Source organism: Rhodohalobacter mucosus, assembly GCF_003150675.1.
Lineage (GTDB): Bacteria > Bacteroidota > Rhodothermia > Balneolales > Balneolaceae > Rhodohalobacter > Rhodohalobacter mucosus.
In genome coordinates this window covers 403,701-518,124 of sequence record NZ_QGGB01000002.1, presented here as the reverse complement: position 1 = coordinate 518,124, position 114,424 = coordinate 403,701, and the positions used below count along the sequence as shown (strand labels likewise).

The window sequence follows — 114,424 nt, the reverse complement described above, 5'->3', positions numbered from 1 at the left end:
TTGTTAAAAAAATTGCGCAGCAGAAGGAGTATTTTTGATTCATCTAAGGGCGTAGGTCATCTGTTTATGTAAGAATGTTGAGTTCTTGATTTATAACGGTTTGGCAAATAAGCGGCACGGCTAAGTACTTGAATGTAAGCTACTAAACGCAAACGTGTCCGCTTAATTTGCATTGTTATGCCACGGATTTTCGGATTGAAATGCAATCTGTTTCAAAACTCTTTCATGTATTTTTCCGACCAACCATTCTGAAATAGGGCGCCAATAAAAGTGTGGATAAATTTCCATCTTATACCATGTTGTGCCTTCGAGTAATGTTTTATTATTGTCAACTGAGGTCAATCTGAACTCTCCATTTGTAGATCGAAAAAAATCATGAATGTGCGGCGCGTTCACATTATCATAGAAACTCAGTTCTTGTAGGGAAGCAGGTTGCTCAATGACATCAAATGCAAGGTGGACTGGTTCATTCCAAACAGTAATAGGTTCTACAAACGGGCCAGTTGAGAATTCACAATAACGAATTGCCCCGACACCTTGTCCTTCAATGGTTGCTCGAACGGGATAAGCGATGCCAAGTTTGAAAAACCACTCTGGATCTTGTTCAATTTCATTGAATTCAATCACGTTATCCCAAACTTTATTAATATCAGCAGAAATCTCAACAGAGGTTGTGACCGAAAATGTTGATGATTGGGGAGAAATTGAATCAAACGCTAAAAAGGCAGGGAATAAAATCAGAATTGGTAAACCACCTTGTAAATATGAGACACGATTTGTCGCAATTTTTCTCCCCAGAACAGCGCCTAAAAAAACTATAGGAATCGCTAGAGGAAGAGCCATAGCTACACAAATAAGGCCTTCAAGAGAAAATAGTATTACTGATCCACTGAGAATTCCCAATGCAATAAACGCAACCCAATTGGATTCTTTAAGACTTCGAATTCCTTTTGCATTAAACAAATAGGTTGCAATCAAGCCTATCAAAAACGGTACAAGAACGAATACAGATAAACCGTAACTGTCAAATATGAAAACAGCTATCAGAATAACAGCAATACCGGCAATAATACTTGCTATTACACCTATAAGTGCATGTTTAAACCGATCCTCTGAAGATGTATTTTTTTGATCTGTTTTTCCTGTTTGAATTGGCTTGGAAGGTTGAATGCATAACCACAGCATGACTAAGTAGTTCAGTACCGGCAGAAAAAATCCCAAAACATACCATGGTGATTTACCTGCGTCAATAGCCCTTCGATAAGTCATGCTAACACCTACCCAAATAAAAGGTAGAGTCCAAATAATAAAAGTGAAATAAAACCAAAGCGGGAACTCCGAAATTTTATCAGCTCGAACTTCAAGAAGAGGAATTAAGTAATCAATCGGTGTCCAGAAAATGCCTGCAACCATATATATGACAAACATATCTACAAGGTATTTGCCAAGCATGAGTGACAAGCCAACAGTAAAATAAAATTTTTGATCTACAGGCTCTTGAAACCCAAAAATCTGATTTAAAAGTTTGTTCATGATTTTAATTTAGGGTAAGCGGCATAACGGTTTAGCGGCTAACCGGCGGATCAAACAGCTTTCCAATGACTGAAATACAAATACCGTCCGGTTGAGCCGCTGGTTATTTGACGATTGGCTTACGATAAAGAATCTAAAATTGCTTTGGGTCTCTTTTCAGCAATTTTCAATAGCACTTTTGCCGGTCCTTGTGGCTTTCGCCTTCCTTGTTCCCAATTTCTGAGTGTACCCACGCTAATTCCAAGAAGAGAAGAAAACTCTTGCTGGGTCATATCGTACTTTTCACGGATCGCCACAACATCAGGCTCTTCAATCACGGTATACCTGGACGGTTTACGTTTGCCTTTCCGCATGTTTCCGGCCTGCTTCACACTTTCAAGTAATTCATTAAACATTTCATCATTCATGACAGTTGGTCCTCAACCAGTTGTTTCAGTTGCTTCAATTGATCTGCGGTGAGATCGTCTTTTTTGCTCTTCGGATATGCATAAAGCATATAAATTTGATTATCCTCGGTGAAGTAATAATATATCACACGGATGCCGCCTCGTTTTCCACGTCCAGATCCGGCCCATCTCAGCTTTCGGATGCCGCCGCTTCCTTTGATAATATCTCCGGACTCCGGCCGGACAGACAACTGCAATTGAAGCAGGTGATATTCCTTATCTGAAATCAGTTTTTGAATCAGCTTCGTAAAAATGGGCGTTTCAAAGAACTCCATTTAGTAACGGTTAGTTTTCAGGAAAAGTACGTCATTGACGTATAATCTGCAATTGATGAACGAATTCTGAATTAGCTTCTAAATTCTAGAGGAGGGTAGGCAAATAACGGCCCAGCATTTAAGCGGCGGGGTGTTCCGCCGCTGGTTTAATGTAGTAAAACCGAACCAAATCAGAAACTTGGGGCAAGCACTCAGCGTTCTGCCCCGTCCGCTTAAAATGCATTGTTAAGGCACGGAAGGACCCACGAGCTGTAAACCCTGCCAAAACCGGAGCCCTTTAACAGCCACGAAACGTTGATTCGAACCGGCAGGCGTTGGAAAGCTGTCGATTCGAGGATTCACAAACAACGCTTACCAAGCAGTTAACAGATCCGAACCCAACAGATGGTATTAGCCAACCGTGGCGAAGGGCGCCAGGGAAAACCCCGGAAAAGGCACAGCAGGCCCCGCGTTCATAGCTGCCAGCCAACAAGTAGCATCTTTCTGAAAAGGACAGGGGACACCGGACAACTGCAACACAAACCAATGCCCAAGGTGGCCACAGCTAAATGAGAAAAATTTTTAAAACAATGAGCCGCCACCACGCTCTGGGGAAAACCCTGAAGATGACCGCCTTTTCCGGAAAATCTCGGCGCTTCGCGCTACCTGACGATCTTTACCAACGCGAGGCCTGCCCACATTACAGGCAGAAATTTTGAACGAGTACATTGGCGCCCCGTTTTGCTTGGGAAAAACTGTTAAGAAGCACACCAAAAAACGAGCTGAAAGCGGCGGACTTTTTGGGATTTTTAGAGAAGCAACCAACCCGCACCCATTTGACAGAACCCAACGCGCCTGCCGGGCCTTAACGGTTTGGCAAATAAGCGGCTTGTACTTACCGCTTAGGAGTTAGTTAATGAATATGATTTTTACAACGAACAAGCAATTAACCAATAAGCAATCAGTGTACAAGTCCGCTTAATTTGCTTTGTTAGCCTCTTTTTAATTCATCAGGTAAAAAAGCATCAATTTCTGAATCACTAAAAGTCATATCCTCTAGCTTTTTTAATGCTTCTTGAGCCTTTAAGTAAGCTTTAGGTAAAGTGCTTGGTGCACCTTCATAAACAGTGCCTAACTTATCCAATAATTGATCTCTTTCTTTTTGAATCAATGATATATCTTTTGCATCGATCTTTAAATCAGTAAGTAGTGATAAATACTGTTCTCTTATTAACCATAATTCGTTAGCTGCTTGTTTATGTTTTTGGGCAATTTCACCTAAGTCATAGTCCTTTGTATAACTATTGATAATTAGTAAAGCTGTTGATAGCAACCCAGAAAGAACTACTCCTACATTACCACTACCAAATAGAATTGAGATAATTCCTCCTGTCGCAAGTGCAGAAAGTATTATCTGCCAAATTTTAATATTTGAATGCTTACTTAATAATATGTCACTACACTTTTCATGTGTTTTATGAGAATAAACTACTCGACCGTAACATTCTCGAATTTGACCTTCTAGGATTTTGATTTTGCTATGTTGGGAATTTTGTTCCAAAGATTTCTCTCCATTTTTGATTTGAGGACCAGTTTTTACCACTATTTTGGAGTTCAATTGCTTCGAGTGATTTATTGTAAGCTAATTTAGCTTTGTATTCAAAATTACCTTTTCTAAAGATCAACTGATTACTTCCAAGTGCAAACCAATAATTTTGATTTGGATTTTGGTCTTTAAGAAACTTGAAAAAATCTCGAACTATAAAATCATAATAAAAATAGGATTTGTCTTTATAAAAACACTGATTAAGATACTTCAAAGCTAAAGTATCTATTAGTAATCCACCCATTGGTACATTACAATTGTCTTTCCAAGAACGAGTCATTTTACATAACCGCTTAAGGTTATAGTTTAATTTAGGATCGTTAATTCGTATTTCATTGATCTCAGGATGCGGGTCAGTTTTTTTCCATCTACCACCGTTATTAGAATCTGGAAAAGTATATGATTTGTCATCATGTTGAAAAGCAGGAACAACTTCAAATATGATACCGTCATAGAAACTTACCTGAATCACTTGGCCATCAGCTCCAAGGTTCGTAGTTGAATAAGTTTTGGAGATAGAACTTTTTACAGATTGTAAAAGTGAAGATTGACCATTTCCAGTATAAGAATCGTACTTAGATTTAATGTGATCAGGAAGTACAAAAATCATGTCAATATCACTAACCCCGCTTATCGCTGTATTTCTACCGTAAGACCCGACATATCTACTAAACAATGAATCATCAGGACTACTCCAAAAATCTGAATTCAATCTAGTTGTAATGGCTTTATATCTAGATGAAATTGTTGACCTGGTACTTGAGTCAATAATTAAATTATCACAAAATTCCTTAAAATTTTCGGCTACTCCCATATTGTATCATTGGAGGCTAACGGGCCAGCGTTTAAGCTGCGAGCCGAGCTTTTAAATTGAAGTCCCGAATCCTAAACGAGTCAGCTTAAAACGCATTGTTATACGTTTAACACATTAGATCTTTGTCTGGATCAAAGTCATCAAGCATAATCTCATTTTCATCAATATTAAAAGAAACAGCCTGATTTTTCATTATTTCTATAACATGATGAAAAGCAGCCAAATAACCTGCTGTAAAAGCTTCTTCTTCATCAGATGCTTTTTTTAAATCTTCATTTGCTTTAAGTGCACGCTCTTTTATGAGAAAAGACAGATCTTGCAGGTAATTTTTATAAGTATCACTCATCGAATTATTTTTTAACCGTATAACGATTTGGAGGTTTATCGGTTATGCCATTCTAAATGTTGAATTATTTTAAAAGCGAGAAATGCTAATAACAAAGCCCCGATTTTTAAAAGCTCAAATCTAAGCAGACCACTTAATGCCATGATTAAAGGTTTTAATCTGCAAATTTGATGAAAGCAAATAAGAGAAAAAACCCTATTGCTCCAATCCAAAATCCAATATCAAATAGCTTTTTCCATAATTCTTGCTCTTTAAAATTTTTCAATTCTCTGGCTCGGTAAATAATAATTGGCAGGAGTATTAATCCAACCAATAAAAGCGGATCAACTCCAATTGAGTGGGCAACACGAACTAAATAGTCAGCAATTTGTTCTCTCCAAGTCTTCATGAATTACATTTAAATAATACAACGTATAACGGTTCGGTGGCTAAGCGGCGAGGCGATAAGTTCTGCTAAAGTTTTAAACGCTAACTCGTCCGCTTGAGCCACTTTGTTATACCGCATGGTTTTTTGAGTTATAGATTTCTATCAAATTCGTTTCCATGGGAGGATCAGCAACTTTAGGAAACCATTCTTCGAATGAAGTACACTCTTCTAGGTAGTGGGTTATACTTTTAACTAGATCATCCCAGCCAGTCATCTCTTCGCTGACTTCTAACAATTTCCCCTCCTTTGTGCCTATTTCCATACAAATTTCATCAACGGTAAGAAGATCTCTTTTGAAAACTTTGACCGAAGAAATTTCTTTCCAACTTATTTTGTGTGCTCCATTGATATGAATTTGCTCATCATTAAAAGTGATTCTTATATCTGACTTTTTCATAGCAAGTCTTTAGATCAGCTGTAAAACACGCATGTTATACCGCCCCGAAGTTAGATTTCGTTTTAATGGTATTCCAATTTAAAACCCTCAATGTTTCATCAGCTTTTTCTCTAACCTGCTTCCAAGCCGGTGATTCGCGTAATTCCGCATAGCTTGTTGGTAATTTAGATTCGTGAGTCTGGAAAAATTCATGAAAATCGTCAACATATTTTCTCTCTTTTGAGCTAAGTAATGGCCGGATATGCTCACGAGCTTCATTGCTGTAAAAATCGTCAAACCACATACAGATAAATTCATCATAAATATCTACATCAACTTCAGCTTGATAACGATCTTGCTTCTCTAAAGATGCCAGAAGCTGTATCAAATGAATGAAATTTTCTTTTAGTGGCTTCATCATAGTTTGATTATGCGGTATAACGGCCTTGCGCATAAGGGGTGCACGCATGAATGTTAAATTAGCAAATAAAGAAAGATGAGTTGTAAATCCAAGAGAGGCAAAGAATAGGCGAATTACGTCCCCTTAATGCGCTGGTTAGCCGGACCGGAACCCTGGTTTGTAAGGTCGAGGCCAAGCCGAAACAGCTTGCTATATCATTCTACGATATACACTTCGACTAACCGAGCAATTTTTTAGATCTCGGAAGTTTCCCTTGATAAGCAATTCTAACGGTGTTAAGTTTATTGAACAATGTTCAAATAAATCTATAACCGTAATAAAATATTTATGACACGCTCCAGGCGAGAAAAAATTCGTGATATCACACGCGATGAAATTAAAAGTACTGCTCGGCAATTGATGGCTGAAGAAGGTACCTCTGGCCTTTCAATACGTGCCATCGCTCGAGAGATGAAAATGACGGCCTCGGCCCTTTACTATTACTTTTCCAGCTTAAACGATCTTATCACAGCCCTGATTGAGGATGCGTTCACACAATTGGCAGACACTATTGAAGCCGATATTAATAATCCGGAGCTGACCACGTCTGCAGAACGAATAACCGCTGTAGCTAACGCTTACCGCGGGTGGGCGCTCAGTAATCCCACTGATTTCCAATTACTCTATGGAAATCCAATACCCGGCTATTCGCAACCAACAGGTATTACCTATCCACCGGCACGCCGCAGTTTTCTTGTTACTGCCCAAATTTTTTCCGAGGCGATTGAAAGCGGGGAGATCGACCTGCGGACTCATTATCACAATTTTCCACCCTCTTTAGAACAATCGCTGCACGATTTGACAGAAGTGGATGGTCATAACTTGCCTTTGCCTGCATTGTATTTAGCAGCGACAGCTTGGGTGAAGATGCATGGTCATATCATGCTTGAACTGTTCGATCTGATACAGCCCGTCATCGCGGATGTAGACGAGTTTTTTCAATACGAGGTAAAGAATTTTATTCAAAACGTAGGACTTAAATAAACATAAATGGAGGATCTAAAATGAAAATTCATGCGATAGAAACCGGCAAAGTAAAAATCACAAAAAATTGGCGTATTGGTCGCGGTAACGGTCTCATGCGATTTAAAAACACCCTGTTAGACAGCGAATTTACCGAGTGGCTGCCCATCTATGTATGGGTGATAGAACATCAGGAGGGTCTCATTGTTATTGATACCGGCATTCCGGAGGACGCCAATAAACATGTTTGGTTCCCACCATTCATGCCTCTTGTGCAACGTGCTGCCAAATTCAAAATGACAGCGGAACAGGAAGTGGGACCACAGCTAAAGAAAATCGGCTTGTCGCCAGATGATGTGCGCTGGGTTGTGCTGACCCATCTGCACCAGGATCATGATGGTGGACTGCATCATTTCCCAAATGCCGAGTTTGTTGTCTCATCTAAAGAGTGGGAAATGTCCACCGGGATCAAGGGAAGGATGAACGGTTATCTCAATCAACGATGGCCTGATTGGTTTAAGCCACGAATTATTGATTTTAGCAGCCAGGAACTATTTGGGCCGTTTGCTGGTCATCATACACTCACTCAAGCACGGGATATCCATCTTGTACCAACTCCCGGACACAGCCCGGGGCATCTGTCGGTGATTCTGGATGAAGATGATCTGTCTATCATGTTCGCAGGAGATACCTCTTACACTGAGGAATTACTCATTGAGCAAAAAGTTGATGGTATCGGAGCCGATCCGGACGTTCAACAAGAGACTCATCAAAAGATCCTGGAATACGCTGAGCAGCATCGCATTGTTTATCTGCCAAGTCATGATCCCGGTGCAAAGGAGCGGCTGGAAAATCGTATTCCCCTCAGCATAAACGCAAACCTTGAATTGGAGGCGCAAGCAGTATGAAATTTCAAAATGAAATTGAGATTCAGGCGTCAATCAATGACGTGTTTGAGTTTGTGGCCGATATGAGGAATATGCCAAAATGGAACTATTTTGTGATAAAAGTAATCCAGGAAAATGGGGTCGGTCCTGAACGTGGTGCACGTTACTATCAAACACGTAAAACGGACAGCCAGCGTTATGAAATGATCCATTACGAACCGGGGCAAAGCTTGTCTATCAAATCTATGCCTGGCAGTTCACCTACGTTCGAGCGTCATTTGCGTTTTGAGTCCGTCGCTAACGGTACACGTCTGATTGACGAGATAACACTCCGCACAGGTTACCCCAGGATTCTTGAACGTTTGGCTGTTGGGCGCATTCGCCGGGCCGTTGCGGAGAATTTACGCAAACTCAAGGAGTTGCTTGAACAAGGGCAGACTCAACTTCAAGACAGGCGGAGCATCTACTTGGCCTCCTTTGATGGGGCCGAAGCCAAACACTAAATGTACCAAACCGAATCACGTCCAGAACTACAATGGCTGAGTACTTTCCGACTAACATATGTATTAGCAACATTGCATATGGATGATAATGTCAAAATTTTCATTCTCATACAACTATATGAGGCTTAAACAGCGAAAGAGGCCCAAAAAAATACGATAAGCATCTTCGATAACTACTTTCATTTTTGGCCTATTATCGAAGATTTTTTGTAAGGGATTGACAATTTAGGGTTCATACATTTAAAAGCACGATGAGCCGACTTCTCAATTCTGTAAAACAGGAAATCAGACGCAGAAATTACAGCTACAAAACGGAGCAGTCGTATATTTTGTGGATAAAACGCTTTGTGATCTTCTGCGATATGAAACATCCTCTCGATGTGGAACAGAAGCAGGTCGTGAACTATTTGAATCATCTGGCCAATGTGAGGAATGTGGCCGCATCAACACAAAATCAGGCGTTATGTGCACTGGTGTTTTTATACAGGGAAGTGTTGAAAAAACCCGTTGGCATTCTTGATAATATTACATCTGCAAAACGCTATCAGCATATCCCGGTAGTGCTGTCAGAAAATGAGGCCAAACAAATATTGACTGAACTGACAGGAGTAAAAGGGCTGATTGTTCGGCTGCTCTACGGCTCCGGCCTTCGTATTTCAGAATGCCTGCGTCTTCGGATTCAGGATCTCGATTTTGATTACAGGCAAATCGAGGTTCGGAATACAAAGGGAGCTAAAGACAGGGTAACCATGATGCCGGAAAGCCTGGTCACGCAGCTCAGGAGTCAGATAGACAAAGTGCACAGTTTGCACAGGAAAGATCTTGCCATGGGAATGGGGGAGGCACTGCTGCCCCATGCCCTATCCAGAAAATACCCGGATGCATCCGGGGATCTGAAATGGCAGTATCTTTTTCCGTCAAAAAAAATTGGAAAGGATCCTCGTTCGGGATTCCGCCACAGATATCATCAATCCCCGCAATCCATTAACAGCGAAATCAAAAAAGCCGTACGTAAAGCTGGAATCAGAAAAAAAGTATCTGCGCATACGTTTCGCCACTCCTTTGCCACACACCTTTTAAAAAACGGTTACGATATCCGAACGGTGCAGGAATTGCTGGGTCACAAAAGCCTGAAAACAACCATGATCTACACCCATGTATTAAACAAAGGCGGAAAGGGCGTTAAAAGCCCGCTGGATCAGTAAACTGACTGGCGCACCGGTTATCCATTTTACCACCCCTGCGTATTCATCGGAATCCGGTAAATAGCCGAAGGTGAGGTCACATAAAGCTCCCGCAGCTCATCTCCGCCCCAGGCCAGGTTGGTAATCTGGTGATCAAAGGGAATTCGCTTGATTACGTTCCGGTCACGGTCGTAAATGATGAGTCCGTTCGGGCCGGTGGTGTAGAGCCGCCCGTCGGTGTCGGTTACCATTCCGTCAGAACCGCCCATCTCCGCCAGGGCTCCTACATTCGCAAAGGGTTCCGGATTTTCAATATTGCCGTTATCGAGCACCTCAAACCGCAGAATCTGTCCCGTATCGGAATCATTGATGTAGAGATAGGACTCATCGGGTGAAAAAGCGATCCCGTTTGGCAGACGAAAACGGTCGTACAATAGCTCCACGCTGCCGTCTGAATTAATGCGGTATACGCCTGCAAAATCCAGCTCCTGCTCCTCATCGGAAACGCCGAAGGTTGGATCAGTGAAGTAGATCAATCCGTCCGACCTGACCGTCAGATCGTTGGGGCTATTCAGGCGCATGCCGTTATACTCCGAAGCAATGGGCGTTGTGGTCAGGCTGTCGGTCACTTCCGATACCATTCCCGCATGCTGAGCCAGAAGCAGCGTGCCGTCTGGACGCGCATCAATGCCGTTCGAATTCCCGCTCGGCTCCAGAAACACCTCCGATTCCGGATTTCCTGGCGTCCACTTATAAATACGGTTTGCGGGAATGTCGCTGAACAGCAGGTATCCATCGGAATGCCAGTAGGGGCCTTCGGTAAACTGAAAGCCCTCGGTTACCACTTCGGGTTCGCCGGCTGTTGGGTCAAATTCCTGCGTGCAGGACAACAGGGTCAGCAAAATAAGAGCAGAACAGAACAGTAAAAGAGATGGTGAGAATGGTTTCATAACGTGAAAGTTGAATTAAATAATTTTATGGCAAGACGTTACAGCACATCCTTTAAGGTGGTAATTTTTTAGGAAACGCGAAAATTCTTGTACGCAAAGTGAAGCAATGGGGTCGATGCGGTACAGCGCTAGATGCATAATTTTGTACCCGTCCGTGTAAGACGGACTCATTTTTGTACCTTTCAGATTAATCTGTATATCAGGAAAGCAATGAAAAAGAAAAGCCTTAGAAGACTTCAAAAGAAAGCGGACGAGCTGCACATCCCTACGGTAAAGCGGCATATTTTTCTCTGCGCAGATCAGACCAAACCCAAATGCTGCAAGCTGGAGACGGGGCTGAAGTCATGGAAGTTTCTGAAGAAACGGCTTAAGGAACTGAACCTGGACGGCGAATCCGGCATCTTCCGCACAAAAGCCAACTGCCTGAGGGTATGCAAGCGCGGACCCGTTGCGGTGGTCTACCCCGAAGGCACATGGTACCATTCGTGCACCCCGGAAGTGCTGGAGGAGATCATTCAGAAACACCTGATTGGGGGCGAGCCGGTAGGGGAGTACACTTTTGCGCAGAATGAGCTCCCGGGCGGGGTTGTGAGTCCGGGGAGTGAACATTAGATTAAGCGGACCAAAAATTCTGTTACTATTGATGTTAAACCCATTTCAGTTATGACGTTACCACGCTGCTTTTTTGCAACCTTTTTGCTGCCTGCCATTCTGCTTTCAATAGGCTGCGGCGGACAGGGGGAGCCGCAAAACCGCGACGCGGTTACCGTCACTGATGTTGATTCGAACAGCCTCACTACCGTGATCGATACGGAGTCGGGCGTGCTGGCCGGTCCTACTGAAATCATGCGCATTGATGATGGCCGATTCGCAGTGATGGACCGCGGACGAAACAGCGTGCTGCTGATGAATGAGGAGTGGGAAGAGACAGGAAGCTTTGGAAGCACCGGAAGCGGACCCGGGGAGTGGGATGAGATGAGAGGAGCCGGCAACCTCATCTATGGAAACGGACGGTTTGTGGTCTCCAACCGGGCCATGTTCCGTTTTGATTTCTATGATTTGCAGGGAAACTTCATGGCCTCTGTTCCCTATGCGCAATACATGAATTACCAGTCGAAAGCGATGCTGCCTGATGGGCGTCTGCTGGTTGCCACGGAGGGACAGGAGGATGCGCTGGCAGTGATTCTGGGTCGGGATGAGGAAGCAAATATTGTGAGTGTTTTTGGGGAGCCGGAACCCCTCATTATGGAAAGAGTCAATATTGAAGCTGAGAGAACGGCATTGGCTTCAGAAGAATTAACCCCGCGCCTGAAAAACCAAGCTATTGTGCAGGCTTTCGGCGAGGGATATTTACTGATGATGAACGGACTGGGTGAACTACGGTACTACAGTCAAGATGGGGATCTGGTCTGGACCCGCCCGCTGCCTGAAACGGTGACGTCTCCCATTTTTGATCTGGTAGTACGTATCAATGAGGAGTCTAGGCCGCATACGATGTACCCGCTTGAGTATGCATTCGACATGAAGACGGCCAACGGGCTGGTGTATGTGCTCACAGCCACCCATACCGAGGCGGAAGAGATCCGGCAGCGCCTGTTGGTGTATGACGAATCCGGTTCTATGGTGCATCATTACCGGTTCAATCATTCAGCGCAGGAGATGATCCTCCATCAGATGGCCCCGATTCCGGATGGGACAGTGTACTTTACAGATCCTCTGAATGCCGAGATCGTTCAGTTTAGTCCGGATGACATAGCCGGAGAAAACAAATGATGGTAAACCACAGTAGAGGAGTGATGATCAATGAGTAATTATTTCGCGGCCATCTTCGGAGCCGGAATTGCCGGCACAGCCATCGCCCTTGAGCTTCAGAAACACGGGAAAAAAGTTCTGCTGATAGACCCGCATGTTTCGGAGGAGTCACCCGGCGCACCTGCGGCATTGGTGAACCCGGCAACCGGACGCCATGCGCGGATGAGCTGGGAGGCGGAAGCGTGCATGAAGGCACTCCGTGAAACAGTTGAAGTCGTTCAAAAAGATCACAACGGCGAACTGCTCATCTCCGATACGGGAGTGATTCGGCCCGCCATCAGCGAAAAGCTTGCGGTGAACTTCCGGGAGTCGCTTGAAAAATATGAGTGGCCGGACGGCTGGATTCGCTGGATGGACGAAAAAGAAGTATCGGATCTGAACCCGAATATTGCCCCGAATTACGGCGCCCTCTTCCTGGACTGCGGATTCACGGTCTTTGTGGACCGCTACCTGAACGCCTTAAGGAAACATCTACGGCTGAACGGAGCGGCCTGCAGGTATGAAGCGGCACGCTATGAATCCGTTCCTGATGGGAATGCCTATCGTATTACATTGGAATCGGGTGAGACTGCTACTGCCGACCATGTAATCGCCGCCGCCGGAGAACAGACGCCTTTCTTTAATCATTGGCAGTATCTGCCGCTGCACCGTGTGAAAGGGCAGATCGTCCGATACGAGGCAGACCGTGACCTGAACTGGGACCATGCCGTTTCGGCAATGGGGTATACGCTCAGGCGCGGAAAGCGGGACCTGGTTGTGGGATCCACCTATGAACACAAGTTTGAGGATCTGTCTGTGACCGAAAGGGCGGCGGAACAGATTCACGGCAAGCTCGCCAAAATGCTGCCCGGCATAGCAGAGAAGGTTACTATAAAAGGCCAGCTGGCCGGAGTCCGCGTCACCACACCGAACAAGCTGCCCGTGATCGGCCGCCATGAGGAACATCCCAATCTCTGTATCTACACGGCCATGGGCTCCAAAGGCCTGCTCTTCTCTTCTCATGTGGCACGCTTCCTGGCGGAGCACCTGGTTAACGGTAGCCCCATTCCTGATGAGCTGGATACAAAGAGGTTTGACGGGTGAAGCGGTCAGCTATTAGCTATCAGTTACAGCTTATAGCATTCAGAATGATTATTTACATTGTAGGGAATAGTGCAATATATTCGTAAATCTGCGAAACTCTGCGATTCATCTGCGAGACTCTGCGAGAAATCAATAGAGCCGGATCTTATTCCAAAGATTGTAAGCTGAACGACTACTGTGTTAACCGCAGCGTACGCTGAGTAGGCGCAGAGAGCACAGTGTTTTTGTATGGAGATCTGCGAAACACCGCGATTCATCTGCCCCTAGGGATCGCTATGCGACGAGACTCTGCCCCGCAGGGATCCCAATGGGACGAGAAATCAATAGAGCCGGACCTTATTCCAAAGATTGTAAGCTGAACGACTACTGTTTTAACCGCAGCGTACGCAGAGGAGCCGCGGGGAACGCTGTGTATATAAATCTGCGCAACTCAGCGTTTCATCCGCGAAACTCAGCGAGAAATACATAAGGACAAGTTTTTAAATCAAAAATCACTCATTGAATGGAAGTTTCCCTCTGGATGATGTTGACAGCAAACAGTTAAAATGTGCTATCTGCATGCAAAACATATTTCAGTAGGGGATACCCTGATCTTTGATGCGGCAGTCGATAATTAAGATATTTTACTCTTATATTGAGAAATGATGAGGATTTTGTTCACCATATTGCTCATTCCGCTTCTGCTGATGTCTCTTACGGAGATCCACCAGGTAATTGAGGCGGGTCTGGATGAATTTACAGATTATGAACGCCCCGAACGCACCTGCAACTGCATTGGCTGCTCGATGGGCATGCATGGTGAGGAACACAAAGGAGAAGCGCAGATGTGCGACATCACCATGGGTGCCGAAAACGGAGAGAAGCCATGCCACTGCGCCATGAACAAGAATCATGGAGACAGAGAAGCCCCGTCCGTCTGCAGCTGTACCACCAATAGCAGTAAACAGCAGCACATTCTCTATAATACACCCGATAAAAACGCTCTGATAGCTTTTATACAATTGAAGCTGCACAATCAGAAAACGGTCCATTTCAGGGCGTTTATGGATCCGGAAACGCTTGCCGTTTCAAACGATATTTTTCACCCGCCCCGTACATAGTTCATTCCACCCTCCATTACGAAAAAAGTACGCCGGTCTCATGATGAATGAATTCCGGCCTGTTTAATTCAGAAATTTAAAAGGAAGAATTATGTCTACGCTTAAATTTTTTATAGTGCTGGCAGCACTCTGTATGCTGCTGCCGGATATCACTCTGTCTGATACATGTGCTGAAAGCCCGGATCTCATTAACCTGTATGCAGAAAATGAAGTCTCCGGAACCGTACGCGCTTCCGATACCCGCGAACCTATTGCGGGAGCTCACGTAACTCTGATGCCAGAGCAAAGGATAACGGTCACCGGGTCAGATGGATCCTTCACCATCACCCTGCCCGCTGCCCGCGAGGAGATCCATCTTCGTGTATCCCATATCGGGTTCAGAACCGGGACCCTTCATCTGTCAGCCGATGCACTAGATGCTTCAGTCGATATTCTGCTCGACCCTGTTGCTTCCACGATGAGTCCGTTAACGGTGCTTGCTCACCGCGAAATGGGCACTCCGGGCAACGAACTGGATCCGGAAGGGTCGGCGCTGCTGCCCATCGATTCCGGTGCTTTTTTAAGAGAAGCCGGGAACGCATCGGGGATTCGCAGGGGCGGTTTCGGTATCGACCCTGTGTTGCGGGGACTCAGCGGCAGCAGGCTGAACGTCCGCCTCGATGGACTCACCACTACGGCTGCAGCCTGCCCGAACCGTATGGATCCTCCGACCTCTCACATTCGCCTTAGCGATATTGAACGGGTTGAAATTCACCGCGGCCCGCACGCCCTGGAATTCGGTCCCGCCTTCGGGGGAACGGTTAATTTCGTTCCCCACGAAACCCCGGTCATGACGGAATTCACCATGAGCGGAGACCTGAGGGCAGGATATGAGTCAAATACAGGTCACCGAAAAACCGATCTGCGGCTTCGAACAGGCGATGAAAAATGGAGCCTTCTATTAAGCGGCGGTTTGTCGGGGACAGATGATTATACGGCGGGTAACAGTACGGTCGTGCCGGCAGGTTTCAGGTCAGCTGATTATGGACTGGAAGGATCTGTTCATGTTGCCGAAAACAGCCGGCTGAGCGCAGGATGGTCGCAATCGTTTATCAGAGACGCAGATTTTCCGGCACTTGGAATGGATATGGCCCAGGATGATACCTACAAGCTGAAATCCGGCTTTGAATGGACACCCGCACGCTCCGATGTGTTTCGGGAGATAAAATTGAACGGTTACTGGAGCCTGGTGGACCATGAAATGAATAATTTCGACCGAAGCTCATTTGCCGACCGCAGTGCAGTGGCGCTTGCTGAAACGGAGTCGGCAGGTTTTCACGCGAAGGCCAGGGGTCTGTTTACAAACGGTACATTCACCATTGCAGCCGGGCTGGATAACCAACTTGTTGACGGCACACGCTTCGTGGAGTTTAAAACCGGGATGAGAGCCGGCCAGAATATGGAATACAATCTCTGGCAGGGAGCACACGTCTCCAATCTGGGACTCTATTCGGGTATGGAGTACTTTGCAGGCGAGTGGACGCTGTCTGCCGGGCTTCGGGCCGATTATAATATGGCGGATATAGATGAGCCCGCTCCCAGGTTTCAGGACCGTGATAACAGTTCCGGGTATCTCAATCTGAGCATCAGCGGTGGAATTACCAGGCCGCTGTCGTCAACCACAACAGCCGGTTTTTATATCGGACGCGGAGTGAGAAGCCCCGATGTTACAGAACGGTTTATCAACTTCCTCACCATCGGGCGCGATGGATATGAGTATGCGGGTAATCCGGATCTGAAGCCGGAAGCCAACAATCAGGCTGATTTCGTTCTAACCTCCGACTTCGGCCGGTTCCGGCTCGAAACCAATCTGTTTGCTTCCTACATGACCGACTACATCTCGGCCGTGTTTCTGCCGGATGTGGCACCGGTAGGAATGATGGCTCCGGGTGTGCGTGAATTCAGAAACCGCGGCAACGCCTGGTTTACAGGGTTCGAGCTGTCTGCTGACATAGACCTGGCAAACGCCTGGTATGCAGGTTTCAGCAGTTCATACACCTACGCAGCCTATGCGGACGACGGCTCTGCAGTTGCGGAAATACCCCCGTTCGAGGCGTCGATTAAGACGGGTGGAGCGTTCCTGGCAGGTAAAGTGATGCCGGAAGTGAGCGTGCGAAGAGTGCTGCCTCAAACCCGGTTTGACAGCGAATTTGCAGAAACGCGAACACCGGGATTCTGGCTTGCAGATATTCAGACGCGTGTACTGGTGCAGAGTGGAATCTCCCTTACCGGCGGCGTGCGAAACCTGTTTGATAAAACCTATTACGAACACCTGAACCGCAGGTTCAATCCGGGCGTTAACCCGTCAGGCAACGCCCTGTATGAGCCGGGAAGGCGCTTCTTCGTTGAACTGTCTGTACTATTTTAAAAGGACAGGAATAAACCGATTGAATCCCTGGCCGGTTCAGGGATTCAATTTTATTTCCCGGATTTGAGACATAGAACCTTTTGGATGATGTGCCTTTCAAAAAATTGTCTCTTTGGGCTCAGGCCTCTCTCTGCCTAAGATCGCTTTCCAGGGTTGAATGCTTCAGAGTTTCCTCACACCTCAGCCATAGCGCTTTTTAGCTCTCAGAGGACTTCATGAATAGGCCTCGGTTGGCGGAAAGTACCTGAAGATGATAACAGCAGCAGATCATTCAATAAAATTATTGAATGTTTCAGTTCTCCTTCTTACCTTCATTCAACAAAATTATTGAATGAATACGTTTTGCCGATGGACACCCGAAAACTGAAAACCAACCTGTACAAGCAGCTGGCAAGTGTCACCAAAGCACTTAGTAATCCGCATCGTCTGGAAATCATCGATTTGCTGGCTCAGGGGGCTTTTCCGGTAGAGTACATTGCTGAACAAACGAACATGCCTGTTGCGAATGCATCCCAGCATTTGCAGGTGCTTAAGAATTCAGGATTGGTGACTACCAACAGGGAAGGAAAGTACATCTACTATGAGCTTGCAGGGCAGCACGTTTACAATACATGGTGCTCACTAAGAGAACTTGGTTTTATGCAGAATAGTGAAATACGGAAACTTCTGAGCGATTACAGAGAGCGTCGAAATCAGCTGCATACCATCAGCGATCAAGAATTGATCAGCCGGGTTGAAAAAGGAGACATATACATCATTGATGTACGCCCGGAGAAGGAGTACACAAAAGGTCATATAAAAAGTGCAGTATCCATACCGAATCGCACTCTGAGGGAAAGAGTCAGTGAGATGCCGAAAGACCGTGAAATAGTGGCGTATTGTCGGGGCCCGCTTTGTTTAATGGCTGATGAAGCAGTCTCTTACTTAAGAAAAAAAGGCTACAGAGCCTGGAAACTTGATGACGGCTATTCAGGGTGGGTTGCAGGAAAACGACCGGTTGCATATGAATCCTGATTCTCCTGCAGATTACTATCTAATTCCGGATCCGAAGAACACTATAAAACTTTTTAAATAATAAATAATCAATCCAACATGAATGTTAAGCACATATGCTTTGTCTGCCTGGGCCTGATGGTGATGCTGTTACTGACACCTGATACGCTCTTATCCCAGGAAACGGCAAAAAGCAGGGAACCACTTTCCTTAACACTGCAAGAGGCGATGTCTGCCGCCATGGAGAATAATTTCAGCATTGATCAGTCAGAATATGATGTGATGAAGGCGCGGGCACAGTACCGTCAAACCAACGCCGTATTTCTACCCACGCTTTCGTTCGAATACAATGCGATATCCACAAACGACCCGCTGAATGTATTCGGGTTTAAGCTGAAGCAGGAATTGGTATCCCAGCAGGATTTCAATCCGGCACTCCTTAACAATCCGGACCCATATGAAAATTTCAGTGCCAGACTGGAAGTTCAACAGCCAATCTTCAACCCCGATATGATCATGCAGCGGGGTGCTGTGAAAAACCGGCTTAACTCGGCAAATGAACAGCAAGATGGAACAATGAGGCACATCCGTTTCGAGGTTCAGAATCAATATTACAGCCTGATCCTTCATAGACGTCAGCTCGATGTTTTGGAAACCGCTCTGGAAACGGCAGGGGAACACAGGAGACAGGCTCAGAACTATTTTGAAGAGGGAATATTAAGCAGGGAGGACTTTCTTGCCGCACGAGTGTATGAGCTGGAAATGGAGAGCAGAAAAATAAATGCGGAGAATGAGTTAAAGCATGCCGGTGAGGAGATGGCGCTGCTACTTGGAATGGATGGTTCCAGGCCTGTAGAGCCTGCAGATGATATGATATCATCAGGAGAAGCTATTGATGTACCGGACCTGAGCCTGATAGAAGTTGATAACGCCCAGCTGAGAGCCATTGAAGAAAGGGTAAAGGCAGCTGAAAAGATGACAAGAGCTGCTAAGTATAGCTTTTTGCCCAAAATAAATCTGTTTGGCAGCTATGAATACAACGATCCTGATTTTGCAGGCCTTAATGCGAACTCATACATGATCGGCGCCAATTTAAAGTGGAACATATTTTCAGGTTTTCGCAATGCGGGGAAAGTGATGGAAGCGACCGCAGATTACAACAAAGCGGTGAGCATGCGGGCGAGCCATAGAATTGAAACAGAAAATCGCGTGCGTCAGGCTTATCGCAATCTGGAACATGCGGAAAAAGAATTGTTGCTGACGGAGGAAGCTATCTCGCAATCAACCGAGGATGTAAAAATAAGGTCGAACAGATACGATGAAGGCATGGAAAGAATCACGGACCTCCTTGAGGCAGAAACAAAGTTGGCCGAAGCCAGGCTGAAAAACATAATGGCTCTTTATAAATACAATATGAGCATTGCAGCACTTGAGATGCTGTTAGAAAAGGATTTAAACAACGTAGAATACCAATGATCAGCAAAATAAACAGGGATATGAAATTCAAAGCAGGAATAGTACATACAACACTTCTGATGGTTTTCCTCATTTCAGGCTGCTCAACAGATGACGCCGCCTTGCCTGAACAGGAGCCGGTTGCGGTTGATGTTGAAACTGCCGGCATGTCGCTCGCCTACTCAGACCGCACCTTCCCGGCCAGTGTTGAAAGTGACAATCAGGCCAGCCTTAGTACAATCGTCATGGGAACCGTAACGGCTGTCCCCGTAACCGTGGGTGACGAGGTTAAAAAAGGAGACATACTGATTCGCATAAAGGATGATCAGATCAGGGCTCAAAAATCACAGATCGAAGCCAATTTGGTGCAGGCGAGGGCCAATATGGAAAACACCGAAACCAATTATAACAGGATAAAAAACCTATATGCTGAAGATAGCGCAACATCAAAGGAGCTGGATGACATTTCAACGATGTATGAAATTGCCAAAGCCAATCTGGAAGCGCTGGAAGCCAGACTCAACGAGGTAAACGAAATGCTGGCTTACACAGTGATACGTGCACCATTCGATGGAATTGTGAGCCGGAAATTTGTTTCAGAAGGTGATATGGCTGCTCCCGGACATCCGCTTGTTGCCGTTTCGGATCCCTCAAATGTGAAAATTACCGCGTCGGTCGCTGAAAGTGAAATTGGTCAGATTGAAGAGGGTTCAGAGGTAAGCGTTACAATATCATCTGCAGGCTTAGCCGGTGTTCCTGCGAGGCTGACAGCTGTGAGCAGTGCGGGCGATCCCATGAGCCGGCAATACGCCATTGAAGCTGCCCTGGAAGATGAAGAAGAGATCAGCAGGCTGAAAGTGGGAATGTTTGCAGAAATTCATGTAAGCATTAACCCGTCGGAAGCCCTCTACATACCCATACAAGCTGTAGTGGAGAGAGGACAGCTAACGGGTATCTACTCAATTACCGACAATAACCGCGCCGTATTACGATGGGTTCGTCTCGGAAAAAGGAGCGGAGAACAGGTCGAGGTGCTTACAGGCTTAAAACCGGGTGAAAAGTATGTATTGGGTCCCACGGATTTAATTCGCCAGGGGCAGGCGCTGAGAGTAAGATGAAAAGGATCAGAATAGATAAATCAGCAAAGAAATCTAACATTGAATAACGCATAGAAATGAAAACCGGATTAGCGGGTAAAATTGCCCAGTCATTTATTGACTCAAAACTGACGCTGCTATTGATGATCGCCTTTATAGCGATTGGTGTGTATGGGGTTTGGCTGACACCAAGTGAAGAGGAACCGCAGATCGATGTGCCCATGGCCGATATCTTTGTTGGATATCCTGGTGCATCACCCCTTGAAGTTGAAAACCGGATTGCGATTCCGCTGGAGAAAATACTATCAAATATTTCGGGTGTAGAATATGTTTATTCCACGTCGATGCCTGAACAGGCGATGGTTTCAGCACGGTTTTATGTCGGCCAGAATGTAGAACAAAGCCTGGTGAGGCTTTATAATGAAATAATGAAGTTCATGGATACCAAACCGGACATGGTAACCATGCCGCTTATCAAGACGAGGTCTATAAATGATGTCCCTATTGTAACGCTGACACTTTGGAGCGATGTGCACGACGACTATCAGCTTCGGCGGGTAGCACAGGAGCTGGATAACGAAATAAAGTCGATTGTAGATGTTGCAGAGACAAAAATTCACGGCGGACGCTCAAGAACGGTGGAAATTATTCTGGATAAAACCAAAATGGCCTCGTTCAGGATCGATCCGCTTCGGGTTGCACAAATTATCCGGGCGTCGAACAGTGAATTCAGTTCAGGTTCGTTTGCAGCAAACGACCGGCAGTTCAGGGTTCAGACCGGCAACTTTCTTGAAACGGCCGGGGATGTAGGGTCTCTGGTGATTGATGTTCGACAGGGAGACCCGATTATGCTAAGCGATATTGCCGAGATCAAAGACGGGCCGGGTGAGCCTGCCAGGTACGTCTCGTATGTGCCAGGCCCGGTATCTGCCCTGGAGCAGAGTCTAGAAGCGGGCCGTTCCTATCCTGCAGTATCCATATCGGTAGCCAAAAGACAGGGCGCGGATGCCATGGCTATAGCCAGCCAGATCGATGCGATGGTTGAACAGCTGAGCGGCCCGGTGATTACATCAGATATTAAGGTAGAAACGACGCGAAACTATGGCGAGACGGCAACAGAGAAAGTGAATACACTGTTGATTCACCTTGTGGTTGCCGTACTTGCCGTTTCGTTCGTCGTATTCCTGGCTATGGGGTGGCGCGGTGCTCTGGTTGTATTTATTTCCGTGCCGATAACATTTGCGCTGACGCTTTTCTTCTACTATATGTACGATTATACGCTGAACCGGATTACCCTTTTTGCCCTTGTTTTTGTGACGGGTATCGTGGTGGATAATTCCATCATTGTGGCAGAGAATATGCACCGGCATTTCAAGATGAGAAATCTGCCGTTTAAGCAGGCTGCGATCTATGCAATCAATGAGGTTGGAAATCCAACCATCCTGGCAACCTTTACGGTGATTGCCGCAGTCATCCCGATGGCATTTGTTTCAGGTTTGATGGGGCCATATATGAGTCCGATCGCAATAGGTGCAACCGTAGCGATGATCCTTTCACTCATCATTTCATTGATTGCAACTCCGTGGCTCGGTTACCGGCTGCTTCGTGCGGTACGTGTGCAGTCAAGAAAGGGGTCAGGAAAACAATACAGGCTTGAGGATACCCTGATCTACAAAATGTATGACAAAACAATGCGCCCGCTTATGGAGAGCAGCTGGAAAAGGTGGGTGTTTTTACTGGGTACAACGGCCGTATTATTTGCTACCATGATGCTCTTCTATGTTCGTTGGGTGGAAGTGAAAATGCTTCCGTTCGACAATAAGAATGAGATTCAGCTCATTATTGACATGCCCGAAGGCACAACCCTCGAACGCACCGAGGCCATTGCGCAGGAAACGGGTCTTGTTTTACTGGATATACCCGAGGTGTACGACTATCAGATCTACTCAGGCACAAATGCACCGATCAATTTCAACGGACTGGTACGCAGCTATGATTTAAGGCAGTCAGCAAACGTGGCTGATATTCAGGTAAACCTGGTGGATAAAAGCCTGCGGTCCGATCAAAGCCATGACATTGCCAAGCGCATGAGGCCGCTGGTACAGGAAGTTGGCCGGAAATACAATGCGAACATTAAAGTGGTTGAGGTTCCACCGGGCCCGCCCGTACTCTCCACGCTTGTTGCGGAAGTGTATGGTCCGGATATCAGCATGCAGCGCGCGATTGGTCAGGAGATCAAAGAGATTTTTTATGCAACGCCCGGAATCGTGGATACGGACTGGATGGTAGAGGATGAACAAACGGAGTACCGGTTCGCGGTACAGCGCGAAAAAGCAGGTGTGACGGGCGTGATGCCGAATCAGGTAACCGAATCTCTCGGTATGATTCTGGGGCAGCGACCGGTGAGTTCGCTCTACAGTGAAAATGAAGCCTCACAGGTGCCTATTAAAATGAAGCTGGATGAGGCCGATCGTGCCGGAGTGCAAGAGCTGGGCGGGCTTCACGTGCAATCGCAAACCGGTGCCATGATCCCTGTAACGGATCTGGTTGAGCTCGAAGAGAAGGTTCTTGAAAAAAGCATCCACAGAAAAAATCAGCGGCGCGTGGTGTATGTAACGGCAGAAGTAGCCGGGGAGATAGAAAGTCCGGTCTATGCCATTCTGGATGCACGTGATCAGCTGGACAACATCATGCTGCCTGCAGGATACAGCCTGGAGCAGCAGTATGCAGGGCAGCCGTTCAGCAGCGAAGATGTAACCGTAAAGTGGGACGGAGAGTGGCAGATTACCCTCGAGGTATTCAGGGACCTCGGCATTGCATTTGCGGTGGTGCTGGTGATTATCTACATCCTTATTGTGGGATGGTTCCAGGATTTTGGTGTTCCCATTATCATGATGATTGCCATTCCGCTTTCGCTGATCGGGATTCTGATCGGCCATTGGTTTGCGGGAGCATTTTTTACCGCTACCTCCATGATCGGCTTGATCGCCCTTGCGGGAATTATGGTTCGGAATTCCGTACTGCTGATCGACTTTATTCAAATCAGCCTGCGGCAGGGAAATACGCTGCAGGATGCCGTAGTGGAAGCCGGGGCTGTACGCACCATGCCGATACTGCTTACCGCAGGAACGGTTGTGATCGGTGCCATTGTGATTCTGTTCGATCCCATTTTCCAGGGATTGGCGATCTCACTGATGGGCGGAGCAATAGCTTCCACCGCCCTTACCCTGATTACGGTACCGTTAATTTACTTCATGGTGAAAAACCGTCTGAAGCCGGAAGAGATCCTTCGAGATTGATAGCAAAGACAGAAAGATCCACAGGGTCTCATGTCAAAAACACAAAACCACAATTCCAATGAAACTTCTGATCATATTAAGCATTGCGGAGTTTTCGGATGAAGTACGCAAAATGATGACCCGCAATAACGTGCCCGTTTACAGCGAAACCGAGATGTATGGTTTCCGTACGGAAAAGCATAAACCGGATATCCGGACATGGTTTTCCCAGCCCGATAAAGGGATTTACTCCACACTGTTTTTTTCATTTCAGAGTGAGGAGACGGTAAAGAAAATACTGGAAGAGGTCTCTCACTACAATGAAGAGTACGAAGGCGACCGCGATAATCCCATTCACGCATACCAGGTGGCGGTAGAGGATTTTGCTTAAAGTTGTTCACCGCGGTTGATGCTAAAGATGCTAAGTGTTTTTTTCTTCATATACCCATCGTCACGTTTTTTTTAGTGCGGAAACACATGGCCGGCAATGGTATCCCTGAAACGAATAGATTTCACCTATCGGTTCTAGCGATTTGGTTATCTTTTTGCGGAATGAATATCTAAGACAATCGTGAATTTATAATTAAATGATGCGAACCCTGATTCTTTTTGTCCTGCTGGGTCTCTGTTTACAGTCTCAGTCCTCGCTGGCGCAATCTGCCTATTCCGTGGAGTATTTCGGCGCACTTCGCGCTACTATTCAGCAGGGAGATATCTCCGCAAATGCGAATCTTGCAGACTATAAGAAGCGGGATCATCTCTATGCCCTGGGTGCGTTTGAAAATCTCAAGGGAGAAATCCTGATTTTAGATGGAACATCTTACTCAACCCGGAATGGCGGTGATGATAAGGCACAGTTTATTGATGCATTTGAAGAAAAGGCCAATCTGCTGATTCTTGCCTCTGTTGAAAGATGGGACCCAATCGACCTGCCCGGTGATATTGAAACGCTGGAAGAGCTTCAGAAGATCATTGAAACCAAAGCAGGGGAGCATGGTCTGGATATGGGTCGGCCATTTCCGTTTTTACTTGAAGGAAAGTTCGGCGAATTAAGCTGGCACGTTATCGACTGGCCGGAAGACGACCCTGTTCACACTCATCAAAAGCACCGAACATCAGGTCCTCACGGGGTATTGGAAAACCGATCAGCCAAACTGCTCGGGTTTTGGTCTGACTCTCACCACGGAGTTTTTACTCATCATACAACAAACCTGCATATGCATTTTGTTACGGATGATGAATCCCTCGCGGGCCATGTGGATGGACTGGCCAAAGCCGAAAATCTGATTCTTTACCTGCCACACCAAGCTGAATTCGATAAAAGGGATTGAACCGAAAAAGTCACCCTTTTCCGGAGGGAATCACAACATGGGAAGGGGGAAGAGTCCCGGCGGCGGTCGGGGATAAGGGCGATGCCCCGCCCCATCGGAAACCCTTCGGAGCGGAGTGCTGATTTAGCTGAGACAATTGAATGATCGCATGAATGTATCTGCTGTTCGTCCCGAAAACCAGATCACGGTAGAGGATTTTGCCTGAACCCTGGGTGCTTGCAAAAGTCCCGGTTTATTCCGGATGCCCATGCTTCAGGCTACATCTGCCTTAAAAAGCATATCAAGCCGTTTTCTCTGTTCAAGAACCGTTGATCGGAGAGAACCCAGGTTTTCATCCGGGTATGCGGCAGAGTCAGCGATTTCGAGGCAAAGATCCATGCCCTCATGAAGGTTTTTGCGCATTTTTTTCAGGCGGTTCAAACCACTCTTGTCTTCCGGATCCGTTTGCTCAGTCAATTCCGTGAGATAATCCACATACATGCACAGCTCTTTTGCAAACATATGGGGCCGTTCGGCAGAAACCAGTGATTCAGTTCGCCCATATATGTGATCCACCATTTCATCCAGCAGATATTCCCTGTTAAACCAGGCCACATTTGGGCCGGGACAGATTTCCTGCCTGCCGTACGACGGTTTCATGATACCCAGCCGGATCAGCGAGCCCGTACCGAGGTTTGTACAGAGGCAGGTCTTTTCCATCACCCGTGATGCCTGCCTGTCTTTCTCATTTTCGCTGAGGTCTGCCCGCTCCTTGATCTGATTGATTTTGAGCAGCTGATACTGGGCAGAGGCCGTACAGATCGGATTTTCGGTAAATTCTGTATTGGAAACGAGAAACCCCTTGGGACATTTGGAACCCGGTTTGCCGGCGTCGACCAGCTTTTTGGTATATATTTCGGATCCGGAACCCCGGATGTTATTAAAAGGGACACCCAGCGGAGAAACATTGCTCAGGTAGAGGTCCTTCTCGCCGGCATTTGCCAGTAATTTTGTGGTGACGTCATCAACGCAGGTGGCTTCGGGCACCAGCAGAAACGGGCTGCCCCAGCCTGTACCGTCCATGCCAAAATCATTCATCAGCCGCTGCATCTCGCCATAAGTGCCAATGCCGCCCTGTACAGTAATTTTGGGAGTGATGTCGTCGATTTCAAGATCCGGATAATCCCAGCCCATCGATTCATAAAAACTTTGCACCATGGGCTGAAAGGTTTCCACGAGTTCATTCTTTTTCTCGCGGAATTCCCTCAGAAGCACCGGCATCAGGTGCCCGTCTGAGGCGAAGGCGTGCCCACCGCAGTTCAAACCCGATTCAATTCGAAACTCAGCCACCTCCAGGCCTTTTTTGGCAAGAAATTTTCCCTGAATCAGTGCCGAACGGAAATCACTGACCTTGAGCACAATTTTCTTCCTGATCTCTCCCGCCTTATCCCGGTAAAAGTCTCCGAACTCAGACAGATAGCTGTAGAGCCGTGGATTAAAACCCGCAGAGAGGACGAGAGAGGAGGATAAACTGCTGTTCGCGTATCCCCTGAGAGCTGCGCTTGCGTCAGAATACTCGGAGCTCAACGGTTTGCCATCCCCGGCCGTGCCGAGGGCGTCAACTTTGGCCATGATGTTCACATCGATAAAGCCCGGGGTCATTCTTTCAGTAAGGTCGTCAGTCAATCGTCTACGCTCATCCGGATCGGAGAGCGTTGCTATATAATCGTATGTTTTGCGCAATGAATTTGAAGAGGGGAGAAGCCTGAAATAACGGTCTTTTTCAGAATCGGCAAAAAGCGGCAGATTCTTCAGCTCTTCAAATTTTGTGTGAACAATTTGCTGAACGGTTTCCAGATAGGCCGCAATTCTATCCGCCCGCCCGTCTTTGCTTGAGCGCGGAATATTCTGATAGGGGATGTTGAATTCACCGCAGTAGTACTTGCGGATTTTTTCACACAGCAAATCGTCAACTACGGAAATAACCGAGTTGATACCCAGGTGTGCTACCCGAACAGGGCTGTCGATAGAATGACCGGTACCCATTACCGGAATGTGGAAGGTGTGTTGGTTTTGGATCATGGTTATGCAAAATTAAAATAAAAAGACAAATTACTCTTTATTATTGTAAGGCGAAAGGTTTTTCTGTTATGCCTTTGCCAGGAAACCTGAGCAAGGAAAAATACCATTAAAAGCAATAAAATACATGATTTTGGAAATAGAACCTGAAAAATCCGACAGGAAAAGCAGAAGGTATCAGCTGCCGGCAAAGGTGGAAAGAAGCAAACTTTCTATTTAAGACAAAATACTCTTGTATCTTTTAAATAAAACTTCTATCATGGTTCCAGAGAGAAACAAACCAAACAGAAATCCAGGTGAAAACTCTTTATTCACATATCCTCTTAATCGCTTTCATGGTCGGAGCCCTGCAGCCGGTTACCCCGATGGTGCAGCACCTCATGTATGAAGGCAGCCTGACAGAGCTTCTCACGGAGCCTGCGGGAGAGATGTGCACAGAGGGAAAATGTGATATGGATATAGCTGCCTGCTCCTGCGATCATCATCAGGGAGAGAGTGATCAGCTCCTGGATATCGATTATTACCCGGTTCCCCTGCATATGGGTGAACAGCCGTCGCCTCTCGGAATTAATCAAAAAACCGGTCTTTGCTGCTCCGGAGATGAGCAGACGCTTGCACTTCACTACCAGACCGACCTTCCGCCTCCCCGGTAAACCCTGCTGTTTAACCCGACACGGGCAAGATGCAGGATACATTTGCTGCCTGAACACACTTACACACTCAAAATACTTTTTACCAAACAAGGGGTTGCTGCAACCCTGAACACAAAGCGGAGAACATTATGAAACGTTTTATGAATTACCTCGCCGTGATGCTGTTTATTGCGACGGGCCTTACAACGGTACAAGCTCAAACACAGGAATACACCATCGACGGCATGATTTTTGGCATGCCTGAAGCCACCGTCTTTACAGACGATTATGACGGCCCGCCGGTAGTGGGCGATTACGTAACCATGCTTCCCAAACTGGCTAAGCTCGATTATGAAGGAAACAGGCATCACCAGGTTCGGCTGGATACATTTGTCCAGGAGATAGAGGTAGCCGAGGGTGTGCGATATCGCGCATGGACGTTCGGCGGTATGGTGCCGGGCCCGGTCATTCACGTGCGTGAAGGCGACCGCATTACCTTTACCATGAAGAACCGGTCGGATGAAATGGTTCAGATCAATGAGCCGGTAAGCGAACTGCTTATGAACGGTGAAAACACGGGCGGACCGTCCGGCCTCGACATCTCCTATGAGGTGAATGAGGAAGAGTTTGCTTCTCCCTATCTGAAGCAGATCCGCGAGAATAACTACATGAATACGCAGCCATCGATTATGCCGATGCCGCACTCGATGGACTTTCACTCCGGCACCGTTGCCAAGGATGACAAATGGAGAACCATTGCTCCCGGTGAAACCATTCAGTTCGACTGGGTGGCCAATTATCCGGGCACCTACATCTATCACTGCGGAACACCAAGTGTTCTGATGCACACTGCAATGGGTCAGCACGGCGTGGTGGTGGTTTCACCCAAAGAGGGCTACGAAACCGATGACCGCATAGACCATGAATATGTGGTGGTTCAATCTGAATATTACCTGAAAAAAGGTGCCGGTGATATCTATCAGTATGATTTTGAAGCCGCTCAGAATATTAATCCCTCGCACGTAGTGTTTAACGGCCATCAAACCATACTGCACGATCAGCCGCTGAAGGCCAATGCGGGAGAACGCGTACGGATTCACTTTTCAAACAACGGCCCCAGCCAGACATCCAGCTTTCACGTGATCGGTGCCATTTTTGATCGCGTATGGATGGAGGGTCACCCCGACAATGAAATGAAAGGTATGCAAACCGTGCTGCTGGGCGCATCCAACTCGGCCACGGTGGAGTTCATCGTGCCTGAAGAAGGCAAATACATCCTGATTGACCACGAGTTTGCCGATGCCGAAAAAGGCGCAACCGGTACGCTGAGCGCAGGACCCAGACAGTAGGCGAATTACAGAGACGAATCATGTTGCGAAATATCATCCATATCATCCTGATCTGTGCCGCTTCCCTGTCTGCTGCGGCAGCGGGAACGGCGCAGAACCGGGGTATCATAGAGATCCCCGCCGGAAGCTACCACTCGGTGCTTCCGGAGGTTGTCGGTGAGCCGGTTCAGGTAGCTGCGTTTCGTCTCGATGAGACGGCCGTTACCAACGCGGAGTTTCTGGAGTTCCTGAAAGTAAATCCCGAATGGACACGGTCTGAAATACCGCCCGTATTTGCGGGCAGCTCCTATCTGGAGCAGTGGCAGGACGACCTGCAGCTGCAGGATGACAGGAACGGAAACGAGCCCGTAACGAGAGTCTCCTGGTTTGCGGCGAATGCCTATTGCGGCTGGAAAGGCGGACGCCTGCCCACCCTGCATGAATGGGAATATGCCGCACAGGCCATGGATTTTACCTCCGCTAAGGAAGCCGACCGGTTCAGCTATGAGCTGATCGGTTGGTATTCCGCAGTGGATGCCGAAAAAACGGGCCTCACGGGTTCAACCGGTATCGAAAACCGGTATGGTGTGAAGGATCTGTTCGGCCTGGTAATGGAGTGGGTGGAGGATTTCAAGCCCCCGGTGGGGGAGGACATCTCACTCGACTGCGGAACCGTGGGACGCATGAAGGGCGACAGCAGCATCTACAGCTACGCCATGTCGATCCGGTTTATCACAAGAATGAGTTTCGACCCGGCAAGCACTACCGGCATGCTGGGATTCAGATGTGCCTACGATCCGCTGCCGCCCGTCAACTGAAAAGGAGGAATCATGAAAACAATGATCAAAATATTCACTGCGCTGCTGTTACTGGCGATGCTTCCATCACTGGCTTATACCCAGCATCATCACGGCAATCATTCAAACAGCAATGCGCTGGACGCGATGGACATTCAGACAGATTACTCCGTTTATCACAGTACCGCTGTGTGGACCAGCCATAGAAACGAGGAGATCCGTCTGTCGGAATTTGCCGGAAAGCCGGTGATCGTGGTAATGGTGTACGGAAACTGCACACAGGTGTGTCCGATTCTTGTACGGGACGCAAAACGCGTATTCGAAGGCGTGGATGAAGAGCTTCAAAGTGAGGTTCGCGTCGCGGTGGTCACATTTGATCCCGAAAACGATACCCCTGAAAGATGGATGGAGTACGCGGAACAATATGAACTGAATATTCCCCAATGGCACTTTTTAACCGGCAGTCAGGCTCACATTCGTGAACTGGCCATGCTGCTGGGCGTGGAATACATCCGGAAATCGGACGGACACTTTGCACACTCCAACCTGGTATCCATACTGGATGAGAAGGGCGCAATCGCAGAACGAATGATCGGCCTGAATCAGCCTGTGGATGCTGCGGTGACATCTATCGAGAGCAGGCTCCGAAAAGAGATGACCACATCAAACGAATTTACAAATCAACACAATCACAGATAAACATTTTAATAAAGGATAAAACCATGAAAACACTCATTAAACTCACATTATCGATACTGTTGACAGGCCTGATGGCAGCACAGATTTTTGCAGCCGCAGGTGAAACCGAAAACGTACGTGAAATTACCGTGAAAGGCACCGACAACATGAAGTTTGACGTGACTCTGATCGAGGCCGAACCCGGTGAAAAGCTCAGAGTTACACTGGTTGTGGAAAGCAACCTGCCTAAGGCGGCCATGGGTCACAACATTGCAATTGTGGATCAGGGCGTAAATATGGACGATTTCGTCTTTGCATCCATGACGGCAAAGGATAACGAATACATTGCTCCGGCCTTTCAGGATCAGGTGATCGCTTTTACCAAAATGATCGGCGGCGGTGAAACGGATACGATTGAATTTACCGTGCCGGATACTCCCGGTGAGTACGAATACGTCTGCACATTTCCGGGCCACTACTTTGGCGGCATGAAGGGAATTCTCAGGGTTACAAACCCGGCATAGGTAATCACCTTCGCAAGACCCATCGGCAGGTACGGCCGGAGGTATCTAACCCGGCCGTACCTTTTTAAAAAAACAAAACCCGAACAGTTATTAAACGATTGAAGAAAATGAATTTTACAAACAGATCCGTAGGAGACATTGTAGCGGAAAACTATCACGCAGCCGGCGTATTCCGGCAGTACGGAATTGATTTCTGCTGTGGCGGCGGTCAGCTGTTGTCGGCCATTTGCGAAAAGAAGGGAGTAAGCCTTGAGACGGTTCAGGAAGAACTGGAAAGCGTGTACGGCAAGGAGGATTGTGGAAGTGAAAATTACAGCGACTGGTCTCCATCTTTTTTGATCGACTACATCATAAACAGGCATCACACCTTTGTACGGAATAAAACTCCGGAAATAGCCGTCTACGCAGCCAAGGTGTCCAGGGTGCATGGGGAGAAACATCCTGAAAACAGGGAGATCTTTGAGATCTTTACAAGGCTTGCAAATAAATTGATGGAGCATCTTGGGAGCGAGGAATCGACCGTTTTTCCGCTGATCAGATCTGTATCGGAAGCAATGGAAAACGGAAATGCTGTACCTGCAGGTATGTTAAAGGACCTGAAGCTGGAACTGAATAAGATGGAAGAGGAGCACGAAGCGGCTGGTGAGGCTATGAGGCAAATTCGTAATCTTAGCAATGGGTTCACACCTCCGCAGGATGCCTGTACTACGTACCGCATTCTCTATAAAAACCTGGAGGGTTTTGAGAACGATCTTCACAAGCACGTACACCTGGAGAACAACATACTATTCAGAAAAGCAGAGGGGCTGCTTGGGCAACATTTTTGTCAATAAATACATCCACAGTGATCAAAAATAACGACAACCACAAAACCTTAAATCTCAAATGCCGAAAGTAACGAGATGCATGATAAGGACCGGAGGTATCTATCTGGCCACCGGTGTGACCCTTGCAGGGATGAAGGATGTTCTTTCAGGGGTGTTGGGCTGTCGGGAGGAGTGCTCTTTCCGTGTCGATACTTATCATAATCACTTAAAATGGGAGGCATAGTATGATTTTATCCAAGTCGAGCATCTACGGACTCCGGGCTTCGGTTTTACTGGCTGGGAGGGGAGAGAGCGGCTACACAAACATCAGGGAACTCAGTGATGATCTGGGCCTCTCATTCTACTTCCTTACCAAGGTGCTTCAGCGGCTTACGGCTGCGGGAATCGTAGAATCCTGCAAAGGGCCAAAGGGAGGAGTCAGGTTAAAGGGAAATCCGGGTGACATTTCATTCATGGATATTATTGTTGCCATCGAGGGGGATCTGGACCTGAATGAATGCCTGCTGGGGCTGAGCAATTGCGGAGATCTTAGCCCCTGCAGGTTTCACGGAAAGTGGAGCGGTTTAAAGAAAGAGATTCTTGAACTGCTCAGAGAAACCAGACTTATAAATACCTACAAGACGGGTAGGGAAATTCCTGATGCTAAAACAGTAGCAGACCTTATAAGAAAATGAACAGAAAAATTTTACCATATAACAGACAAAGCACTCTTAATTCTTTTTTTACTATGAAAACTTACGTGATGACAGCACTATCAATCATCGCCATCCTCGCATTTACTGCCTGCGGAGGGGCTGATGAAAGCAGCGATAGAGGTGATAGTACAGCAAACCAAAGCACAAGCGGACTAACTGATTTTGAAATGGAGCACGGCATAGGCCCAGTCAACGAAGTGGTGGAACTTGGTGAGCTGGACACCAGCCTGGCAGAGGAAGGCAAAGCCATATTTAATGCCAAATGTACGGCATGCCACAAGCCTACAGAAAGATATATCGGTCCTGCGGTTGGTGAAGTGCTTGAAAGAAGATCAGCCACATACACAATGAACATGATCATGAATCCTGACGAAATGACCAAAAAGCATCCTGAAGGCAGGAAAATGATGCAGGAATACATGTCGCCAATGCCCTATCAGAATGTAACCATAGAAGAAGCGAGGGCAATAGTTGAGTACTTCAGAACAATCGAAATGCCCGAAAAGGAAAATTAAAAAACCTCTACTAATCAATAAATCAATACAATTATGAAACCAATAGATAACAAAAAAAGGCGTACATGGTGGGCAGTGCCTTTTATTGCGATAATCGGATTAACACTTTATGGCTGTCCATCACAGCAAAATTTGGCGGGTTCATCTGACGCGGCCCAAAAGGTTTATGTAGCCCCCGGAGAACACGATGAATTCTATGGCATGTTTTCGGGCGGTTATAGTGGTCAGATGACCGTTTACGGTTTGCCATCAGGCCGTCATCTCTATACTATACCGGTCTTTTCGCAGGCCCCGGTGAGCGGTTACGGCTATTCTGAAGAGACCAAGCCGATGCTTCAGACCACTCATGGATTTATTCCCTGGGATGATGCCCATCACCCTGAGATGTCGCAAACTGACGGTGTGCCTGACGGTCGATGGATATTTATAAATGCAAACAATACACCGAGGGTAGCCCGGATTGACTTTGCCAACTTCCAGACCGCGGAGATCATTGAGATTCCCAATGCAGCCGGCAATCACGCCTCTCCATTTGTTACGACCAATACCGAGTATATCTCAGCTGCTACCCGGTTTAGCATTCCAATGGATGAGGAGACTCTGGAAAATCAGGATGTCAGCATCTCTTCGTATGCAGAAAACTTCAAGGGAACACTCTCATTTATTAAAGTGGGCGAAGAGGGTGAGATGAATATTGATTTCCAGATTCTGGTACCCGGTTTTAACTATGACCTTTCTCATGCAGGTAAGGGTCCATCGGCCGACTGGTCGTTCTTTACGAGCTACAATACGGAAGAGGCTCACACCCTGCTTGAAAGAAATGCGTCCAGAAATGACAAGGACTTTATTGCAGCTGTTAACTGGCGAAAAGCTGCCGAACTGGTGGCAAATGGTGAAGGCAGGGAAATTCCGGCCCCCCACTATCGCAATTATATGGATCACAATGAACAGCGTGCAAAATCTGAACTGGTTGAAACGGTGACGGTGATCGATCCGATCGAAAACCCGGGTATTATCTACTACCTGCCAACACCCAAATCTCCGCACGGCGTGGATGTGGATCCCAGCGGTCGTTACATAATTGGCGGTGGAAAACTCTCATCCGTTCTGCCAGTGCACTCTTTTGAAAAAATGATTGAGGCTATAGAAAATGAAGATTTCGAAGGCGAAGTCGATGGCATTCCGGTATTGAATTATGATTCCGTAATTCACGCGGAAGTGGAAAATGCAGGTATTGGTACTCTTCATACGGAATTCGATGGTAAAGGCTACGCCTACACCACGGCATTTATCTCATCCGAGGTTGTGAAATGGAGCCTGGAAACTTTCGAGGTCGTTGACCGGATCGATACCTACTATTCTCCCGGTCACCTGATGATACCCGGCGGAGACAGCATGCAACCGGAAGGAAAATACTTGGTGGCACTGAATAAAATCACCAAAGACCGCTATCTGCCAACCGGTCCCGAACTGTTTCACTCAGCGCAGCTTATCGACATCAGCGGCGATAAAATGGAGCTGCTTCTTGATTTTCCGACAGACGGTGAACCTCATTATGCTCAGGGTATCGCAGCGGATATCGTAAAAGAGAGACAAATCAGGTTTTATCAGCTCGAAGAGAACAATCACCCTGCAGCAACCAAAACAGAAGCCGATACCAGGGTGGAGCGTGATGGCAACAATGTTCATGTATATATGACCACAATTCGCAGCCACTTTGCACCAGACAATATTGAAGGTATTAAAGTGGGTGATAAGGTCTATTTCCATGTAACCAACCTTGAGCAGGACTGGGATGTGCCTCACGGATTTGCCATGCTTGGTGCCCGAACAGCTGAGTTGCTGATTATGCCGGGCGAGACCAGGACACTTGTCTGGGAACCGCAAAAACCGGGTGTTTATCCTTTCTACTGCACCGACTTCTGCTCAGCTCTTCACCAGGAGATGCAGGGATATGCACGGGTGTCTCCGGCAGGATCAAATGTTCCGATTAGCTATGGTACAGGAAATTAAAAAAATGGAGATGATCTAATATTCAGACCTTGAAGAGGGCTTTGACCGGCCCTTTTCTCTTCTTAACAAACTCAAAAGGAAAATGAGGTATAAATGGGCACCAAAGAAAAATCATTGACTGCAGTCGCCGCACTGCTTCTGGGACTCGTATTTTTTGTTCCAATCTGGACTATTGACATGGATGCACCTCAGTACCCGGAAGGGATAGGAATGGAGATTTCAATCAATAAAATTGAAGGACAGAAAAAGAATGACCTTCTGAATATTAACGGTCTGAACCATTATATCGGCATGAAAGAGATTACGCCGGAATCAATACCTGAACTCAAAATTATGCCCTGGATCTTTGCCTTCCTGATTACGTCAGGACTGGTCATTGCCTTGTGGGGAAACCGTAATGCACTGCTGATCTGGATCCTTCTTTTTGTACTCCTTGCAATTGCAGGCCTGGTCGATTTCTACCTTTGGGGTTACGATTACGGACACAATCTGAGCGATGATGCCGCTATAAAAGTGCCTGGCATGACGTATCAGCCGCCGCTGATTGGCACAAAACAGTTGCTCAATATTACCGCTTCATCCTGGCCGGGACCCGGATTCTACATTTCATTGATCAGCATGGGTCTTGCTTCGTATGCATTTTGGTCAGGCAAGTCATCCTCAAAAGAAAATTAAATGCGGAGAACCATCATGAAAAAAAGTATCGTTCTGTCCACTCTGCTTATTCTGCTGCTTACTGCCTGCATATCCCAGGATCCCAAAGAGGTGCACCTGCACACGGATGAATGTGTGTATTGTAAAATGGTGGTATCTGATATGCAATTTGCATCCCAGATGGTTAGCGATAAAGGAAAATCATACACCTTCGACAGTATCGAGTGCATGGCAGCTTATCACTATCAGAACCCGGATCACGCTGGCAAATCAAAAATGTATGTTTCGGATTACACGCGACAAAAACAGTGGATACTGATCGATAATGCGAATATTTATCATGCAGAAACAATTCAAAGCCCCATGGGCCTCTCGCTCTTTGCAATGCCGGGTCATGTACCTCTGCCTTCAGATATTGGGGATGCAGAATTAATGAACTGGAATGTAACCGTAAATTATGTAGTCGATAAATGGGACTTACAACGATGACAGCCACCCCCTTTTTATCAATATTTAGGACCACGCATCTTAAATATCTTCTGTCCGGTTTCTGCCTGAGCATGATACCCCTGATGTCTGCCGCACAAACGGCAGAACTTCCTGAGTCAGAGAACAGGCTTGAAGCGTTGATTCAGCAAGCAGACTCCGGCTCAACCATACGGATAGGGCCTGGAACCTACAATGTTCGGGAACTGCTTATTGAGAAAGCAGTAACGATTGACGGACAAAACAGCGCCGTTCTGGATATCGGAGGAGAAGGTTACGGCCTCATTCTGAAAGGAGAGAACATCACTCTTAAAAATTTTGAAATCAAAAATTCAGGTTCCGGTTTCATGGATGACTTTGCGGCCATTCTTATAGAGGAGAGCAATAACATCCTGATACAAAACCTGACGCTTACGAATAATTTTTTCGGGGTTTTTATAGCCAAAAGTGAAAATGTAGAGGTAACCGGTAATACAATTATTTCGAACGCAGACCGGCAAACCACATCCGGTAATGGTATCCACATGTGGTACAGCAAAGATGTGGAGGTGCATCAGAACGAAATTACCGGCCACCGTGACGGCATCTACCTTGAATTTGTTGAGGGCGGCACAATGACGGGAAACAGAGTGTACAGCAATATCAGATATGGCCTTCATTTTATGTACTCTGACCATTGCAGCTACATCGATAATGAGTTCAGAGACAACGTCTCCGGAGTAGCCGTAATGTACACCAGGAACGTTGTTATGCAGCGTAACCTATTTGTACAAAACTGGGGAGCAAACCGTTACGGGCTTCTGCTAAAGGAGATCAACGACAGCGTGGTTGAAAACAACCGTTTTGAATCCAATTCGGTAGGTATCTACAGTGAAGCTTCCAATCGTGTTCAGATCGAACAAAACAACTTCACGGAAAACGGTACCGCCATCCGAATGATGGCTAATGGAGTGGATAACCGAATCGTCAGGAATAATTTTTTTGGCAATGTGTTTGAAGTATCAACGAACAGTCGTTCAAATCCTAATCACTATGAAGGCAATTACTGGAGCCAGTACGAAGGATACGACCTTGACCGGGACGGTATCGGAGACGTGGAGTACCGGCCGGTTCGCCTGTTTTCACTTTTTGCTGAGCGTCAGCCTCTATCGCTGATTATGCTCAGGAGTTTGATGGCCGGCCTGCTTGATACGGCCGAAAGAATCTTTCCTGTATTAACGCCAAAAAACCTGACTGACCCTAAACCGTCTATGGAGCCTGTTCAATGATTTACGTAAATAACTTAAAAAAAGCTTTCGGCTCTCAACAGGTTTTGAAAGGGCTGAATCTGACCATACCTGAAGGCCAGTCTACAGGCATTGTTGGCCCAAACGGAGCCGGAAAAACAACGCTGATTAAAACAATGCTGGGACTGGTAAAGGCCGATTCCGGGGATATTACCATAAACAATATCCGGTTGAACGGAAATTATGAATACCGAAGGAATATCGGGTACATGCCCCAGCAAGCACGATATCCGGAACAAATGGCAGTAAACGATCTTTTCGGTCTCATGCAGCACCTGAGGGGCGAAGACCCGGTATATTTGGATGAACTGATTGAAGAGTTCGACCTGAATAAAGAACTTCAGAAATCCTTGAGGGCGCTCTCAGGAGGCAACAGGCAAAAAGTGGGTGCCGCGATTGCCATGATGTTTAATCCTTCCATTCTGTTTTTTGATGAGCCCACGGCAGGCTTGGATCCTCGATCCAGCTACATTTTTAAAGAACGGATTCAGAAAGAGAAAGAGTCGGGTAAAACCGTGCTGATTACATCTCATATCATGAGTGAGCTGGAGCAGCTTGTAGATCATGTGGTGTTCATTCTGGAGGGTGAAATTAAATATTACGGCCGAATTGATGATCTGCTGAAAGAAAATCGTCAGGAGCGGCTGGAAGGAGCTATTGCAAAACTGATGGAGGAACCCGGTTCATGATGAGTATCTATTTAAAAATATTACGCAATGAATTTAAAACCCTGCTGAGGGCAAAGTGGGTGATTGGCTACGGGCTGATTTTTCTACTTCTTACCGATTCACTTTTTCGTTTCGCCGGCGACGGTACTGAGGTATGGGTAAGCGTCAGTAATATCATGCTGCTGCTCATTCCGATGATCAGTTTGATCTATGGTATTCTCTATATATATCAATCCCGTGATTATCTTGAACTTCTTCTTACGCAGCCGGTTAGCAGGTCAGCACTTTTCTGGGGTTTATACACGGGCATTTCCGCACCTCTTACGGTCGCTTTCCTGGTTGGTTCCATATTACCTCTTGCCTGGCATGGTGGGTTAACTGAAGGCACCGGGTCGCCGCTGTTTCTTGTTTTGGGCCTTGGATCGCTGCTTACCTTTATTTTTGTGGGCTTGGGTTTTGTGATGGGACTCTGGTTTTATGATGATAAAATTAAGGGGTTTGGTTTCTCTATCATTATCTGGCTTTTTATGGCCGTTATTTATGATGGTTTAATTATGGTAATCATTTTTCTTTTGGGAGATTACCCCCTCGAGACAGGAATTATTGCCATCACGATGTTAAACCCGATGGACCTTGCCAGAATTATGATATTAATCGAATTTGATATTTCTGCATTGATGGGATATACGGGAGCCGTATTCAACCGGTTTTTTGGAACGGCGATGGCATCGGTTCTTTCAGTAACGATGCTTTCACTGTGGCTGATTGTGCCCTCATGGACCGGTTTGAGATTGTTTAGCAGGAAAGATTTTTAGACATTGATCCTGATAAATTTCAGGATTACCAAACAGATGGAAGTGCAAACAAAAAATTCAGCGGACAGAAAAAGCATACAAGCCTGGTACTGGAGCGGCGCCACTCTGGTTTTTATCATCCTTATTATTGGCGGTATAACCCGCCTTACCGGCTCCGGGCTGTCCATGACAGACTGGGAACCCATCATGGGGGCGATACCACCGCTCAGCGAGGCCGACTGGAACGAAGCGTTCGACCAGTATAAACTCTATCCGGAGTACTACCAGGTGAACAGTGACATGACCCTGGGCGAGTTCAAGGTCATTTTTTTCTGGGAATACCTGCACCGGATGCTGGGAAGGCTGCTGGGCCTCGTTTTCCTGATTCCTTTCGGTTGGTTTCTCATCCGAAAAAAGCTCGACCGCAAACAGACCTCCAGAGCGCTGGTGCTTTTGGGCATTGGAACCCTGCAGGGCCTGATGGGCTGGTACATGGTTCAAAGCGGTCTTGTGGACGTTCCCGCAGTGAGCCACTACAGGCTGGCCGCTCACCTGTTCATCGCTTTTGTCATTTTCGGTCTATGCGTGTGGTTTGCACTCGACCTGAGTGAATCGCGCAATGCCGCTTTAAAAGATACGGGACGACTTTTTGGCTGGGGCGTTTTACTTCTAGTACTGATATCCCTGCAGGTTGTGTACGGAGCATTTACGGCCGGACTGCACGCAGGCCATGTTTACAATACCTTTCCGACTATGTTTGGATACTGGATGCCGCCGGAACTCTGGATATCCGAGCCACTCTGGATGAACTTTCTCCAAAATATGGTTACCGTACAATGGATGCACAGGGTGATTGGTACGCTGATTGGCCTGGTCAGTATCTGGATGCTTGTTCGCGCGTTCATTGTAAAGGCGGGGACGCGAGTGATGTTTCATACGCTGGCCGTGACAGCAGCTGTACTGTTTCAATACCTCATTGGCGTATATACGCTGATTTACCACGTACCTGTCTGGCTTGGTGTTTTCCACCAGGGAGCCGCACTTCTGCTTGTTGGAGTGGTGGTATCCTATATCCACCTGCTTGGGAGAGGAAAAGCGCAGATACTTACCGATTAGCGGAGCTGAGATGGAGTTGAGCAGGCAGAACGATTCTTCAACATTCCTGATGGTGTGGAGGCTGGCCTTGTTAAGCTTTATTCTCGCCGGCCTTACCGGATTTATTTACCGATTGGGCCTGATCACAAATTTGCCGGAGGGAATTGAATTTGCCAATCTCAGGCACGCCCATTCACACCTGATGTTCTTCAACTGGATCTGCCCTCCGCTGATGATTTTGATGGCAGGATCCGTTTTCCGTGATCCTGAGGCGAGCGGGCTGAAGCCATTCAGGCCGTGCATGATCACGATGATTGTTCTTGGATTTTTAACCTACCCGCTGTTTCTCATGTACGGCTATCAACCGGTGGCAGTTGGACGTGCGGAGATACCCCTGGCAGCGGCCGTATCCGGCCTGATTATGGTTACATGGTACTGGTTTGCATGGCTCTATTACAGATACAGAAAAGAGAGGGATGACCGGTTAAGCCTTCTGTTGTTTGACACCGCATTGCTTGCATTGATTTTAAGTTCACTGGGCGCGTGGGGGGTGACGGTGGCTCAGTTTACAGCTGCACCGGGATCCCTGATACCAACCGCATTGACCGGGTTTTTTTTGAGCGTGTTTACGGAGGGCTGGGTCGTTCTGGCGGCTATGGGTATTCTGGTTATGCTCTCCGAGGATAAATTGCCTGAAATTAAGCTACGCAGCGGCTGGTATTATGTACCTGTCCTGTTCGGGTCAATGCTGCTTTTTCCTTTATCACTGAGCCGGCCGATGCTTACCGGAGGAATGGTGTTTGCATCCTATCTCGGACTGACGCTTGCCGCAGCGGGTTTACTGATATTTATGCTGTTCATTTGGAAAACTGCTGTCCGTTCCGGGTTTACCGGAAAAGCCATTGTGGCCTTTTTTTCTCTCAAAGTAATGTTTTTGCTCGCAGCGCTGATGCCGCACGGTATCTGGCCGGGAGAGCATGGGGTTCGTGTTCTGTATCTTCACACGCTGCTTCTTGGCCTGGCGTCCGCTGTCATAATTGAATCCTTCAGCAGGAAACGGCAGGCTGCGGCCAAAACTCTTTTTATTCTCAGTGTATGTTTAATCCTTGTAACCCTTTCAATGATCAGCGGGCACTGGCCTGCAGGGCTAACCCCAAATGGACTCATCTATTGGGTGGTCGCAGCTGCGGCGCTGCCTGTGATTCCTGCGGGTGTGCTGCTAGCAGGCACATTCAATTTGTCCGAACAGGTAGAAAAGAAAGATTAGATGAGCACGCGGTTGAGGTCTTGCGGTAAATAGACTATTTTAAGATAATAAACTCTTCATTAACCCTTCCAAACCATGTTGTTGTCAAAATCCTGTGTATACGGTTTGCGAGCATCTCTCTATCTGGCTTCAAAAGATGAGGATGAATTTACCCCGATCAAGATAATGAGTGAAAAGCTGGAGATCTCGTTTCACTTTCTCACGAAGATTCTGCAGCAGCTTACGGCCGACGGCCTTTTGGAATCATTTAAAGGACCCAAAGGGGGAGTGAAACTGACCAAGCCGGGGAGTAAAATCGCCCTTATTGATGTAGTATTGGCAATCGACGGGCCCCGCTTGCTCACAGAGTGCGTATTGGGCCTGCCGGGCTGCGGGCTTAAAAATCCCTGTCCGCTTCATGATAAATGGGCGGTAACCCGCGATTCGATCCGGGTAATGCTGCAGAATACAACATTGAAGGATTTGGCTGAGAAAGGAAAGCTGGAAAACCTCCGTCTTACCGAAGACGGAGATTTCGAGGAACTTCTGAGAGACCAATAAATTTTAAGAGTAAATAGTATGAATACCAGAGAGAATTCTCTTGCGGCGCTGATTGCAAGGTACAATGTGCCGGGGCCCCGCTACACATCCTATCCCACGGCGCTTCAGTTTACGGATCGTTTCAGCCGTACTTCATTTGAGGGCTTGCTGCTGGAAAGGGTATCCCGAAAAAGGAAGCTGTCGCTCTATTTTCATATTCCGTTCTGCTTTTCCCTTTGCTGGTATTGCGGTTGCACTAAGGTCATTACCCGTGACCAGGACCGCGGCGACGTGTATCTGGATTATCTTGAAAAGGAAGCCCTGCTCGTTTCAGCGACCCTTCACCCCGATTCGGTGGTTGAACAGATACACTTCGGCGGTGGTACGCCCACATTCCTGAACCCGGATCAGCTTAAAAAACTGGGGGGAATAATCAGGCGCTATTTCCAGCTTTCTGATACGGCGGAATTCAGCGTCGAGATTGATCCGCGAAGATGTACGCGGGATCATATTGATGCACTGGCCCTGATTGGCATGAACAGGGCATCACTGGGTGTGCAGGACACGAATGAGGATGTGCAAAAAGCAATTCACCGGATACAGCCCCTGGAGCAGACTGCGGAGGTTACCGGCTGGCTGAGGGATGCAGGGGTTACAGGTATAAACTATGATCTGATTTATGGTTTGCCGCGGCAGACGGCGGATACATTCAGCCAGACCATTGATGATGTGGTTGCATTGAGTCCCGATCGTTTTGCGGTGTACAGTTATGCGCATATTCCATCCGTTATGCCTGCGCAGAAACTGCTGAATGAGAATGAGTTTCCATCGGCAGACGAAAAACTCAATATGCTGGTTCATGCCATTCAATCGCTCCCTGAAATGGGGTACAGATTTATAGGAATGGATCACTTTGCGCTGGAAACGGATGAACTGAGCCGTGCACTGGACGAGGGTTCCCTGCACAGAAATTTTCAGGGCTACAGCACCAAGGCCGAGCTGGAGATGATTGCGCTGGGAATGTCGGGGATTTCACAGGGGGAGGCTCTCTATTATCAGAATGAAAAAGATCTCGGGCGCTACTACAAGGCACTTGATGAAGGCCTGCTGCCTGTTGCAAAAGTACTCAGGCTCAGCGAGGAAGATAAAGTCCGTAAAGAGATGATCATGGACATCATGTGCAGGGGAGAACTGATATATGATGATTATCTGAACCGTTCCGACAAAGTTTTGATGTCGATTATGGACGGGAACAGGGATGCGTTTGAAGAGCTTTCACGTGACGGACTCATTCTGCAAACCGGGGAGAGAATACTTGTAACGGATCGGGGCCGGTTGTTTTTACGAAACGTTGCCATGCTTTTCGATGGTTATATACACAGCGACATGTCCCAGTCAGGCATCCGTTATTCAAAAACCGTGTGAAACCGGATACGGTCACATTTCATGACTGATGCCTGAACCCTAAAACGTTTTGAGGTTTAAATGATTACCCGGTATTTATTTCGAATAACACTTCTCGCCGTTCTTATTAGTGCTATATCGATCGGCCGGGCCTGCTCACAGCAATCGGGACCGCTGAACACCTCTCTTGAAAAAGCGGGTGAACTATTCAGGACAGGCAATGAGGAGGAGGGTCTGCAACTCTATCAGAACATACTGGAAGAGCACCCTCAAAATCTTGAAGCACTCTGGAATACTGCGGTGATCTATGCAAGGATGGGATACCGTCAGGCCGGTGAAGCGGACCAAAAAGAGTATTATGACAAATCCCTGGAAGCTGCACAAAAAGCCCTGAGGTATCATCCTGAATCCGGATATGCACACTATGCCATGGCGGTTGCAAAAGGCCGGATGACCGAGGTTCTCGATACGGGTGAAAGAATTGAGACATCGAATGAAATTAAAGATCATTTGCAGCAGGCAACGGACAAGCTGCCCCGGTTTGCTCCCGTCTGGCACCTCTATGGGGTATGGCACTCTGATGTTGCCAATGTAAGCGGCCTTGGAAGAGCGGCTGCCGGCCTTTTTGGCGAAGGGTTGCCCGATGCCAGCAATGAGAAGGCGGAGGCGTTCCTGAAACGGGCTATATCACTTAACAGTGATAATATTCTCTTCCGTATGGACCTCGCCAAACACTACCTGAAAACAGACCGCGGTAACGATGCAAAAGAGGTGCTTAACGAACTTCTCAGCCTTGAACCGCAAATGAAGGGTGACGAAAAGCTGCTCGAAGAGGCGGAGGAGATGCTTCGAAACCTTTCATAGAAGTTACAGCAGCGGGTCTATTCTGTTGCTGTAAATAGTAAAACTGATCCTGATCACCCAATGATTTCTGCATCCTCTATATCATCGTCTCTGCCCTGTGATCGACTTCGTTGTCCCACCCGGCCGGATCCTCCGCCATCGTTTTTTTCACGAAAAAGCCGAATCAGGCCGGACAGTCCGTATAGAAGCAGAAATGCCGCCACAAAATAGGCTACCGAATCCGGATTCATGGCAATCAGAACGGCAATGATCAGCGTCAGAAAGCCCATGATCGAAAACTGAAAAGCGAGGAGGAGAATCAATCCAAAAAATCCCAGGAAGATTGCAATAGTAATGGGTATCAGTTCCGGAAACAGAAAGATGATGACGCCGGTTATAATGGGCAGGGCGGCGATGGGTGCAGGTGTCTTCAGCCATATAAATAAAAGTCCCAGTGCCACCAGGTAACCTCCCGCGATCAGATAGAGAAAGCTGGGGTAAGAAAGCGTAAGTACTCCCGTAGCTAAAGCTAGTAGTGCATTCAGAATGCGGCGCTCTTTCGGGGTTTGCTGGATGGATATCTGGAAAAATTGCATAAGCCGGCAGTGGTTTTTAGGATTTCATCATGGCTTCGATTTCCTTAATCTCTTTGGGTACGTCCGTCAGGTTTTCGTTTCCATCTTCGGTAATCACAAGGTTATCTTCAATGCGTACGCCTCCGAAACCGAATAGTTTCTGAATTCGCTCTGCATTCAGAAACTTTGACTGTTCGCTGTTTTCAAGTGCGGGTTTAAGCAGAGCGGGAATAAAATAGATGCCGGGTTCGATGGTGATCACCATGCCGGGCATGAGTTCACGGCGCACACGCAGGAATCGGATACCGGGCCTGTCGATGCGCTCAACGCCCTTCGGATATCCGCCTACGTCGTGCGTGTCGAGGCCCAGAAAGTGACCCAGTCCGTGGGGAAAGAAGAGTGCGAAAATATTCTTTTCCATCATCTCATCCAGATCGCCTTTAACCACTCCTGCATCTTTCAGCCCCTGTAAAATGATGCGGCAGGCGCCCATATGCAGGTCTTCCATTTTCACGCCGGGGCGGGTCCGTTCGATACTTTTGTTGAGTGCATCAAGCACAACCTGGTAAATAGCGGCTTGATCGCCCGTAAAAGTGCCGTTTACCGGATAGGTGCGGGTTACATCCGAAGCGTAGCCCTCTTTTTCATATCCTGCATCAATCAGGTAGAGCTCACCATCGTGTATCTGATGATTGTTCTCCACATAGTGCAGAATGGCGCTGTTGGTTCCACCTGCGTGAATGCCATTGTAGGCCGGCTGAAGCAATCCGTTTTTTAACTGGTGATAGTCGAAAATGGCTTTGGCCTCATATTCGTACATTCCCGGCTTGATGGCTTTCATTACCTCCAGATGAGCAATATTGTTGATGCGGGCTGCTTCCCTCATCAGCTCCAGTTCTTCGTCCGTTTTAATGCACCGGCAATAGGTGATGGCATCCTGGAGTGTTTCGGTTTCCACGGTAAAACCGTGGTCCACATCCTCAATAAATTCGGCTTGTTCTTCATTCAGGCAGTAAATCAGCGAAGGCTTCAGGGCCTTCAATACTTTCAGAAGATCATTCAGTTCGTGAAGATGATCCGGTGAGTAGAGATCGCGAATCTGATCTTCAGTCTTCACGCGGCCATGCCATACTGCAAACTGAGCATCACGCTTCGGGTGGAAGAGATGAAATTCACCGGTTTTAAGATCAAGCACCATTTGATATTCTGGCTCATTCACTCCGGCGAGGTACCAAAAATTACTCTCCTGCCGGAATGGAAATTCGTAGTCGGTTCCGTACCTGTACATTACATCGGCACCTTTCAAAAAAATGACGCCGTCCTGGTTGTCGTCAAAAAGTGAGAGTAATTTTTCACGGTGAGTGGCTGCAGACATAGATTCAGATTCTGACTTAAGGTTCTTTGGGTATCGTTAAAACATTCAATATCAGCATCAATAATAGTAAAATCCGCAGCGAATGTAAGCCGGTAAAATAGAAAAAGAGCTTACCTGTGGAGGGATTGATTTTTTAAGGCGGCGAAATATAGTTAATGTGTGGGATCCCCTCGGGAAACTGACGCTGGTTATCAAAAAAACCGCATCAGAAAAGCCGGAAGGTTATCAACAATGCTGGGATTGAAGCGATGTGTAAATATCGGAAGCTTGTTGTGGGCCGGAAAAACACTCTCATCACCTGCCACAAGCAGATGGCCTGAGTCAGCCTCTTGCATCGAACATTTTGTAAGGTTGATGATCAGCAGTCCCTCATTTTTCCCCGCGCGGTTCAGTATCGCTGCAAGAATGGGGTCTTCTCCCTCTTTCCCCATGATTGTAATGGCCAGCTTGTATTCGGCGTCCATTCTTAAAAGGGCAAAGTAGTGATTCAAACCGTAGGGCAGGGGTGAATCTTTAAAATTGAGATATCGAATATCTAGCTCTTCATCCAGGGACATGGCATAATTCATAATCTCAACCAAACGCTTGTTAAGCGGTGTGGCGGATTCATCGGACAGAAAACCACGGGATGCCCACCATGCACTGTCGCGCAGAATGTTCAATTCGTCTGGTGATGCGATTTCGTTCAGAGGCGATTCGGATGAATGCTGCTTTTCACTGTCTGTTTTGAACCAAAAGTCGGTAATGCCGTTGGTCAGGCAGATATAGGGCGCTCCGACGGCCGTATTGTAACGGGCTGCCTGTTCAGCCACCGACTGCGACAGGCGTACAGAGGGAGCCTTGCACTCAATCAGGGCCAGAGGTTTCATGTCACGAGTATACAGAATAAGATCGGCGCGAAGCTGATTCTCTTTTTGCGGGAGCGCAACAGGAAGTTCAAAGCCTATACGCGATTTAAGATGATCAGTCTGGTTGAGAATATATTCAACCCAGCGCAGGCGCACGCGCTCCTCGGGACGGTTGACAAATCGTTTCTTGAGGACAGGGTTGTAGAGAAGTTTTTCATTCTTCTCGAAGACGATGCGGGGAAAATGGGGAGTTACGACACTTTTCATCTTCAAAAAATACAAAAAATGGCGGCTCAAAAAGCGCTAAAAAAAGATTTGGATCTTTTTTTTCAAAGGTGCAATTTACAAGCCATGAAATTAAATACACACACACCGACTCTTTCTCTTCGCCGTCGCCGCCCCTGGGGCGTGTGATACAGTGTGTGTAGTGTAAACTACCGGGATTTATCACAAGCCCACTCAATTTAAAACTGAGTGGGCTTTTTTTGTGCTGTCTTTTTTAACAAATCTGACGGTCCGGCTCTCCTGAATCCCGTTATCCGATCCCTTTTCCCAACTTTTATACTTAGAACAGAACAGATATAAAACAATGAACCATTTGTTAACCATAGGCGACCTTGAACCGGGTCAGATACAAAACATACTCGACCTGAGTGATAAATTGCACCAAAGCCCTGAGCCCGTAATGCAAGGAAAAAATATTGCATTCGTCTTCGAAAAGCCGTCCCTCAGAACAAGAGTCGGTACCGAAGCAGCCATAAATCATCTGGGTGGGCGGGTGATTGAAATCAACCCGGATCTCATTTTTTCAAGCAGCATGGCCGTGCCGTTTACAAGCCGGGAATCACTGAAAGATGCCATGATGAATGTCTCTCAGTGGTGCGATGCTATTTTTGCACGGGTCTATAACCATGCCACACTGAAAAAACTTGCAGGATACGGGACGATACCCGTCGTAAATGCACTTTGCGACCAGCATCATCCTATGCAGGCGCTGGCTGACCTTTACACCCTTCAACAGAAATACGGTAAAGAGCAAAGTCTGGTCATAAGCTATGTGGGTGATGCCAACAATGTGGCGTTCTCGCTTATCGAAATCGGATTGAAGTTCGGTCATACGCTCAAATTTGCAGGCCCGCCCGAATATTCATGGAATGAAGGCCAGCTGGAATACTTCTCGTTTCTTGCTGCAGAACACGGGGGTACGTTTTTGCAGACGGCTGATCCCGTTGAAGCAGTCTTTGAATCGGATGTGATCTACACAGACACGTTTATTTCGATGGGTGAAGAGCACTTGTTCGACGAAAAGATAAAGCACTTCCAGCCTTATCAGGTGAACGGGGCGCTTTTTTCTAAAGCAAAAAGCAGTACGGGATTCATGCACTGCCTTCCCGCACACCGGGGGGTGGAAGTGACGGACGAGGTGATCGACCATCCCAATTCGTGGGTGTACAGCCAGGCCCAGAACCGGATGATAGTCTCGAAAGGAGTTTTCGCAACGATTCTGGCGGGGGAGACCAAGGAAATTGAAACAAAAGGAGCATTTGAAATCCCCCTCTTGAGAGGGGAAAGCTAAAACGAAAGCGCAAAGCGCGATTCGGTTAGCGAGGGGTGTGTCAAGCGCCGGGCTTTGAGCCAACCGCGAACACACCCCTGATTGCTCCGCTGAACGCTCCGCAATCTATCCCCTCTCCAGAGGGGATTTTCTACAACCAAATTCCAAAATAATCCAAAACCATAAACCAACCTCCGGCTTTGCAATGAAGTCCTCCCTCTCTATCCGCCAGCTGGCGGAAGGGGAACAGACCTGCCTGCAGGCAGGGGGTGAGTCCAAAACCATGAAAAATCTAACCACATACAAAAAAGTAGCCTCACACGAAGCGGAAAAAGGAACATTCAGCACCTGTCTGCTGCTCTACTCGGGCGGACTGGACACAAGCATGATGCTGAAATGGATCCGGGAAGAGTACGAATGCGATGTGATTGCACTGACCGTCAACATCGGCCAGACAGCTGATGATCTTGAAGCCATCAAACAGAAAGCGATCAATCTCGGCGCTAAGGATGCCATTGTATATGACGCAAAGCAGGAGTTTGCAGAACTCTGCACCGAAGCCGTCAAAGCAAATGCAGACTACCAGGGCGGATATGCACTGGGCTGTCCATTGGGACGGGTGATGATCTCGCAGCTGGCCGTCCGGTTTGCAGGGGAATATGATTGTGAGGTGATAGCCCATGGCTGCACCGGAAAAGGTAATGACCAGGTGCGGTTTGAGGGCTATATTACCACGCTCAATCCGAATCTGAAGATCATTGCTCCTGTCAGAGAGTGGAGCATGGGACGGGACGAGCAAATCGAATACGCAATTAAGAACGGAATCCCCGTTTCCCAAACCCAGAAAAGCCCCTACTCATACGATGAGAACATGTGGGCCAATACCGGTGAAGGTGGAGAAATTGAAAATCCGGAGCTAATTCCGCCCCTTGAGAATATTCTGAAATGGGCCAATACTCCCGAACAGGCACCCGATGAGTCCGAACTGGTAAAAATCGGATTCGATCAGGGCGTACCGGTCTCCCTCAACGGCGCTGAATACAGCAGAAAAGACCTGATTCTGCTGCTGAATGAAATCGGAGGGAAACATGCCGTTGGCGTTTTTCACCTCATCGAAGACCGTGTGGTTGGACTGAAGGTGCGGGGCGTCTACGAAAACCCTGCCGCCACAATACTGATTCAGGCCCATAAAAACCTGGAGCAGCTGGTTTCAACCCGCGAAGAGAACGAGCTGAAAGGATTCATGGACCAGAAATGGGCTTACCTTACATATGGCGCAAAATACTTTGAGCCGGTGATGGACAACATACGCGCATTCATCAACGAACAGAATAAAAAGGTGACAGGTGAAGTGACGCTGAAACTCTATAAAGGCAACTGTGGTGTGGTGGCTCTTACATCACCCTACTCTCTGTTTGATGAGAACCTTGCTACCTTTAATAAATCAGCAGCGTTCAATCAGAATGCGTCTGCAGGATTTATTGAACTTTGGAATCTACCCCAGAAAACAGCCTATCAGCTGAAGAAGGATGTTCAGAAGCAGGATTCTATGAAAACAGCAGAAGTTTAGACACAGGGCAGGTAAAAATCACCTTTGAGCAACCAGGGTAGATCTTGAAAGTATGCCATGCAGTGTATGAATTACCGTATCATTGCAGCGCATTTTACAATATTTCTTTGGCTTCTCGATTCCATTGCGTAATGTTTGATTTTGCCCTGTAACCTAAAACTCAAGCACCATGAATATGCCGCTGAAAGCCCGTGCAGCAGTCCTGTTTTTCGTTAGCTTTTTTCTCTTTTTACCGCAGGTATCTGCTCAAAGTGGCTCGCAAAAACTTCTTTCGATCGATAACTATTTTCAATTGAAAGATGTTGGAAATCCTGTAATTAGTCCGGATGGAGAGTGGATTGCCTATACAATGAGAACCACCGACTTTGAGAAGGATGAAACGGAAACGAGAATCTGGATGGTATCGGTAGATGGCGGAGAGCCGCTGCCAATGACAGCAAAAGGGTATTCGGCCGGCGATCCCCAATGGAGTCCCGGCGGATCATATCTTTCATTTACCGCTTCGCGGGGTGAGGAAGAAAAAACCCAGGTCTGGGTGCTGGACCGGCGCGGAGGAGAGGCACAGCAGCTGACGGATATTGAACAGGGAGTGTCAGGGTACCAATGGAGCCCTGACGGAAGCCGGCTGCTTCTCTTAATAAAGGATAAGGATGAAAACGAGTCGGGCGACCCGGAACCATATGTAATTGACCGCCGGCAATTCAAGAGAGATTACACCGGATATCTCGACCGTCGCAGAACTCATATATATGCGTTTACTCCCGGCGATACTTCGGCGGTTCAGCTTACCTACGGCGATTATGACCACTCATCTCCAAAATGGAGTCCCGACGGTACACGGATTTTATTTTCAAGCAACAGAACCGAAAATCCGGATGGAAATTTCAATACGGATATCTGGGTGGTTGATGCCGGAACGGGTGAAAAAGATGGCGGGCTGGTTCAGGTTTCAAAAAATCCGGGCAGTGATCACTCACCGTCCTGGAGCCCCTCAGGAGACCGGATTGCGTATGTAAGCAGTATCGAACCCGACAAGATCTGGTATGCCACCAACCATCTTGCGATTGCATCTGCTGACGGATCAGGCGGGGAGCGTGTACTTACTGAATATATCGACAGAAATATCAGCAGCCCGGAGTTTATGGAAGATGGCTCAAGAATCCGGTTTGTTCTTGAGGACGCAGGGGAGAGCCAGCTCGCTTCGGTTAGCGTAAACGGAAGTGATCTTCGCCGCGAGGTGCAGGGGGACCTGAGTGTGGGAGCTTTTGACCAGCAAGGACCTGTAACTGCCCTCACGATTGCGCACTTCAGCAGCCCGGAAGATATTTATACATACGAAAACGGAGAACTGAACCGGCTTACGTCAGCCAACGAAGAGCTTTTTTCCGGACTTAAAATGCCCGACGTGGAAGAGATCACGTTCAATAGCGCAGACGGCACGGAAATTCATGGATTCCTGGTCAAACCGGTTGAATACCGCGAGGGCAGCCGTGTGCCGACACTGCTTTGGATTCATGGCGGTCCCGTAGCACAGTTCGAGCATAGTTTCAGATTTGAACCCCATCTCTTTGCATCCAACGGCTATGCGGTACTGATGGTAAATCCGCGCGGATCATCCGGATATGGACAGGCATTCTCTGAAGTGCTTTTTGCGGATTGGGGAAACAAGGATTATGAAGACGTGATGGCAGCCGTTGATTATGCTGTTGAACGCGGAATTGCGGATCCTGAACGTCTGGGCGTTGGGGGATGGTCGTACGGAGGTATCCTTACCAACTATGTGATAACCAAAACAGATCGTTTTGAGGGAGCCATTTCCGGTGCCAGCGAAACGCTGTACCGGTCCAATTACGGCCATGATCACTATCAGCTTCACTGGGAGATGGAGCTTGGGCTTCCATGGGAAACACCCGAAAAGTGGGAACGCATTTCACCATTCAATGATGTCGCAAATATCACAACGCCTACGCTATGGATTGGAGGAGCCGAAGACTGGAATGTACCGATTCTGGGTTCGGAACAGATGTATCAGGCCATGAAACGGCTGGGCAGGGAAACGCTTCTTGTAGTTTATCCCGGTGAGCATCACGGCATAAGGCGGCCGGCGTTTCAGAAAGACCGGTATGAACGATATCTGCAGTGGTTTGGCAAATACGTGAAGGGTCAGGATGGATTGGATCCGTCGATGGCGAATTAGTTTCTGTATGATTTTGAATTTTCGGTGATAAGTTCTGTGGGCTGCACAATATGATAAGAGGAGGATGTTCATCACTACCGGGAACCGGAACGGCATGCAGGCCAGAGACCTGTTTCTTTGATTGTCTTGAACTTTTAACCTCTAACCTTGAACCTAAAACCATATAACCGGACAATCCATGTCAAAGCTTTGGCAAAAAAAAACCACGGACACTGATTCGGATGCAGCAAAAAAAGTGGAGGCTTTTACTGTTGGCAATGATTATGAATTGGATCAAAGACTGGTTCCCTGCGATGTTAAGGGATCTGTTGCCCACGCAAAAGCACTGCTGAAAGCAAAAGTCATCACCGCAGATGAAAATAAGCGACTGGAAAAAGCACTAAACAGGATACTTAACATCTGGGAAAAGGGTGAATTTGTCATCCGGATTGAGGATGAGGATATGCATACCGCCATCGAAAATCATCTGTCCGAACAGCTGGGGGAGCTGGGGCGTAAGATCCATGCAGGGCGATCCAGAAACGACCAGGTGCTCACCGCCATGAGGCTCTATGAAAAAGAGACGTTGGGAGACATACTGGAAATGGTTAAAGGCTGTGCAGATGAATTGCTTGGCCTTGCTGAAGAAAACAGGGAGGTTCTTTTGCCCGGATATACCCACACCCGAAAGGCAATGTTAAGCACAATCGGGCTTTGGGCCGGAGGTTTTGCTGAAATGCTTATAATGCAGGCCGAATCGGCAGCCGGCATACAGAAACTGATTAACAGGTCTCCCCTGGGCACCGCAGCGGGATTTGGAACAACATTTGATATTGACCGGGTTTACGAATCGGAACTTCTGGGTTTTGAAGGGCCGCTGATTTGCGCCACCACGGCACAGCTTTCGAGGGGGTGGGTGGAGCTTCAGCTTGTTCAGTTTCTGGCAGGAATCACATCCGTGCTTAACAGGCTCGCATCCGATATAATCCAGTATTCGAGCGAGGCCTACGGCTTTTTTGATCTGGACGTTAGTGTTTGCACCGGCTCGTCAATCATGCCTCAGAAGAAAAATCCGGACGTTGCAGAGCTGATCAGGGGCGGGCATTCTGTTGTGGTTGGCTGCGCATCAACGCTGCAAACGGTTTCCGCCAATCTTATCAGCGGTTATCACCGCGATTTGCAACTCACAAAAGAACCGGTGCTGAAAGCAATAGATAAAACCTCAGAGTTGCTTGAAGCTGCAAAACTGTTGATTCGTTCTGTAAGGCCCGACAGGGAAGCATGTAGAAAGGCCTGCTCATACGAAATATTTGCAGCTGAGAAAGCCAATGCCATGGTGCGCGACGAGGGACTGTCTTTCAGGGAAGCCTACCGCAGGGTTGCCGCTGAGCTCAAACATGAGGATGCAGTACCCCGGGATATTCGCTTAGAACAGTACAGCCACCTGGGAGCTCCGGGCAATCCGGGACTTGCGCTGCTAAGAAAAAGGCTTCTCAGAATGTGATCAATACGAGGGCCGAAACTCGTACTCATCCCGGGAATGAGATAATTCCTGATCAAGGAAAGCGCTTTTAGATCCGTGAAGACTGAAATGTAAAACCTTTCCTCGTTGTAAGTAATTGTAATTTATGATTATTAAAAAGCGCTTTTTAGGAATCCCCTCGCAATTAAAACCCGGTTCAGCTTATCTCAATAATTGACTTTGAGTGATTGTCGGCGTAGTATTCAATAGACTTCATAACAATATCGTAACATTATGATGTCTTTTCTATGTCCATTTCATTAACCAATAAGAGGTGATTATGTTAAAAAAGTTACTTTCTGCATTGGGTGCTCTGGCTGTTGTTCTTGCGTTCAGTCAGGTTGCCCAGGCCCAGTACACCGTTGAAGGTACCGTGTATGACCAAAGTACGAATACTCCGCTTCCCGGAGCGACAGTACTGCTGGTCGATACCAATTTCGGAACCGCTACGGATGTTGACGGGTATTTTGAGTTTGAAGATGTTCCCTCAGGAACATATACGCTAAGAGTCAGCTACGTAGGATATGTTCAGCTGAACAGAACATTAAACGTTGACGGGGACCTGAATCTGAACCTGACACTTTCTATGGATCAGCAAAGTCTGTCGGAAGTGGTAGTTACAGGGTATGGTTCCATCGTCAGGGAGCAAATGACCGGTAACATCAGCAGCATCTCTGCACGAGAGATTGAGGAAGTTCCGGTAAACAGCTTTGAGTCTGCCATTCAGGGACAGGCGCCCGGTGTGTTTATTCAGAAAGGCAACGGTAAGCTGGGACAGGCAATCAATATACGTGTCAGGGGTACATCATCCGTGTCGGCAAGCAGCCAGCCGCTGTATGTTATTGATGGTATTCCGGTAACCTCGGAAAGCCAGTCCACAACAGCCGATACCAACCCGCTCAGTGACCTGAACGTGGATGATATTGCCTCCATTGAGATTCTTAAAGATGCAGCTGCTGCCGCAATTTACGGCTCACGGGCCGCAAACGGAGTGGTTCTGGTGACTACAAAACGTGGCCAGGCCGGCAGAACGCAGGTTAATGTCTCTTTTGAACGTGGCGTCAGTTCTCCCACAAACAGGGTGGAATTCCTGAATGCGGATGAGTATATCGAACTCTTTACTGAAGCTGCAGAAAGATCTCCTTTTGGTGACCTGTCGGGTCCGGGCTATCTGGAACCGGTTTGGTTCGACTTTTTTGCACAGGGAACCGACTGGCAAAACCGTGAAGTCGACATAGACTGGCAGGATGAATCGTTTCAGGATGCCAGCAATACAGACCTGAGTGTTCAGGTGAGCGGCGGTACGGAAGATACCCGCTTCTTTATTTCAGGTGGTATTAGTGACCAGATAGGAATTGTGCGCGGCGACGAGTTTAACAGACTCAATGCACGTATCAACCTGGATCATACTGCTTCCGAAAAACTGAATGTGGGAATGAACCTGGGTGTAACAAGAACTGAAAATATTCGGGTTTCTAACGACAATGCCTTTTCTACTCCCCTGCAGGCGATTGCTCAGCCACCGATATCTCCGGTGTATACTCCTGAGTTCGGCAGCGGCGGCGCCCTGATTGGCTTCACGGATGTTCCCAATGAGAATACGCTCTACTATAACTTCGTTCGCCATGTGGTGGGAGTTGACAACAACCAGACCGTATTTCGAAATGTGGGTAACCTCTATGCCGAATATAACATTCTGCCTAACCTCCAGTTCAGAAGTGATCTGGGGCTGGACCTTCTTTTCCAGAATGAGGACTATTTCGCAGACAGCAATACAAACGTGGGTGAAAATACGAGCGGTTACGGTGATTCACGAATTGTTAACATCGTGAACTACACAACCAATAACTATCTCACATGGAATGCACAGTTTGGTGAAAATCACGACCTGACGGCTGTTGCGGGTATGAGCTACCAGAACTCCGACCGGTATCTGACGTTCGTATCCGGAACCAACTTCCCTACCGACAGTTTCCGAAAACTGGCAAGTGCCGCTGAAATTACGGGCGGTTCATCTTCACTGACAACCTTCCGTTTCCTGTCGTACTTCTCAAGAGGTAACTATACCTTTAAAGACAGATATCTCTTCTCGGCAAGTGCAAGGGTTGACGGTTCGTCGCGGTTTGGTGAAAATTCCCGTTATGGTTTCTTCCCGGCTTTTTCAGCCGGCTGGATTCTGACCAGGGAGGATTTTCTGAATGACATCGGTTTTCTGACATTCCTGAAATTGCGTGCAAGCTACGGTATTACAGGAAACGCCAACATCGGTAACTTCCCGTCACTTGGCCTTTACGCCGGGTCAGGATATGCCGGTACATCTGGTCTGGTACCAAGCCAGACGCCAAATCCGGACCTTCAATGGGAGCGTACCACCCAGTATAACTTCGGCCTGGATTACGAGATGCTTGGCGACCGGGTAAGCGGTGAGATCGATTACTACATTAAGAAAACCGACGACCTTCTCCTGAACGTGAATGTGCCGGCAACGACCGGTTTCACAAGCCAGCTGCGAAACGTGGGTGAGCTTGAAAATAACGGTTTTGAGTTCGTTCTGAACACGCACAACCTGGTGGGTGAATTCCAGTGGACAACCAGCTTCAACATTGCGTTCAACGAGAATAAGATTACAGATCTTGATGGACAAATTATTGAAGGAGGTTTCCTGAACCGCGCCGTTGAAGGACAGCCGATTGCCGTCATGTTCGGCAAAGAGTATGCAGGTGTGGATCCTGATAACGGTGATGCTCTCTACTATCTGCACTCACCCGACGGAAAAGACTACAGCGCCGGCACCACGAACTCCTATGGGGATGCAAATGATGTGGTAATCGGTGATCCGAATCCTGACTTTATCGGTGGACTTGGCAACCGGTTCAACTTCAGAAACTTTGACCTCAATGTGCTGTTACAGTTCGTTTACGGGAATGATATCTACAACGGTGGCGGACGCTATCAGTCGGCCAACGGTGATTTCTTTGATAATCAGACCGTCGATCAGCTGAACAGATGGCAAAATCCGGGTGATATCACGGATGTGCCCGAAGCAAGGCTCTTTGGATCAAACGGTTCAAATCCGTCATCACGATACATTTCCGACGGTTCTTACCTGAGGCTCAAAAATGTAGTTCTGGGTTATACCCTGCCTCAGAGCGTACTGAATCGGATGAATCTGAGACGGGTGCGTTTCTACGTAACCGGACTGAATCTGCTGACCTTCACCGATTATGAAGGATGGGATCCGGAGGTTAACACTGACCTGTACGATCAGTCGGATAACCTGAACATCGGAAATGATTTCTACTCTGCACCGCAGGCCAGAACCATTTCTTTCGGTGTCAACATCGGATTTTAACGGATATCCTTTAAAACATTTTTAAGGTCTATGACTATGAAGAACATCAAATCAATATTATTTGTACTTGCAACAGCCCTGCTCTTTTTTCAGGGTTGTGACAGCCTGCTGGATGTGGACCCTAACCAGTCCATTGCTTCCGAACAGGCGCTGACAAACGCAACCAACGTAAAATCCGTATTGGTGGGAGCCTATGACGCTATAGGTGATGATGACCTCTACGGAGGCTGGTACATGATGACGGCCGATTTTCTTGCAGCTGCAGGTGAGTTCGACTTTACGGGAACTTTCTTTGCTCCTCGTGAGATATGGTCCAAAAATCAGCTCTATGATAACGGACAGCTGACGGCAACATGGAATGCTTCCTACGATGCCATCAATATCACAAACAACGTGCTTTCCGCACTTGATCTGCTGGAAGGCGCAGAGCGTGATCGCGTTGAGGGTGAAGCCAAGCTGATCCGTGCAATGGTTTACTTCGAACTGGTTCGGCTCTATGCAGACCCCTACGAGGCGGGTCAGGCGAACGGCCAGGCCGGTGTGCCGCTGGTCCTGGAACCAACGACCGAGATCGGTGAAGAGGCCAACGTATCCAGGTCGACCGTTGATGAGGTTTACAATCAGATCATTGCGGACCTGACGGATGCGAAAAACCTTCTGGATGACGTAAACCCTGAGCGAAGCTTCTACGTAAACTCCATGGTTGCAAGTGCGGTGCTTTCACGGGTTCATCTGCAGAGGGGTGAATACGGTCCTGCACGCGATGAAGCCGACCGGGTGATTGGTTCCGGCCTGTACTCACTGCGGCCGACTTTTGCGGACGTGTTCAACCAGCCGGAAAATACATCCGAAGATATCTTTGCCATGCAGAACAGTGCACAGGATGGCGTGAACAGTCTCTTTACCTTTTACAGCTCAGCCAGCCGCGGAGACATTGCGGTGAACCAGCAGCATCTGGATGAGTATGAGGCGGCAGACGACAGGCTTAACCTTTTCTACATCGATCCTGACGATGGCGTTACCATTCGATCAGGCAAGTGGAACAGGGCCGTGGATGATAATGTAAATATCATCAGGCTTGCTGAGATGTATCTGACCCGTGCGGAGGGTAACTTCCGTCTTGGTGAAGCCGTAGGCGATGAGCCGCTGGACGACATCAACCTGATCCGCGATCGCGTAAATCTGGCACCTCTGGCTCCGGCAGATCTGGATCTGGATGCGATTCTTCTTGAGCGCAAACTCGAACTGATGTTTGAAGGCAACCTGCTCCACGACATCAAGCGCACACAGAGAAACGTCGGTGCAAGGCCATATGATGATCCCAAGCTGGTGCTGCCGATACCGCGTCGCGAAATTGACGTAAACCCAAATATGTGCCAGAATCCTACCTATACGGGGCCACAGTGCTGAGAAGCTGATTTTGGTACAACAGTATAGTGCAAAAAGAGCACCGGGGAGAAATCTTCGGTGCTTTTTTTATGAATGGATAAATAAGCCCCGCCGGGCTTTTCTTTATGTGGATTTGGTCTGTGAGGAGCGCATACTGTAATAGGTAGAAGCAAAAAGGACAATGGCTTGATGAAACGATATCTATCTGAGGTTCATTGATTTAATAGGGGCATATAACTTAGAACACAATATTTTTGATATGAATCAATCAGTAGCCGATAATTCACCACTTACCGAAAAAGAACTTGCTCATTTTGAACAGCGACTGTTGAAAATGAAAGAGGAAACCGAAAAAGAGATTCAAACCCTGGAAGAACGATATGAGGATTACAGCGGAGATGCGGATGATCTGCAGTCTTCTCAGGACCACCATCAGGGGGATCTGGCGACGCGAGAAGTGAATAAGGAGCAGGTGATGCTGTCTATCGAAAGGAACAGAGAGAAACTTGATCAGATCATTGTAGCACTCGACCGTATCGGCAGCGGTAACTACGGTATTTGCGTGGAAACAGGCCAGCCGATTCAGAAAGAGCGGCTGGAAGCAATGCCGTATGCAATCAGGGCTGTGGGTGTAAAAGAAAATTAGATAATTTGCACAATCCGTCTCACGCTATTCAGCGCTCATCGGCTGAGACGGCACATCGGAACCCAAGCGTGTGATCTCCCAGTTCCGCCAGCACCCCGACTCTCCAGTAGGTTCTGAGAACATTTTCGGGTGAGCTGTTAAAGCTTCCTCCGCGTATTACCCTCATGCCCCTTTCGTCCAGCGGATAGTACTCAATGGAATCGGGATCGGTTTTGAAGAATGGATAATAATCGCCTACAAATTCCGATACATTTCCGCTCATATCGTAAAGCCCCAGATCGTTGGGCCTCTTGGTCCCCACATCAAATGTGTAGGCTCCGCTGTTGTCGGAGTAGCGTGCATAATGCGTGAGGCTGTCGGGATTGCTCGTGCCTGAATAGAGATGATTCAGACCACCGGACCTCGCCGCGTATTCCCACTCCTGCTCGGTCGGCAGACGGTATCCGTAGGTTTTGCAAAAGTCAACTGCATCGTACCAGTCAACATAAACGACAGCACGGCTCCCTCTTCCCCGACCGTCATCGCGCGGCCGGGACCGGTTGGTGACATCCGCAAAAGTATCGAATTGCTGATAGGTTACCTCAAAAGTACCGATATAGAAATCGTTTAAGATCACTTCATGAAGCGGCAGTGAGTCATCATTGCCCTCCTCGAAAACATCTCCCATAGTAAAGGTGCCTCCCTGAATACGAGTCATTTCCATGGGGGTCAGTTGAGATTGGATGGATGGCCTGAAGAGCGTGCATCCGCTCATAAAAATGAGCAGCAGGGGTATTGAAAGCAGCGATTTAATACTCATACTAAATTTTTAGTATCAAAATAAGCCTGCCCCGGGACCCATGCAAGAGTTAACATAAGTTTCTTTCAGGAAACGTCGGTGTTTCACTACATTACTCCAAAACCATAACATGTACCATAACAGGAGACTCAGATGAATGTATTCGTAGCAGATAAACTTCCCGGGGAAGCGGTTGATGAGCTTAAAAATCTGGGCCTGGGGGTCACCGATGAGCCCGGGGCAACTGCGGAACAGCTTGATAAGGGCTTAAAAGATATTCAGGTGTTGATTGTAAGATCAACTGTGGTCAGTAAGAAATGCATTGACAACAGTCCGGAATTGAGCCTGATCGTAAGGGCCGGCGCCGGCGTAAACAATATTGACATGTCTGCCGCCAGCGACAAGGGTATTTATGTGGCAAATTGCCCGGGTAAAAATGCCATTGCTGTGGCGGAGCTCACTTTGGGGCTGATCCTCTCACTGGACCGATCCATACCGGATAATGTATCGGATTTCAGAAAGGGTCAATGGAACAAAGCGTCGTACAGCAAGGCCGACGGGCTGTTTGGAAAAACTCTGGGCATTGTGGGAACCGGCCGGATAGGTCGTGAAGTAATTAAACGGGCCAAATCATTTGGAATGCCCGTTGTGGCCTGGTCCAGATCCCTTACGCCGGATGAGGCGGAACAGATGGACATCATGTATGCAGACAGCATCTCCACCGTTGCGGACACTTGTGACATTCTGAGCGTTCACCTGGCCCTCAATAAGGATACGCGGGGAGCTGTTTCAAAAGAGGTGCTTGAAAATTTGAAAGACGGCGGTATGCTGATCAACACCTCAAGGGCTGAGGTGGTGGATGAAGAGGCGCTCTTTGACGAGTTAAAGAACGGAAGGCTGCGGGCCGGACTGGACGTTTTCGAGGATGAACCGGAGTTCAAGGAAGGGGAATTCAGCAGCCGTTTTCAGTCACTTGATAACGTATATATCACCCACCACATCGGAGCCAGCACAACACAAGCCCAGCTGGCGGTTGCGAATGATGCCGTTGATATTGTCAGGGGCTATATGAAAGAAGGCAAAGTGAGAAACTGGCTGAACCGCTGCGAGCATACGGAAGCACCCTGGCAGCTGGTGGTCCGCCACTTCGACAAGCCGGGCGTAATCGCTAATGTAATGAGCGAACTGAAGCTGGCCGATATCAATGCCCAGGAACTTGAGAATGTGATTTTTGATGGGAAAAAAACCGCATGCTGTACCATTCAGCTTGCTTCTGAACCCTCAGAAGAGATCCTGCAAAACATCCGAACCCGGCAGGATGAGGTTATCAGCGCCACACTCATACCCAGAAACAGATAATTAATTATTTTTTTGCAGATTCTGTAGTACTCTTAGCGCACCCTACAATTTTAAATTATCTGTCATCAGTCAGTACTTATGATAAATTACATCCTCACTTTACTTACATCCTCACTTATCCTGACTCTTCTCCCGGCAGCATTGCAGGCTCAGGCTCAAAACGGCAGCCTGGAAGGATTCCGAACAGACCGTGCCGAATGGCAGCTGGAGGCAGAGCAGATGCTAATCAGAAAGAATACCCCTGAGAAGTACAGGGAACATCTGTACCGGCTAACGCAAAGGCCTCACATTGCAGGCACGGCAGGAAGCCGTGATGTAATTGAATATATGAGCCGCGTAATGGAAGAAGCCGGCCTGAAAGTTGATCACTATGATTATGATGCATGGATGCCCAAACCCGGAAATGTCAGTGTTTCCATTGTGCGCCCCATACGAATGCCGCTGAACAACCAGGAGTATATCCTGGACGAGGATCCCTACACCGATCACCCGGAGCTGGTGCACGGATGGAACGCCTACAGCGGCTCGGGTGAAGCATCCGGTGAGATTGTGTATGCAAATTTCGGAACAAGGGAAGATTTTATGCGCCTGAAAGAGTTGGGAATTGATGTAACCGGCAAAATTGTAATTGCACGCTATGGCGGTAATTTCAGAGGATACAAGGCAAAGTTTGCGGAGGAAGCAGGTGCGGCCGGGCTGATCATTTATACCGATCCGGAAAACGGCGGTTACATGAGTGGCCTTACGTATCCCGAAGGCCGCCACAGCAGCGAAAGCACCATACAGCGGGGTTCCCTTCTAACTCTCGACTATTACGGTGATCCGCTTACTCCCTTTGAGCCTGCACTGCCCCTGGATAACGATGACACCCCTCAGCGTCTCGATTCGCAGGACGTTGCCTTTCACACCATACCGGTTGCCCCGATTGGGTATGGCGCGGCCAAAGAGATCTTTTCCCGAATGGAAGGGCCGGCGGTACCGTCGGGCTGGCAGGGAGGCCTGCCCTATACCTACCGATTGACGGGTGGACCGGAATTGACCGTAAATGTATCCGTGGATCAGCCAAAAGAGTATACGCGCATAACTAATGTAACCGGAACGGTAACGGGCAGTGAATACCCGGATCAATGGATTATTCTGGGATCTCATCACGATGCATGGGGGTTTGGTGCAACTGATCCGAACAGCGGCACCGCCATGCTGCTCACGCTTGCCGAAAGCCTGGGCGAGCTTGTCAATAACGGCTACAGGCCAAAAAGAAGCATTATGATCGCCCACTGGGATGCCGAAGAGTTTATGCTGATCGGTTCATCGGAATGGGTGGAAGAGCTGAAACAGGAGCTTCATGAAAATGCCATTCTCTATCTGAATGCAGACATGTCGGTAACGGGACCCAATTTCAGGGCGTCATCGTCTCCATCACTCAAAAAAGCCATCATGGAGGCATCCAAAGCGGTACCGCATCCCGATACGGACTCTACGGTTTATGAATCGTGGATCAGACCGCAACAGGATGAACCGGGCATTGGAAACCTGGGCGGCGGTTCCGACCATGTTGGCCTGTATATGCACGCCGGAGTGCCATCAGCAGGATTGTCTATTTCAGGCAATGTGCCCATCTACCACTCCAATTACGATTCGTTTCATTTCTATGAATCGTTTATTGACAGCACGTTTCAGTATGGTCCAACCCTTGCAGGAGTCTATGGCGTTACGGCCCTTCGATTTGCCAATGCCGGTATACTTCCATACGACCTGAATCGCTATGCATCGGATATGTCGGGCCATGTGGAGTCGATTCTGAATAGAGCGGAAGAGCTCGATCGAGCCGTGGAAACGGCGGAGTTAAGAGATGAATTAAGCAGGGTGGAGGCAGCGGCCAGAGAGATAGAGAATGGAATGAAGGTCTTTTTGGATTCCGGGCCGGGTAAGGAGCTTCTCGAACAAATCAACCGGGAGATGATCAGCCTGGAGCGTTCTTTTCTGGAAGAAGAGGGCCTGCCGTTCAGCCGCTGGCAGCAGTCACTTTACTCATCCACCGATCCGTGGAGCGGATATGCTTCATGGATGCTGCCCGGAATCCGTTACACACTTGAGGACAGCCGCAGCGACGAAGAGCTTAACCGGGAAGTGGATCGGTTCCGGAATGCGGTGAGCCGACTGGCTGAAAAACTGGAGACCATTGCCGACATGATGAACTGACCGGTCAGGAGTTAGAGCCAGGGAGACTGATTGGTAGCCTGCGCAATTTTTGCGGTGTCGATGGCTATTACAAGTTCTTCGTTGGTGGGAACAACATAAACTTCAGTTTTTGAATCGGAAGCGCTGATTCGCTGAACCGCACCCGACTTTGCATTCTGATTCAGGCTGTCATCAATTTTGATTCCCAGGTACTCCATATCCTGAAGCGACTGTTTCCGGATCAGCGGTGAGTTCTCGCCAATTCCGGCAGTAAAAATTATGGCATCGCATCCGTTCAGGGATGCGATATAGGAGCCTATATACTGTTTAATCCGGTAACAAAACACATCAATTGCCTGCTGACATCTGCGGTCTCCGTTATTCGCTTCCGATATCAGATCGCGCATGTCGCTGGCATATCCGCTGAGTCCAAGAAGGCCACTGTGTCGATTCAGAAGTGCATGCAGGCTGTTCAAGGGCAGCTCCTCTTTCTCAACAATGTAGAAAAGAATGGAAGGGTCGATATCACCGCTTCGCGTGCCCATCACCAGTCCTGACAGCGGCGTAAAACCCATAGAGGTGTCAATCGAATTACCGCCGTCTATGGCGGCAACGGATGCGCCATTGCCCAGGTGACAGGTGATAACCTTCGTATCGGCTACGGGCTTGTCCGTTACCTTGTAGTATTGGCGGCTTACGTAGTAGTGGGAGGTTCCGTGAAACCCGTAACGCCTTATTTTATAGCGGCGGTAGAGGCGGTTCGGAATACCGTACAGGTACGCGTGCGGCGGCAGCGAGTGATGAAAAGCCGTATCAAAAACGGCAACGTGCGGAACATCGGGCAGATGCTGTTTTGCTGCTTCGATTCCCTTCAGGTTCGGTGGATTGTGAAGCGGCGCCAGGTCGAAAGCGTGCTCGATCGCTTCGGTTACATCATCGTCAATCAGCACCGAGTCCTTGAACATTTCGCCTCCGTGCACCACGCGATGCCCCACTGCCTTGATATCGGCCGGAGAAGAGATGATTTCATTATCCGGATTCAGCAGATAACTCATAATCTCCTGCAGCGCTTCACCGTGGTTGGATATGACGCGCGTATGCTTGGTGTGTTTTTTGTCAGTCGGCTCATGTTTTACGATAGACGTAACGGCACCAATTCGTTCAATCAGTCCCTTGCAAATATCTGTTTCGTCTGATGTTTCAATGAGATTGTACTTAACAGAAGAACTGCCGCAGTTGATAACAAGAACTAGCATGGTGTCTTAATTTGTGCATTTGGAAAAATGGAATAGCGCGAATAGTAAGGAAATAATACTAAGGGACTGTGAAAACCAAACAGGGATTGAAGTCATTCGGTATTTTTTCTCCCGGAACGGATAATGGGGGTGAGAATGGATTCGAGCCCGTTAATCTTTATCTCGTACATGGTTGAGAGATACTGCCCAAGGTCTCCTTTTGGAAATCCCTTTCTTGCAAACCACTCCAGGTAACTTACCGGAAGTTCGGTAATATAACGATTCTTGAACCTTCCGAAGGGCATTCTGGCTTGCACAAGCTTCAGCATAAAAGTCGGGTCGTACATGGTTTGAAAGGTAAGAATCGAATGGATCTTTTCCCGTCCGCGATCAGCCGGGTATTCCGGCCGGATATCTGATCACAGTGAAATAGGTTTTATCCGGAGTAGCTATACCCCTACGCACCATCAGGATAAGAGCTCTGATCAATGCCGGTTCATTAGAAATTTCTTATTAATGAATCTGGGCCGGCAAACTTGTAACACTTTGAATGAAATTTTCTCTTGTCAAGATAAAGGTGTTATGAAGGGATAATCCGATTGCATGTTAAAAAACTATCTAAAGATTGCACTCCGAAACAGCAGGAAGAATCCTGTCTATACCCTGATCAATGTGGTAGGTCTTGGAGTTGGGATAGCCTGTTGCGTTCTGATCGCACTTTATGTAGTCGATGAACGATCCTTCGATCGTGAATATACTCATGCAGACAGGCTGTACAGGGTGAGCCAATCGATTGTATTTGAAGGTGAAGCCGGCGAGGCGGCTACCACGCCGTTTCCTCTGAAAGATGCGCTTATCAATGATTTCCCGGCAATGGTAGAGGATGGGGTACGGTTTTATAACCTGCGACAGGATAGAATCTCCATTTCGAATCCCAAAAACCGACAAATTGTACGGCAGGACCGGTTCTATTTTACAGATGCATCCGTTATGAAACTGTTTGACGTTAATATTCTGTCCGGTGATCCCGAGGGAGGGCTGGATGCGCCCAACACGGTAATCATAACCGAAGAAATTGCGAGCCTCTATTTCGGGGATGATAACCCGGTGGGAGAGACGCTGGCACTGGAAGGCCGGATTGCTCTTACCGTGACCGCTGTGATGGACGAATGGCCCGTTAACAGCCATTTTCGTCCGGAGATGCTGGCTTCGTTCGAAAGCTTACGGGGAATGTGGCGGAATTACGATGAGCTCACATCGAGATGGAGATCCAACCCGGTATGGACATATATTCTTCTAACCGAAGGTTCGCAACCTGATGGTCTATTGCAGCGTTTTGGTGAATTTACAGATCAGTACTACGCGGAATTTTTCACGGAAACGGAAACCGTTGAACTCAATCTTCAGGCACTGACGGATATCTGGCTTCACTCGGACCTTGAGGCTGAAATTGCTCCCAACAGCAGCTATGCGAATGTATGGCTGTTCTCAGGTATCGCGCTTCTTATTCTGGTAATCGCATGCATTAATTTCATCAACTTATCCACAGCCGGGGCCATGTATCGCTCGAGGGAAGTGGGTATGAGAAAAGTATTGGGGGCCGAAAGGAGAGCCCTGATCTTTCAGTTCATTCTGGAATCGATGATCTACATCCTGTTTGCCGTAATCCTGGCAGCTGTACTGCTTGCAGCTGCTCAACCGCTATTTTCGGTATTTACGGGACGTGAAATTACGCTTTCGGGGGTTGGTGCTTTTCAATGGATTGGCATATTTCTGATTTTCATTCTGATTGTATCGGCCTTATCAGGTTTCTATCCGTCAACGGTTCTTTCTTCGCTGCGCCCCATTGAAAGCCTCAGGGGCAAGCTTGCAGCCGGTAAGAATGGTGAAAGGGTCCGGAAGTTTCTCGTGGTATTTCAATTTTCGATAACCGCGTTTCTATTGGTTGCCACTTCCATGTCGTGGTTTCAATACAATTATCTTCAGCAGAAAGACATGGGATTTGACAAGGAGCAGGTGCTTGTGGTGCCGATGGCCATGACCAGTGCGGTGTGGTCCTATGATGCCTTCAAGGAGCGTGCACTGGCGCATTCAGGCGTTGTTAGTGTAACCGGTTCAAAAATGGTAATGGGCGATGAAGACTTTCTGACCTACAACATCACGCCTGAAGGGTTCTCTGCGGATGACACACCCTCATTTGCAAAGATTTTTGTGCTGCACGACTTTCTGGAAACGCTGAATATTCCGCTGCTGGCGGGCAGAACATTTTCCCGTGAATTTCAGACCGATGAATCTCAGGCGGTGCTGATAAACCGCGAGATGGTTGATTATCTGAACTGGGGTGAACCCGCTGATGCCATCGGCAAAAGTTTTCGCTTTGAGGAGCAGGTGATGTCCGTGATCGGTGTAACTGAAAACTTTCACCACACCCAGCTTCGACGCGAACTGGAACCGCTCATTATGGAGCTGCCTGCAAATCTGAGCCAGTTTGTTTCGAATATTGAATACATGAAAATCAGGCTGGCACCCGGCGATCCCTCTGATGCCATCGCCGAACTTCAGGAGATCTGGGGAAGTGTGGATCGTACACATTCGTTTGACTACTTCTTTTTGGACGATCGGCTGAACCAGATCTACAGCAGTGAGGAGAAACTGGCCGGAGTTCTGGGCACCTTCTCGGCACTCGCCATATTGGTCGGATGCCTGGGACTTTTGGGGCTGATTTCCTACTCAGTGAACCGGCGCAAAAAAGAGATCGCAATTAGAAAAACGCTGGGCCTCTCGGCACCCGGCGTTTTCATGCTGCTGTCGAAAGACTACCTGAAACTGGTTGTGGCCGGGCACCTGGTTGCGCTGCCGCTGGTGTGGATCGGTATCAGCAGATGGCTTGACTTGTTTCCCTATCAGATCAGTATCGCCCGCTATTTGATTCTCACGTTTATAGCAAGCCTGATAGTAACCATGGCGATCAGCCTCCTTACCATCAGTTCACAATCGGTCAAAGCCGCCCTGCTCAATCCCACAGACAGCTTGCGCGGGGAGTAAGTAACCCCAACCTGTCAGCACCCACCGGATCTGACAGCGTTGGGCACCGTTAGGGCTTGAAATGTAGCTCTGGTAATATTTCTAATCGATATCCATATCTAGCTTATATTCCTGATGTGCTGATAAAAAGCCATGTATCCCTCCAAAAAGATCATGAATCTTATCTCTTTCCATAAAAGTTGGATGGGTGCCAATTATGTCTTTGTAAGATGAGTGTAGGTAGCTGCTATAATTATCCACAATGCCATGATGAATGGGATTTTTATGTATATAGCAGATTAAGTTTAAAAAATAAGCCTCATTTGCTATATGTTTCCTTTTAATCGGTCCCTGGATCAGTGTTCCGGATCGCTGTCTCTTTTTATTGATGAATCTTGTGTAACGATTCATGAGGTGGCTCAACTGCCTTGATACATTGTAAGGACTGGTTGCAGGATTTAATTTTCCATGAAAGAATCCGGCCTTAAAAAGTTCGCGGTCACGTTTAAAAAGCTCTGTTTGATCTTCTTTCGTTCTTACCCTGACCAGGAAATGGAAATGATTTCTCAACAAACACCAGGAGTAAGTCTCAACAGCAGGGTATAAATAAAAGCGATAAAGCTCGATAAACTTTCTAAAATCCGAATCAGACCAAAATATTTTTGATCTATTTGCTCCCCGGTTATACAGATGGTAGAAGTTCCCCTCTTCGATTGGTACCATATTATTTTGGTATAGTTTTCTCTCAATTTTTATTTCTATAAATCTAATCGAGTGTACTGTGATTTTCAACAAGGAACTTCCCCCCGGACTGTCAGCACCCACCGGTTCTGACAGTGTCGGGTACCGTTTGGACTTGGAATGCAGTTTTCGGCAAAATCGAGAATCGAGACCGTCCCGACGCTGACAGAATTCCGGAAAAGCACAGGAAATGCTGTCAGGTCGGTTTTAACCCTCGTGACAGATCGCATAAAGAGTTGACAAAAATATCCTATTTTTAAAACCGTTTACTGATCATCAAACATTTTTTGCCCCCATATAGCTGAATGACATATCTCACTGTTGAAAACCTGTCCAAGAATTTTGGAACGAAGGTTTTGTTTGAACATATCACATTTGGAATCTCAAGAGGAGATAAAACCGCCCTAATAGCACCAAACGGCACAGGTAAATCGACGCTCTTGAAGATTATCGCCGGCGGGGAGGTTCAGGATTCGGGCAAGGTGATGCTTCAAAATAATATCCGGTTGGGCTACCTGGAACAGGAACCTGAACTGGAGCCCGGCATGTCTATCAGGCAGTATATCACTCAGGGTGATTCGGATATTGCTCAGACTGTGCGGCGCTATGAGGAAGCTGTGGAGGCACAGGCAGCCGACTTTAACGAAAAAACTCAGAAGGCCTACATGAATGCTGTGGCAGAAATGGACAGCGTCGGCGGATGGGATTATGAACAGCGGATGGAACAGATCCTAAGCAAGCTGGATATTCACGATCTTAAACGCACTATAAGTACGCTTTCGGGTGGTGAAAGAAAACGCGTAGCCCTTGCATTTACACTGATCGGCAACCCGGATCTTCTGATCTTTGATGAACCCACCAACCATCTTGATATCGATATGATCGAGTGGCTGGAAGAATATCTTTCAGCGTCAAACATTACTTTCTTGATGGTGACGCATGATCGCTACTTTCTCGACAGGGTTTGCAATCATATAATTGAGATGGATGCAGGCAACCTCTACCATCACAAGGGTAACTATGCATACTACCTCAGGAAAAAAGCAGAACGCGAGGAGGTTGAACAGGCGGGAATCAGAAAAGCCGGCCAGCTCTATAAGAAGGAGCTTGAGTGGATGCGGCGACAGCCTAAAGCGCGAACAGGCAAGTCAAAATCAAGGATCGACGCATTTTACGAAACCAAAGAGAAAGCAGGCCGATCAAAAGACACGACGGAGCTGGAGCTTGATGTGTCGATGCAGCGCATAGGCGGCCAGGTACTGGAGCTGGAACATATCAGTAAGGCCTATGGTGATACAGTTCTGCTGAGTGATTTCAGCTACTCATTCAACAAAGGGGAGCGGATAGGAATAATCGGGAGTAACGGCGTTGGAAAAAGCACTTTTCTGAAGATCATAACCGGAGAGGCGGAGCCCGATGCAGGAACAGTAAAAACAGGTGCAACCATACAGTTCGGGCACTACCGGCAGCAGGAAACTTCGTTTGAGGAGGGCAGACGTGCAATTGATATCATTAAGGATGTAGCATCCGTGATTATGATGGCCGACGGCACTCAGCTCTCAGCCACACAATTTCTGGAGCACTTTATGTTTCCCGGTTCGCTGCAATACACCCCGGTTGAGAAGCTGAGTGGGGGTGAGCGCAGAAGGCTTGCTTTGATGATGGTGCTTATTCAAAATCCCAATTTTCTCATTTTGGATGAGCCTACCAATGATCTGGATCTGTACACCCTCCAGAAACTGGAGGAATTTTTGCTCGGATTTGGGGGCTGCCTGATTCTGGTGTCACACGATCGTTTTTTTATGGATAAACTTTCTGATCACTACTTTGTCTTCGAAGGTAACGGAGTGATTCGCGACCACCACGGGACCTACCTTGAATACCGCCAGATGAAAGAGGATGAAGAAGCAGCTAAAAAGCGTGAAAAACGTGAGTCAGAGTCGGTGAAGGTTCCGAATAAAAAACAGCCGGAAGAAAAAAACAGCAACCCATCAAAGCTGTCATATAGTGAGCAGAAAGAGTTCAAAAAACTTGAAAAGCAGATCGAAGAGCTCGAGGCAGAAAAATCGGATATAGAAAAAAATCTGGGCAGCGGGAGCCTGAATCCGGATGAGATTCGTGAAAGCTCTGAACGCTATGCTTCCCTTGCGGAAGAGATTGATGAGAAAACGATGATTTGGATGGAAATGGCGGAACGGGCTGGCTGATTTTCCTCACCTCAAGCGCCGGGGCTAAAGCGCCGGCTTGGGTGTGTCGTCCTTTTGCCAAAGGACTTGGATGTTGGGCCGGCAACCCGGATCGCCGCCCTGAACTCAGTCCAGTGGATGATGGGATTTATCCCTTGAACCTGATCGCCGGAGCTGAAGCACCGACTTGTGTATGTCGTCCTTTGTCGAAGGACTTGGATGTTGGGAGGGCAAACCGGATCGCCAGCTTGAACTCAGTCCAGCGGATGATGGGGTTCATCTCTCGAACCTGATCGCCGGAGCTAAAACACCGGCTTGGGTGTGTCGTCCTTTTGTCAAAGGACTTGGATGTTGGGCGGGCACTCAGGATCACCACCCTGAACTCAGTCCAGCGGATGTTGGGGTTCATCTCTCGAACCTGATCGCCGGAGCTTAAGCACCGGCTTGGGTGTGTCGTCCTTTTGTCAAAGGAATTGGGTCTTGGGCGGGCAACCCGGATCGCCACTCTGAACTCAGTCCAGCGGACGCTGGGCTTCATACACGATCGGGGGATTCACCCCTCCTGCCCCGAAATTTGTTTAATGGCCCCGTTTTCATATCATAATGATTCCAATCAACCTGACTCCAAATCGCCAGACCTCTGATGAAAAGATTGACACCTGTTCTGTTGCTCCTGCTTTGTGCATGTATCAGTGTACCCGCTTTGGTCATCGCACAATCGAATGATAATGAGGATGAAAAAGAGCTTCTTTCAACGCTGCTTTATGATTTTCTGGAGGGCGCATCCTATGATGATCCTGCAACCCACAACCGCTTTTGGGCCGAAGACCTTATCTATACCGGTTCAAACGGTACCCGAAACGGAAAGGCAGTTATTATGAACGGACTGAGCGGCACGCCCGACAGGTCGGTGGAGCCTGAAACGGAATATGATGCCGATCAGGTGCAGATAAATGTATATGATGATATGGCCGTTGTGGCATTCCGACTGATTGCGCGGTTCAATACTCCGGGAGAGGAAGGAACCCGGTATTACTATAATACTGGAACCTTTCAGAAACGGAATGGTGAGTGGAAAGCCGTTGCATGGCAGGCCACGGTAATACCGCAGGTAAATTAAACCGCATATCTTCTGATAACGGAACAGAACAGACCATGGATAAAGTCAAAATAGCGGCGGTACAGCTTAATAGTCAGCCCGACACCGATCAAAGTCTGGAACAAGCATACGGGTGGGTTAAGCAGGCCGCCGATTCCGGGGCCGTCTTTATCTCTCTGCCGGAGAACTTTGCGTTTCTGGGAGACGAAAAACAGAAGCTGGAGCAGGCAGCCGAGATCTCAGGCAAAGTGGAAAAAGCACTGCCTGACTGGTCAAGGGAATTTGGTGCGACAATCCTTGGCGGCGGCTATCCGGTGCCTGCCGGAAAAGGGAAGGTATTCAACCGTGCGGTTGTTGTAGATCCAAATGGCGACTTTGTCGCCTCATATGATAAAATTCACCTGTTCGATGTGGATCTTTCGGATGAGGAGACCTGGCGGGAGTCTGAAACCGTGGAAGCCGGCAAGGCTGAAGCGGTGGTATATAAGCCTGATAACGAACAAATGCCTGCAACAGGTCTCACAATCTGCTATGACATTCGGTTTCCGGAGCTTTACAGACGTCTGGTTATTCAGGGTGCAGACCTGATAGCCGTTCCCTCCGCATTCACCCGGCCAACCGGTGAAGCACATTGGGAAGTGTTGCTTCGGGCAAGAGCCATTGAAAACAGCTGCTATGTGATGGCTCCCGCCCAGTGCGGACTGCACGGAACCCATCGAAAAACGTGGGGTCATTCTATGATCATTGATCCCTGGGGCGAGGTGCTCGCCGTATTGGATAGCAATGATAAACCCGGTTTTGTAACCGCAGAATTCGACCGTGGGGCTCTGGATGAGGTTCGAAAACGGCTTCCGTCACTCAGGCACAGGGTGCTTTGAAGCAGACCGGGTTCGATGTGAAGTAGTGGTTTACAAAGGATAGTCAAGCAGTTGGCAGTTTTCAATTGGCAACTCTTACCATTTCACTCAGGAATAGAATCGGGAAGTATCAAATACGTAGTTTAAATCATGTTCGCTTCATTCACTCTTGTCAAAAGTTGCGAACTGCAAAATGCCAACTGCCAATTGGATACTGAACAAGGCTTCAACAAAAAACAACTATTTGCCAGCAACTAACCACAAACTAAATCCTCAAAACCTCATCGTAAACACAGTCCCTTTACCCGGTTCACTTTCCGCATGCAGTGAGCCGCCGTGGTTTCGCATGATTTGCCTGGAAAGGCTAAGACCGATTCCGCTTCCGTGTACGGGCTGATTGCCGGACGGGGTGGTGTAAAAGGGAATAAAAATGCGGTTTAGAATTTCCTTCTCCATGCCCGGACCATTATCCTCAATACTGATTTCAACTCTTCCGGCATCGTTTATTCCGGCCCTGAACCGAACCCGGGCACCCTCACATCCTTCCAGAACCTGAAGGGCATTTTTTGTGATATTGATGATCACCTGCTCTATCAGCTGGGGGTCGGCAAACAGCTGTAGGTCCGGCGGTTCGGTTATGGTTTCGCTCTCCACCCGCCGGTTTTCAAATTCTCCTTTCATCAGCTGAATCACCCTGGCAAGCAGCCGTTCTACTTCAAACGATTCAGCATCCGGTTCCGGAATCTGGGTGAAATCCCTGTAGGAGTTTACAAAACGCATCAGACCGTGGCAGCGGTTATTGATTGTCTGGAGCGCTTCATCAATATCCTGAAGCGTTTCCCTGTCAATGGACGACCGGTCTCCGTCATGAACGGCCTCAGACTGAATCAGGGAGTGCACCGTTGAAGAGAGGGATGCAATAGGAGTTATGGAGTTCATAATTTCATGTGCGAGAACTTTTGTGATGTTCTGCCATGATTCAAGCTCTTTCTCCTCCAATTCCGATTGAATATTCTGAAAAGAGATCAGCTTGTAAACTCCTCCGCGAATCCGGAATTCAGCGGAGTGCAGCGCCAGCTCAAGTACCTCTGCTCCGGTTTCAACTCGCTGCAGCGTTCTGCCGTCATCACCCATTGCTGCGAGTGATCCTGCAAACGATTCAGAAACGTTAACAAAGGATTGAATGCTGCGTATTTGAATGTTGGGGAAAAGCTTTTTGGCAGAACGGTTCATGAGCACTACCTCCCCATCCGAATTAAAACAGATAAGACCGGTTCCGATATGCTGAACAACCATTTCCAGGTATCGTAAAGTCTCTTCCTTTTCACTTCGCTCTTCCCTGAACTTTTCAAGTACATCAGAAAACGCCCTGTTAAGTTCACCAAAATTGCTTTCAAGTCCGCTGTCAGAAAAGTTTCCCGTAAAATCGGAATACCGTATAGCATCCAGAAACCGGGTCAGCAGCCTGTTTGTTTTTTCAATAAACCCGATGAGGGATACAATCTGAATCAAAACAACCACCGCCAGAAGCGTCATGCTGACATAGAATTCCGTTTCCAGCCAAAGGTAGATAAGAACAGCCAGCGTCAGTGCAAGCAAACATACCCGAAGTATGAGTTTTAACCTGAATGTTTTAAAGATCATATTTATCCATACGTCGATAGAGAGATGTCCGGGTAAGCCCCAGTTCTTCGGCCGCCCTTGAAATATTGCCTTCATGCTTTTCCAGCGCTCTGCGAACGGCTGTCTTTTCCAGATCATCAAGATTAAGATCCTGCATGGAAGCGGATTCGTGGCCGGGGTTTTTCAGCATAAAATCACTGCCGGTAATCTGTTTGCTGTCGCTGAGAATTACGGCTCGTTCAATGCTGTGTTCCAGTTCACGGATATTTCCCGGCCAATCGTAGCTTTTCAGTGCTGAAAGCGCGTCTTCTGTCAGACTCATATCCTCTTTCTTGTACTTTTTGGAGTAGCGATCCAGAAAATGTTCTGCAAGCAGATCAATATCCTCCAATCGATTCCGAAGCGGTGGAATGTTGATTTCAATGGTGTTGATACGATATAGCAGATCCTGCCGGAACCTTTGCTCATCCACAAGGGCATGAAGAGACTCATTGGTAGCACATATCAGCCGAATGTCAATCTTCACAGGCTTATTGGAGCCGATCCTGTAAATAGTGTGGGTTTGCAGTGCGGAGAGCAGTTTGGGCTGAAGGTGAAGCGGCAGGTTGCCGATCTCATCCAGAAAAAGGGTTCCGTCCGATGCCACTTCAAACCGGCCTGCACGGGCCTCTTTGGCGTCGGTAAAGGCTCCTTTTTCATGACCAAAGAGCTCGCTTTCAAATAAATTCTCCGTCAGCGCACCCATGTCGATCGTTACAAATGTCTGTTCACTGCGTTCCGATCGCCGGTGGAGCGCGCGGGCCACAAGCTCCTTGCCGGTTCCGTTTTCGCCGGTAATCAGCACGTTGGCATCAGTTTTGGCTACTTTTTCGATAGTTTCAAATACCTTTTGCATGGGTGCGCTGCTGCCGATGATATCCTGATAGGGTTGTTCCAGATCTCTTTGGAGAGTATTGAACCTGGAACGCAGCTCAATTACTTCCTTTCTGGATGAGCTCAGATTTCCGGCGGCAAAAACCGTGGCAAGAAGCTTTTCATTCTGCCAGGGCTTCAGCACAAAATCGGTTGCACCCAGCTTGATGGCCTTCACGGCTTTGTCAACATCACCATAGGCAGTGATCAGAACGACGGCGGTGGATGGACTCATTTTCTGTATCTTTTCCAGCCAGTAATATCCTTTCTCGCCGCTGCTTACATTGTTGTTAAAATTCATATCCAGCAGCACCACGTCATATTGGGTTTTTTCAAAATATTGTGGTATTTGATTGGGGTCGCTTAACGTGTCAACCTGTTGCGAATACTGTTTTAAGAGTAACTTTGCAGCTTGCAGAACATCCTTGTCATCGTCGGCGATAAGAATTTGCAGCTTATGTTCCGGTTGGCCCATGGCTTGAATTTTTTATGAAAATGGAAATGAATTTGATTTTGAAGAGGAACAGTGAATAACCGTATAAGTGAAAGACTCCGGGCAGACCTCTTGCCGGCTTATTGCACGGAATCAATGTACGAAATCGAACACATTCTGTTACATTTCGGACATTTTATGATATCATATACTCCCTGCAGGCATTTTTAGGTAGGTTAAGACTTTGGCACGCTTGTTGTCAGTATACCCGATAGAATATGCAGGCTGCAGTGCAGTATCCGAATTTTTTTCAGTATCAGTATTACGAATTATGGGAATGGATCGAAAAATTGAAAAGAAAACATGGACTCCAAAACGGCTGCTCATACTGGCTGCGATTCTGGTGTTTGCCGGATTCAGCATCTATGCTATCTGGTTTATGGATGTGAGATCCACACTGAATGTAGACCGCGAAAGGATCACGGTTGCGACCGTTTCGGAGGAGTCTTTTCAGGAGTATATACAGGTAACCGGCACGGTTCAGCCCATACAGACTATTTATCTGGACGCTATTGAGGGCGGAGTGGTTCAGAATGTTTTCAGGGAATCGGGCAGTACCGTTCAGGAGGGCGATACCATACTGACGCTGGCCAATTCAGGCCTTCAGCTTCAGGTAATGCAGCAAACCTCGGGCTTGTACGACCAGATTAACAACGTGCGGAATTCGCGTCTGAACCTGGAGCAGAATACCCTCAGGCTGCAGGAACAGCTCGCCAATGCAAAATCACAGATGGAAATACTGAAGCAGCGCTTTGAACGGCAGCAAACGCTGATGAAAGACAGCCTCATCTCGGAGGAGGAGTTTGAGACGACCCGTGAAAATTACGAATACCAGAAAAGGCGCTACGATCTGACCAGCGAGTCGTTTCAAAAAGACTCCGTGCAGGCCATTACGCAGGAGCGGCAGCTTAATGAGTCGGAGGAGCGGATGTACCAGAATTTGAATGCCGTACAGCAGATTCTGGAAAACCTGGTAGTTACCGCTCCGATTGGCGGACAGCTGAGCACGGTGGAATTAAATCAGGGGCAGTCGATTAATCGCGGAGAACGGATCGGGCAGGTCGATATCCTGGATGATTACAAGGTTCGGGTTTCGATCGATGAATTTCATTTGTCGCGCATCATCCCCGGCCTGGAAGGCACATTTACGTTCGATGGTGAAACCCACGAACTTGTAATCACCAAAATATATCCTGTGATTTTGAACGGACAATTTGAAGTGGATATGGAATTTGTAAATGAGTCGCCCGGCAACCTGCGACGCGGACAGACGCTGCGGATACGCCTGGAGCTGGGAGAGTCGGCAACAGCGGTACAGATACCCCGGGGAGGCTTTTACCAGACCACAGGCGGCAACTGGATCTTTGTGCTGGATGAAGCGGAAGGCCGCGCTTACCGCCGTGAAATACGCCTGGGCCGCCAGAATCCCGACTATTTTGAAGTACAGTCCGGCCTCGAACCCGGAGAACAGGTCATCACCTCAAGCTATAGTACGTTTGGGGAGAATGAGGTTCTTGTTCTGGAGTAGCGCGTTGCTGAGGGCTAGAAGCTGTCAGTTGTCAGCTGATAATGTCAGTCGTCAGTAGTTAGTTGTGTGTTGTAATGAACTTAATTTTTGGATTGTTTTTTGCCGATGGAATTGAGATAGGCGTTTAATCTTGGGCTAAGTTCTTTAATGATTGGATCTAATTCACCGATATGATTAGTTGCAATAAGATTTCTTTTATAGGCTCTTTTAATCCAGTATTTGGTTTCATAAAGGGATCCGCGTGCTATTTTAACAAAGCGTTTATTGTCTTTGAATGTACCGCGTCCGGATCCTTCGGCGATATTGGCTCCTATACTGTCGGTTGCATTAACCAACTGTTTGCCTATGGTTTCTTTTTCAAAGTAATTCCACCTGACAATTATTGACCATATTAAATCCGATAATTTTTCCGACAACTGATACACTTCCAGTTTTTCAAAATTTGATTTACTCATATAAGTTAATTTTGAGTTTCGTTATGAAGAACAATGAACAACTGACCACTAACAACCGACACAAACTCGTATTATTAAGAACCCATAAGGTCGATTTCCTTACAATACTTTTTTAAAAGATAAATCCAACCCCACCACTATGATCCAAACAAAAAATCTTAAAAAGATATACACCACCGAAGAGGTGGAGACGACTGCGCTGAGTAATGTGAACCTTGAAATTAAGGAAGGGGAGTTTTGTGCTATCATGGGTCCATCCGGGTGCGGGAAGTCAACGCTCCTGAATATTATGGGTCTGTTGGATAATCCAAGTTCCGGTGAGTATCACTTCCTTGGCCACGAAATCTCTAATCATAGTGAAAGGGAACGGGCACAGCTGCGTAAAGGGAATATCGGCTTTATCTTTCAGAGCTTTAATCTGATTGACGAACTTACCGTATTTGAAAATGTGGAGCTGCCGCTGCTTTATCTGGGCGAGGATACCAAAACCAGAAAAGAGAAGGTGGAGGCCGCTCTCGACCGAATGGGTATGATGCACCGGCGCAACCACTTTCCCCAGCAGTTATCCGGCGGACAGCAGCAGCGCGTTGCTATAGCCCGTGCCACCGTTGCCGACGCCAAACTGATTCTCGCCGATGAGCCGACCGGAAACCTCGACTCCGACCACGGTGATGAGGTGATGAAGCTGCTGGCCGAACTTAACGACAAGGGAACCACCATCGTGATGGTAACCCACTCACCCCACGACGCCGATTATGCACGGCGCGTCATCCATCTGTTCGATGGACAGGTTGTCACGGAGAACATGCAGGAAGGGTTTCATGTATAGGCTTTAGGCCGGATCGTGGATAGTGGTTTGTTTTCAGTTGTAAATTTAATAAATGGGAGTTTTAGAGCTGAAGATTAATTAGAGAAGAGCTTTCAGCAATCAGCAATCAGCTTTCAGTTTCAATGGGATAAAAGTTCGGGTTGAATGACTGTAATCCTTTAAGGATTCAATTTTAAATCTGCTTGATAGTGTTGTTTACTATTAAACACTTTTATTTTCTGCTTTACTACATTTTTGAGCCTTCATGCAGGTTCAAACACTGATATTCAGAATCTTCTTGCTCAATACATTCAAGAGCTATAGTTGGGCAGCTGAATATAAAATGTGTCCGCTATCGAACATGGGATGTATCATACCGCACATCTGTTAGGAAATAAAACATTGATTAAATGAAGTTTAACATACATCCCGACTTTGGCATGCTTATTGACCTTATAGAATCAAAGTGTTAACTGTTTAATGCTTAAGGGTTCATTGTTAAGGAACTGAAACAGTCAACATGTAAATCATCATAGAATGATGCTCAATAAGGGCCATTTATACGAAGATCAAAGTTATGCTGAAAAACCATCTCAAACTTGCATTCAGAAATCTGTTAAGGAATCGTGCTTATTCGGTTATAAATATCCTTGGACTCTCTGTTGGGATAGCGAGCTGTATACTGATTCTACTGTATGTGCAGGATGAGCTGAGCTACGATCGATACCATGATCATTCAGATCGAATATTTAGGGTTTACAGAGAGTTTCAATCAGAGGATCGCAGCATGCAAACGCTTGCTACATCCAATCTTCTCGGACCCACCATGGTTCAGGAACTTCCCGAGGTGGAAGCAAGCGTCAGGCTGAGTAAACGGTTTCCGGAGGTTATGGTCGCCAAGGGAAACGCAAAATTTTATGAGCAAAAGTTTTTCTTTTCAGATCCCACCATATTTGAAGTTTTCAGTTTCAATTTTCTAAATGGGAATAAGGAAACTGCATTAAACAGGCCGTTTACGGTTGTCATTACAGAAGAGATGGCTAAAAAATACTTTGGTGAGGAGGATCCGATGGGTGAAAATCTGGTTATTCGCGGATCCTGGGGTGCTGATGATTATGAAGTAACGGGTGTAATGGAAAATACTCCTCACAATTCTCATCTATCCGTAAACTTTCTTACATCATTCGAAACATTAAGGGCGAAAACTCCAGATTCGGATACAAATTTTGAAAGCTGGCGACACGTTGGAAGCTATACCTATGTTTTGCTTCAGCAGGGTGTGAATCCGGAGGAACTAAGCGATAAAATGAACGCCTTTGTTGTACGGCATCAGGGTGAAAGAGCCGGACCCATACTTAGCTACAATTTTCAACCGGCTACTGACATTCATCTTTATTCCGACTTTGAACGTGAAATAGAACCCAACAGCGACGTCAGATACTTGTACATATTCGGGAGTATTGCATTCATCATCCTGCTGGTGGCAAGTATCAATTATATAAATCTTGCTACAGCTAAAAGCTTTGATAGAGCTAAGGAGGTAGGGGTTAGAAAAACATTGGGTGCAGACAAGTTCGTCCTGATAAAGCAATTTTTGAGCGAATCGGCGGTCTATATACTCCTGGCGATTATCCTTTCTTTCCTGTGGATTGAAACTTTGCTTCCATTGTTTAACAGTTTGATCAACAAACCACTCACATTTGATCCGTTCAGCATTCAATTCACAGGTATGGTGGTTTTGATTGTTTTACTTGTCGGGATACTTGCAGGATTTTATCCGGCATTGGTTTCTTCAAGGTTAAAGCCCGAACAGATTTTTAAGGAGGCAGACTCCGGAAAAAGCAAATCCATGCTGAGAAATACGCTGATTGTATTTCAGTTCTCGGTATCAATCATTCTGCTTGCAAGTACATTCACCGTGATGAGTCAAATGGATTACTTAAGGGACAAAAGACTTGGTATCAGTGATGATGTTTTAGTATCCATATCAACGGGTCCGGGTGTCGAATTCAGGCAGAATTATTCCGCTTTTAAAGATGCATTGCTGAATAAAGCCGGTATAGAATCGGCTACATATCTGAATCCATCATTACCGGCAACCTCCGAACACGACCTTTCACTGAAACCGGAAGGCTTTGAAGAGTCAATAAATGTAAATGTTATTTCAGTGGGAGAAGACTTTCTGAATACACTTGAAGTACCTGTGGTCAGCGGGTTTGATTTGTTTGATTCTGGAGCGGGTATGGCAGAGGACTCCATTTCGGAGGGCTATATACCAGTATTGGTGAACGAAGCGGCCGTAAAGGAGTGGGGTTGGGATGAACCGTTAGGTAAAACATTTGAAGGCTTCAGTCCCGAATTTCGGGTTGCCGGCGTAGTGCAGGACTTTCATTACGGTTCATTAAAGGAACGTCTTGCCCCGCTGTTAATATATCCGGGTAACTATTCGGTAAATTATGTGCTGGTAAGGTTGAATACTGAGAATCTAAGAGAAAACATGTCATTTATAGAGGAAGTATGGTCCATTATGGGTCCCGGCACACCATTTACATATACATTTGTAGATGATCAATTTGACACACTATATAGAGCTGAAGACAGGTTGGCGGGTATATTCAAAATATTTACTTCACTCGCGATCATCATTGCTTGTCTGGGATTATTTGGACTGGCAGCTTTTTCAGCTGAACGCCGATCAAAAGAAATTGGCATACGGAAAATACTGGGGGCATCAGTGGCAAATATTGTGAAGCTTCTTACAGCAGATTTTCTCAAACCGGTCATTTTCGGATTAATACTTGCCATACCAATAACATTATACGTTATGAATATCTGGTTGACTGATTTTGCATACAGAATTGAAATTGGTCCGGGTATTTTTCTGGTGGCGGGTTCATTAGCAATTATGCTTTCACTGCTAACCGTAGGCTGGCAAGCCGTAAAATCGGCACTTATGAACCCCGCGAACACATTACGAAATGAATGATCAGATTGTAAAAATGGAGATTTTTGTCTCTATTTTATCAGATTATGCACCTAAAGTTCTAAAACACAGTTCTATCCTGTTGTTTGGGTGTGAATAATTTTGTTAGTTAATAGGCATAACTTAATATGTCCTATTTGATTGATATTGAAGATCCGGTTCACGCAGCCGGGTTTTCAAAGCTCGCTACCCGGGATAGGTGCTTTGATGCACCCTCCTGTATTGAATGTAAATCCGGTACTCTGAGGAGATTTTAATATCGCCGGTATATTGTATTCCCGATCAATCCTATCCGGGAACAGTAACATGCAAAACGTCTCCGTATATGATCCGCTTATCAGAACACATGATAGCACGCTTTCACAGGATCATTTATGAAAAGAGTCTCAATGCCTGCATGGCATATTGAGATAACCTTCAGTTCACACCTAATCACAATCCTAACTACTACGCTATGAAAAAACGCTATTATTTAAAATTACTGTCTGCCTTTGCGGTGCTGATATTCAGCGCTCAGATTGCTGCAGCACAGTTTACCGTATCCGGTACGGTAACAGACGCCGCGACCGGAGAGTCCCTTGTTGGGGTATCGATATTTGATCCGGCAACCAACGCAGGAACAACTACCAATGTTGACGGAGAATACTCCGTGGAACTTCCGGCAGGTACTGCTACACTCCGTTTCTCCTTTGTAGGCTACGTAACCCGAAACCTTGACGTGTCCGGTTCCGACGGAGAGACTGTAACGCTGGATGTGGAGATGAGTCAGGATGTTGCCAACCTGGAGGAGCTCGTGGTAACTGGACTTGCAAGTACGGTAAAGCGATCGAACCTGGCCAATTCCGTCTCCTCCATAACGGCTGAGCAGATTGCACAAAACAACGACCCGCAAACGATTGATAATGCACTTCGGGGTAAGATTCCCGGCGTGGAGATCAACTCATACAGCGGGGCACCGGGCGGCGGTTTTAATGTTCAGCTGAGGGGTGTGGCCACCCTGGGTGCCGGAGGATCACAGCCGCTGTACATTATCGACGGTGTGTATGTAAACAACGAATTCCTTACAACGGGCCGGTCGAGTGTAAGCGGTGCGGGCGGGAATACACAGGATGATACCGCCAACCGCCTTGCAGACATCAATCCGGATGATATTGAAAGTATTGAAGTGCTGAAGGGGCCATCAGCAGCGGCTATTTATGGTCAGCGCGCCAATGCGGGTGTAGTGATTATCCGCACCAAACAGGGCCGTGCCGGACGCACCAGCGTCAGCTTTCAGCAGGATGTGGGTTTCAACTCTGCATTAAATCTGCTGGGCCGCACTGAATGGACGGATGAGCGCATCGACATCTACTATGCAGCCAATCCAACCCGTGCAGCTCTTGAAAAACAGCGTCTCAGTGACGCACAGGCGGCCGGGAATGTGGTTGATCTTGAAGATTACATATATGGCAACAACGGACTGATCAACAATACTCAGATTGATGTTTCGGGTGGTAATGAAAAAACCCGGTTCTTTGTATCAGGTGCTTTCAATGTCGAAGATGGAATTATTGAGAACACCGGTTTTGACAGAAACTCCATCCGTGCCAATATTGATCATAATATTACTGAAAGTATACGGGTCAGCAGCACGTCCAATTTTATTCGAACCGACAGTGAGCGCGGCTTTACCGGTAATCAGAATAATACCGGCGGTTCGATCGGATATTCACTGGCGTTTCATCCCAATTATGCTTTCGATATAATCAGGCAAAATGAAGACGGCAGCTATAATGACTCTCCTTACTTCGGAGAAAATCCATTGCGGTTGATTGAAGTCGCTACCAATGATCAGAAGGTGAACCGCTATTTGCAGTCGGTGAATCTTACTGCCGATCTGTATCAGCAGGGTTCCACGCTGGTCAGCTTCACGGCCAACGGCGGTTTTGATTATACCAATGCGAACTCCATCATTTACTTTCCGGAATTTATGCAGTTTCAGCGAACGGCTGCCAACTTCCCCGGTGATGTAATTCATACCACGCAGGAAGTACTCAATACAAACCTTCAGGCTGTACTTCTGGTCAATACCGGTCTCGAAACGGATTTCGGGCGGTTCGACTTTTCAACTCAGGTCGGTGCCACCCGGTTCGATCAATCCATCAACCTGGACAGGATCCGCGGACAGGGCCTGCTGCCGGGACAGACCAATGTGGGTAACGCGGCGCAGGTATCTGCCAGCCAGAACTTTACGGAGATTACGGATTTCGGACTGTTTGCACAGGAAGAGATCAACTTCTCCGACAAGCTGATTGCCACATTTGGCGGGCGATGGGACAAATCGACACTCAACCTGAACGAAAGCGAGTACTATTTTTATCCCAAGGCATCGCTTGCGGCTAACCTGACCAACTTCGATTTCTGGACCGCGGAAGCGTTTAACCAGTTCAAGCTGAGAGTTGCCTATGGCGAGACCGGCGGGCTGCCCAATTTCGGCGCCATCTTTTCAAGCCTGAACGGTACCAATATCGGCGATACGGGCGGTGCGGTGGCACCGGGCACGGACGTGGACCCCGATCTGAAACCTGAACGGGCAAAAGAGATCGAGTATGGGTTTGACCTGGCTCTGTTTGATGGCCGCATTGGGTTTGAATTCACCCGTTACAATAAGGCTATTGAAGACCTGATTCTGCCTCTCGTACCATCTCCGGCTACCGGCGTGAATCAGATTACCACCAATGCAGCTGAAATGGAAAATATCGGAATGGAGATCGGCCTGTCGGCCATACCGTTCCGAAGCAACACCTTTACATGGAATACATCCGTGCTTTGGTGGACTAATGAAACCGAGATAACTGACCTGATTATTCCGGCTCAAACCAATACGTTTTATGCGTCACCCGCATTTGGCGCGACTCGCCTTGAAGAGGGCGTTTCACCGACCGGCATTTACGGATTTGTACCGGGTCAGGCAGAACGTGAAATCATCGGTGACCTTCAGCCCGATTTCCAGATGTCATTTTCCAATGACTTCAACTTTCTGGGCAATTTCACCGCAGGCTTTTTGGTTCATTGGGCAGAAGGGTCAGAGGGTATCAATCTGTCTCAGCTGCTCACCGATATCGGAGGCAACTCGCCCGACTTTTTTGATGAAAACAACAATGTTGTGGAAAGGGAAGGGGGTACGCTATCGTATCTCGAGGATTCGTCTTACATCAAGCTTCGCGAGGCTTCTCTCTTTTACAATGTGCCCACGCCGACCCTCCAGAGGATTGCCGGTAATACACTCAGGGGAGTACGCCTGGGCGTAACGGGAACCAACCTGCTGATGATCACCGACTATACGGGTTATGATCCTGAAGTGAATGCAACTGGGAGGGACCCGCTCAACCAACGCGTGGATATCACCCCGTATCCCACGTCGCGAAAAATTCTGTTTAGCATTAAAGTTGACCTTTAATCCCATAAGAGTATGACTATGAAATATTCAATAATTATAAAACTGACGATCCTGTCCGGTTTGATTGCGATCGCAGCCTCATGCGATTTGTTAGAGGTTGACCCTGTAATTGATCCGAACAGCCCGAGTACGGCAGGCGTTTTGAATAACGCAACCGCCGGAGAACTGCAAAATCTGGTATCCGGCCTGGAGTCGGTGCACAGAAACTATAACAACGGCACCAGCGACTGGTGGTCGTTAACCGGCACAATCAGCCGTGAGCTCTATTACATCAATACATCCGACCCGACGTTTGCCATCGACTGGCTACAATTACCGAGTCGAAGTATTGATGCGGAAGACAACAGCAACTTCTTTGTGGATGCAAGCGGATACGAAGCACCATATGGTGCTATCCGGCAATCAAACCTGCTGATTGAATCGGTTCAGAATTCAGAAAACGTTACGGATACCCAAAAGAACGGGTATTACGGGTTTGCGAACACAATAAAGGCCTATCAGTTCCAGATGCCGCTGATGCACCAGTATCAGAACGGTATACGAGTGGACGTTACTTTTGCTGAGCCACTCAATCCGGGTGGATTCCTGAACTACGACAACGCTCTTGCCGAAATACGTGCGATTGCGGATGAGGCGGCTACACAGCTGCAATCGGCGGGAACGGAGTTCAATTTTGACCTTACGGACGGATTCGACGGATTTGATACTCCTGCAAGCATGCTGGAGGTGAACCGTGCCATCGCTGCCAGGCTGGCCATCTATGCGGAAGACTGGCAGGGAGCCCTTGACGCCCTTGATGATTCATTCCTGAATCTGGCTCCGGGCCAGGGCGAAGCTGAACTCAATGCCGGACCCGAGCACACTTTTGCAGGAGGGAACGACCAGTTCAATCCGTATTTCTTCATACCGGATGCAAATCAGAACCTGTTGATTGTACCGAACCCCGCGCTTATAGCTGATGCGGAAGCCGGTGACGGGCGGCTCGACAAGTTTGCACTCAGGTCAAGTGCGGCAACCACCCCGGATATTCCGGCGCTGAGCGCAGATTACCAGATCGACGTCTATAATTCTGCAACCAGCAGTATGCCGTTTATCAGAAATGAAGAGCTGATCCTGATTTATGCTGAAGCTCTTGCTCAGCGCAATCAGGGATCGGACCTGGCTGATGCGGTTGACGCGATTAATATTATCCGCAGCGCCTGGGGACTGCCCGATTTTGCAAGCACGGACCAGAATGCCATTATTGACCAGATTCTTGAAGAGAGGCGATACTCTCTTTGGGGTGAAGGCCACCGGTGGATCGACATGAGGCGGTACGATCGTCTTGGCGATATCGATACCTCCATCGACGGCGGACGCGTAGCTACACAGATTGGCCGTCCGCAGGGTGAGATCGACTGGGAGTCATTCTCAGGGAATAACTAAACCCGATATAATTTCAATTTCCTTGGTAATAAAGGCCTCCTTCGGGAGGCCTTTTTTATTTGTGTTTATTATCACTGAACTGAATCCAATGGATGTACGCATCCGTACACCGGTTGTATTAAAACTGAACACACGCCCCGTAAACACCCCTTCGTATTGTGCTCAGGGCCGTTTTTATGTTTTGGTATGATTGTTGAATTGATGGTATGGTAGAGCGTTTAGTATGCCGGTAAGTTGCAGGTGGTCAGTTCTTGGTTGCAACCGGCCACAACAAACAACTGACTACTAAAAAGTGACAACAAAATGATTAAAAACTACCTCAAAATTGCCTTCCGGAACCTGTTCAAGAACAAGGTCTATTCGTTTATCAATATTGTTGGTCTCTCGCTCGGTCTTGCATTTTCAGTGCTTGTTATTCTGTTTGTGAATGATGAACTGACGTATGATCGTTTTCACGAAAACGGGGAGAATCTGTATCGGCTATACCGTCAGCCTCTGATGGAGGAAGATATGTATGACACCGATGTTTACATGCCCATGCCAACTGCAGAGGCGCTGAAACGTGATATTCCGGAGGTTGAAGAGACTGTTCGGCTCATACCATTTGGAAATCTGATTATCCGGAAGGATGCCGCGGCTCTGGAGAAGGATGGTGTACTTTTTACCGATCCGTCATTTTTCGACCTTTTCAGTTTTCCGCTTAAACTGGGCGACCCCGCTACGGCGCTCACAAACCCTGGATCGATCGTTCTGTCTGAGGATGCAGCAGATCAGATATTCGGGAACAGAAACCCATTGGGTGAAACTCTCAGCCTGAGGTTAAACGGGGAATTCAGTGAATTTGAAGTGACCGGGGTAGCCAAGGCATTGCCGGGCAACTCTACCATTTCATTCAATATCCTGCTACCCATTCAGGATGTGCTGAGTCGTTATGAAGATTATGCCCGGGTTGAAAACCGGTGGGATGCTACCCGGAATCTTCTGTACGTTAAATTGAATGACGGGACCGATGTGAATCTTGTACAGGCCAAAATGCCTCAATTCATGAATACGCATATGGGGTCCATGTTTGATGAAATGAGGGAAGATGGAATATACAAGGGAGACGGCCCTGCTCTTGTCTATCGTTTTCAGCCTATGGAGGATATTCACTTGAATACAGGGGTGCCGGGAGGGCTGTCGCAGCCCGGCAATCCTTCTTACTCTTATATTTTGGGAGGTATTGCGCTGGCCGTACTGTTGATTGCATGTTTCAATTTCATGATTCTTTCAATTGGTCGATCGGCAAAAAGAGCCAGGGAAGTGGGGATCAGAAAAGTATCAGGGGCAGAAAGAGGTCAGATTATGTTCCAGTTCTGGGCAGAGACCTTCATAGTGGCAGCCATGGCTATGGCCATCGGCTTTTTATTTACGGAGTTTGCCCTGCCGGTATTTAATGAGCTTTCCGGGAAAAGTCTGTCACTCGGTTCAATGATTGAAAGCCGATGGATCGTATCAGGCCTCATAGCCCTCTTTGTTGTTACCGGCCTTGTTGCGGGAAGCTATCCGGCGCTTCTATTGTCGGGGTTCAAACCTATTGAGTCACTGAACGAGAGACTGAATTTTAGCGGAAATAACGCACTAACCCGGTCCCTGATCATGGTACAGTTTAGCATATCAGTTTTCCTGGTTGCCGCCACCCTGGGAATGGGAAAACAGCTGGATTTTATGCAGAATAAAAATCTTGGGTTCTCCGGTGAACAGGTCGTGGTGGTTCCATTAAACGGCCAGGACGGGGAGAGAACCCTGAGCCTGTACAGAGACATTCTTGGTGGCGAAGAGGATATCGTGGAAATAACGGGAGCCAACGTTTCCTTTGCTACGGGCTTATGGAGGAGGGGGTACAACTATAACGGTGAGCTGATGCAAACTGCCGTCTTTCGTGTGGATCCCCGGTTCATCGAAACCCTGGAAATGAATCTTATTGCGGGGCGGGATTTCAATCCGCTTCTTGCTTCAGACTCCACACAGAGCATCATCGTGAATGAAACCTTTTTGAGCAGGCACGGAATGGATCAAGCGGCTGTAGGTGAGACATTTCCGATCGATTGGGGCTGGATGAACAACCCGGTCATAATCGGTGTGGTTGAGGATTTTAACTATCAGTCGCTGGCGGCGGATATTGAACCGGCCATGATGTACATGAATCCCAGAGATCCGATTCTGAATATGATGATCCGGATTGCACCCGATCAGGTGCAGAGTTCCATTTCGAAAATTGAATCGGCATGGTCATCCATCCATAGCGACATACCGTTTACATACAGTTTTCTGGATCAGGATATGGATGAATTGTACCGGGCTGAAGAACGCTGGGGTAAAATCATACGCTACAGTTCCGTTTTTGCCATTTTTATTGCATGTCTGGGGCTGTTTGGATTGGCAGGCATTTCCTCTATCCAGCGGAGAAAGGAAATTGGCATTCGCAAAGTGATGGGTGCGAGTGTTCAGGGGATATTAATACTGCTGTCTAAGGATTTTGCAAAGCTGATACTCATATCCGTTGCTGTGGCAACACCCGTTGCATGGTACGTATTGCAGTACTGGCTGCGGCAGTTTGCATTTCGAACGGATTTGGACCCCGGAATTTTTCTTATCGCCGGTGGTTATGCCCTGCTTTGCACAATGCTAATGGTCGGCTGGCATGCGATTCGTGCTGCAACCGTAAACCCGGTACAGAGTCTGAGAAGTGAATGATATGGATAGTAGTCCATTGTCGGTTGTTAGATGCAACCGGCCACAACAAACCACTGACTACTAAAAAGTGACAACAAAAAGATGATTAAAAACTACCTCAAAATTGCCTTCCGGAACCTGTTCAAGAACAAGGTCTACTCCTTTATCAACATTTTCGGTCTGGCGGTTGGCATAGCCTGCTGCCTGCTGATCGGGCTGTATGTCCATAATGAGTGGAGCTATGATGAGTTTCACGCCGATTCAGACCGCCTGTACCGTGCCTGGGTGCATGAAGATTATGGAAATGATGAAATTTACTTTAATTCTGTTACGCCGCTAATCCTGGCATCTGCCCTTGAAAACAATATTCCCGAGGTTGAACAGATTAGCCGGTTTACAACTTTTTCTAATCTTGTTAAGCATCCTGATCAAACCGAAGCCGTGTCGGAAGCTATATCCATTGTGGATCCTGACTTTTTTGACATGTTTGACTTTGAAGTGATACGAGGTGTTGCGAGTCAAACCCGGGATAATCCCGCAACGGTTGTAATCACCGAGCAGATTGCAAAACAGTTTTTTGGCGAGGAAGATCCCCTCATGCAGACTTTGCACATTCAGTTCGGAGATACGTTTGATGAATTTACCGTCGCTGCGATCATCAAAAACCCTCCACTTAATTCGAGTATACAGTTTGGAATCCTCATTCCTTTTTCAAACAGTTCAAAAGTTTTCAGTCAGAATTCACTAACGAACTGGTTCAGTGTGTCCACGGAGACGTATGTATTGCTGCGTGAAAACAGCCGAATGGAGGAGATAAATGAGAAGATGGAGACCATGATGGTTACCGAGCTGGGTAGCAGGTATGGTGATGACTTCAATGAGGGTGACCTAACCTATACGGTAGGTTTGCAGCCCATTACGGATATACGCCTCAACACAGAAATACCGGCAGGCATTGCAGAGGTGAGCGATCCCGTGTATTCCTATATTCTTGCAGCAATTGCGTTGCTGGTGCTCCTTATTGCCTGTGTTAATTTTATGACGCTTGCCATCAGCCGCTCTGCATCAAGGGCAAGAGAAGTAGGTATTCGCAAAACGATAGGTGCAGTCAGGCAACATCTGATGCTTCAGTTTTGGGGAGAAGCGCTCTTAATGACGATGATTGCACTATGTGGAGGTGTTCTTCTTGCAGAGCTTCTTTTACCGCGATTTAACAGCTTGTCGGGAACCGGCCTTCAGCTTGAGCTATTGTCCGGCAATATTCTCATTCTGTTTGGTATCGGCGCGATATTAATCAGCTTTATTGCAGGGATCTATCCCGCACTCATGATATCCGGATTTAAACCCGTTGACGTTCTCAAAGGCCGGTTGAGTTTATCGGGTGATAAAAACCTGTTTCGGCAGACCATGGTTATATTTCAGTTTTCACTCTCTATCGCTCTGATTGCGGGTACGCTGATTATTACCCAACAGCTTGAATACATGCGTTCGGCCGATCTCGGGTACAACAAAGACCAGGTGGTGGTCTTGTCAACGGATCTGAATGCAGGCCCGGGAGTACCCTTATCCCAAACGATCAGTGATGCCGAAAGATTGAAAGAAAGGCTGGAATCTGAGCTGGCCGGTTATCCTGACATTACGTCTATCAGTATATCTTCTTTTACCCCGGTACAATCGGGTGGATGGATATCCTCTGATTACAGAGACCAAAATGACCGCAAACGTTTTTTTGATTTCAACATAGTGGATCATGATTTTGTTGAAACGTATGGGATCAGCCTTATATCAGGAAGAGATTTCTCAGTCAATAACCCATCTGATGAAAGAAGAGCGATTCTCGTAAATGAAGCTCTTGTAGAGGATTACGGTTGGGAAAATCCGATTGGACAGCGGCTGCCGGGGCCTGACTTTGAAGAACACGAGGTGATTGGTGTGGTTCAAAACTTTCATTATGAATCGCTTCATATGGAAGTTGATCCGCTGGCATTAACCATCAACCCTGATATCCTTTTTAGCGGTATTGAGAATATCGGTTTCAGCACGTCGCCAACCCCAAGGATTTCGGTCCGCTTTAACTCCCAAAACCTGCCTGCCCTCATGGATCGTATCGAAGCGAGCTGGGCATCAGCCTCCGTTGGTGCACCATTCAATTACACCTTTGTGGATCAATCCGTAGACAATCAGTACCGTCAGGAAGAACGCCTAAGCCAAATTGTACTTTTTGGTTCCGCACTTGCAATTATTATAGCCTGTCTTGGACTGTTCGGGCTCGCATCACTGATGGTGGTGCGCAGATCCAAAGAGATTGGAGTTCGAAAAGTTTTGGGGGCAAGCTCACAAAGCATTGTACTTCTGATAAATAAAGAATTTACCAGGCTGGTCCTGTCTGCTTTTATCATTGCAGCCCCTGTTGCCTGGTTTGTAATGAGTAACTGGCTTCAAAATTTTGCGTATCGGATTGAACCGGATATCGGGCTGTTTCTGCTGGCCGGTGCCTCAGCATTGGTAATTGCCTGGTTAACTGTGGGTTATCAGTCCATCCGGGCAACACTGATCAACCCTACGGAAAGCTTGAGGAGTGAATAGACCGGATAGTTGTATGTGGTCAGTTGTTGGTTGCAGCTGGCCTCGATCAACAACCAACAACCAACAACTAACAAAATGCTTACAAACTACATCAAAATCGCCTTACGCAATATCCGGAGGAATCCGGGGTATTCGGCGATCAATATTGTCGGGCTGGCGGTGGGGCTGGCGGTCAGCATTCTGATTCTGCTCTATATCCAGTTTGAATTGAGTTACGATAAATATCACGACGACTCGGAACGGATTGTGCGCGTATCACGGGCCTGGTTCAATCAGAACGGTGAAACCAGTTTGCATCTGGGCCATGCTGCCCCGCCCTTTGGTCCGATGCTGGAGGATGAATTCCCCGGCATTATTGAAGAGATGGTTCGTTTTTTTCAGGTGAGCCCGCTGCTAAGGTATGATGAGAGATCGTTTGTAGAGGACCGATTTTTCTTTGCGGATCCGGAGGTGTTCGGCATGTTTTCCTGGAATATGATTCAGGGGGACCCTGAAACGGCTCTGCAGAATCCGGATGCGCTTGTGCTGACCCGCAGTATGGCGATCAAGTACTTTGGGAGTGAAAACGCACTGGGCAAAACCCTTGAGTTTCAGTTCCAGGGAGTAACACTGCCGATGCAGGTGACCGGGGTGGTGCAGGACGTGCCGGAAAACTCCCATTTTCAGTTCGATTTTCTCGGCTCAATGGTTCCGGTGATCCAGTTTTATGGCGGCATGGAAGCGATGATGCAAAATTTTGGAAGCAACAATTTTGCAACCTATCTGCGATTGGGCAGTTCGGATGATTTCAGCCGTCTGCAGGATCAAATACCCGGATTTATAGACCGAAACCTGGGTTCGGCGAACCAGGATGTGCCCGCATCTGCAGGTACCATGCTGATTCTGCAGCGTCTTACCGATATCCATCTTCACTCAAACCTCGACTCCGAAATAGAGGCCAACAGCCGCATTGAATACATCTATGTGTACTCGGCAATTGCACTCTTCATTCTGGTAATCGCGTGTATCAATTTTATGAAACTGAGCACGGCCCGGTCGGCAAGACGTGCAACAGAGGTAGGGCTCAGAAAAGTAATCGGAGCCGATCGCGGCTCTCTGATACGTCAGTTTATGGGTGAATCGGTGCTGATAACCGTTATTTCGCTGTTTCTGGCCATCCTGATGGTTGAGGCCTCTCTTCCGTTTGTGAATGAATTCATCGACAAGGAGCTGGAGTTTCGGTTTTTCTCGGATATCACACACCTGATTGCGCCGCTGGCATTGATCCTTCTTGTGGGGTTGGCTGCCGGAAGTTACCCTGCACTGTTCCTTTCCGGTTTTCAGCCGTCATCTGTTCTCAAGGGAACCTTCAGGGCGGGTAAATCGCACGAACGGTTTCGGTCAGCACTGGTCATAGCCCAGTTTTCCATTTCCATTACCCTGATAGCAAGCATGATCATCGTTTATAATCAGCTTGATTTTATGAGAAGTAAAGATCTTGGGTTTGACAAGGACCACATTGCGGTGCTGCCGGCCAATGAACAGATCAGATCCGGTTATGAAAACATCAGGGAAAGGCTTTTGAGCCACCCCGGGATACTGAACGTATCCATGTCGAGCCGGGTGCCATCCGGCCGTCTGCTCGATTCACAGGGAACCACCGCCGAAGTGGATGGTGAGCTGCGGCAGATCAATTCCAGGATTGCCGATATCCATGTAAGTCATGATTTTATGCAAACATTTGGAATTGACCTGGTATCGGGTCGCGATTTTGACAGAGATCTGGCGAGCGATTCAACACAGTCTTTCATCCTGAATGAGTCGGCAGTTCAAACGATCGGATGGTCCTCTCCCGAAGAGGCCGTCGATAAAGAGTTTCATTACGGAGGCCGGCGCGGTAGGGTAATCGGTGTGACCAGGGATTTTCATTTCGAGTCCCTTCACCAGTCCATCGCACCCATTGTGTTCCTGATCCCGGATCAGCGCATCAACAGCGTGGCGGTAAAAGTGCGTGATAACCAAAGAGAGGAAGCCCTCGCCTTTCTGGAAGAGCAGTGGTCGGTTCTGAGACCCGGCTTCCCCTTCACCTATTTTTTTGTGGAAGAGAGCTTTAATGAGCAGTACGAAGCCGAGTCGCGGCTTGGCACCCTCTTTGGCTTTTTCTCGGGTCTGGCAGTTTTGATTGCAGGATTGGGCCTGTTCGGGCTGGCCTCCTTTACCGCGCAGGAGCGCAGAAAGGAGATCGGAATCCGCAAGGTGCTGGGTGCGGGCACCTCCGGAATTGTATTGCTGCTTTCGAAACGTTTCACGCTGCTGGTATTGATATCCGTGGCCATTTCGGTTCCGCTGGCCTGGTACGGTATGAACCGCTGGCTGGAAAATTTTGCATATCGCGATTCCATCCCGGTCAGTGCCTTTTTATTTGCCGGGATCATTGCGCTGTTAATCGCATGGTTCACCATCAGCTGGCAATCGGTCAAGGCAGCAATGATGAACCCGGTACAGAGCTTGAGGAGTGAATGATATAGATCGTTGTGCGTAGCCGGTTGTCAGTTGCTGCCTGCCACAACCAACAAATGACCACTAACAAAGTACAGAGCCATGCTCAAAAACTACATCAAAATCGCTTTTCGGAATGTGAAGAAAAATCCGGGCTACTCAGCCATTAACATATTTGGCCTGGCGGTTGGTATTGCAGTATGCGTGCTCATTTTTCGCTATATTTCGTTTGAGCTGTCGTACGACAGATATCACGATGATGCCGATCGCCTCTACCGGATAACCGTTAAAATGGAAAGCGGGGACGCCATAGCACTTACGCCGTCTATCGTGTCTCCGCTGTTTCAACAGTCAATATCGGAGGTGGAAGCCGCCACCAGGATTTATGATTATAGCTCTTTCAGGTCGGTCGTATTGGGATATGAAGATCGTGTTTTTGAAGAGAACAGTTTTGCCTTTGCAGATTCGTCTGTTTTTTCAATTTTCGACTTTGAATTGCTTCAAGGTGATCCTGCCACGGCTTTGGTAAGGCCCTACACGGTTGTGTTGAGCAAGAGCACGGCTGCTAAATATTTCGGAACGGAGAACCCTGTTGGCAAAACCATTACGCTCGACAATGCAAGAGACCTGGAAGTGACGGGTGTGATGAAAGACATTCCACAAAACAGCCACTTTCGGTTTGACGTATTTACTTCTCTTGAGTCCAGAAGAAACTGGGGTGAGCTGAGCGATACGCAGCTGAGGGGTGCCCAATTCTACACCTACGTGAAGCTTCATCAAGACGCGAATCTTCAGGTGGTTCAGTCGAAGGTTGCAGAAATTCTGGAACAATACGCATCAGGGAGTTTTGTGGCGGAGCTTGGTTTACAGCCGGTTACGGATATACACCTCTACTCACAGGTAGAACATGAAATCCAGCCTCAGGGTGATATACGCTATGTGATGGCAGCAGGTTTTACAGCACTGCTGATACTGCTGATTGCATGCATCAACTACATGAACCTATCAACGGCCCGATCGGCACAGCGATCGAGAGAGGTGGGTATTCGTAAAGTAATGGGCTCCGACAGACGAGCGATTATGAAACAGTTTTATGGCGAAGCGGCATTTCTCAGTTTAGCCGCTCTTATTCTGGCTATGTTTCTCGCTGAGTTAAGTTTGCCATGGTTCTCATCCCTTATCAAAAGACCGCTTGAGGCGGGGATTTCAGGAGGGAGCCTCTTTATGATTCTCCTGGGTATAGGTGTATTGGTTGCACTTTTTGCGGGCAGTTATCCGGCCCTGGTACTTTCATCATTCAATCCTGCAAGGGTGTTGTCGGGAGGGAAGCAGAAGGCAGGAAGTGCTGCTTTCCGGAAAGTATTGGTCGTATTTCAATTTAGCGTATCGGTTTTTCTGATTGTGGGCAGCCTGATTGTTCACAGCCAGATTCAATTCATTCAGCAGAAGGAGCTCGGTTTTAATAAAGACAGGATTCTTTCTCTTACCTCCTATAACGATGTGGAGAACCGCTTTGAGCTGCTCGAAACGGAAATGAACCGCATTCCGGGAATAGAAGGTCTGACGATGGGATCGCACTCTCCGGTTGAGATAGGATCGGGCTACAGCCTCATGGTAGAGGGGTTGGAACTGGATCCAAATTTTGGGATACGAGGCCTAAAAGCCATGCCGGGTTACCCGGAACTGTTCGACATGAAAATCGCGGCGGGCAGAACACTGACAGAAAATGATTTTCAGAGCACCAACCGCAATGAAAATCCGGAATATTCATTCATTATGAATGAAACGGCTGTAGCCAGAATCGGACTGACCCCGGAAGAAGCCATCGGCCGCCGGCTTACCGTAAACGGCCGAATCGGTCCGGTGATTGGGATTGTGGAGGATTTTCACTTCAACTCTATGAGCACAGAAATTGAACCGCTGCTCATCTTCCCGCAGGACGGGTTTAACCGGCTCTTCATCAGCCTTAGCACATCCGACATAGCAGGTACCCTACAGGAAATTGGAGAGACCTGGACTGAACTCTTTCCACAGATTCCCTTTGAATATCAATTTGTGGATCAGCAGTTTGATCGGCTCTACCGCAGCGAAATGCAGATTGGCACTCTGTTCACAGCCTTTTCTATACTGGCTATTGTTATTGCGTGCCTGGGACTGTTTGGCCTGGCCTCTTTCATGGTAGAGCAGCGATCAAGAGAGGTTGGAATCCGAAAGGTGCTGGGTGCATCCATAACAGGAATCCTGACTTTATTCTCATATGACTTTCTGAAACTTGTGGGACTGGGCTTCCTCATCGGCGTGCCGGTTGCATGGTATGTAATGAACAACTGGCTGCAAAACTTCGCCTACCGTACCGAGATCGGGGCCGGAATCCTTATGCTGGCGGGCTGCACTATTTTGTTGATTGCACTGATATCAGTTGGATATCAGGCCGTCAAAGCGGCGCTGCTCAATCCCGTTGATACGATGAGGAGTGAATGAATTGAAATAAAGCAATCAGCTTTCAGGCTTCAGCCGTCAGAGAAGGCAGGCTGATAGCTGATAGCTGAAAGCTGACAGCTGAAAACTACTGAAAGACATGATCACACTACGAAACATCGACAAGTATATCGACAAACGGTTTCAGCGCACATTTATACTCAGAGGAATTGATCTGGATATAGAAGAGGGAGAGTTTGTAACCATCATGGGGCCAAGCGGAGCGGGCAAATCCACGCTTCTGAATATTCTTGGATTCCTGGATGACGCTTCCGCGGGTGAGTATTCATTCCTTGGCGAACCGGTTCACAACCTTAGCGAAAAGAAGAAATCCGATTACCATAAATCGCATATCGGATTTGTGTTCCAGGCGTACCATCTGATCGATGAGCTTACCGTCTATGAAAATATTGAGATGCCCCTTCTCTATCGAAAAGTTAAGGGCAGTCAGCGCAAAGCGATGGTGGCCGAGATGCTGGACCGGTTTAACATTGTGGCCAAAAAAGACCTCTTTCCAAACCAGCTTTCCGGCGGGCAGCAGCAGGTCGTGGGCGTTGCACGGGCTATCATCGGAAGCCCGAAACTGCTTTTGGCCGACGAACCGACGGGCAATCTTCATTCCGGACAGTCGGAAGAGATCATGGAGATCTTCAAAATGCTGAACGAGGAGGGAGTCACGATTGTGCAGGTAACGCACTCCGAAAAGATGGCCGGGTATGGAAACAGAATTATCAATATGAAGGACGGCGTTTTAACGGAAGAGGATCCCTATCCTGATAAAGAGGAAGCCATATCAAAGTAAATGTTCGGAAACGGACAATCTTGTGCTAAAACGGACACGACTCAATAGCAAAATGGCCGTTCAGACCCTGGAAAAGGGATTGTTGTGGTTGGCACGATTATTGAAATTCTGAGGTAAACTCCTTAGCCCCGCTTTTATGTTCAGAAATCACTTATTGTTTGCATTCCGCTACTTCAGGCGGAGAAAAGGTATGGTTGCCATCTCGTCGGCAGGTCTGATAGCCGGTATCGCTGCGTTCCTGTTTATTCTGCAGTATGCAGCATTCGAATTCAGCGTAAATCGTTTTCATGAGCATGCCGACGACATTTACAGGGTTGTGAATATTGATAAGGAGGGTGTTGCAGAAATCAACTTACCGCCCGGATTTGCTTCGTTTATTGAAGAGTCGGTTCCCGGAGTAGATCAGGCAACCCGATTTACAGGATACGCATGCAACGGCGTAGTGGTACCCATCGATGAGTCGAATGATCTGAACCCGGTTCGCGAAGAGTCATGCATTATCGGGGACGGTAAATTCAGGGAGCTCTTCACATTTCCGCTGGCAGAGGGTAACGGAGACCTGTCGCAGCCCGGACTGGCACTTCTTACAAGATCATCAGCAGAAAAATATTTTGGTACGGACAAGGTTGTCGGAAGAACCTTTCGAATCAGCAACCAATTTGGGACAGGTCTATTTACAGTCTCGGGTGTCCTGCAAAATCTGCCGGAAACATCCGGGTTTACTTTTAACATGATCTTGTCGTTCGCCTCGTTGAATGACCCGTCCTATCGCGGAGAGGTTGGCTGGGCAGACCCGAATGGAATGGAAAACGGATTCACACAAACCTATCTCAAAATCCATCCGGATGCAGACAGTGAAGAAATTGAGGCCACGCTCACAGGACTGGCAATACAGTCGGGTCGTGATGACACGGAAGCTATCCGGCTTCAGCCACTGAGCCATCTTCATTTGGCACCATCGATAGGGTACGACCTTCCAACTACGGGAAATTTCACCACATTGCTTTTCATTCTGGCTGTAGGCCTGATGATTATTTCAGTTGCGTGGGGGAACTACATCAACCTGACAACAGCACTTGGGTTGGAGAGATCTCGTCAGATCGGTGTGCAGAAGTCGCTGGGAGCAACCCGGCCCCAGTTGATTTCTCAATTTCTGACCGAGTCGTTCCTATTTGGCCTTTGCTGCCTCTTGTTGGCGCTGGTTCTCATCGAACTCTTCCAGCCGCTTTTTAATACGTTGCTGCAGCGGGAGCTTGGCCTTTACGTTTTGAACAGGCCGGCTGTATGGATTACAGGTGGACTGGTATTTATTGCGGGGATCCTGATTTCCGGGCTGTATGTGGCAACCGTACTTACATCACTGGAACCTTCCGATATTTTAAAAGGAAATTACGGACGGTCGGAGAAGGGCACTTTTCTTCGTCAATCCATGGTCGTGTTTCAGTTCGCTGTATCGGTTCTTTTCATTGTTGTTGCTTTGGTCTTCAGCCGACAGCTGGATTATATGCAGGAGAAGGATCTTGGGATGGAGATTGAAAACAAATTGGTGATCAGAGGGCCATCTGTTCAGCCGGATTCAGAGACTGTTAGAGCAGAATCGTTCAAGGATGAGCTCTCAAAGCTGAGCTTTGTACAAAAGGTTTCCGGTTCCAATAATATTCCAGGGTCGGGGTACAATTTCTTTGCCAACCGGATCACCGACAGTACTCCTTCGCCGGAGGACGAACGAAAGAGCTACGGCATGCTTCTGGTGGATCAAAACTACCTGGATACCTTTGACATACAGTTGTTGGCCGGCGATACCTTTTCGCTATCACAAATTGATGTCGGCTGGTCTGGAAACGCCATGATTCTTAACCGGGCTGCCACGGGTGAATTGGGTTTTGATTCCCCTGAAGCGGCTGTTGAAAGTGAGGTATTTTGGGGTGAAAATGTGTACAGGGTCCAGGGGGTTATCGAAAATTACCATCACCTTGGGCTGCAGAGTGCCATTGATCCCATGATTCTGTTGCCATTGAATGCAAACGGATACTTTACGCTAATGACCAATGGTGACATTCAGGGAGCCCAACTTGATCAATTAAGAGAACTTTACGGGGGATTTTTTCCCGGAAATCCGTTTGAATTCTTTTTTCTGGACGAAAAATATGATGAACAGTATGTAGCTGAGTCCAGGTTTAGCACCCTTTTCACGATCGCATCCGTGATGGCCATCATCATTGCTTGTCTCGGTTTATTTGGATTAGCCGCCTACTCTGCCGCCATAAGGACCCGTGAGATCGGTGTAAGAAAAGTGCTTGGAGCTTCCGTCTGGAGCATCGTCTTAATGTTAAGTCGTGATTTTATGAAGTGGGTGCTTATCGGTTACCTTATTGCCCTACCGCTGTCAGGATTAATGATGAATCGGTGGCTGCAGAATTTTGCCTATCGAACAGAGCTGGACATCTGGATCTTTCTGACTGCGGGCGTTGCGGCTTTTTTTATAGCGATGATCACCGTTGGAACGCGTGTTCTCTCTTCCGCAATGGCAAATCCTGTACAGACTCTGCGAACAGACGGGTAATTACGAACAGACCAATCAGACAGTGCAGCTTCATTAATTCGATCAACGAATCAACGTAAATCTAAAGCCATGCATAATATCAAGGTTCAATTTACCGTGCCGAATGTAGAAAAGGTCGTCAACCTTGACGTTCACGTGAACGGGGAGAAGCGAAATCTGAAATTCAGGGTAGAGAGCTTTGACTGGAATCCAGGTAACGGAAGCTCTGAAAATCTGATTGCCATTTTGCGTGAGCGTATATTAAACTACGATTCGGATTGGGAACTGTACCACATTGGGTCGCCCGTTGACGATAGAATACCGGTTACGTTCAGACACCGTTCCCATTACTGATTTCCGTTGATTTTCATATCGTTCGTGGTATTCCCTTAACATGTATAGAGGAGGTATTATGAAGGAGAAGCTTGCAATCGTATGTCTGCTTTTTCTGCTGCCATTCAGCCTGCTGAATGCTCAGAATACGCTCACACTGGCTGATGGCGAATCGGGACCTGAGGCGGAAATACAACAGGTGGCATGGCTGGAAGGCCACTGGAAAGCAGAGGCCCTGGGCGGAACGGCCGAGGAATACTGGAGCGCCCCTGCGGGAAATGCGATGATGGGAATGTTCAGATTGCTTCGTGACGGTCAGATCGTATTCTACGAAATCTTCACCATCACAGAAGAGTCCGGTTCCCTGTTGCTGCGCATCAAGCATTTTCATCCTGATCTGAAAGGCTGGGAGGAGAAAGATGATACGGTTGACTTTCCCCTTGTAAAGGTAAGTGAGGAAGGCGTCTGGTTCGATGGACTCACCATGCTTAAAGCGGATTCCGATACGCTGATGGTGTACGTTCGAAGTGAGTCACAGGATGGAGCCATTTCAGAGCTGGAGTTTCCCTACAGGCGGGTGGATTGATAAACCGCATTGGCTTAAGACGATTTTTATAGCCACGGAAACACGGAGAAAAGTGAGCTTTCTGTTTCCGTGACTCTGTGGCATACGTTGAATGTGAATTGCTTCCGCTTTTTGCCCTGACAAGTTTTAACAAGGTGCTGCTTGACTATCTGAATGATTTGCGGTTAACTGCCTTTCCAAAACATCATCACCAATCCATCCCGCCAATCATGAGAAATTCATTTTCCGTACAAACCCTTTTCATCGTTCTGTTACTGTTCTGCAATCCGCTTTTCGCGCAGGATAAAGCACTCACCGTCGACGATTACGACCGCTGGTCGCGCATCGTGGGGGCCGAACTGTCGAACGACGGTAACTGGATGGCCTACGGTCTCCGCCCAAACGGGGGCGACGATACCCTGCATGTGGTTTCACTTGCAAACGATACGGAGTACATCATTCCACTCGGTGAAAATGCCGTCTTTTCAGATAATAGCGGCTGGGTGGCCTATACCGTAACCGTGGATGAGGAGACCCGTGAGTCGCTGGAGGAAAAAGGAGATCCGGTTTTTGAAAGCGCACAGATTTTACACTTGAGGTCGGGCGAAAAATATACGGTTGAACGCCTGGAAAGCATGACATTTACAGAAGACGGCAGATACTGGGCTGTGCATCGCAAAAAACCGGAAACTGACAAGAGCAAGCATAAAGGAACCGACCTTATAGTACGTGACCTTCAGAGCGGTACCGTTGTGAACCTGGGGAATGTGTCTGAATTTGCGTTCAACAAAAAAAGCAGCCACCTGGCATATCTGGTAGACGCAAGTGAGCGAGCAGGGAACGGGATTTATCTCAGAAACATGGAGTCGGGTGCACTCCTTACCCTCGACTCCGATTCATCGGTCTATTCCGGGCTCACGTGGGATGATGATGATGCGCTGCGCAATGAGTGGCCCTCAAAAGGCAATGCACTTGCTGTATTGAAAGGCCACAGTTCAGATTCATTGATGCACATTGTGAATGAGCTGGTTGTATTGCAAAATCTCGATTCTTCAGTAAGAAAAACCGTCTTGAATCCGGATAGCCAAAGAAATTTTCCGGACGGGATGGTGATCAGCGAAAACAGGGACCTGCAGTGGAGTTCGAACGGCGAACTATTGTTTATCGGAATTCGTCCTCAGCAGCCAAAGGTCGAGATGGACCGCGATACCATTCCCAACGTGGACGTGTTTCACTGGAAGGACGACCGCATTCAGACCGTGCAGGAACGCCAGGCGGCCAGAGACCGCCGTTTTACCTATGTGGCATCCTTCAGCCCGGCAAACTCATCCTTCACCCGTCTCACCGATGAGGGGATGCGTGAAATGAACTTTTCAAGGCACAACCGCTACATGATCGGCCGGGATGAAAAACCGTATATCAGCGACCTGAACTGGGGTGTTTCTCCGGCCGACCTGTACCGGGTAGATGTGTCCAGCGGCGAGAGAACCCGTTTTGCGGTAGAGATTAAGCGCACCATGGGTTTTTCACCCGACGGCCGGTACTACCTCTTTCAGAAAGTGGCCGAACAGGATACGATTCTCTATGTCTATGATGTTGAGCGAAACCGGAATGTGAATCTCACTCAATCGTCACCCGTCAGCTTTATTAATGTAGACCATCCCTATCCCCATGAAAGCCCGACCTACGGCGTGGCCGGCTGGGCACAGGACGGTGACCATGTGATCATGAATCATAAGCACGACCTCTGGAGGCTGGCTCTCGACGGCTCCGGCGCTGAGAACATTACCCGCGGTGTGGGTGAACGGGATCAGATCATCTTCCGTCATGTCTCACTGGATGATGATGAACGGTATATAGACACATCGGAGGATCTGCTGCTCTCCGCATTTGGCCGCTGGACCAAGAAAAACGGCTTCTACCGTCTGAGGATGGGTAACAATCCGAGAAGTCTCGTATACGAGGATGTTCGATTCGGCAATCCGGAAAAGGCGCGCGATGAAAATCGTATTGTTCTCACACGCGAGACGTTTGTTGAGTTTCCCGACTATTATCATACCAAAACATCCTTCCGAAATTTTACGAAAATTACGGATGCCAACCCCCAACAGGCTGAATATGGCTGGGGAGAGCGCGTTCTTATTGATTTTGAAAACAGCAGGGGTGAAAGGCTTCAGGGAACGCTCACGCTGCCTGCAGGTTATGAGCCGGGTGAGACGTATCCGATGATCGTCTACTTCTACGAGAGAATGTCGGACCGCCATCATCAATACTCGATGCCGGTGTATGACGACCGCCCTCACATGTCGACCTACGCCAGCAACGGCTATCTCGTATTCATGCCGGATATCGTATTTGAGTTCGGCCGGCCGGGCACCAGCTCGCTGGATGCAATCACGGCAGGAACACAAAAAGTTATTGACCTGGGATATGCCGATCCGGATCAGCTTGGCCTTCAGGGACACAGCTGGGGCGGGTACCAGTCATCGTTTATCCTGACGCAAACAGATCTGTTTGCTACGGTTGTAACGGGAGCCCCGCCTACAAACCTGACCAGCTTCTACAATAATATCTACGGCAGCTCGGGAACCAACCACCACGGCATCATGGAGATCGGCCAGGTACGGATGGGCCGTGGCGTTACGCCGTGGACCCACCGCGAGATGTACCAGCGGGAAAACCCCATGTTCTTTGTGCCGGATATTGAAATACCGTTCATGATCCTGCACGGAACCGACGACGGAGCCGTAGACTGGATGCAGGGCCTCGAATTTTACAACGCCGCTCGCAGAATGGGCAAGGAGGTAGTGCTGCTGTCGTATCCCGGTGAAGGCCACCACCTGGGCAGGGAGGCGAACCAGATCGATTTCCAGATCCGCATGAAGGAGTGGTTCGATCACTACGTAAAAGGCGCCCCAGCCGCAGACTGGATCGTCAATGGAATCCCATACATCGAAAAACAGTACAACAGGGCGGAGTGAGGTTGAGGTTGAGAGTTGAGATTGAGGGGGGTAGAGTTTGAAAATGGAGTCTCCCCTCCTTTCCAAGGAGGGGCAGGGGGTGGTTTCAGATCTATTCAATGAATTTGAAAAAAATGTGCTCATTACCCTAATAGAACCACTCCTTACCATTTGGATCCCTTTGGAATAGTGGAGTTGAAACAAACTTTTCCGGAATTGTTCTCGCAGAGTTTCGCAGAGTGAATATTCAAATATAATAGACTCTTTGACCTCAAATTGTATATTGAAATGACGACATATCCATCTGCGTGACTCTGCGTTTCATTTGCGCTCCTCTGCGAGAACCATTCCGTGGAACCCACCTATTCAGGGGTGATCCGTATCAACTCCCCATCATCATGAGCAGTGAGTACATAGATAAACCCGTCGGGTCCCTGTTTCACGTCGCGCACCCGTCGTCCGATCGGGATTTTTTCCTCCCCAACGATCGTCTCGCCATCGAGTATGATGCGCCGAACCTGCTCGCCGACGAGGCCGCCGCTAAAGAGATCGCCCTGCCATTCGGGGAAGGCATCACCGGTATAGACCATCAGCCCGCTGGGAGCCTGTGAGGGTGTCCAGACCACTTTTGGGTCCTCCATACCTGGCAGGGAGGTTTCGCGAGATATTCGTGTGTACCAGTACTCACGGCTGTACGTGGCGTCGGGCCAGCCGTAGTTGGCACCTTTCTGAATCAGGTTTAATTCATCCCCGCCTTTCGATCCATGCTCGTTTGCCCAAAGGTTTCCTGTTTTGGGATCTATGGCCATCCCCTGGATATTGCGGTGGCCGTAACTCCAGACCTCCGGAAAGGCGTCCGGGTCATTTTCAAACGGGTTGCCGGCTGCCACTGAACCATCCTGGTTGAGATGAAGGATCTTTCCCAGGTGCGAATTGAGGAGCTGCGCATGTTCACGGCTCAGAATACCGGTCGTCTCCTGCGGACGATTGCCGCCGTCGCCCACCGACACGGCAAAGGTGGAGTCGGATGTCCATTCCATTCTGGAACCGAAATGCTGATTACCGTCTTTATCGGGAAAAACCCTGAAAATTTCTTCAAAATCATGGATGGTGTTGTCGTCCAGCTGGCCTCGTCCCACTGTAGTCCGGTTCACGTTTTCATCACCCGAGGCGTAGGTGAGATAGACCATGCCGTTTTCTTCAAAGAGGGGATGCAGGGAAATATCGAGCAGACCGCCCTGGCCCCCGGAATAGACATCGGGAACGCCGCTGATGGCGGTGGTCGTCATCGATTCGGTGCTGACTCTCAGAATGCGTCCTGGCCGCTCGGTGATTAGCAAATCACCGCCGGGCAGAAAGGCTGCCGCCCAGGGCTGCTCAAGCCCGGTGATGAGGGTGTCGGCAGACCAGCCCGTTGCCTCGGGCACGTCACCGCTAAGCGGAACGGGCCCCTCAGGCATACTACAGCCCGTTAGAATGAAAAAAGTTGTGAAGAACAGAAAGTTATTCAGGATGAATTTCGCAGGATTCATATAATCTGGCGTTAAACGATTCAGGATGAAGAACGGTTAATTGCATTGCAGACTGATCAAAAAAGCTGTCAGTGTTGACAAGTTCAGCTGCAAGGGTTCGCAGAGACGTTCATAAAATAAACAGGACGAAAGAGTTTTTCTTGATAGTGCAGTTTAAACATATTGGTTTTTTAGTTTTTTTCATGATGCTGGCTGCAGCAGATTCAGCCTTCGCACAACCGGAAAACGGTGATGCACTGCCGGCAGTCGCCGACCGTGTTTTCGACATCGGATCTGTGGAAAGTATCATGATAGAGCGTGAAGGAGAGATCATTCACCAGGACTTTCGCGGTCGAATGAACCCCAACCGGTCTACAAACATCAAATCGGCTTCCAAAAGTATCCTCTCTCTGCTTATTGGCATTGCGATTGAAGAGGGGTATATCGAAAGCGTAAATGAACCCATCGGACAGTATTTCCCGGAGTTTTTTGAAGCCAATCCGGACTCTGTAAAGGAGTCAATCACGATCCGTGATCTGCTCACCATGAGGGCCGGGCTCGAATCAACCAGTATCCGCAACTACGGCCGCTGGGTTGTGAGCAGCAACTGGGTGGAGTATGCGCTATCCCGTGATCTGGTGGCCCGGCCGGGCGGACGCATGGTATACAGTACCGGAACATCGCATCTGCTATCGGTGATTCTTACCAAAGCCAGCGGCATGAGCACACGCACGTTTGCCAACCGGTACCTCTTTGAGCCGATGGGCATGGAGCTTGGAGGCTGGGACCGTGACCCGCAGGGATACTACATGGGCGGCAACAATATGGCGATGCGGCCCGCCGATATGCTCAAGATCGGACGCATGATGATGAACCTGGGCGAGTACAACGGCCGCCGGATCGTACCCGCTCAATGGATACTGGAGTCGGTGGAGGTGTACACCCGTAGTAACTTCAATCCGTATGATTTTGGCTACATGTGGTGGCGCCGGCCGGTAAACGGCTATGAGATTGTCTTTGCATGGGGCCATGGCGGCCAGTATATCATGATGCTGCCTGAAATCGACACCGTGATCGTTATGACCTCCAACCTGATGACCAGCCGAGGCCGAGGCTACCAGCGGGAACTCTTCCGGTACCTCGAATCCGAGCTCATTCCGGCACTGGCGCATTCGCCGGGTTCACCGCAGAGGCGCGAAGGCCGCGGAGGATGATTATTGGATGCGGTAGTTGATTAAGGGGTGGAAAAACTCCCCTCCTTTTTAAAGAGGGGCCGGGCCCGCCTTCCGAAGTCTCGTACGGAGGACAGGGGTGGTTATACTGACTCTAAATAGGCTCCTGAACTAATAAGATGTGATCATCTAATTTTAAGCATTCCTTACTCTGCGGCCTTCGCGACTCCGCGGTGATCACCAGTATCGAACCGGATCCACATACGAAGGGCCGGGATTTGGACGAAACGTGATCCCGATTCCAAACATGAATAGTGCGGACCGGTAGTCGGGATTGTACCCGGCATGAAAATGGAATTTCATCCGGCGGGTTTGCGACATATCGGGAAACTGTCCGGCCAGACGGGCTCCGAACCAATCGCTTCGAAAAGTGTTGGGAACCAATTCAAACAGGCCGGGAGCTTCAGTACCGTCATCATCAATATAGTAGGCAATGCGCTCTTTTCGATAGAATATTCCGGCTGATAAACCACCATGATTGACCCGGATCACCGGGCGCTGCAGGATCCATTCAAAATCGATTCCGTTGTAAACCGGGAACTGAAACGTAGTCGTAAGCCAGTTGTCGCCGAACAGGTGAAACGTACCGTCCAGCCCGGGATAGAAAGGGTTGATGTTGACACCCAGCGCCGACCGGTTTGTGAGGGGAAAAGCTACCGAAGGCATAAAGTTGCCGGGCAGAAACATGTTCTTGAAAACGATCTCCTCGCCGGGCTGCAGGTCATCGCCGTTTTGCCGGCGTATCTTATCCCGTATACCCTGCGGTAGAATCATGGCACTATAGGAGATTGAGGTTCCCGCCACCGGTACCTGAAGGAAAGTTTCCACTCCGTACGGATCCGTCTCCTCCTCATTCTGGTTATCGTGCCAGATCACCGACTCACTGGCGGGCATATGCACCACGCAACCCTGAAGGATGAACAAAAGGAGTATCGATATGACCGGAATAAGGCGGTTCATACTCAATTCTACTAAATGAGTAAGAGAAAGTCGATGATATTTTCTGGTACAATTTTTCTTGCAGATGAATCGCTGCGCTGATGTCAAACGTCAAACGGGTGATGCACTTTTCTTGTAAGGGATTGGGGAAAATTCGATCCTACTTATAGTAGGGTTTAATTGCATCGATACATGCTTGATTTAAAACACAAAAATCTGAGGGTATACAGAGAGAGTATTCAGCTCACAAAGTTGATCTATTTAACCACAGAGCATTTTCCAAACCATGAAAAGTATGGTTTAACTAATCAAATGCGCAGGGCTGCCATATCGATTTCATCGAATCTGAGTGAAGGGTCTGCCAGAAAATCAAAGAATGAAAGAATTCGATTTTATGAGATCGCCCGATCATCGCTTGTAGAGCTGGATGCACAAATTGAGACCGTAATCGAACTCGAATATCTTAGAAGAGATGAATTAGAGGAACTAAATGAAAAGATAAACTATGTGTTCGCTCTTATTAGCAGATTCATGTATACACAATAACATCAAGCTATGAAGCTCTCGTCTGACGTCTCACGTTTGACGTCTGACTCTTGCCATCTCCCACCTTTGAATCCTATATTTTTCTAACCACAAACCAAAGCCCTCCCGTGCCGGCAGCAAAGCATCCCAGGCCTAGCATCATCGATCCAAAGAAAATCTCTCCCATTCCGAATAGCAGGATAATAATCGAAGCCGCACTGATAGCAGCAAACAATATCCCCGGAAGCAGGGAATAGGTCTCCTCGCCGGCAGCCAAAAACCGTTTCCATCCGGGCCCTCCTGGCTTTACCCTGTCAAAGAAACTCTGCAGGGTCTTTTCGTCGGTGGGCTGTGTGAACAGCGTAGCCGCAATCCAGACAATCGTGGCAAAAATGGTGGTGAAGATCATCTGTTCGGCAAAATCGTCATAGCCAAGGATCTTTGTGAGAGTAAAGCCAACCGCGGCCGCCGTCATCGCTGCAATCTCGCTCCATGCATTGATGCGCCACCAGAACCAGCGCAGCATGTACACCAGTCCGGTGCCGGCGCCTATGGAGAGAATCGCCTCCCATCCGCCGCGAACCGTGTCAAACAGGTAGGACACCAGTATGGCCACCGCCATGATCAACAACGTGGTCCAGCGCGACACTTTCACATAGTGGTTCTGCGCCTCTTCCTTCGTTTCAAACTTGTACTCCTGTTTGATGAATGGCTTGTAAAAGTCGTTTACCACATATGAGGCGCCCCAATTGAGATGTGTGGAGACTGTGGAGACAAATGCCGCCAAAAATGCCACGGCCAGCAGACCCAGGAGCCCGGCTGGGAGCAACTCCAGCATCAGCAGGGGATAGCCGGTTTCAGGATCATCCAGATTGGGATAGACAATCATCGCCACCAGGGCGACCAGAATCCAGGGCCACGGCCGCAGTGCAAAATGGGCCACATTGAACAGCAGTGTCCCGCCTACTGCGTTTTTCTCATCTTTGGCGGAAAACATTCGCTGGGCGATATAACCGCCTCCGCCGGGTTCCGATCCCGGGTACCATGAGGCCCACCACATCATGCCTACCCAAACCAGCCCGGTTGCCAGTGCGATCTCGGGACTGGTGAGCGGATTGATGGAGAGAACCGAATGCCCCTCACCGAACAGTTCGTTCAGTCCCGCTTGCAGCTGATCCAGGCCACCCACGTGATCCACAGCATACCAGGCGAGCAGGATGGAGCCGCCCATCGCAATGATAAACTGCACAAAATCGGTGATAATCACACCCCAGAGGCCCGACATGGAGATGTATAGTCCAATCAATAAATAGAGAATCAGAATAATCATCCACTGTTCGGCACCTGTGATCACGGTCAGGATTTTGGCCATCCCAACCGTAACCCATCCCAGGATTATACAGTTAATGGGAAAGGCGAGATAGAGCGACCGGAATCCGCGGAGAATACGAGCCGGTTTACCTGAATAGCGAATGGAGATAAACTCTACATCGGTAATCACATCGGCCCGTTTCCAGAGCTTAGCGTAAAGGAAAACGGTAATCAGACCCGAGAACATAAAGTTCCACCAGATCCAGTTCCCGGCGATACCCTCGCTGGCCACGATGCCCGTGACGGCCAGGGGAGTATCGGCCGCAAAGGTGGTGGCCACCATCGAAATACCGATGAGCCACCAGGGAAGGTTTTTGCCGCTCGTGAAATAATCTTCAAGAGTTTCCTGTCCCCGTTTTTGTGCAATGTACCCTACAATCACCATCAGCAGCACATAGCCGGCGATTACGGTGTAGTCGAGCCAGGTAAAGGGCATTGAGCAATGATTGAGTTTTCAGAAATGGATCGAATTGAAGCGAAGTTAGCAGAACGGGAGGGAAAAGCAAATTTTGAAAAAAGTAAATAGGTGATCATAAAATGAGCGCACTTGTAATACCCGCAGCCGCAACCAGTATAATCAAAACGATTAATCTGAGGCTCTCTTTCACCCCTACATAGAAGGCAAAGATGGCGCCCTTAACAATTGTATTGGTGGCGGCGGCAAGAATAATTCCTAAAACTGCTACGCTGTGGCTCAGGTCATCGTTTGCCATTTTAGAAAGCGAGAGAGTGATTGCGTCCACGTCCATCAATCCGGATGCGATCGACAGCAGGTAAACACCTTCGTCGCCAAACCACTCCTGCATGCCTTCCGAAAGCATTAGTATAAGAGCAAGAAGTGCCCCGAACTTAAGGGCAGTAGTAATTTGAAACGGGTTCTTCAGGTCCAGCTTTTTTTCCAATCCGTTTTTGTCAGGCGTGAATCTCCAAAGCCACCAACCGCCTGCAACCATGCCTGTAAACATGATGGAAACGGGAATCCAGAGACTGTTTAACAGTTCAGGGTTAACAACGGCCACTTCTATCATCACTCGCACAAACATGATGGAGGAAGCAATCATGACTCCGCCCATAAACAAAATTTTCACCTCATATTTGCGTGCAAACTGCGCAAGGCTCACCGTAACGGCTGTAGAAGAAGCGAGTCCCCCGGTTATGGCGGTGACCAGTGTTCCGACTTTGTTCCCCCCGATTTTAATGGCAAAATACCCAAGAAAAGAGAGGCCGGTTATCAGTACAACCATCAGCCAGACCCAATATGGGTTCAGTGCCTGCCAGGGCCCGTATCCCTGATCAGGCAACAGCGGCAGCAGCACAACCGATATGATGAGGAGCTTGATGGTGGCGTAAAGCTCCCTGGTTTTCATTTTTCTGAGCCACTTGTGAAGAACCGGCTTATAACCCAGCAGTGCCATAACGATAACAGTGACACCCAATGCCAGAAGTTCATTTCCGAACATTGCCCACGCAGATAGAGCAAATGTAAGCATCATGGCAAACGCGGTTGTAACCCCGACGTCACTGTCTTCACGTACATCCAGAATATGGGCTGCAATAATCAGGATGGATACGGCAAGAAACGCGACAGCTATAATCCATTCGTTCAACTCCATTGAAAGAAGGGCCCATACTCCTCCCAGGAGCCCAATAAGGCTGAAGGTGCGGATGCCGGCTATCCGGTCGCCCTCCTCCTCTTTTCTCCCGCTCCATCCCCGTTCGAGGCCAATCAGAAGCCCGATAGAGAGAGCTACCAGCAGTTCAAGAGCTATATGATAGGTTTCCTGCATCTGCAAAGATTCAGTTCAGAGGTAATTGAGGGATTCTTTTATCAATATCGTGATTAGTAATCATCAAGCCAAAGGGGTACATCGGATAAGGGATGAGATCGGCGGGATATAACAGGATTGTTTTTGAGCTGACATGCCGGTTTCTCTGTGGCGGGTTTAAATCAAACTGCAAACGGTTTGAAACCCCTTTATGCTGCCTGAGGCTTGCAACCTGCTGCTTGCTGTTAATTGCCTGGTTAATTGTACTTGTAACGTGCTGTCTGCAGCTTCCGGGATCCCTCTTATTTAAAACCTACCAATAACCCGATCAAAAAAGCTCAGAATTTTGTTTCTTGATGAGAACAGGATAGGCCATGCCATGTCAAACCCGATCAAAAAATACCATATAGGCCTCACTCAGTGGGGCTACAAGGAGTGGAAAGGCAATTTTTTCAGGGAAAACGCCAAGCCGGCGGACTTTCTGAAGCAATACGCCTCTGTTTTTAATTCGGTGGAAGGAAATACCACTTTTTACCGTGCTCCCTCCCGCGAAACCGTAAAACGGTGGGGCGAGCAGGTGGACGATACCTTTAAGTTCTGCTTCAAATTTCCGCAGGGCATTACCCATTACAAGCGCCTGAAGGATGTCCATGATGATGTGCTATCCTTCCTGGAGCTTTTTGATCCCATTCGCACAAAGCTGGGACCATTTCATATTCAGCTCAGCTCTCAATTTTCCTACAATGAAATGGATAAGCTGGAACGGTTGGTGGAGATGCTTCCGGTGCACCTTCACTATGCCATCGAAGTGCGGCATCCCGATTATTTTGACAAGGGCAAGCAGGAGCGCCATTTAACGGATTTGCTGAAAAGCTATGGAATAGACCGCGTTGTGTTCGACACAAGGAGGCTCCATGCCCTATCAGGAAATGAGCCATCCGTCCGCGAAGCGCAGCGGAAAAAACCACAGACACCTGTCCGGTTTGAGACCACAGGAAACAAGCCGTTCATCCGTTTTGTAGGTGCCAACGACATTCTCAACAATGAAACCTACCTCAAAGAGTGGGCCATAATCACGGCCGACTGGATTCGGGAGGGTAAGCATCCCTATATGTTCATTCATGCTCCCGACACGCTCCAGGCACCTGCCCTGGCCCGATATTTTCACAGCGAACTGGCCAAACTGATTGAACTCACCCCCATGCCGGCCTGGCCTTCAGAGAGAAAGGATGAGCAACTGGGACTCTTCTGATTTTAAGAATGAAGCTTAAATTTAAAGCGGCAGGTAGCAGGCTGCAAGCTGCAGGCCGCAGGGTACAGGGTACATGGCGCGGGGCACAGGGCACAGGGTTTGTCATTCTGAAATTATGAACTGAGTTTGGACTAAATTTTGAATTATTTCGGATATTAATTTCTTTTCTCTATGGCTTTAATAAATCGGTAGATCTTACTTCCCAATTTGTCAATTCGTTGAAGAAGTTCAATGTAAATGTCACCATCTTTTAAGGAACCGGTTTCCCATAAGATTTCAAGATGATCTCTTGTTTCATCAAGTGAAGCATGAGAATAGATGAGAAACCTTGTATAATCATTTGTGTACTTTCTTCTTGCATATCCTTCAACAATATTGGATCTGACGGATTTGGATGATCTCCGAATCTGACTTCCCGTTTCATACAATTCAAATTTGGGCAACAGAAGTGTCAGTGCATGGATATCTATTGACAGTGATCTTGCATCATTCCATATTTCGAGATTTTTATAACTCATAAAATCCAAATACAACAGGTGTTTATAAAGGCTCTATTATTATGATCCGCGATTTGTCAATTCCTTACAAAAAAGAATTTATGGTTGCATGTGAGAATCCGGGTATCAACTTTCCCTGAACCCTGAACCCTGAACCCTGAACCCTGCAGTCCCCCATGTCTCACAAATCACTATTTCATCTCGACAAAAACCATCACTACCTGAACTGCTCTTTTTTGTCGCCGCTGCTCAAATCGGTGGAGGAGGCGGGGATTCGGGGGATCCGCATGAAACGGACACCCTGGCAGGTGACACCCGACGATTTCTTTACCGATTCCGATCGTGTCCGAAAGCTGTTTGGGGAACTCATACATGCTCCTGATCCGGAATCCGTCGCAATCATGCCATCCGTCTCATACGGTATGGGGACGGTGGCTGCAAATTTGCCGGATCAAAAAAATGGCAAAATAGTGGTCGCTCACGAACAGTTTCCAAGTAACATCTATCCGTGGGAACGGGTTTGCGATGATCGTGGGTGGGAGTTGGTTGCGGTAAGCCCGCGTGATCCCGTCAACCAAAGGGGGAAAAGCTGGAATCAGCATATGCTGGACTCAATTGATGAGAAAACAGTGCTGGTCGCACTCGCCAACGTGCACTGGGCCGACGGCACACGGTTCGACGTGGAATCCATCGGGGAAAAGGCACGGGCTAATGGTGCTTTTTTTGTCATTGACGGCACACAGTCGGTGGGAGCCATGCCCTTTGATGTACAAACTGTAAAGCCCGATGCTCTGATTTGCGCCGGTTATAAATGGCTATTTGGCCCATATGGAATAACACTGGGCTATTTCGGAAAACGGCTTCAGACTGGAGTACCGCTCGAGGAGGGATGGATCACAAGAAGGAACAGCCATGATTTTTCAGGCCTGGTAAATTACAAGGATGAATATGAAAAGGGAGCTGTCAGGTTCGACATGGGTGAAAGAAGCAACTTTGTAACACTGCCGATGATGGCCGCTGCACTGGAACAGGTATTGGAATGGACACCGGAAAAAATCCAGTCATACTGTGATGAACTTTGCAGGAACTATATCTCAGAATGGCGAAATCATGGATTCAGAATTGAGGACCGGGAGTGGAGGGGTGCTCATATGTTCGGTATCCGGATTCCGGACGATGCATCAATTGAACTGCTGAAAGAAAGGCTCAGGGATCAAAACGTGCACGTTTCCGTGAGGGGTACAGCTGTCCGTGTGGCGCCTCACCTCTATAATGATAAGGAAGATATTAATGCGCTTCACAAGGTGCTTATGGGCATCATTCCATAAAAAACACATTCAAAAGAAAAAG

At 47.9% G+C, this 114,424-nt stretch carries 91 protein-coding genes; 65 read left to right on the top strand and 26 right to left on the bottom strand.

Annotation, left to right across the window (positions count from 1 at the left end; all coding sequences use genetic code 11):
- Nucleotides 1-162 precede the first annotated feature (162 nt).
- The 9 genes from DDZ15_RS03150 to DDZ15_RS03110 form a co-directional block, all read right to left on the bottom strand.
- A complete protein-coding gene (locus tag DDZ15_RS03150; RefSeq protein ID WP_109644744.1) occupies nt 163-1,533 on the bottom strand; it encodes a DUF805 domain-containing protein in 1,371 nt (456 codons plus the stop codon).
- A 119-nt stretch (nt 1,534-1,652) separates the two neighbouring features.
- Nucleotides 1,653-1,940, bottom strand: a complete 288-nt coding sequence (gene nadS / locus DDZ15_RS03145; RefSeq protein ID WP_109644742.1) for a NadS family protein — start codon at nt 1,938-1,940, stop codon at nt 1,653-1,655.
- Nucleotides 1,937-2,254 carry a type II toxin-antitoxin system RelE/ParE family toxin gene (locus DDZ15_RS03140; protein WP_109644740.1) on the bottom strand — a complete coding sequence of 106 codons (318 nt, stop codon included), beginning with the start codon at nt 2,252-2,254 and terminating at the stop codon, nt 1,937-1,939. Before DDZ15_RS03140 ends, nadS begins: the two co-directional genes overlap by 4 nt.
- 970 nt (nt 2,255-3,224) lie before the next feature.
- Entirely contained in the window at nt 3,225-3,794 is a 570-nt protein-coding gene (locus tag DDZ15_RS03135; RefSeq protein WP_109644738.1) for an SLATT domain-containing protein, read from the bottom strand.
- Nucleotides 3,772-4,653, bottom strand: a complete 882-nt coding sequence (locus DDZ15_RS03130) for an SMODS domain-containing nucleotidyltransferase (protein ID WP_109644736.1) — start codon at nt 4,651-4,653, stop codon at nt 3,772-3,774. Before DDZ15_RS03130 ends, DDZ15_RS03135 begins: the two co-directional genes overlap by 23 nt.
- A gap of 106 nt (nt 4,654-4,759) precedes the next feature.
- Nucleotides 4,760-4,999, bottom strand: coding sequence for a hypothetical protein (locus DDZ15_RS03125; protein ID WP_109644735.1), 240 nt, complete (start codon nt 4,997-4,999; stop codon nt 4,760-4,762).
- A gap of 154 nt (nt 5,000-5,153) precedes the next feature.
- Entirely contained in the window at nt 5,154-5,387 is a 234-nt protein-coding gene (locus DDZ15_RS03120) for a hypothetical protein (protein WP_109644733.1), read from the bottom strand.
- 106 nt (nt 5,388-5,493) lie between these two features.
- Complete coding sequence (locus DDZ15_RS03115; protein ID WP_109644730.1) at nt 5,494-5,823, bottom strand: hypothetical protein; 330 nt, start codon at nt 5,821-5,823, stop codon at nt 5,494-5,496.
- Nucleotides 5,824-5,857: 34 nt separating this feature from the next.
- A complete protein-coding gene (locus DDZ15_RS03110; RefSeq protein ID WP_146198500.1) occupies nt 5,858-6,223 on the bottom strand; it encodes a hypothetical protein in 366 nt (121 codons plus the stop codon).
- Nucleotides 6,224-6,550: 327 nt separating this feature from the next.
- Between DDZ15_RS03110 and DDZ15_RS03105 the strand changes: the two genes are divergently transcribed.
- The 4 genes from DDZ15_RS03105 (at nt 6,551) to DDZ15_RS03090 (ending at nt 9,820) form a co-directional block, all read left to right on the top strand.
- Complete coding sequence (locus DDZ15_RS03105; RefSeq protein WP_109644725.1) at nt 6,551-7,246, top strand: TetR/AcrR family transcriptional regulator; 696 nt, start codon at nt 6,551-6,553, stop codon at nt 7,244-7,246.
- Between the two features lie 20 nt (nt 7,247-7,266).
- A complete protein-coding gene (locus DDZ15_RS03100) occupies nt 7,267-8,133 on the top strand; it encodes an N-acyl homoserine lactonase family protein (RefSeq protein ID WP_109644723.1) in 867 nt (288 codons plus the stop codon).
- Nucleotides 8,130-8,615, top strand: a complete 486-nt coding sequence (locus DDZ15_RS03095; protein WP_109644721.1) for an SRPBCC family protein — start codon at nt 8,130-8,132, stop codon at nt 8,613-8,615. The genes DDZ15_RS03100 and DDZ15_RS03095 overlap by 4 nt, the downstream gene beginning before the upstream one ends.
- A gap of 251 nt (nt 8,616-8,866) precedes the next feature.
- Entirely contained in the window at nt 8,867-9,820 is a 954-nt protein-coding gene (locus DDZ15_RS03090; protein WP_109644719.1) for an integron integrase, read from the top strand.
- 26 nt (nt 9,821-9,846) lie between these two features.
- Here the strand turns inward: DDZ15_RS03090 and DDZ15_RS03085 are convergent, their stop codons facing one another.
- A complete protein-coding gene (locus DDZ15_RS03085) occupies nt 9,847-10,749 on the bottom strand; it encodes an SMP-30/gluconolactonase/LRE family protein (protein ID WP_109644717.1) in 903 nt (300 codons plus the stop codon).
- A 210-nt stretch (nt 10,750-10,959) separates the two neighbouring features.
- Between DDZ15_RS03085 and DDZ15_RS03080 the strand changes: the two genes are divergently transcribed.
- The 11 genes from DDZ15_RS03080 (at nt 10,960) to DDZ15_RS03030 (ending at nt 25,305) form a co-directional block, all read left to right on the top strand.
- Nucleotides 10,960-11,361 carry a (2Fe-2S) ferredoxin domain-containing protein gene (locus DDZ15_RS03080; RefSeq protein WP_109644715.1) on the top strand — a complete coding sequence of 134 codons (402 nt, stop codon included), beginning with the start codon at nt 10,960-10,962 and terminating at the stop codon, nt 11,359-11,361.
- Between the two features lie 51 nt (nt 11,362-11,412).
- The gene (locus DDZ15_RS03075; RefSeq protein ID WP_109644713.1) at nt 11,413-12,522 is read left to right on the top strand and encodes an NHL repeat-containing protein; all 1,110 of its coding nucleotides are present in this window, start codon (nt 11,413-11,415) and stop codon (nt 12,520-12,522) included.
- Between the two features lie 30 nt (nt 12,523-12,552).
- Complete coding sequence (locus tag DDZ15_RS03070) at nt 12,553-13,644, top strand: NAD(P)/FAD-dependent oxidoreductase (protein ID WP_109644711.1); 1,092 nt, start codon at nt 12,553-12,555, stop codon at nt 13,642-13,644.
- Nucleotides 13,645-14,285: 641 nt separating this feature from the next.
- Nucleotides 14,286-14,744, top strand: a complete 459-nt coding sequence (locus DDZ15_RS03065) for a hypothetical protein (RefSeq protein ID WP_109644709.1) — start codon at nt 14,286-14,288, stop codon at nt 14,742-14,744.
- Between the two features lie 91 nt (nt 14,745-14,835).
- The gene (locus DDZ15_RS03060; protein ID WP_109644707.1) at nt 14,836-17,151 is read left to right on the top strand and encodes a TonB-dependent receptor domain-containing protein; all 2,316 of its coding nucleotides are present in this window, start codon (nt 14,836-14,838) and stop codon (nt 17,149-17,151) included.
- A 348-nt stretch (nt 17,152-17,499) separates the two neighbouring features.
- Entirely contained in the window at nt 17,500-18,165 is a 666-nt protein-coding gene (locus DDZ15_RS03055; protein ID WP_109644705.1) for an ArsR/SmtB family transcription factor, read from the top strand.
- Nucleotides 18,166-18,243: 78 nt separating this feature from the next.
- Entirely contained in the window at nt 18,244-19,620 is a 1,377-nt protein-coding gene (locus DDZ15_RS03050) for a TolC family protein (RefSeq protein ID WP_109644702.1), read from the top strand.
- A gap of 20 nt (nt 19,621-19,640) precedes the next feature.
- A complete protein-coding gene (locus tag DDZ15_RS03045) occupies nt 19,641-20,717 on the top strand; it encodes an efflux RND transporter periplasmic adaptor subunit (RefSeq protein ID WP_158278611.1) in 1,077 nt (358 codons plus the stop codon).
- A gap of 56 nt (nt 20,718-20,773) precedes the next feature.
- Nucleotides 20,774-23,995, top strand: coding sequence for an efflux RND transporter permease subunit (locus DDZ15_RS03040; protein WP_109644698.1), 3,222 nt, complete (start codon nt 20,774-20,776; stop codon nt 23,993-23,995).
- Nucleotides 23,996-24,053: 58 nt separating this feature from the next.
- A complete protein-coding gene (locus DDZ15_RS03035; protein WP_109644696.1) occupies nt 24,054-24,365 on the top strand; it encodes a hypothetical protein in 312 nt (103 codons plus the stop codon).
- A 196-nt stretch (nt 24,366-24,561) separates the two neighbouring features.
- Nucleotides 24,562-25,305, top strand: coding sequence for an acetolactate decarboxylase (locus DDZ15_RS03030; protein ID WP_109644694.1), 744 nt, complete (start codon nt 24,562-24,564; stop codon nt 25,303-25,305).
- A gap of 252 nt (nt 25,306-25,557) precedes the next feature.
- On the opposite strand, the gene DDZ15_RS03025 is transcribed toward DDZ15_RS03030, so the two are convergent.
- A complete protein-coding gene (locus DDZ15_RS03025) occupies nt 25,558-27,366 on the bottom strand; it encodes a hypothetical protein (protein ID WP_146198499.1) in 1,809 nt (602 codons plus the stop codon).
- Between the two features lie 293 nt (nt 27,367-27,659).
- On the opposite strand from DDZ15_RS03025, the gene DDZ15_RS03020 reads away from it, so the two are divergent.
- From DDZ15_RS03020 to DDZ15_RS02930, 19 genes are all read left to right on the top strand, one after another.
- Entirely contained in the window at nt 27,660-28,016 is a 357-nt protein-coding gene (locus tag DDZ15_RS03020; RefSeq protein WP_146198498.1) for a hypothetical protein, read from the top strand.
- Nucleotides 28,017-28,144: 128 nt separating this feature from the next.
- Nucleotides 28,145-29,344, top strand: a complete 1,200-nt coding sequence (locus tag DDZ15_RS03015; RefSeq protein WP_109644688.1) for a multicopper oxidase domain-containing protein — start codon at nt 28,145-28,147, stop codon at nt 29,342-29,344.
- A gap of 20 nt (nt 29,345-29,364) precedes the next feature.
- Nucleotides 29,365-30,141 (top strand): formylglycine-generating enzyme family protein, encoded by a 777-nt coding sequence (locus DDZ15_RS03010; protein ID WP_109644686.1) that lies wholly within the window; start codon nt 29,365-29,367, stop codon nt 30,139-30,141.
- A gap of 12 nt (nt 30,142-30,153) precedes the next feature.
- Entirely contained in the window at nt 30,154-30,819 is a 666-nt protein-coding gene (locus tag DDZ15_RS03005) for an SCO family protein (RefSeq protein ID WP_109644684.1), read from the top strand.
- 23 nt (nt 30,820-30,842) lie between these two features.
- Complete coding sequence (locus tag DDZ15_RS03000; RefSeq protein ID WP_109644682.1) at nt 30,843-31,322, top strand: plastocyanin/azurin family copper-binding protein; 480 nt, start codon at nt 30,843-30,845, stop codon at nt 31,320-31,322.
- A 107-nt stretch (nt 31,323-31,429) separates the two neighbouring features.
- The gene (gene ric / locus DDZ15_RS02995; RefSeq protein WP_109644680.1) at nt 31,430-32,155 is read left to right on the top strand and encodes an iron-sulfur cluster repair di-iron protein; all 726 of its coding nucleotides are present in this window, start codon (nt 31,430-31,432) and stop codon (nt 32,153-32,155) included.
- 218 nt (nt 32,156-32,373) lie between these two features.
- Entirely contained in the window at nt 32,374-32,823 is a 450-nt protein-coding gene (locus tag DDZ15_RS02990; RefSeq protein WP_109644678.1) for an RrF2 family transcriptional regulator, read from the top strand.
- A 68-nt stretch (nt 32,824-32,891) separates the two neighbouring features.
- A complete protein-coding gene (locus DDZ15_RS02985) occupies nt 32,892-33,359 on the top strand; it encodes a c-type cytochrome (RefSeq protein WP_158278610.1) in 468 nt (155 codons plus the stop codon).
- A 33-nt stretch (nt 33,360-33,392) separates the two neighbouring features.
- The gene (gene nosZ, locus DDZ15_RS02980) at nt 33,393-35,372 is read left to right on the top strand and encodes a Sec-dependent nitrous-oxide reductase (protein ID WP_109644674.1); all 1,980 of its coding nucleotides are present in this window, start codon (nt 33,393-33,395) and stop codon (nt 35,370-35,372) included.
- Nucleotides 35,373-35,465: 93 nt separating this feature from the next.
- On the top strand, nt 35,466-36,047 hold the full coding sequence (locus tag DDZ15_RS02975) for a hypothetical protein (RefSeq protein ID WP_109644672.1): 582 nt from the start codon (nt 35,466-35,468) through the stop codon (nt 36,045-36,047).
- 15 nt (nt 36,048-36,062) lie between these two features.
- The gene (locus DDZ15_RS02970; protein ID WP_158278609.1) at nt 36,063-36,515 is read left to right on the top strand and encodes a nitrous oxide reductase accessory protein NosL; all 453 of its coding nucleotides are present in this window, start codon (nt 36,063-36,065) and stop codon (nt 36,513-36,515) included.
- An 83-nt stretch (nt 36,516-36,598) separates the two neighbouring features.
- The gene (gene nosD, locus DDZ15_RS02965; RefSeq protein WP_158278608.1) at nt 36,599-37,780 is read left to right on the top strand and encodes a nitrous oxide reductase family maturation protein NosD; all 1,182 of its coding nucleotides are present in this window, start codon (nt 36,599-36,601) and stop codon (nt 37,778-37,780) included.
- Nucleotides 37,777-38,487, top strand: a complete 711-nt coding sequence (locus tag DDZ15_RS02960; protein ID WP_109644666.1) for an ABC transporter ATP-binding protein — start codon at nt 37,777-37,779, stop codon at nt 38,485-38,487. Before nosD ends, DDZ15_RS02960 begins: the two co-directional genes overlap by 4 nt.
- Nucleotides 38,484-39,281, top strand: a complete 798-nt coding sequence (locus DDZ15_RS02955; RefSeq protein WP_109644664.1) for an ABC transporter permease — start codon at nt 38,484-38,486, stop codon at nt 39,279-39,281. The genes DDZ15_RS02960 and DDZ15_RS02955 overlap by 4 nt, the downstream gene beginning before the upstream one ends.
- Nucleotides 39,282-39,317: 36 nt before the next feature.
- The gene (locus DDZ15_RS02950; protein WP_109644663.1) at nt 39,318-40,376 is read left to right on the top strand and encodes a COX15/CtaA family protein; all 1,059 of its coding nucleotides are present in this window, start codon (nt 39,318-39,320) and stop codon (nt 40,374-40,376) included.
- Between the two features lie 10 nt (nt 40,377-40,386).
- Entirely contained in the window at nt 40,387-41,622 is a 1,236-nt protein-coding gene (locus DDZ15_RS02945) for a hypothetical protein (RefSeq protein ID WP_109644660.1), read from the top strand.
- A gap of 75 nt (nt 41,623-41,697) precedes the next feature.
- On the top strand, nt 41,698-42,162 hold the full coding sequence (locus DDZ15_RS02940; RefSeq protein WP_199222861.1) for an RrF2 family transcriptional regulator: 465 nt from the start codon (nt 41,698-41,700) through the stop codon (nt 42,160-42,162).
- An 18-nt stretch (nt 42,163-42,180) separates the two neighbouring features.
- Nucleotides 42,181-43,566: an oxygen-independent coproporphyrinogen III oxidase gene (gene hemN / locus DDZ15_RS02935; RefSeq protein ID WP_109644658.1), complete on the top strand. Its 1,386-nt coding sequence runs from the start codon at nt 42,181-42,183 to the stop codon at nt 43,564-43,566.
- A 60-nt stretch (nt 43,567-43,626) separates the two neighbouring features.
- Complete coding sequence (locus DDZ15_RS02930) at nt 43,627-44,409, top strand: tetratricopeptide repeat protein (protein WP_109644656.1); 783 nt, start codon at nt 43,627-43,629, stop codon at nt 44,407-44,409.
- Between the two features lie 53 nt (nt 44,410-44,462).
- Here DDZ15_RS02930 and DDZ15_RS02925 read toward each other — a convergent pair whose 3' ends face one another.
- The 3 genes from DDZ15_RS02925 to DDZ15_RS02915 all read right to left on the bottom strand — a co-directional run bounded on the left by DDZ15_RS02925 (nt 44,463) and on the right by DDZ15_RS02915 (nt 47,453).
- Nucleotides 44,463-44,984 (bottom strand): hypothetical protein, encoded by a 522-nt coding sequence (locus DDZ15_RS02925; RefSeq protein WP_109644654.1) that lies wholly within the window; start codon nt 44,982-44,984, stop codon nt 44,463-44,465.
- Nucleotides 44,985-45,000: 16 nt separating this feature from the next.
- Complete coding sequence (locus DDZ15_RS02920) at nt 45,001-46,338, bottom strand: aminopeptidase P family protein (protein ID WP_109644653.1); 1,338 nt, start codon at nt 46,336-46,338, stop codon at nt 45,001-45,003.
- Between the two features lie 191 nt (nt 46,339-46,529).
- Nucleotides 46,530-47,453 (bottom strand): type I restriction enzyme HsdR N-terminal domain-containing protein, encoded by a 924-nt coding sequence (locus tag DDZ15_RS02915; RefSeq protein WP_146198497.1) that lies wholly within the window; start codon nt 47,451-47,453, stop codon nt 46,530-46,532.
- 322 nt (nt 47,454-47,775) lie between these two features.
- On the opposite strand from DDZ15_RS02915, the gene argF reads away from it, so the two are divergent.
- From argF to DDZ15_RS02880, 7 genes are all read left to right on the top strand, one after another.
- The gene (gene argF, locus DDZ15_RS02910) at nt 47,776-48,762 is read left to right on the top strand and encodes an ornithine carbamoyltransferase (protein WP_109644649.1); all 987 of its coding nucleotides are present in this window, start codon (nt 47,776-47,778) and stop codon (nt 48,760-48,762) included.
- Nucleotides 48,763-48,946: 184 nt separating this feature from the next.
- Nucleotides 48,947-50,311 (top strand): argininosuccinate synthase, encoded by a 1,365-nt coding sequence (locus DDZ15_RS02905; protein WP_199222860.1) that lies wholly within the window; start codon nt 48,947-48,949, stop codon nt 50,309-50,311.
- Nucleotides 50,312-50,480: 169 nt separating this feature from the next.
- Nucleotides 50,481-52,508, top strand: coding sequence for a S9 family peptidase (locus DDZ15_RS02900; protein WP_199222859.1), 2,028 nt, complete (start codon nt 50,481-50,483; stop codon nt 52,506-52,508).
- Nucleotides 52,509-52,686: 178 nt separating this feature from the next.
- Nucleotides 52,687-53,991, top strand: coding sequence for an argininosuccinate lyase (argH, locus tag DDZ15_RS02895; protein ID WP_109644647.1), 1,305 nt, complete (start codon nt 52,687-52,689; stop codon nt 53,989-53,991).
- Nucleotides 53,992-54,289: 298 nt separating this feature from the next.
- Nucleotides 54,290-57,361 (top strand): SusC/RagA family TonB-linked outer membrane protein, encoded by a 3,072-nt coding sequence (locus tag DDZ15_RS02890; protein WP_109644645.1) that lies wholly within the window; start codon nt 54,290-54,292, stop codon nt 57,359-57,361.
- Nucleotides 57,362-57,397: 36 nt separating this feature from the next.
- Nucleotides 57,398-58,771, top strand: coding sequence for a RagB/SusD family nutrient uptake outer membrane protein (locus tag DDZ15_RS02885; RefSeq protein ID WP_109644643.1), 1,374 nt, complete (start codon nt 57,398-57,400; stop codon nt 58,769-58,771).
- 238 nt (nt 58,772-59,009) lie between these two features.
- On the top strand, nt 59,010-59,396 hold the full coding sequence (locus DDZ15_RS02880) for a TraR/DksA family transcriptional regulator (protein ID WP_109644641.1): 387 nt from the start codon (nt 59,010-59,012) through the stop codon (nt 59,394-59,396).
- A gap of 28 nt (nt 59,397-59,424) precedes the next feature.
- Here the strand turns inward: DDZ15_RS02880 and DDZ15_RS02875 are convergent, their stop codons facing one another.
- Complete coding sequence (locus tag DDZ15_RS02875) at nt 59,425-60,195, bottom strand: formylglycine-generating enzyme family protein (protein ID WP_109644639.1); 771 nt, start codon at nt 60,193-60,195, stop codon at nt 59,425-59,427.
- A 132-nt stretch (nt 60,196-60,327) separates the two neighbouring features.
- Here DDZ15_RS02875 and DDZ15_RS02870 point away from each other — a divergent pair, with 132 nt between their 5' ends.
- Together DDZ15_RS02870 and DDZ15_RS02865 are read left to right on the top strand one after the other, a co-directional pair.
- Entirely contained in the window at nt 60,328-61,533 is a 1,206-nt protein-coding gene (locus DDZ15_RS02870) for a 3-phosphoglycerate dehydrogenase family protein (protein ID WP_109644637.1), read from the top strand.
- Between the two features lie 78 nt (nt 61,534-61,611).
- On the top strand, nt 61,612-63,735 hold the full coding sequence (locus tag DDZ15_RS02865; RefSeq protein WP_109644635.1) for a M28 family peptidase: 2,124 nt from the start codon (nt 61,612-61,614) through the stop codon (nt 63,733-63,735).
- An 11-nt stretch (nt 63,736-63,746) separates the two neighbouring features.
- On the opposite strand, the gene DDZ15_RS02860 is transcribed toward DDZ15_RS02865, so the two are convergent.
- Together DDZ15_RS02860 and DDZ15_RS02855 are read right to left on the bottom strand one after the other, a co-directional pair.
- Nucleotides 63,747-64,970: an acetate/propionate family kinase gene (locus tag DDZ15_RS02860; RefSeq protein WP_109644633.1), complete on the bottom strand. Its 1,224-nt coding sequence runs from the start codon at nt 64,968-64,970 to the stop codon at nt 63,747-63,749.
- A gap of 92 nt (nt 64,971-65,062) precedes the next feature.
- Nucleotides 65,063-65,296: a DUF3820 family protein gene (locus DDZ15_RS02855; protein WP_109644631.1), complete on the bottom strand. Its 234-nt coding sequence runs from the start codon at nt 65,294-65,296 to the stop codon at nt 65,063-65,065.
- A 256-nt stretch (nt 65,297-65,552) separates the two neighbouring features.
- On the opposite strand from DDZ15_RS02855, the gene DDZ15_RS02850 reads away from it, so the two are divergent.
- Nucleotides 65,553-67,994, top strand: coding sequence for an ABC transporter permease (locus DDZ15_RS02850; protein WP_109644629.1), 2,442 nt, complete (start codon nt 65,553-65,555; stop codon nt 67,992-67,994).
- Nucleotides 67,995-68,075: 81 nt separating this feature from the next.
- On the opposite strand, the gene DDZ15_RS02845 is transcribed toward DDZ15_RS02850, so the two are convergent.
- Nucleotides 68,076-68,696 (bottom strand): hypothetical protein, encoded by a 621-nt coding sequence (locus tag DDZ15_RS02845; RefSeq protein ID WP_146198496.1) that lies wholly within the window; start codon nt 68,694-68,696, stop codon nt 68,076-68,078.
- Nucleotides 68,697-69,019: 323 nt separating this feature from the next.
- Here DDZ15_RS02845 and DDZ15_RS02840 point away from each other — a divergent pair, with 323 nt between their 5' ends.
- The 3 genes from DDZ15_RS02840 (at nt 69,020) to DDZ15_RS02825 (ending at nt 72,877) form a co-directional block, all read left to right on the top strand.
- A complete protein-coding gene (locus DDZ15_RS02840) occupies nt 69,020-70,921 on the top strand; it encodes an ABC-F family ATP-binding cassette domain-containing protein (protein WP_109644626.1) in 1,902 nt (633 codons plus the stop codon).
- A 622-nt stretch (nt 70,922-71,543) separates the two neighbouring features.
- Nucleotides 71,544-72,020: a nuclear transport factor 2 family protein gene (locus DDZ15_RS02830; protein WP_109644623.1), complete on the top strand. Its 477-nt coding sequence runs from the start codon at nt 71,544-71,546 to the stop codon at nt 72,018-72,020.
- Nucleotides 72,021-72,055: 35 nt separating this feature from the next.
- On the top strand, nt 72,056-72,877 hold the full coding sequence (locus DDZ15_RS02825; protein ID WP_109644622.1) for a carbon-nitrogen hydrolase family protein: 822 nt from the start codon (nt 72,056-72,058) through the stop codon (nt 72,875-72,877).
- A 252-nt stretch (nt 72,878-73,129) separates the two neighbouring features.
- Here DDZ15_RS02825 and DDZ15_RS02820 read toward each other — a convergent pair whose 3' ends face one another.
- Both DDZ15_RS02820 and DDZ15_RS02815 read right to left on the bottom strand, forming a co-directional pair.
- Nucleotides 73,130-74,500, bottom strand: coding sequence for a sensor histidine kinase (locus tag DDZ15_RS02820; RefSeq protein ID WP_158278607.1), 1,371 nt, complete (start codon nt 74,498-74,500; stop codon nt 73,130-73,132).
- Complete coding sequence (locus tag DDZ15_RS02815; protein ID WP_109644620.1) at nt 74,490-75,866, bottom strand: sigma-54-dependent transcriptional regulator; 1,377 nt, start codon at nt 75,864-75,866, stop codon at nt 74,490-74,492. Before DDZ15_RS02815 ends, DDZ15_RS02820 begins: the two co-directional genes overlap by 11 nt.
- Nucleotides 75,867-76,161: 295 nt before the next feature.
- On the opposite strand from DDZ15_RS02815, the gene DDZ15_RS02810 reads away from it, so the two are divergent.
- A complete protein-coding gene (locus DDZ15_RS02810; RefSeq protein ID WP_158278606.1) occupies nt 76,162-77,412 on the top strand; it encodes an efflux RND transporter periplasmic adaptor subunit in 1,251 nt (416 codons plus the stop codon).
- 80 nt (nt 77,413-77,492) lie between these two features.
- On the opposite strand, the gene DDZ15_RS02805 is transcribed toward DDZ15_RS02810, so the two are convergent.
- Nucleotides 77,493-77,867: a four helix bundle protein gene (locus DDZ15_RS02805; RefSeq protein ID WP_109644617.1), complete on the bottom strand. Its 375-nt coding sequence runs from the start codon at nt 77,865-77,867 to the stop codon at nt 77,493-77,495.
- 139 nt (nt 77,868-78,006) lie between these two features.
- On the opposite strand from DDZ15_RS02805, the gene DDZ15_RS02800 reads away from it, so the two are divergent.
- The 13 genes from DDZ15_RS02800 (at nt 78,007) to DDZ15_RS02740 (ending at nt 104,002) form a co-directional block, all read left to right on the top strand.
- Entirely contained in the window at nt 78,007-78,696 is a 690-nt protein-coding gene (locus DDZ15_RS02800) for an ABC transporter ATP-binding protein (RefSeq protein WP_109644615.1), read from the top strand.
- A gap of 556 nt (nt 78,697-79,252) precedes the next feature.
- Entirely contained in the window at nt 79,253-81,661 is a 2,409-nt protein-coding gene (locus tag DDZ15_RS02795) for an ABC transporter permease (RefSeq protein WP_109644611.1), read from the top strand.
- Nucleotides 81,662-82,112: 451 nt separating this feature from the next.
- Nucleotides 82,113-85,097, top strand: coding sequence for a SusC/RagA family TonB-linked outer membrane protein (locus DDZ15_RS02790; RefSeq protein ID WP_109644609.1), 2,985 nt, complete (start codon nt 82,113-82,115; stop codon nt 85,095-85,097).
- 18 nt (nt 85,098-85,115) lie between these two features.
- On the top strand, nt 85,116-86,522 hold the full coding sequence (locus tag DDZ15_RS02785) for a RagB/SusD family nutrient uptake outer membrane protein (protein ID WP_158278605.1): 1,407 nt from the start codon (nt 85,116-85,118) through the stop codon (nt 86,520-86,522).
- A gap of 303 nt (nt 86,523-86,825) precedes the next feature.
- A complete protein-coding gene (locus tag DDZ15_RS02780) occupies nt 86,826-89,258 on the top strand; it encodes an ABC transporter permease (RefSeq protein ID WP_109644605.1) in 2,433 nt (810 codons plus the stop codon).
- 81 nt (nt 89,259-89,339) lie between these two features.
- A complete protein-coding gene (locus tag DDZ15_RS02775) occupies nt 89,340-91,823 on the top strand; it encodes an ABC transporter permease (protein ID WP_109644603.1) in 2,484 nt (827 codons plus the stop codon).
- 75 nt (nt 91,824-91,898) lie between these two features.
- Nucleotides 91,899-94,325: an ABC transporter permease gene (locus tag DDZ15_RS02770; protein WP_109644600.1), complete on the top strand. Its 2,427-nt coding sequence runs from the start codon at nt 91,899-91,901 to the stop codon at nt 94,323-94,325.
- A 78-nt stretch (nt 94,326-94,403) separates the two neighbouring features.
- Nucleotides 94,404-96,782, top strand: a complete 2,379-nt coding sequence (locus tag DDZ15_RS02765) for an ABC transporter permease (protein ID WP_109644598.1) — start codon at nt 94,404-94,406, stop codon at nt 96,780-96,782.
- Nucleotides 96,783-96,879: 97 nt separating this feature from the next.
- Nucleotides 96,880-97,581, top strand: coding sequence for an ABC transporter ATP-binding protein (locus DDZ15_RS02760; RefSeq protein WP_109644596.1), 702 nt, complete (start codon nt 96,880-96,882; stop codon nt 97,579-97,581).
- Nucleotides 97,582-97,717: 136 nt separating this feature from the next.
- Complete coding sequence (locus DDZ15_RS02755) at nt 97,718-100,144, top strand: ABC transporter permease (protein ID WP_109644593.1); 2,427 nt, start codon at nt 97,718-97,720, stop codon at nt 100,142-100,144.
- 69 nt (nt 100,145-100,213) lie between these two features.
- Nucleotides 100,214-100,477 carry a hypothetical protein gene (locus tag DDZ15_RS02750; protein ID WP_109644592.1) on the top strand — a complete coding sequence of 88 codons (264 nt, stop codon included), beginning with the start codon at nt 100,214-100,216 and terminating at the stop codon, nt 100,475-100,477.
- A 58-nt stretch (nt 100,478-100,535) separates the two neighbouring features.
- Nucleotides 100,536-101,042 carry a DUF6265 family protein gene (locus DDZ15_RS02745; protein WP_109644590.1) on the top strand — a complete coding sequence of 169 codons (507 nt, stop codon included), beginning with the start codon at nt 100,536-100,538 and terminating at the stop codon, nt 101,040-101,042.
- Between the two features lie 209 nt (nt 101,043-101,251).
- Nucleotides 101,252-104,002, top strand: coding sequence for a S9 family peptidase (locus DDZ15_RS02740; RefSeq protein ID WP_109644802.1), 2,751 nt, complete (start codon nt 101,252-101,254; stop codon nt 104,000-104,002).
- Between the two features lie 341 nt (nt 104,003-104,343).
- Here DDZ15_RS02740 and DDZ15_RS02735 read toward each other — a convergent pair whose 3' ends face one another.
- Nucleotides 104,344-105,441, bottom strand: a complete 1,098-nt coding sequence (locus DDZ15_RS02735) for a PQQ-dependent sugar dehydrogenase (protein WP_199222858.1) — start codon at nt 105,439-105,441, stop codon at nt 104,344-104,346.
- Nucleotides 105,442-105,695: 254 nt separating this feature from the next.
- On the opposite strand from DDZ15_RS02735, the gene DDZ15_RS02730 reads away from it, so the two are divergent.
- Nucleotides 105,696-106,706, top strand: a complete 1,011-nt coding sequence (locus DDZ15_RS02730) for a serine hydrolase domain-containing protein (RefSeq protein ID WP_146198495.1) — start codon at nt 105,696-105,698, stop codon at nt 106,704-106,706.
- A gap of 195 nt (nt 106,707-106,901) precedes the next feature.
- On the opposite strand, the gene DDZ15_RS02725 is transcribed toward DDZ15_RS02730, so the two are convergent.
- Nucleotides 106,902-107,684, bottom strand: coding sequence for a hypothetical protein (locus DDZ15_RS02725; protein WP_109644584.1), 783 nt, complete (start codon nt 107,682-107,684; stop codon nt 106,902-106,904).
- Nucleotides 107,685-107,855: 171 nt separating this feature from the next.
- Here DDZ15_RS02725 and DDZ15_RS02720 point away from each other — a divergent pair, with 171 nt between their 5' ends.
- Entirely contained in the window at nt 107,856-108,209 is a 354-nt protein-coding gene (locus DDZ15_RS02720; RefSeq protein ID WP_109644581.1) for a four helix bundle protein, read from the top strand.
- Nucleotides 108,210-108,282: 73 nt separating this feature from the next.
- Here DDZ15_RS02720 and DDZ15_RS02715 read toward each other — a convergent pair whose 3' ends face one another.
- On the bottom strand, nt 108,283-109,995 hold the full coding sequence (locus tag DDZ15_RS02715; RefSeq protein ID WP_109644579.1) for a sodium:solute symporter family protein: 1,713 nt from the start codon (nt 109,993-109,995) through the stop codon (nt 108,283-108,285).
- A 94-nt stretch (nt 109,996-110,089) separates the two neighbouring features.
- A complete protein-coding gene (locus DDZ15_RS02710) occupies nt 110,090-111,346 on the bottom strand; it encodes an MgtC/SapB family protein (protein ID WP_109644577.1) in 1,257 nt (418 codons plus the stop codon).
- A gap of 358 nt (nt 111,347-111,704) precedes the next feature.
- Here DDZ15_RS02710 and DDZ15_RS02705 point away from each other — a divergent pair, with 358 nt between their 5' ends.
- A complete protein-coding gene (locus DDZ15_RS02705) occupies nt 111,705-112,577 on the top strand; it encodes a DUF72 domain-containing protein (protein ID WP_146198494.1) in 873 nt (290 codons plus the stop codon).
- A 155-nt stretch (nt 112,578-112,732) separates the two neighbouring features.
- Here the strand turns inward: DDZ15_RS02705 and DDZ15_RS02700 are convergent, their stop codons facing one another.
- On the bottom strand, nt 112,733-113,095 hold the full coding sequence (locus DDZ15_RS02700; protein ID WP_109644573.1) for a four helix bundle protein: 363 nt from the start codon (nt 113,093-113,095) through the stop codon (nt 112,733-112,735).
- A 155-nt stretch (nt 113,096-113,250) separates the two neighbouring features.
- Here DDZ15_RS02700 and DDZ15_RS02695 point away from each other — a divergent pair, with 155 nt between their 5' ends.
- Complete coding sequence (locus DDZ15_RS02695) at nt 113,251-114,402, top strand: aminotransferase class V-fold PLP-dependent enzyme (protein WP_109644571.1); 1,152 nt, start codon at nt 113,251-113,253, stop codon at nt 114,400-114,402.
- Nucleotides 114,403-114,424 lie beyond the last annotated feature (22 nt).

Coding starts and splice junctions, on each gene's coding strand:
- DDZ15_RS02735 (WP_199222858.1), bottom strand. CDS start 105,441: ATGCCTGAGGGGCCCGTTCCGCTTAGCGGTGACGTGCCCGAGGCAACG.
- nadS (WP_109644742.1), bottom strand. CDS start 1,940: ATGAATGATGAAATGTTTAATGAATTACTTGAAAGTGTGAAGCAGGCC.
- DDZ15_RS02825 (WP_109644622.1), top strand. CDS start 72,056: ATGGATAAAGTCAAAATAGCGGCGGTACAGCTTAATAGTCAGCCCGAC.
- DDZ15_RS02780 (WP_109644605.1), top strand. CDS start 86,826: ATGATTAAAAACTACCTCAAAATTGCCTTCCGGAACCTGTTCAAGAAC.
- argF (WP_109644649.1), top strand. CDS start 47,776: ATGAACCATTTGTTAACCATAGGCGACCTTGAACCGGGTCAGATACAA.
- DDZ15_RS03125 (WP_109644735.1), bottom strand. CDS start 4,999: ATGAGTGATACTTATAAAAATTACCTGCAAGATCTGTCTTTTCTCATA.
- DDZ15_RS03005 (WP_109644684.1), top strand. CDS start 30,154: ATGAAAACAATGATCAAAATATTCACTGCGCTGCTGTTACTGGCGATG.
- ric (WP_109644680.1), top strand. CDS start 31,430: ATGAATTTTACAAACAGATCCGTAGGAGACATTGTAGCGGAAAACTAT.
- DDZ15_RS02730 (WP_146198495.1), top strand. CDS start 105,696: ATGATGCTGGCTGCAGCAGATTCAGCCTTCGCACAACCGGAAAACGGT.
- DDZ15_RS02920 (WP_109644653.1), bottom strand. CDS start 46,338: ATGTCTGCAGCCACTCACCGTGAAAAATTACTCTCACTTTTTGACGAC.
- DDZ15_RS02970 (WP_158278609.1), top strand. CDS start 36,063: ATGAAAAAAAGTATCGTTCTGTCCACTCTGCTTATTCTGCTGCTTACT.
- DDZ15_RS03035 (WP_109644696.1), top strand. CDS start 24,054: ATGAAACTTCTGATCATATTAAGCATTGCGGAGTTTTCGGATGAAGTA.
- DDZ15_RS02805 (WP_109644617.1), bottom strand. CDS start 77,867: ATGAGTAAATCAAATTTTGAAAAACTGGAAGTGTATCAGTTGTCGGAA.
- DDZ15_RS02845 (WP_146198496.1), bottom strand. CDS start 68,696: ATGGTACCAATCGAAGAGGGGAACTTCTACCATCTGTATAACCGGGGA.
- DDZ15_RS03095 (WP_109644721.1), top strand. CDS start 8,130: ATGAAATTTCAAAATGAAATTGAGATTCAGGCGTCAATCAATGACGTG.
- DDZ15_RS02975 (WP_109644672.1), top strand. CDS start 35,466: ATGGGCACCAAAGAAAAATCATTGACTGCAGTCGCCGCACTGCTTCTG.
- DDZ15_RS03100 (WP_109644723.1), top strand. CDS start 7,267: ATGAAAATTCATGCGATAGAAACCGGCAAAGTAAAAATCACAAAAAAT.
- DDZ15_RS02720 (WP_109644581.1), top strand. CDS start 107,856: ATGCTTGATTTAAAACACAAAAATCTGAGGGTATACAGAGAGAGTATT.
- DDZ15_RS02860 (WP_109644633.1), bottom strand. CDS start 64,970: ATGCTAGTTCTTGTTATCAACTGCGGCAGTTCTTCTGTTAAGTACAAT.
- DDZ15_RS02800 (WP_109644615.1), top strand. CDS start 78,007: ATGATCCAAACAAAAAATCTTAAAAAGATATACACCACCGAAGAGGTG.
- DDZ15_RS02955 (WP_109644664.1), top strand. CDS start 38,484: ATGATGAGTATCTATTTAAAAATATTACGCAATGAATTTAAAACCCTG.
- DDZ15_RS02885 (WP_109644643.1), top strand. CDS start 57,398: ATGAAGAACATCAAATCAATATTATTTGTACTTGCAACAGCCCTGCTC.
- DDZ15_RS02700 (WP_109644573.1), bottom strand. CDS start 113,095: ATGAGTTATAAAAATCTCGAAATATGGAATGATGCAAGATCACTGTCA.
- DDZ15_RS02755 (WP_109644593.1), top strand. CDS start 97,718: ATGTTCAGAAATCACTTATTGTTTGCATTCCGCTACTTCAGGCGGAGA.
- DDZ15_RS02940 (WP_199222861.1), top strand. CDS start 41,698: ATGTTGTTGTCAAAATCCTGTGTATACGGTTTGCGAGCATCTCTCTAT.
- DDZ15_RS02950 (WP_109644663.1), top strand. CDS start 39,318: ATGGAAGTGCAAACAAAAAATTCAGCGGACAGAAAAAGCATACAAGCC.
- DDZ15_RS02740 (WP_109644802.1), top strand. CDS start 101,252: ATGAGAAATTCATTTTCCGTACAAACCCTTTTCATCGTTCTGTTACTG.
- DDZ15_RS03070 (WP_109644711.1), top strand. CDS start 12,553: ATGAGTAATTATTTCGCGGCCATCTTCGGAGCCGGAATTGCCGGCACA.
- DDZ15_RS03075 (WP_109644713.1), top strand. CDS start 11,413: ATGACGTTACCACGCTGCTTTTTTGCAACCTTTTTGCTGCCTGCCATT.
- DDZ15_RS02815 (WP_109644620.1), bottom strand. CDS start 75,866: ATGGGCCAACCGGAACATAAGCTGCAAATTCTTATCGCCGACGATGAC.
- DDZ15_RS03105 (WP_109644725.1), top strand. CDS start 6,551: ATGACACGCTCCAGGCGAGAAAAAATTCGTGATATCACACGCGATGAA.
- DDZ15_RS02870 (WP_109644637.1), top strand. CDS start 60,328: ATGAATGTATTCGTAGCAGATAAACTTCCCGGGGAAGCGGTTGATGAG.
- DDZ15_RS02715 (WP_109644579.1), bottom strand. CDS start 109,995: ATGCCCTTTACCTGGCTCGACTACACCGTAATCGCCGGCTATGTGCTG.
- DDZ15_RS02775 (WP_109644603.1), top strand. CDS start 89,340: ATGATTAAAAACTACCTCAAAATTGCCTTCCGGAACCTGTTCAAGAAC.
- DDZ15_RS02865 (WP_109644635.1), top strand. CDS start 61,612: ATGATAAATTACATCCTCACTTTACTTACATCCTCACTTATCCTGACT.
- DDZ15_RS02875 (WP_109644639.1), bottom strand. CDS start 60,195: ATGAGTATTAAATCGCTGCTTTCAATACCCCTGCTGCTCATTTTTATG.
- DDZ15_RS03025 (WP_146198499.1), bottom strand. CDS start 27,366: ATGATCCAAAACCAACACACCTTCCACATTCCGGTAATGGGTACCGGT.
- DDZ15_RS02830 (WP_109644623.1), top strand. CDS start 71,544: ATGAAAAGATTGACACCTGTTCTGTTGCTCCTGCTTTGTGCATGTATC.
- DDZ15_RS03045 (WP_158278611.1), top strand. CDS start 19,641: ATGAAATTCAAAGCAGGAATAGTACATACAACACTTCTGATGGTTTTC.
- nosZ (WP_109644674.1), top strand. CDS start 33,393: ATGAAACCAATAGATAACAAAAAAAGGCGTACATGGTGGGCAGTGCCT.
- DDZ15_RS02905 (WP_199222860.1), top strand. CDS start 48,947: ATGAAGTCCTCCCTCTCTATCCGCCAGCTGGCGGAAGGGGAACAGACC.
- DDZ15_RS03000 (WP_109644682.1), top strand. CDS start 30,843: ATGAAAACACTCATTAAACTCACATTATCGATACTGTTGACAGGCCTG.
- DDZ15_RS02765 (WP_109644598.1), top strand. CDS start 94,404: ATGCTCAAAAACTACATCAAAATCGCTTTTCGGAATGTGAAGAAAAAT.
- DDZ15_RS03140 (WP_109644740.1), bottom strand. CDS start 2,254: ATGGAGTTCTTTGAAACGCCCATTTTTACGAAGCTGATTCAAAAACTG.
- DDZ15_RS02795 (WP_109644611.1), top strand. CDS start 79,253: ATGCTGAAAAACCATCTCAAACTTGCATTCAGAAATCTGTTAAGGAAT.
- DDZ15_RS02915 (WP_146198497.1), bottom strand. CDS start 47,453: ATGAAAAGTGTCGTAACTCCCCATTTTCCCCGCATCGTCTTCGAGAAG.
- DDZ15_RS02990 (WP_109644678.1), top strand. CDS start 32,374: ATGATTTTATCCAAGTCGAGCATCTACGGACTCCGGGCTTCGGTTTTA.
- DDZ15_RS02985 (WP_158278610.1), top strand. CDS start 32,892: ATGACAGCACTATCAATCATCGCCATCCTCGCATTTACTGCCTGCGGA.
- DDZ15_RS03110 (WP_146198500.1), bottom strand. CDS start 6,223: ATGATGAAGCCACTAAAAGAAAATTTCATTCATTTGATACAGCTTCTG.
- DDZ15_RS03130 (WP_109644736.1), bottom strand. CDS start 4,653: ATGGGAGTAGCCGAAAATTTTAAGGAATTTTGTGATAATTTAATTATT.
- DDZ15_RS02900 (WP_199222859.1), top strand. CDS start 50,481: ATGAATATGCCGCTGAAAGCCCGTGCAGCAGTCCTGTTTTTCGTTAGC.
- DDZ15_RS02710 (WP_109644577.1), bottom strand. CDS start 111,346: ATGCAGGAAACCTATCATATAGCTCTTGAACTGCTGGTAGCTCTCTCT.
- DDZ15_RS03120 (WP_109644733.1), bottom strand. CDS start 5,387: ATGAAGACTTGGAGAGAACAAATTGCTGACTATTTAGTTCGTGTTGCC.
- DDZ15_RS02925 (WP_109644654.1), bottom strand. CDS start 44,984: ATGCAATTTTTCCAGATATCCATCCAGCAAACCCCGAAAGAGCGCCGC.
- DDZ15_RS02810 (WP_158278606.1), top strand. CDS start 76,162: ATGGATCGAAAAATTGAAAAGAAAACATGGACTCCAAAACGGCTGCTC.
- DDZ15_RS02745 (WP_109644590.1), top strand. CDS start 100,536: ATGAAGGAGAAGCTTGCAATCGTATGTCTGCTTTTTCTGCTGCCATTC.
- DDZ15_RS02840 (WP_109644626.1), top strand. CDS start 69,020: ATGACATATCTCACTGTTGAAAACCTGTCCAAGAATTTTGGAACGAAG.
- DDZ15_RS03085 (WP_109644717.1), bottom strand. CDS start 10,749: ATGAAACCATTCTCACCATCTCTTTTACTGTTCTGTTCTGCTCTTATT.
- DDZ15_RS03065 (WP_109644709.1), top strand. CDS start 14,286: ATGATGAGGATTTTGTTCACCATATTGCTCATTCCGCTTCTGCTGATG.
- DDZ15_RS02930 (WP_109644656.1), top strand. CDS start 43,627: ATGATTACCCGGTATTTATTTCGAATAACACTTCTCGCCGTTCTTATT.
- DDZ15_RS03150 (WP_109644744.1), bottom strand. CDS start 1,533: ATGAACAAACTTTTAAATCAGATTTTTGGGTTTCAAGAGCCTGTAGAT.
- DDZ15_RS02705 (WP_146198494.1), top strand. CDS start 111,705: ATGTCAAACCCGATCAAAAAATACCATATAGGCCTCACTCAGTGGGGC.
- DDZ15_RS02850 (WP_109644629.1), top strand. CDS start 65,553: ATGTTAAAAAACTATCTAAAGATTGCACTCCGAAACAGCAGGAAGAAT.
- DDZ15_RS02945 (WP_109644660.1), top strand. CDS start 40,387: ATGGAGTTGAGCAGGCAGAACGATTCTTCAACATTCCTGATGGTGTGG.
- DDZ15_RS03050 (WP_109644702.1), top strand. CDS start 18,244: ATGAATGTTAAGCACATATGCTTTGTCTGCCTGGGCCTGATGGTGATG.
- DDZ15_RS02770 (WP_109644600.1), top strand. CDS start 91,899: ATGCTTACAAACTACATCAAAATCGCCTTACGCAATATCCGGAGGAAT.
- DDZ15_RS02820 (WP_158278607.1), bottom strand. CDS start 74,500: ATGATCTTTAAAACATTCAGGTTAAAACTCATACTTCGGGTATGTTTG.
- DDZ15_RS03010 (WP_109644686.1), top strand. CDS start 29,365: ATGTTGCGAAATATCATCCATATCATCCTGATCTGTGCCGCTTCCCTG.
- argH (WP_109644647.1), top strand. CDS start 52,687: ATGTCAAAGCTTTGGCAAAAAAAAACCACGGACACTGATTCGGATGCA.
- DDZ15_RS03055 (WP_109644705.1), top strand. CDS start 17,500: ATGGACACCCGAAAACTGAAAACCAACCTGTACAAGCAGCTGGCAAGT.
- DDZ15_RS02960 (WP_109644666.1), top strand. CDS start 37,777: ATGATTTACGTAAATAACTTAAAAAAAGCTTTCGGCTCTCAACAGGTT.
- DDZ15_RS02855 (WP_109644631.1), bottom strand. CDS start 65,296: ATGTACGACCCGACTTTTATGCTGAAGCTTGTGCAAGCCAGAATGCCC.
- DDZ15_RS02695 (WP_109644571.1), top strand. CDS start 113,251: ATGTCTCACAAATCACTATTTCATCTCGACAAAAACCATCACTACCTG.
- DDZ15_RS03015 (WP_109644688.1), top strand. CDS start 28,145: ATGAAACGTTTTATGAATTACCTCGCCGTGATGCTGTTTATTGCGACG.
- hemN (WP_109644658.1), top strand. CDS start 42,181: ATGAATACCAGAGAGAATTCTCTTGCGGCGCTGATTGCAAGGTACAAT.
- DDZ15_RS02725 (WP_109644584.1), bottom strand. CDS start 107,684: ATGAACCGCCTTATTCCGGTCATATCGATACTCCTTTTGTTCATCCTT.
- DDZ15_RS03090 (WP_109644719.1), top strand. CDS start 8,867: ATGAGCCGACTTCTCAATTCTGTAAAACAGGAAATCAGACGCAGAAAT.
- DDZ15_RS03115 (WP_109644730.1), bottom strand. CDS start 5,823: ATGAAAAAGTCAGATATAAGAATCACTTTTAATGATGAGCAAATTCAT.
- DDZ15_RS02880 (WP_109644641.1), top strand. CDS start 59,010: ATGAATCAATCAGTAGCCGATAATTCACCACTTACCGAAAAAGAACTT.
- nosD (WP_158278608.1), top strand. CDS start 36,599: ATGTCTGCCGCACAAACGGCAGAACTTCCTGAGTCAGAGAACAGGCTT.
- DDZ15_RS02890 (WP_109644645.1), top strand. CDS start 54,290: ATGTTAAAAAAGTTACTTTCTGCATTGGGTGCTCTGGCTGTTGTTCTT.
- DDZ15_RS02785 (WP_158278605.1), top strand. CDS start 85,116: ATGAAATATTCAATAATTATAAAACTGACGATCCTGTCCGGTTTGATT.
- DDZ15_RS02760 (WP_109644596.1), top strand. CDS start 96,880: ATGATCACACTACGAAACATCGACAAGTATATCGACAAACGGTTTCAG.
- DDZ15_RS03030 (WP_109644694.1), top strand. CDS start 24,562: ATGATGCGAACCCTGATTCTTTTTGTCCTGCTGGGTCTCTGTTTACAG.
- DDZ15_RS02750 (WP_109644592.1), top strand. CDS start 100,214: ATGCATAATATCAAGGTTCAATTTACCGTGCCGAATGTAGAAAAGGTC.
- DDZ15_RS02790 (WP_109644609.1), top strand. CDS start 82,113: ATGAAAAAACGCTATTATTTAAAATTACTGTCTGCCTTTGCGGTGCTG.
- DDZ15_RS03080 (WP_109644715.1), top strand. CDS start 10,960: ATGAAAAAGAAAAGCCTTAGAAGACTTCAAAAGAAAGCGGACGAGCTG.
- DDZ15_RS03040 (WP_109644698.1), top strand. CDS start 20,774: ATGAAAACCGGATTAGCGGGTAAAATTGCCCAGTCATTTATTGACTCA.
- DDZ15_RS03060 (WP_109644707.1), top strand. CDS start 14,836: ATGTCTACGCTTAAATTTTTTATAGTGCTGGCAGCACTCTGTATGCTG.